Origin of the sequence: Pseudomonas sp. WOUb67, assembly GCF_050058005.1 — a bacterium.
Taxonomy (GTDB): domain Bacteria; phylum Pseudomonadota; class Gammaproteobacteria; order Pseudomonadales; family Pseudomonadaceae; genus Aquipseudomonas; species Aquipseudomonas putida_R.
This window is the reverse complement of record NZ_CP170112.1, coordinates 2,563,061-2,678,403: the sequence shown is the minus strand read 5'-3', so window position 1 is coordinate 2,678,403 and position 115,343 is coordinate 2,563,061. Positions and strand designations below refer to the sequence as shown.

General features: G+C 64.5%; 63 protein-coding genes (1 of these 63 cut by a window edge). 34 read left to right on the top strand and 29 right to left on the bottom strand.

Going from position 1 to position 115,343, the window contains the following annotated elements; translation table 11 throughout:
- From ABOC32_RS11990 to ABOC32_RS11970, 5 genes are all read right to left on the bottom strand, one after another.
- On the bottom strand, window positions 1-513 hold the 5' portion of the coding sequence (locus tag ABOC32_RS11990; RefSeq protein WP_426811156.1) for an OmpA family protein. Its footprint begins 300 nt before the window's first position; 513 of the gene's 813 nt are visible here — the first part of the coding sequence; its start codon is at window positions 511-513; its stop codon lies beyond the left edge, outside the window.
- A complete protein-coding gene (locus ABOC32_RS11985; protein WP_049275988.1) occupies window positions 510-863 on the bottom strand; it encodes a DUF4398 domain-containing protein in 354 nt (117 codons plus the stop codon). Before ABOC32_RS11985 ends, ABOC32_RS11990 begins: the two co-directional genes overlap by 4 nt.
- A 9-nt stretch (window positions 864-872) precedes the next feature.
- Window positions 873-1,694, bottom strand: a complete 822-nt coding sequence (locus ABOC32_RS11980) for a substrate-binding periplasmic protein (protein ID WP_426811155.1) — start codon at window positions 1,692-1,694, stop codon at window positions 873-875.
- 234 nt (window positions 1,695-1,928) lie between these two features.
- Complete coding sequence (locus ABOC32_RS11975) at window positions 1,929-2,858, bottom strand: electron transfer flavoprotein subunit alpha/FixB family protein (protein ID WP_426811154.1); 930 nt, start codon at window positions 2,856-2,858, stop codon at window positions 1,929-1,931.
- Window positions 2,859-3,608, bottom strand: a complete 750-nt coding sequence (locus ABOC32_RS11970; RefSeq protein ID WP_016498683.1) for an electron transfer flavoprotein subunit beta/FixA family protein — start codon at window positions 3,606-3,608, stop codon at window positions 2,859-2,861.
- A gap of 532 nt (window positions 3,609-4,140) precedes the next feature.
- Here ABOC32_RS11970 and ABOC32_RS11965 point away from each other — a divergent pair.
- Entirely contained in the window at window positions 4,141-5,823 is a 1,683-nt protein-coding gene (locus ABOC32_RS11965) for an electron transfer flavoprotein-ubiquinone oxidoreductase (protein WP_426811153.1), read from the top strand.
- Window positions 5,824-6,238: 415 nt separating this feature from the next.
- Here the strand turns inward: ABOC32_RS11965 and ABOC32_RS11960 are convergent, their stop codons facing one another.
- The 3 genes from ABOC32_RS11960 to ABOC32_RS11950 form a co-directional block, all read right to left on the bottom strand.
- Window positions 6,239-6,448, bottom strand: coding sequence for a type II toxin-antitoxin system MqsA family antitoxin (locus ABOC32_RS11960; protein WP_426811152.1), 210 nt, complete (start codon window positions 6,446-6,448; stop codon window positions 6,239-6,241).
- Between the two features lie 65 nt (window positions 6,449-6,513).
- Window positions 6,514-7,839, bottom strand: a complete 1,326-nt coding sequence (locus ABOC32_RS11955; protein ID WP_426811151.1) for an MFS transporter — start codon at window positions 7,837-7,839, stop codon at window positions 6,514-6,516.
- A gap of 72 nt (window positions 7,840-7,911) precedes the next feature.
- Window positions 7,912-8,391 carry a histidine kinase gene (locus ABOC32_RS11950; protein ID WP_426811150.1) on the bottom strand — a complete coding sequence of 160 codons (480 nt, stop codon included), beginning with the start codon at window positions 8,389-8,391 and terminating at the stop codon, window positions 7,912-7,914.
- Between the two features lie 261 nt (window positions 8,392-8,652).
- On the opposite strand from ABOC32_RS11950, the gene azu reads away from it, so the two are divergent.
- Window positions 8,653-9,114, top strand: coding sequence for an azurin (gene azu / locus ABOC32_RS11945; protein ID WP_426811149.1), 462 nt, complete (start codon window positions 8,653-8,655; stop codon window positions 9,112-9,114).
- Between the two features lie 33 nt (window positions 9,115-9,147).
- On the opposite strand, the gene ABOC32_RS11940 is transcribed toward azu, so the two are convergent.
- On the bottom strand, window positions 9,148-9,648 hold the full coding sequence (locus ABOC32_RS11940; RefSeq protein WP_426811148.1) for a sigma-70 family RNA polymerase sigma factor: 501 nt from the start codon (window positions 9,646-9,648) through the stop codon (window positions 9,148-9,150).
- A gap of 230 nt (window positions 9,649-9,878) precedes the next feature.
- Here ABOC32_RS11940 and ABOC32_RS11935 point away from each other — a divergent pair, with 230 nt between their 5' ends.
- From ABOC32_RS11935 to ABOC32_RS11925, 3 genes are read left to right on the top strand one after another with little or no spacing between them, the layout of a single operon-like run.
- Window positions 9,879-11,060, top strand: a complete 1,182-nt coding sequence (locus tag ABOC32_RS11935; RefSeq protein ID WP_426811147.1) for an efflux RND transporter periplasmic adaptor subunit — start codon at window positions 9,879-9,881, stop codon at window positions 11,058-11,060.
- Window position 11,061: 1 nt separating this feature from the next.
- Complete coding sequence (locus ABOC32_RS11930; RefSeq protein ID WP_426811146.1) at window positions 11,062-13,029, top strand: MacB family efflux pump subunit; 1,968 nt, start codon at window positions 11,062-11,064, stop codon at window positions 13,027-13,029.
- Complete coding sequence (locus ABOC32_RS11925) at window positions 13,026-14,444, top strand: efflux transporter outer membrane subunit (RefSeq protein WP_426811145.1); 1,419 nt, start codon at window positions 13,026-13,028, stop codon at window positions 14,442-14,444. Before ABOC32_RS11930 ends, ABOC32_RS11925 begins: the two co-directional genes overlap by 4 nt.
- Before the next feature lie 283 nt (window positions 14,445-14,727).
- On the opposite strand, the gene ABOC32_RS11920 is transcribed toward ABOC32_RS11925, so the two are convergent.
- Window positions 14,728-16,338: a PvdJ/PvdD/PvdP-like protein gene (locus tag ABOC32_RS11920; protein WP_426811144.1), complete on the bottom strand. Its 1,611-nt coding sequence runs from the start codon at window positions 16,336-16,338 to the stop codon at window positions 14,728-14,730.
- Between the two features lie 146 nt (window positions 16,339-16,484).
- Between ABOC32_RS11920 and ABOC32_RS11915 the strand changes: the two genes are divergently transcribed.
- From ABOC32_RS11915 to ABOC32_RS11890, 6 genes are all read left to right on the top strand, one after another.
- Window positions 16,485-17,861: a dipeptidase gene (locus ABOC32_RS11915; protein WP_426811143.1), complete on the top strand. Its 1,377-nt coding sequence runs from the start codon at window positions 16,485-16,487 to the stop codon at window positions 17,859-17,861.
- Window positions 17,858-18,733 (top strand): formylglycine-generating enzyme family protein, encoded by an 876-nt coding sequence (locus tag ABOC32_RS11910; RefSeq protein ID WP_426811142.1) that lies wholly within the window; start codon window positions 17,858-17,860, stop codon window positions 18,731-18,733. Before ABOC32_RS11915 ends, ABOC32_RS11910 begins: the two co-directional genes overlap by 4 nt.
- Before the next feature lie 21 nt (window positions 18,734-18,754).
- Window positions 18,755-19,849 (top strand): aminotransferase class I/II-fold pyridoxal phosphate-dependent enzyme, encoded by a 1,095-nt coding sequence (locus ABOC32_RS11905; protein ID WP_426811141.1) that lies wholly within the window; start codon window positions 18,755-18,757, stop codon window positions 19,847-19,849.
- 364 nt (window positions 19,850-20,213) lie between these two features.
- Window positions 20,214-21,542, top strand: coding sequence for a lysine N(6)-hydroxylase/L-ornithine N(5)-oxygenase family protein (locus ABOC32_RS11900; protein ID WP_426811140.1), 1,329 nt, complete (start codon window positions 20,214-20,216; stop codon window positions 21,540-21,542).
- Between the two features lie 18 nt (window positions 21,543-21,560).
- Window positions 21,561-23,210: a cyclic peptide export ABC transporter gene (locus ABOC32_RS11895; RefSeq protein WP_426811139.1), complete on the top strand. Its 1,650-nt coding sequence runs from the start codon at window positions 21,561-21,563 to the stop codon at window positions 23,208-23,210.
- A gap of 120 nt (window positions 23,211-23,330) precedes the next feature.
- Entirely contained in the window at window positions 23,331-25,757 is a 2,427-nt protein-coding gene (locus ABOC32_RS11890; RefSeq protein ID WP_426811138.1) for a TonB-dependent siderophore receptor, read from the top strand.
- 173 nt (window positions 25,758-25,930) lie between these two features.
- Here ABOC32_RS11890 and ABOC32_RS11885 read toward each other — a convergent pair whose 3' ends face one another.
- From ABOC32_RS11885 to ABOC32_RS11865, 5 genes are all read right to left on the bottom strand, one after another.
- Window positions 25,931-26,857 (bottom strand): alpha/beta hydrolase, encoded by a 927-nt coding sequence (locus ABOC32_RS11885; RefSeq protein WP_426811594.1) that lies wholly within the window; start codon window positions 26,855-26,857, stop codon window positions 25,931-25,933.
- Between the two features lie 68 nt (window positions 26,858-26,925).
- Entirely contained in the window at window positions 26,926-39,255 is a 12,330-nt protein-coding gene (locus ABOC32_RS11880; protein ID WP_426811137.1) for a non-ribosomal peptide synthase/polyketide synthase, read from the bottom strand.
- The gene (locus ABOC32_RS11875; RefSeq protein WP_426811136.1) at window positions 39,252-47,153 is read right to left on the bottom strand and encodes an amino acid adenylation domain-containing protein; all 7,902 of its coding nucleotides are present in this window, start codon (window positions 47,151-47,153) and stop codon (window positions 39,252-39,254) included. The genes ABOC32_RS11880 and ABOC32_RS11875 overlap by 4 nt, the downstream gene beginning before the upstream one ends.
- An 11-nt stretch (window positions 47,154-47,164) precedes the next feature.
- Entirely contained in the window at window positions 47,165-50,545 is a 3,381-nt protein-coding gene (locus tag ABOC32_RS11870; protein ID WP_426811135.1) for an amino acid adenylation domain-containing protein, read from the bottom strand.
- Window position 50,546: 1 nt separating this feature from the next.
- Window positions 50,547-64,802: a non-ribosomal peptide synthase/polyketide synthase gene (locus tag ABOC32_RS11865; protein WP_426811134.1), complete on the bottom strand. Its 14,256-nt coding sequence runs from the start codon at window positions 64,800-64,802 to the stop codon at window positions 50,547-50,549.
- 184 nt (window positions 64,803-64,986) lie between these two features.
- Here ABOC32_RS11865 and ABOC32_RS11860 point away from each other — a divergent pair, with 184 nt between their 5' ends.
- Window positions 64,987-65,940, top strand: a complete 954-nt coding sequence (locus tag ABOC32_RS11860) for a siderophore-interacting protein (protein ID WP_426811133.1) — start codon at window positions 64,987-64,989, stop codon at window positions 65,938-65,940.
- A 39-nt stretch (window positions 65,941-65,979) separates the two neighbouring features.
- Here the strand turns inward: ABOC32_RS11860 and ABOC32_RS11855 are convergent, their stop codons facing one another.
- From ABOC32_RS11855 to ABOC32_RS11820, 8 genes are all read right to left on the bottom strand, one after another.
- Entirely contained in the window at window positions 65,980-67,371 is a 1,392-nt protein-coding gene (locus ABOC32_RS11855; RefSeq protein WP_426811132.1) for an aspartate aminotransferase family protein, read from the bottom strand.
- A 234-nt stretch (window positions 67,372-67,605) separates the two neighbouring features.
- Complete coding sequence (locus tag ABOC32_RS11850) at window positions 67,606-68,928, bottom strand: ATP-binding protein (protein WP_426811131.1); 1,323 nt, start codon at window positions 68,926-68,928, stop codon at window positions 67,606-67,608.
- Window positions 68,925-69,608, bottom strand: a complete 684-nt coding sequence (locus ABOC32_RS11845) for a response regulator (RefSeq protein ID WP_426811130.1) — start codon at window positions 69,606-69,608, stop codon at window positions 68,925-68,927. The genes ABOC32_RS11850 and ABOC32_RS11845 overlap by 4 nt, the downstream gene beginning before the upstream one ends.
- A 374-nt stretch (window positions 69,609-69,982) precedes the next feature.
- Window positions 69,983-70,546: a nucleotidyltransferase family protein gene (locus ABOC32_RS11840; RefSeq protein WP_426811129.1), complete on the bottom strand. Its 564-nt coding sequence runs from the start codon at window positions 70,544-70,546 to the stop codon at window positions 69,983-69,985.
- The gene (locus tag ABOC32_RS11835) at window positions 70,543-71,514 is read right to left on the bottom strand and encodes an XdhC family protein (RefSeq protein WP_426811128.1); all 972 of its coding nucleotides are present in this window, start codon (window positions 71,512-71,514) and stop codon (window positions 70,543-70,545) included. The genes ABOC32_RS11840 and ABOC32_RS11835 overlap by 4 nt, the downstream gene beginning before the upstream one ends.
- A gap of 2 nt (window positions 71,515-71,516) precedes the next feature.
- Window positions 71,517-72,728 carry a cytochrome c gene (locus ABOC32_RS11830; RefSeq protein WP_426811127.1) on the bottom strand — a complete coding sequence of 404 codons (1,212 nt, stop codon included), beginning with the start codon at window positions 72,726-72,728 and terminating at the stop codon, window positions 71,517-71,519.
- A 2-nt stretch (window positions 72,729-72,730) separates the two neighbouring features.
- On the bottom strand, window positions 72,731-73,267 hold the full coding sequence (locus tag ABOC32_RS11825) for a (2Fe-2S)-binding protein (protein ID WP_016488319.1): 537 nt from the start codon (window positions 73,265-73,267) through the stop codon (window positions 72,731-72,733).
- Window positions 73,260-76,091, bottom strand: coding sequence for a xanthine dehydrogenase family protein molybdopterin-binding subunit (locus tag ABOC32_RS11820; RefSeq protein WP_426811126.1), 2,832 nt, complete (start codon window positions 76,089-76,091; stop codon window positions 73,260-73,262). The genes ABOC32_RS11825 and ABOC32_RS11820 overlap by 8 nt, the downstream gene beginning before the upstream one ends.
- Before the next feature lie 584 nt (window positions 76,092-76,675).
- Here ABOC32_RS11820 and dsbD point away from each other — a divergent pair.
- Genes dsbD through dsbG form a run of 3 tightly spaced genes read left to right on the top strand, consistent with a single transcriptional unit; the run spans window position 76,676 to window position 79,987 of the window.
- Complete coding sequence (gene dsbD / locus ABOC32_RS11815) at window positions 76,676-78,391, top strand: protein-disulfide reductase DsbD (protein WP_426811125.1); 1,716 nt, start codon at window positions 76,676-76,678, stop codon at window positions 78,389-78,391.
- Entirely contained in the window at window positions 78,391-79,227 is an 837-nt protein-coding gene (locus ABOC32_RS11810) for a prolipoprotein diacylglyceryl transferase family protein (RefSeq protein WP_426811124.1), read from the top strand. The genes dsbD and ABOC32_RS11810 overlap by 1 nt, the downstream gene beginning before the upstream one ends.
- 1 nt (window position 79,228) lies before the next feature.
- The gene (dsbG, locus tag ABOC32_RS11805) at window positions 79,229-79,987 is read left to right on the top strand and encodes a thiol:disulfide interchange protein DsbG (RefSeq protein ID WP_426811123.1); all 759 of its coding nucleotides are present in this window, start codon (window positions 79,229-79,231) and stop codon (window positions 79,985-79,987) included.
- A gap of 289 nt (window positions 79,988-80,276) precedes the next feature.
- Here the strand turns inward: dsbG and ABOC32_RS11800 are convergent, their stop codons facing one another.
- Complete coding sequence (locus ABOC32_RS11800; RefSeq protein WP_426811122.1) at window positions 80,277-93,230, bottom strand: non-ribosomal peptide synthetase; 12,954 nt, start codon at window positions 93,228-93,230, stop codon at window positions 80,277-80,279.
- A gap of 305 nt (window positions 93,231-93,535) precedes the next feature.
- Here ABOC32_RS11800 and ABOC32_RS11795 point away from each other — a divergent pair, with 305 nt between their 5' ends.
- On the top strand, window positions 93,536-94,066 hold the full coding sequence (locus tag ABOC32_RS11795; RefSeq protein ID WP_426811121.1) for an RNA polymerase factor sigma-70: 531 nt from the start codon (window positions 93,536-93,538) through the stop codon (window positions 94,064-94,066).
- A 165-nt stretch (window positions 94,067-94,231) separates the two neighbouring features.
- On the opposite strand, the gene ABOC32_RS11790 is transcribed toward ABOC32_RS11795, so the two are convergent.
- Window positions 94,232-95,245 carry a GNAT family N-acetyltransferase gene (locus tag ABOC32_RS11790; protein ID WP_426811120.1) on the bottom strand — a complete coding sequence of 338 codons (1,014 nt, stop codon included), beginning with the start codon at window positions 95,243-95,245 and terminating at the stop codon, window positions 94,232-94,234.
- Window positions 95,246-95,466: 221 nt separating this feature from the next.
- Complete coding sequence (locus ABOC32_RS11785; RefSeq protein WP_426811119.1) at window positions 95,467-96,267, bottom strand: substrate-binding periplasmic protein; 801 nt, start codon at window positions 96,265-96,267, stop codon at window positions 95,467-95,469.
- 183 nt (window positions 96,268-96,450) lie between these two features.
- Here ABOC32_RS11785 and ABOC32_RS11780 point away from each other — a divergent pair, with 183 nt between their 5' ends.
- Window positions 96,451-97,002, top strand: coding sequence for an exonuclease domain-containing protein (locus tag ABOC32_RS11780; protein ID WP_043203869.1), 552 nt, complete (start codon window positions 96,451-96,453; stop codon window positions 97,000-97,002).
- A 73-nt stretch (window positions 97,003-97,075) separates the two neighbouring features.
- Window positions 97,076-97,360 (top strand): pyrimidine/purine nucleoside phosphorylase, encoded by a 285-nt coding sequence (locus ABOC32_RS11775; RefSeq protein WP_043203870.1) that lies wholly within the window; start codon window positions 97,076-97,078, stop codon window positions 97,358-97,360.
- 114 nt (window positions 97,361-97,474) lie between these two features.
- Here the strand turns inward: ABOC32_RS11775 and ABOC32_RS11770 are convergent, their stop codons facing one another.
- A complete protein-coding gene (locus ABOC32_RS11770; protein ID WP_426811118.1) occupies window positions 97,475-98,167 on the bottom strand; it encodes an alpha/beta family hydrolase in 693 nt (230 codons plus the stop codon).
- A 50-nt stretch (window positions 98,168-98,217) separates the two neighbouring features.
- Between ABOC32_RS11770 and ccoN (ABOC32_RS11765) the strand changes: the two genes are divergently transcribed.
- The 16 genes from ccoN (ABOC32_RS11765) to ABOC32_RS11690 all read left to right on the top strand — a co-directional run bounded on the left by ccoN (ABOC32_RS11765) (window position 98,218) and on the right by ABOC32_RS11690 (window position 113,929).
- On the top strand, window positions 98,218-99,642 hold the full coding sequence (gene ccoN, locus ABOC32_RS11765) for a cytochrome-c oxidase, cbb3-type subunit I (protein WP_016498649.1): 1,425 nt from the start codon (window positions 98,218-98,220) through the stop codon (window positions 99,640-99,642).
- Between the two features lie 13 nt (window positions 99,643-99,655).
- Complete coding sequence (gene ccoO / locus ABOC32_RS11760; RefSeq protein ID WP_016498648.1) at window positions 99,656-100,264, top strand: cytochrome-c oxidase, cbb3-type subunit II; 609 nt, start codon at window positions 99,656-99,658, stop codon at window positions 100,262-100,264.
- Window positions 100,265-100,269: 5 nt separating this feature from the next.
- Window positions 100,270-100,473, top strand: a complete 204-nt coding sequence (locus tag ABOC32_RS11755; protein WP_028613387.1) for a cbb3-type cytochrome oxidase subunit 3 — start codon at window positions 100,270-100,272, stop codon at window positions 100,471-100,473.
- On the top strand, window positions 100,470-101,411 hold the full coding sequence (ccoP, locus tag ABOC32_RS11750; RefSeq protein ID WP_426811117.1) for a cytochrome-c oxidase, cbb3-type subunit III: 942 nt from the start codon (window positions 100,470-100,472) through the stop codon (window positions 101,409-101,411). Before ABOC32_RS11755 ends, ccoP (ABOC32_RS11750) begins: the two co-directional genes overlap by 4 nt.
- 448 nt (window positions 101,412-101,859) lie before the next feature.
- Window positions 101,860-103,302 (top strand): cytochrome-c oxidase, cbb3-type subunit I, encoded by a 1,443-nt coding sequence (gene ccoN, locus ABOC32_RS11745; protein ID WP_016488339.1) that lies wholly within the window; start codon window positions 101,860-101,862, stop codon window positions 103,300-103,302.
- The gene (ccoO, locus tag ABOC32_RS11740; RefSeq protein ID WP_016488340.1) at window positions 103,302-103,910 is read left to right on the top strand and encodes a cytochrome-c oxidase, cbb3-type subunit II; all 609 of its coding nucleotides are present in this window, start codon (window positions 103,302-103,304) and stop codon (window positions 103,908-103,910) included. Before ccoN (ABOC32_RS11745) ends, ccoO (ABOC32_RS11740) begins: the two co-directional genes overlap by 1 nt.
- A 5-nt stretch (window positions 103,911-103,915) precedes the next feature.
- Window positions 103,916-104,107 carry a CcoQ/FixQ family Cbb3-type cytochrome c oxidase assembly chaperone gene (locus tag ABOC32_RS11735; RefSeq protein ID WP_024718181.1) on the top strand — a complete coding sequence of 64 codons (192 nt, stop codon included), beginning with the start codon at window positions 103,916-103,918 and terminating at the stop codon, window positions 104,105-104,107.
- Window positions 104,104-105,084, top strand: coding sequence for a cytochrome-c oxidase, cbb3-type subunit III (gene ccoP, locus ABOC32_RS11730; RefSeq protein ID WP_234226785.1), 981 nt, complete (start codon window positions 104,104-104,106; stop codon window positions 105,082-105,084). Before ABOC32_RS11735 ends, ccoP (ABOC32_RS11730) begins: the two co-directional genes overlap by 4 nt.
- A gap of 308 nt (window positions 105,085-105,392) precedes the next feature.
- A complete protein-coding gene (ccoG, locus tag ABOC32_RS11725; protein WP_086975088.1) occupies window positions 105,393-106,808 on the top strand; it encodes a cytochrome c oxidase accessory protein CcoG in 1,416 nt (471 codons plus the stop codon).
- A 15-nt stretch (window positions 106,809-106,823) separates the two neighbouring features.
- The gene (locus ABOC32_RS11720; RefSeq protein ID WP_043204365.1) at window positions 106,824-107,354 is read left to right on the top strand and encodes a FixH family protein; all 531 of its coding nucleotides are present in this window, start codon (window positions 106,824-106,826) and stop codon (window positions 107,352-107,354) included.
- 136 nt (window positions 107,355-107,490) lie between these two features.
- Window positions 107,491-109,965, top strand: coding sequence for a heavy metal translocating P-type ATPase (locus tag ABOC32_RS11715; protein WP_426811116.1), 2,475 nt, complete (start codon window positions 107,491-107,493; stop codon window positions 109,963-109,965).
- Window positions 109,944-110,159: a cbb3-type cytochrome oxidase assembly protein CcoS gene (ccoS, locus tag ABOC32_RS11710; RefSeq protein WP_016498640.1), complete on the top strand. Its 216-nt coding sequence runs from the start codon at window positions 109,944-109,946 to the stop codon at window positions 110,157-110,159. The genes ABOC32_RS11715 and ccoS overlap by 22 nt, the downstream gene beginning before the upstream one ends.
- On the top strand, window positions 110,152-110,835 hold the full coding sequence (locus ABOC32_RS11705) for a sulfite exporter TauE/SafE family protein (RefSeq protein ID WP_426811115.1): 684 nt from the start codon (window positions 110,152-110,154) through the stop codon (window positions 110,833-110,835). The genes ccoS and ABOC32_RS11705 overlap by 8 nt, the downstream gene beginning before the upstream one ends.
- Window positions 110,836-111,021: 186 nt before the next feature.
- Complete coding sequence (gene hemN / locus ABOC32_RS11700) at window positions 111,022-112,404, top strand: oxygen-independent coproporphyrinogen III oxidase (RefSeq protein WP_234226782.1); 1,383 nt, start codon at window positions 111,022-111,024, stop codon at window positions 112,402-112,404.
- A 186-nt stretch (window positions 112,405-112,590) separates the two neighbouring features.
- Complete coding sequence (gene fnrA / locus ABOC32_RS11695; protein ID WP_012273416.1) at window positions 112,591-113,325, top strand: Crp/Fnr family transcriptional regulator FnrA; 735 nt, start codon at window positions 112,591-112,593, stop codon at window positions 113,323-113,325.
- A 55-nt stretch (window positions 113,326-113,380) separates the two neighbouring features.
- Entirely contained in the window at window positions 113,381-113,929 is a 549-nt protein-coding gene (locus tag ABOC32_RS11690) for an adenine phosphoribosyltransferase (RefSeq protein ID WP_016498637.1), read from the top strand.
- Between the two features lie 138 nt (window positions 113,930-114,067).
- Here ABOC32_RS11690 and recR read toward each other — a convergent pair whose 3' ends face one another.
- Together recR and ABOC32_RS11680 are read right to left on the bottom strand one after the other, a co-directional pair.
- Window positions 114,068-114,670, bottom strand: a complete 603-nt coding sequence (gene recR / locus ABOC32_RS11685; protein ID WP_426811114.1) for a recombination mediator RecR — start codon at window positions 114,668-114,670, stop codon at window positions 114,068-114,070.
- A 306-nt stretch (window positions 114,671-114,976) separates the two neighbouring features.
- Window positions 114,977-115,312 (bottom strand): YbaB/EbfC family nucleoid-associated protein, encoded by a 336-nt coding sequence (locus ABOC32_RS11680; protein WP_041167979.1) that lies wholly within the window; start codon window positions 115,310-115,312, stop codon window positions 114,977-114,979.
- Between the last annotated feature and the right edge of the window lie 31 nt (window positions 115,313-115,343).

Here is a 115,343-nt window from a genome sequence, read left to right as displayed (position 1 = left end):
GCTGGCCGAATTCTTCAGCTCGGCACGGCCCGTATCGAACAGCACGTCACCCAGGGTCATCACCAGGCCACGATCGGTCTGCTCCGAAGCCAGCGCAGCGATCTGCGACTCGACCCACTTGCCCTGCTGCTGCACGCTGGCCAGCTTGGCCTCACGCAATGCCAACTGCAGGCGTTGACGCTCCAGGTCAAGCTTGGCCTGGCGCTCCTGGTTCAGCGCCAGCTTGGCATGCTCACTGGCAATTTCACTGTAGCGCTGGCTAAGGTAAGCGTAATGACGCACATCGGAACCGGTGCCGATGTAGCTGGACAGGCGCTCGGCACGGGCCAGCGACTCGCCTGCGCGGATCACGTCACGTGGCGCGCTGCGCAGCACATCGGAATCATCCTTGACCTTGGCGAAGGTGGCACTGGCTTCATCCAGCGCTGTAGAGCTGCGGTGGCTGGCACAACCTTGCAAGCCAGCTGCAAGTGCCAGCAACGCCAGCGCTGCCAATGGTGTACGGCGGCTCATGGCTGCACCTCCAGTTGCTTGCGCAAGCGCTTGACCCGCGACTGCAGCAGTTGCAGCTGTTCTTCGCTTTTCTGGTTCAGCACCTGGGCCTCGGCCAGGCGGGCATCGAGCTCGGCCTGCTCGGCACGCATGCGCGCATCGCGGTAGTCCTGGGTCAGCATGTTGGCCTTGGCCCGGGCCAGCTTGTCTTCAGCCATCTGCAGCGTTTCGACCTGCTCGGTGGCACCGACGGCCCTGGCCTGCTCCAATGCCTGTTCGGAAATGCGCATCTGCTCGTCAGGGGCCGGATCATTGGCGCAGCCAGCCAGGCCGAGCACGGCCAAGGCAAGGATTAGTGGTTGGGTTCTCACGCAATCTTCCTAGTGTTTGGGGGCGTCCGCCGGCACCTGCAACTGCGCTTTCCAGCGCTCGACATTACGTTGCAGGACCGCCTCGGACGCACCGGAGATCGGCAATTCTGTCAGTTTTTTTGCCAATTGCCCACGCAACCAGCTGTCATTGCATGCCGAGTTGTGCGACAGGGCCAGGTAAAGGCCTGGCCGGTCCACCGGCAGGCCGCGGGCGATCAGGTCATTGCTCATGCCCAGGCTCTGGGCCATGGCCATGCCCGAATAGCGGCCAGCGAGCACATAGTCCACCTGGCCAAGCACCAGTTTCTGGAACGCCTGGGTCAGGTTCTGCGCCGGCACCAGCTTCAGTTGGGTCTTGGCAAACGCAGTAAAAGCCGGGGTAAGGCGCGCGCGTTCGGACAAGCTGCCCTGGTATTGGGCCAGGTCCGCCGGGCCCTCGAAGGTCAGCTCGGCGTCGTGGCGTGTCCACACCAGGTATTCGTTGAGCTGAAGGGGTGGGTGGATGTAGTCCAGCGCCGTCAGTTGTTCGACCTGCATGGGCGTATCGAGCAGCAGGTCCATACGCCCGCTGCGCACTTCCTCCAGCGCCTGGTCGCGCCGGCCTGCATTCAACACCTCCACCTTCACACCCAGCTCGCCAGCCACCTGGCGCAACAGGTCCACGTTGGCGCCGATCAGGTGTTTCGGGTCTTTCGGGTCCTGCCACGAATAGGGCGGCGCATCAGGGCTGCCGGTTGCCACCAGGCGCTCGCACTTGCCTGCTGCCATGGCCAGCGGCGAAGCCAACGCCACCATGCATGCCAGCACCCTGCCTGCTTTACGCAGCACCATTGCTCACTCCTTGTATTGCTTGGCCCGGCCCACCAGGTACACGCCGCACCTGTAGGAGCAGCCTTGTGCTGCGAAAGGGCCGGCATGACCAACAAATTTCTGTGGCTGTGACTGCCTCTTCGCAGCACAAGGCTGCTCCTACAGGACCCGCGACAAGCACCGCATCGGAAAAGGCCATAAAAAAACCCGGCCCCCTGTACAAGGGCCGGGTTCTTTATATGTGAAGCAGGCGGATCAGACCAGCTTTTCCAGCTCCGGAACCGCTTCGAACAGGTCAGCAACCAGGCCGTAGTCAGCTACCTGGAAGATCGGCGCTTCTTCGTCCTTGTTGATCGCAACGATCACTTTGGAGTCTTTCATGCCGGCCAGGTGCTGGATCGCGCCGGAGATACCGACGGCGATGTACAGCTGTGGCGCAACGATCTTGCCGGTCTGGCCGACCTGCATGTCGTTCGGCACGAAGCCTGCGTCGACCGCAGCGCGCGAGGCACCGACGGCAGCGCCGAGCTTGTCGGCCAGGCTGTACAGGTGCTTGAAGTTGTCACCGTTGCCCATGCCACGGCCGCCGGAAACGACGATCTTGGCAGCGGTCAGCTCTGGGCGGTCGGACTTGGCCAGCTCTTCGCCAACAAAGGCCGAGATACCGGCGTTGTGCGCGGCACTCACCGCTTCAACGGCAGCCGAGCCACCTTCGGCAGCGACTGGGTCGAAGCCGGTGGTACGCACGGTGATGACCTTGACCGAAGCGCTCGATTGCACGGTGGCAATGGCGTTACCGGCATAGATCGGGCGCTTGAAGGTGTCGGCGGACTCGACCGAGATGATCTCGGAGATCTGGTCCACGTCCAGCAGCGCTGCAACGCGCGGCAGGATGTTCTTGCCGTTGGTGGTGGCCGGGGCCAGCACATGGCTGTAACCCTTGGCCAGCTCGACGATCAGCGGGGCCACGTTCTCTGGCAGAGCGTGGGCGTAGGCGGCGTTATCGGCAACCAGCACCTTGGCCACGCCAGCGATCTTGGCAGCAGACTCGGCAACGCCGCCGACGTTCTGGCCAGCGACCAGCACGTGCACATCACCACCGATCTTGGCGGCTGCAGCGACAGTGTTCAGGGTGGCCGGGGCTACGGCGCCGGCTTCGTATTCAGCGACAACCAGGATAGTCATTTAGATTACCTTCGCTTCGTTCTTCAGCTTCTCGACCAGTTCGGCCACCGACTTGACCTTGATACCCGCGCTGCGGGCAGCCGGCGCTTCAACTTTCAGGGTCTTGTTGGTGGAGGCGAGCGATACGCCCAGCGCGTCTGGAGTAACGGTCTCCAGCGGCTTCTTCTTGGCCTTCATGATGTTCGGCAGCGACGCATAGCGCGGCTCGTTCAGGCGCAGGTCGGTGGTGACGATGGCTGGCAGGTTCAGCGATACGGTCTGCAGGCCGCCATCGATTTCACGGGTGACGTTCAGCTTGTCGCCAGCCACTTCAACCTTGGAGGCGAAGGTGCCCTGGGCGTAGCCGGTCAGCGCGGCCAGCATCTGGCCGGTCTGGTTGTTGTCGCTGTCGATGGCCTGCTTGCCGAGGATGACCAGCTGAGGCTGCTCTTTGTCGACAACGGCTTTCAGCGCCTTGGCCACCGCCAGGGAATTCAGCTCGTCAGCGGCTTCTACCAGGATGGCACGGTCAGCACCCAGGGCCAGGGCGGTACGCAGTTGCTCCTGGGCAGTGGTCGGGCCGACGGAGACGACGACGATCTCGGTCGCAACGCCTTTTTCCTTCAGGCGTACGGCCTCTTCCACGGCGATTTCGCAGAAGGGGTTCATGGACATCTTGACGTTAGCAAGGTCGACGCCGGAGTTGTCCGCTTTGACGCGAACCTTGACGTTGTAGTCGACCACTCGTTTGACAGCTACAAGAACCTTCATGGATTCCTCGTTACTCTCCGGTGAATAGATAGTCGCCTGGGGCTGGGCCCGGCGATGCGCGTGGGTACAAGGGCACCTCTAAAAACGTACCGGGAGCCAGTATCTTCACTGTGACCGAACAGTCTTGTCCGGACTCTTGCGACAAATACTCACGGGTCATTTTCTGTCGTGGCGTGTAAACTCCACTACAAACCGGCCCAAGGCCGCAAAACCCTGCTCCACACCTGGTCTTTAGAGGTGTACCTGCGCCCGGCTGCAAGCCTACGGCGAACGTAAAACCGCTCGTATCTTGACCGTAACACCCCATCCGGTCAATACGGCAAATCGGTCACCCTCCAGCCGTGTTCCTGTGATTTTACTGGCCTGCGGCAAATTCAAACAAACGTTTGTATTGGACCCGCCAAGTGGTGTAGATATAATGCGCGGCCAAGACAAAACGGTGTAGTCCGTCACTTGCGCAGCTACAGTTTCGCTCCCGTGATGAGCCACTGCGCGCAAGCACCCATAAGACAAAGCAACAGCACGAGCCTTGATGAGTAGGAGAGAACCAGTGGAACGCGAATACATGGAATTCGACGTGGTCATCGTCGGCGCCGGCCCGGCAGGCCTGTCCGCCGCCTGCCGCCTGAAGCAGAAGGCCGCCGAAGCCGGTAGCGAAATCAGCGTCTGCGTGGTGGAAAAAGGCTCTGAAGTCGGCGCCCACATCCTCTCCGGCGCAGTGTTCGAACCCCGCGCCCTGAACGAGTTGTTCCCCGACTGGAAAGCACTCGGCGCACCGCTGAACACCGAGGTGAAGCGCGACGACATCTATGTGCTCAAGGATGCCGGCAGCGCCACCAAGGTGCCTGACCTGTTCGTGCCCAAGACCATGCACAACCATGGCAACTACATCATCTCGCTGGGTAACCTGTGCCGCTGGCTGGCCCAGCAGGCCGAGAACCTCGGCGTGGAAGTCTACCCGGGCTTCGCCGCCCAGGAAGCGCTGTTCGACGATAACGGCGTGGTACGCGGTATCGTCACCGGCGACATGGGTGTGGACCGTGAAGGCAACCCGAAAGACGGCATGTACACCCCAGGCATGGAGTTGCGTGGCAAGTACACCCTGTTTGCCGAAGGCTGCCGTGGCCATATCGGCAAGCAACTGATCAAGCGCTTCAACCTCGACAGCGAGTCCGATGTCCAGCATTACGGCATCGGCCTTAAAGAAATCTGGGAAATCGACCCGGCCAAGCACGAGCAGGGCCTGGTGGTGCACACTGCCGGCTGGCCGCTGGACGTGGTAGCCAAGGACAACACCGGTGGCTCGTTCCTCTATCACCTGGAAAACAACCAAGTGGTGGTCGGCCTGATCGTCGACCTGTCCTACGCCAACCCGTACCTGTCGCCGTTCGACGAATTCCAGCGCCTGAAGCACCACCCGGTGATCAGCCAGTACCTCGAGGGCGGCAAGCGCATCAGCTACGGCGCCCGCGCGCTGGCCAAAGGCGGCATCAACTCGCTGCCGAAGATGGTCTTCAATGGTGGCGCGCTGATCGGTTGTGACCTGGGTACCATGAACGTGGCCAAGATCAAAGGCAGCCACACCGCGATGAAGTCCGGCATGCTTGCCGCCGACGCCGTGGCTGATGCCTTGATCGCCGGCAGCGAAGGCGGTGACCAGCTGAACAGCTACGTCAGCGCATTCAAGGCCAGCTGGCTGTACGAAGAACTGTTCGCCAGCCGCAACTTCGGCCCGGCCATGCACAAGTTCGGCCCACTGCTGGGTGCGGCATTCAACTACGTCGACCAGAACTGGTTCGGCGGCAAGCTGCCGTTCACCCTGCACGACACCAAGCCGGACTACGCCTGCCTTAAGCTGGCTGCCGACTCGAAAAAGATCGACTACCCGAAACCGGACGGCAAGCTGAGCTTCGACAAGCTCAGCTCGGTATTCCTCTCCAGCACCAACCATGAAGAGGAACAACCCTGCCACCTGAAGCTGACCGACCCGAACGTACCGATCGCCAGCAACCTGCCGCTGTACGACGAGCCGGCCCAGCGCTACTGCCCGGCAGGCGTGTACGAAGTGGTCACCCAGGAAGACGGCAACAAGCGCTTCCAGATCAACGCGCAGAACTGCGTGCACTGCAAGACCTGCGACATCAAGGACCCGGCCCAGAACATCACCTGGGTCACCCCTGAAGGCGCTGGCGGGCCGAACTACCCGAACATGTAAGGGCCCTGCCCTGCCGTAACAAAAAGCCCCCGATTCTCACGAGCCGGGGGCTTTTTGCTTCAACTGAATGGGCAGCACCGCACACGATAAAAGGTTCTTCACTGAATTTGGGGGCTGCGGGTACCTAGGTTGAGAATTGTAGGAGGGCATACATCGAGCGCCGCCCGCGCGGCGCATCGCGAGCTACGTTTATTTCGGGCCAATTATTCCCGGAGAATTTGCGCGCGAATGCCTTGGTGCATGGCTCGAATTTGCGTCGTATGAACAAGGCGGTCGCGCGCGCCTGCCACAGGCATCACTGGCCCGAGACAAACGTAGGAGCGAGCGCAGCTCGCGATGCGCCGCGCGGGCGGCGCTTGATCTCACAGGCCCGGAAAATCTAGAGACATAAAAAAGCAGGCTTGAGCAAACTACATCACACACCTACATCATCGACTTGCCGTTCGAATGCCGACATCAGAGCGCTGATGCGCACAGCTTCGTCATGAGTCAAAATTGCCTCACCACAAGCAGAACAGTAATCGCCAATCACATCGGGAATGACAGTCGACTCACCTTTATATTGATAAGGCATGCCTTGAGACTGCGCTTCTAGCTCCGCACCTCCACATAGGGGACATTTCATTTCAAGCTCCTTGAAAGACTCAATGCCCTCGAAGTCTGCCTCAATACCTCAAAACCGTTACCGCCTCATTTGTCACCACACATGATCGGCACCGGCTCCGCCGCAAACGCCAATGGCTCACGGCGCCCGAAATACAGGGCCGTCAGCAAGCCACCCGTCCCCATGATCAGACAAAACCCGACACACACCCACGGGCTCCACGGCATCAGCGCAATCAGCGCCAGCGGCGTGGTGCTGGCCCACAGTGCGTAGGCCACGTTGTAGGTAAAGGAAATGCCCGACACCCGGATTTCGGCCGGGAACAACCCGACCATCACCGACGGCACCACCCCGACCACGCCGCAGCTCAACCCCGCCAGCGCGTAGGCCAGCCAGGTCATGCCCCACTGCCCGTTCAGGCTGGCGTACAACGCACCGATGCCCAGCGGCAGCAGCACGCTGTAGAGCATCAGCGCCCGCCAGGCGCCCACGCGGTCAACCAGCAAGCCAGCGAGTACGCAGCCGATATTGAGGAAGACTATGCCCACACTGCTGAGGGCAAAGGTGTGCCCGGCGCTCATGCCGAAGCGCTGCTGCATCACCGTCGGGGTGATCACCACCAGCACCACCACGGCAGAGGTCAACACGCAGGTCAGCAGCGCCGCCGGGATCAGCGCCCGGCGGTGTTCGCCCAATACCCGTCGCAGCGGGAACTTCACCGGCTGTTCCTGACGTGCGCGCAAGGCGAGAAACACCGGAGTTTCGCTCAGCCAGCGCCGCAGCCACACGCCAATCACGCCAAACACCCCACCCAACAGGAACGGGTAACGCCAGGCGTAATCGAGAATCTCCTGCGGTGTGAATACCTGCGCCAGCAAGGTCGCGGTCAGCGCGCCCAGCAGGTAGCCGAAGGTCAGGCCGGCCTGCAGGAAGCCCAGGGCATAACCGCGTCGGCCGGCCGGCGCGTGCTCGGCAACGAACGTCCAGGCACTCGGCACCTCGCCCCCCACTGCCGCACCCTGGAAGATACGCAGCGCCAGCAGAATCAGCGGGGCGGCGTAACCGATGTCGGCATAGGTCGGCATCACGCCGATCAGCAGGCACGGCAGGGCCATCATCAGGATGCTCAGGCTGAATACCCGTTTACGCCCCAGGTGGTCCGCAAAGTGCGCCATCAGGATGCCGCCCAGCGGCCGCGCCAGGTAACCGGTGACGAAGATGCCGAAGCTTTGCAGCAGGCGCAGCCATTCGGGCATTTCGGGCGGGAAGAACAGCTGGCTGAGGGTCAGCGCAAAGAACACGAAAATGATGAAGTCGTAGATTTCCAGCGCGCCGCCCAGTGCCGCCAGGCCCAGGGTCCGGTGATCGCCGCGGCTGAACCGGGGCGGGCGAGCGGTATCGATGGCAGTCATGGCAGGGTCCGCAAATCGGCAAAGGGCAAGAGGATAACAAATAGCTGCCCCGTTGCCCTGCCCGCTGCGCCGCTAGCGGTTGAACACCGTGTGCGCGAAGTTGGCCCGCGGCCGTGGCCGCACCGCAGCAGCCGCCATGTTGCCCGGCAGCGGCAGCTTGCCGACCAGCAGTGGCGCGTCGATGATCGCCATGAACGACTCCAGCGCCTCGTTATCAGGCACCTGCGGCAGGCTCAGGCTGACCGCCTGGCGTTCGGTCTGCGGCACTGAAGGCACTTTCAACTGGCTGGAGTGGTAAAGCAGGGCGTGCTGGATCTGCGTGCTGACGCGACAGAAGCGCGCCAGGTCCACCCCGGCATGATTGGCCAGCTCGATATTGCCCAGCAGCAGATGAAAGGGCTGCAAGGCGCAATGCACCAGGCGCTGCAGCTCCTCGAAGCTCTCCACGGGGGCGATCCGGTAATAGCCCAGGCCATTGAGCAACCGCTCCAGCTGCAGGCGCTGGCACGGGTGTGCGTCGGCGATGAGGATGCGCAGGGTCTTGTTTGCCATGGTGGGACCTGGGCAGTTGGGTAATGGGTACGCTCCATGACCATACTGCGCCAGTAACGGCTACTGCCAAGGCCATGCCTGGCAGGGGTCTTCTTTGATAGAAGTCGGGAAACCCGCATAAATCAAGTGATTGACTGACGGAATTTGCATTTGCCTTCAAGCCGGGCGGCGAACCGCACGCCCTAAACCCAGACACTCGGGCTTCGTATAAAAAAGGCGCATGCCCCAAGGCATCGCCTCATACCTATTCGGAGTACCCAGATGTTTCGCCCTGCCCTAGCCTTTTTCGCCCTGACCCTGTCCAGCGTCGCGTGGTCCGCCGAGTCCTGCTCGGTGGATATTCAAAGTACCGACCAGATGACCTACAACCTGAAGACGATCAGCGTCCCGCAGGCCTGCCAACGCTTCACGGTGAACCTGCAACACACGGGCACGATGCCCAGGAACATCATGGGGCACAACTGGGTGCTGGCCAAAAAGGAAGACATCAAAGCCGTGACCACCGATGGCGCCGCGGCCGGTGAAGCCAACAACTACATCCAGCCGGGAGACAAGCGCGTGCTCGCCCATACCCGGCTGATCGGCGGCGGCGAAAAGGATTCGGTCACCTTTGACACCCGCGTGCTGCAGGCAGGCCAGGCGTACGAGTTCTTCTGCTCCTACCCTTTCCACGCGACCATGATGAAGGGTGCCCTGACATTCGGTACATCGTCAGGCAACTGAAGCTATCGAAACGTGGGCCACGCAGCCGGGTGCTCAGTTTTCGGCCCACTCACGCATGCGCAGACGGCAATGTTTCATGGCGTTGACGATGTGCTTTTCCACCATGGCCTTGGACAGGCCCAGCCGCGTGGCAATCTCACCATGGGACAGGCCTTCGAGCTTGCGCAGCAAAAAGCATTCCCGACAGGTTTCGCTCAATTGCCCCACCGCACGTTGCAGCAACTCCAGGCGCTCTTCCTGGCGACAGACGCCGTGCACGGGCGTGACGAAGAATCGCTCGTCGGTTTCCAGTATTTCCAGAGGCTCGGCGCGACGCACCTTGCTACGCCGATGGCCATCGGTAATCAGGTTCAGGGCCGTGCGATAAAGGAAAGCGCGCGGATGGGAGATCTGCGTGTCGTCACACCGCTCGAGTATCCGCAGGTAGGCTTCCTGAGCGATATCTTCGGCAGCATGGCGGCTGCCGAGACGCGACCGAAGGTACCCGACCAGTTCACGGTAGTAATGCTCGAGCAGCACACCCGAAGACGGCATCGAAGCGCTTTCCCTGTTTTCCGATGATGATAGAAACCTGATGCAGGCCAAGTAGTGGCATTGCAGGCGCTTAAACTATAATAATTCTCATCCAGTTTAAAGACGTTGTTACATTTCCCCCGCCCGCAACCAGCGTTTCCCGCTAAATCCGTCCTTGTCGCTTTCGTTTAATCGGCAGCCTCCCTAGCTGCTCCCTGGTGACAGCGGCCCTCTCATGGTCGGAATACTGCATGATTCCTCAACGCCTTACCCGTCGCGCCGTAACCCTCGCGCTGTGCCTGATCCCGGTGGCCGCATTCGCTACCTGGCAATTGTTGCCCGGTGAGACCGATCCGCGGCCTTTCGTCAGCGTCAGCCGTGGCAATATCGAAGCCAGCGTCACCGCGCTGGGCACCCTGCAGCCCCGCCAGTATGTCGATGTCGGCGCGCAGGCCTCCGGGCAGATCCGTACCTTGCACGTCGAGGTAGGCGATACCGTCAAGCAAGGGCAGTTGCTGGTGGAAATCGACCCCGCCACGCAACAGGCCCGGCTGGATGCCGAGCGCTATGCCATCCAGACCCTGAAAGCGCAGGTCAAGGAGCAGCGCGCCGAACATGTCCTGGCCGAGCAGCAGTTGCGCCGCCAGCAGCGGATGGCCACCGACGGCGCCACCCGCGAAGAGGATGTGCAGACGGCCCAGGCCAAGGTGCTGACGACCCAGGCGCGCATCGACATGTATGAGGCGCAGATCCTCCAGGCGCAGGCCACGTTGCGCAGCGCAGAGGCCGAGCTTGGCTACACGCGCATCTATGCCCCGATCGGCGGCACGGTGGTGGCTGTCGATGCACGTGAAGGGCAGACCTTGAACGCGCAACAGCGCACCCCGCTGATCCTGCGGATCGCCAAGCTGTCGCCGATGACGGTCTGGGCCGAGGTCTCGGAAGCTGATATCGGCCAGGTCAAGACCGGCATGCAGGCCTACTTCACCACCCTGGGCAGTGGCGGCAGGCGCTGGACCGGCACCGTCAGGCAAATATTGCCGATTCCGCCCAAGCCGCTGGACCAGCTCAGCCAGGGCGGCGGCAGCCCGGTTGCCGCCGGCGGCGCAAGCGGCAGCGGGACCGGCCGCGTGGTGCTGTACACCGTGCTGCTCGACGTCGACAACGATGACAATGCGTTGATGGCCGACATGACCGCACAGGTGTTCTTCGTCGCCGGCGCCGCCAAGGATGTGTTGACCGTGCCCATCGCCGCGCTTCAGGGGCGCGGCAAGGGTGAGGCGCTGCAGACTGCCCACGTGCTGACCGGCAAGGGCGACGTGCAGACGCGCCAGGTACGCACCGGGCTCAGCGACCGCCTGCGCGTGCAGATCCTCGACGGGCTTGATGAAGGTGACAAGCTGCTGATCGGCCCTGTCGGCGGCGAGGGCTGACATGAGCACTGCGCTGATAGAACTGGTCGGCATCCGTAAATCCTACGGTGGCGGCGACAGCCCCCAGGTCGATGTGTTGCGTGGCATCGACCTTAAGATCCATGCCGGGGAGTTCATCGCCATCGTCGGCACCTCGGGCTCCGGCAAGTCGACCCTGATGAACATCCTCGGTTGCCTCGACCGCCCCAGCGCCGGGCAGTATCGCTTCGCCGGCCAGGATGTTGCCGGCCTGAACAATGACGAACTGGCCTGGTTGCGCCGCGAAGCGTTCGGGTTCGTGTTTCAGGGCTATCACCTGATCCCCTCCGCCTCGGCGCAGGAGAACGTGGAGATGCCGGCGATCTACGCCGGGACCACCGCGGCACCGCGCGCAGAAAGGGCCCAGGCCCTGTTGCAACGCCTTGGCCTGGGAGAACGCACCGGCAATCGCCCGCGCCAGCTTTCCGGCGGCCAGCAACAACGGGTATCCATCGCCCGGGCGTTGATGAACGGCGGTCACATCATCCTTGCGGATGAGCCCACCGGCGCGCTGGACAGCCACAGTGGCACCGAGGTCATGCGCCTGCTGGATGAGCTGGCCGAGCAAGGCCATGTGGTGATCCTGATTACCCACGACCGCGATGTCGCCGCTCGCGCGCATCGCATCATCGAGATCCGCGACGGTGAAGTGACCAGCGACAGCGGCGCCGACCAGGCGCCGCCACAGGCTCGCCCGGGGGCGCTGCAAGCCGAAGATCTGGCCCGGCGCCTGGTCCGCGCCGACAACCACAGCAGCCCCTGGCTGGGCGAAACCCGCGACGCCCTTCAGGCCGCCTGGCGGGTCATGTGGAGCAACCGCACACGCACCGCGCTGACCCTGCTGGGGATCATCATCGGCGTCGCGTCGGTGGTGGTGATGCTGGCGGTGGGCGAAGGCAGCAAGCGTCAGGTCATGGCCCAGATGGGCGCGTTCGGCTCGAACATCATCTTCATGAACGGTGCCCCTCCAGCACCGCGCGCCCCGCCCGGCGATATTCGCCTCAGCGATGTGCAGGCGCTGGCCGAGCTGCCCCAGGTGAAGTCCATCATGCCCGCCATGACGGTTGAGGTGCAGGTGCGCTTCGGCAATCGCGACTTGGAGTCGACCATCGGCGGCTATACGCCGGTGTTCCCGACCCTGATGAGCTGGCCCGTCAGCGAAGGCAGCTTCTTTACCGACAACGACCTGGCAACGGCTGCGGCCGTGGCCGTGATCGGCTCGGAAGTACGCAAGAAGCTGTTCGTCGACGGCCAGGACCCGATCGGCCAGTACATCCTCATCGAGAACGTGCCTTTCCAGGTGATCGGAGTGCTGGCCAGCAAAGGCTCCAGCGGCGCCAACCAGCGCAACGACCTGCGTATCGCCGTCCCGTACTCAGCGGCATCCATCCGCCTGTCCGGCACGCAACACCCCGAATACGTGATCATCGGCGCCGCCGACAGTACCCAGGTGCATGAAGCCGAACGGGCGATACGCCAACTGATGCTGAGCCTGCACGATGGCATCGAAGACTTCGAGATCGACAACAGCGCGGCGATGATCCAGGCCGAAGCTGCGACGCGCAACGGGCTGTCCCTGATGCTTGGCGCCATTGCCGCCATTTCGCTGCTGGTCGGCGGGATCGGCGTGATGAACGTGATGCTGATGACCGTCCGCGAACGCACCCGCGAGATCGGCATCCGCATTGCCACCGGTGCCCGACAACGCGACATCCTGCGCCAGTTTCTGACCGAGGCCGTGGTGCTTTCGTTGACCGGTGGCCTTATCGGCGTGTGCCTGGCACTGCTGATCGGCGTGGTACTCAGCCTGGCCCAGGTGGCCGTGGCGTTTTCCGCCCTGGCGATAGTGGGTGCCTTCGCCTGCTCGGTAGCCACCGGCGTCATCTTCGGCTTCATGCCCGCGCGCAAGGCTGCCGCCCTCGACCCTGTCGCCGCCCTGACCAGTGAATGACCATGACCAGAACCCCGCTTTACATGCTGCCGCTGCTGACCCTGCTTGGCGCTTGCAGCCACACGTCTGCCCCTCTGGACAGCGGCATCGTTGCGCCCGTTAGCTGGCAAGGCCCCACTGGCGGCACGGCTGCCTCGGCGCAATGGTGGACAACCTTCAACAGCGCTCAACTGAGCCAGCTGATCGAGCAGGCGCGCCAAGGCAGCCATGACCTGCGCGCCGCCATGGCCAGGGTCAGGCAGGCACGGGCCGACCTGCGCATTGCCGGCGGCCCCTTGTTGCCGCGCCTGGACGCCAGCGCCGACGCCTATCAGCAGCGCTTGCTGCGAGGCCAGGGCTACAGCGAACAGGACACCTCAAGCAGCACACGGACCTACCGCTACTTCAACACTGCCCTGACGGCCAGCTACGAGCTGGACTTCTGGGGCAAGAACGCCGCCGCGCGTGACAGTGCCCGTCTTGGCCTGCAAGCCACTGCACTTGATCGTGACACGCTCGAACTGAGCCTGACGAGCAGTGTTGCCGATACCTATCTGAGCGCCCTCGCCGCTCGCGAGCAGGCACGCATCGCCACGCTCAACCTGGAAAACGCCGAAAAAGTCCTCAACCTGGTGCGCTCGCGCTTCCAGGCGGGGTCGTCGACAGCCCTGGAACTGGCCCAGCAAGAAAGCCTTGTGGCCAATCAGCAACGCCAGTTACCGCTCTACCAGCAAGCAGCCCGGGATGCGCAGATCACCCTGGCAACCCTGCTGGGAGTGCCGGTACAGGCACTCGCGCTTGCCGATCAGCCTTTCGATCAACTGAGCGGCCCGAGCATTGCCGCCGGCATCCCCAGCCAACTGCTAACCCGCCGCCCGGACATCGCCGGCGCAGAGGCGCGCCTGGCGGCGGCCCAGGCGGATGTCAGCGTTGCTCGGGCGGCACTGTTCCCCACGGTGAGCCTGACGGCCAGCCTGGCCACGGGCGACAGAAAGGCCATCGACCTGCTGCACAATCCGGCGTTCAACCTCGGTGCCGGTCTGACAGCCCCGATCTTCAACAATGGCGCCTTGCGCGCCGAGCGTGATCGCGCCATCGCTCGCCAGGACGAGCTGCTCGAAGCCTATCGCAGCGTGCTGGTCACCAGCTTCGGCGAAGTCGAGAAGGCATTGAACAGCGTCGATGGCCTGGACCGCCAGACACGCTGGCAGAATGAAGAGCTTGCCCAGGCCCAGCGGGCCTTCGATCTGGCCGAGAACCGCTATCGGGCCGGCGCCGAAGACCTGCTCAGCGTGCTGGAGGCGCAACGCAGCCTGTTCACCGCACAGTCCGAACGGGTACGCCTGCGCGAGGCGCGCCTGCAGGCCAGTGTTGCCCTTTACAAGGCACTGGGCGGCGGCTGGTCAGCGTCGGACACGCTGATGACGGCGAGGTAGCTCAACACAACGTCTTCAGCGCCTTTGAGACCGAGCGCCGCCCGCGCGGCGCATCGCGAGCTACGCTCGCTCCTACATCTGTTCCGGGCCAGTATTAGCTGTGCCAGAGCACGCGACCGCCTTGTTTGTGCGGCTCGACTCATAGGTGGACCAAGGAGGCGCGCGCTTTCTCTTCAGGAATAACTGGCCCTAAACAAACGTAGGAGCGAGCGCAGCTCGCGATGCGCCGCGCGGGCGGCGCTCGATCGCACAGGCGCTGAAAATCTTCAATCGGGCACTCGCGCTACAAACCGTCACGTCGCGGGCCTGGTGCCAGATGGCGGGCGTACCAGGGCCGCTGCGGCACCCTGTCGGACAGGCGATCGGCATCTTCTTCCGGGCTGAAGATGGCCTGCAAGGCAAGCTTCATGGTCTCGACGTCCAGTTTCCCGGTGCCGCCACCATTGCCCAGCCCCCAGGCACCACAACCGTCACGGGTAGGCCCCAGCCAGGGCTCGGCCACACGCACCCAACGCCCCGGGGCAAACCACGGAACGCCATCGATCATCCGCGGTTTCACTTCCCCCGGGTGCGCCTGCTGGTGGGCCAGGTACCAGTCGTTCAGACGGTCGTCGATCCAGCCATGGAAGGCCCAGAATACCGGGTTGGCGTGGGAGGAAAACGGATCGCCAAGGAAGTCGTTCTCGGCACGGAACCAGCGTTCGGAAAAATCGTAATTGCGACGCCCGTAAGGCATCGGGTAATCCGAGTTCGGGTCTCGCCCCAGGGATGCCCAGCGCATGTGCAGCCAATCGTGTATGCCCAACTCGATGCGCGAACCCAACTCTCCCAGGCACAGGGTGCTGAGGTATTGCGGATCATGCAGCTGGGCTTCCCACAGCTGGAAGTTGGCGTGCAGGCCCTGACTGCTCTTGACGTAGTACAGCCACTGGCTGAAGGCATCATCGCCGGCTGCCTGCCAATTGGGCGGGACGCTGTAGCCGTCGCGGTTGTCGAGGTAATCGAAGAACGCCTGGGTACCCTGCCCGATCGAGGGACGTGCCGCGGGCAGGCTTGTCCAGGAGCGCAGGTCCTGGACCTCGCGCACGCCATGCAGCATGTGCCGATGCATGAACAGAAAGTCCTCGCCGGAGCCGTTGCGATGGCGGTCATGACCGCGGGCGTTGCGCTCCTTGCCCAATGGGCCGACCTGCCAGCCCAGCGCACGCACCATCTGCCGTCGAGACTCATCGATGCGGTGCCAGCGATCACGGCTGGCATGCCAGAGCTGATGATAGTAGCGACGCTGCGGCGAAATCAGGTCCTCGTGCAGGGCCGCCACGAACGGCAGCCGCTCCCGCGCCAGCACGAACGGTCGGCGCACGGCGACAAAGCCCGCCCGTGCACCGGAATGCCCTGCCTGGGTCCCCGCCAGGCGTACTTGCCCACTCAGGGTCGCGCTGCCACCGCCCTCGCTCCAGTCGCCCCAAATCTCATCCAGCACGGCATCGCAATCATAGGCTTCGCCAGAGCCGGCGATTATCTTCAGCCGCACGGTCGGCAACCGGTCGGCAGCCAACGGCCCGTAGACCTGCAAACCCGGGTTGCCATACGGCGCAGTGCCCAGGTAACCGCGCACGGCACGGGCACCCTGCCCTACGTCGAGCAACAGCTGTTGCGGCCCGGCCAGCCCGGCCAGCGCCGGGTGATCGCCCACCAGGCGCCAATCCCAGATCCCGACCAGGCGTTCACCCAACAGCGCGTTGGGCAGGTCGTCGACCGGCACCGCAGGTTCGTCACTGCTCAGCTCCGCTTCCTGGGCCCGCTCCCACTCCTGCCGTGCGTAATAGCCGGCAGGCAGTGCTACACCGGCGGCCACCAGGCCTGCCAGGATCTTTCGACGTGACACTTTCATCCACTGTACTCATGACGAGACTCCTGCTGCGAAAACGAATGGTTGAGGAAGCGATTTAGAGGGTTGCTAAATTCTCTTGGCGTCGGCTCGTTTCACCCAACAAGTTCGAACGGCATGGGGCCGTCGTGCAGGCGGTCGAGTACGCAATGAAGAAACAGGCTTTGTTTTCGCGCAGGTGGCCATGGGCATTGGCACTTCTGCTCCTGCTCCTGATGGCGGCAGGCGCCTGGGGGTATTGGTTCTACCTTGCCAAATCCCCCTACAGCCGGGAAATCGAACAGCGAGCCAACGCCCTGCAGGCGCGCATACCTGCCCTGGATGCGCACCTCGACGTGCCGCTGAGCTATGGCACCGATGGTGAGGAAGCGGACCGTGACGGCCCGACCCAGTTCGACCTGGTGAAAGCCGCCAAGGGCCGCCTGAGCGGCGCTTCGATCGCGATCTGGTCATGGCCGGAGTTCTGGAGCGGGCCCAATTGGCCACACCGCCCCACACCAGGGTTCGAGGCCGCGATGGCCAACGAACTGGAAGTGCGCTACCGGATCATCACCAGCATCGCCAAGGATTTCCCTGCACAGGCCGGCATCGCCTACACCCCCGCCGACTTCCGCCGACTGGCCAGTGAAGGCAAGTTCGCCATCATCATCAGCCTGCTGAACGCCGCGCCCCTTGGCGACGACATCGAGAAGCTGGACCACTGGGCCGCGCGCGGCATGCGGGTATTCGGGCCGGGCTACGTCGGCAACAACAGCTGGGTCGACTCGGCGCGCCCGCTGCCCTTCCTGGGCGATTCGGTAGACCCGCTGGGCGGGCTTTCCGACATCGGTCGTCGCGCCATTACCCGGCTCAACGACCTGGGCGTGGTCATCGACGTGTCGCAGATGTCCAGCCAGGCCCTGACCCAGGTCACCCAGCTTAGCCGAGCACCGGTCATGGCCTCGCACACCGGCGTGCAAGGCCTGATGGACATTCGTCGCAACCTCAGCGACGCGGACCTGGCACACATCAAGGCCACCGACGGGCTGGTCAACATCGTCGCCTACTCCCACTACCTCAAGCCGTTCTCGCGCTCGACCATCGAGAAGATGAACGCCTTGCGTGCCAAGCATGGCTTGCCTGACGTACAGAACCAGACCCAGATGGGCACCACCACCGACCCGGTGTTCGCGATCTGGTCGGAGAAGAAGTTCGGGGAATACCTCACACCTTTCTACGACATCCTCGGCGCCGAGCCCGAGGCCACCTTGGCCGACTATGTCGACTCGATCGATTACGCGGTGAAGAAGATCGGTATCGACCATGTCGGCATCAGTTCCGACTTCAACGACGGCGGCGGTGTGGTCGGCTGGGAAAATGTCAGCCAGAGCCGCAACGTCACCGCCGAACTGATGCAGCGTGGCTATTCCGATGAAGACATCGCCAAGCTCTGGGGTGCCAACTTCCTGCGTGTGTGGGAAGCCGCCCAGAAAGCCGCCAAGCCGGCCCCTCCTCCCGTTGCCCACTACCCGCAAGGAACCCCATGAAACGGCTGACCTCACTGATTACCCTCGGTTGTCTCTCGCTGTCGCTCGACGCCCTCGCTGCCGACGCGGCTGCACCGGGCAAGGTCTTCAAGGACTGCAAGGATTGCCCGGAAATGGTCGTGCTGCCCGCCGGCAGCTACGTGATGGGCACCCCCGATGACGAACTGGGCAAACAGGACGATGAAGGCCCATTGCACACCGTGACATTCGCCAAGGCCTTCGCCATGAGTCGCTTCCATGTGACTGCCGGGCAATGGCAGGCCTATGCCAGGGAAACCCACACGGTACTGCCCGACGGCGACGACCGCCCGGGTCGCCTGTGCAAGAACGGCAAACCGAGTTATCCGCAAGACCCTAGCCAGCCTGCAGTCTGCATGACCTGGGAGGAAGCGCGCGGCTACATCGGCTGGCTCGCGAAGAAGACCGGCAAGCCTTACCGCATGGTCAGCGAGGCCGAACGCGAATACGCCGGTCGCGCCGGCTCCACCGGCCCCTTCCCGTTCCCCTTCGACGAGGAAGGCGAGTACCAGATCAGCAAGCATGCCAACACCTACGGGCCGCGGGATGGCTTCACCTATACGGCGCCGGTCGGCAGCTTCCCGGCCAATGCGTTCGGCATGTATGACACGCATGGCAATGTCTACGAGTGGGTCGAGGACTGCTGGCATACCGATTATGTCGGCGCGCCCACCGACGGCAGCGCCTGGACCACCGGCGGCACCTGCACGCACCGACAGATCCGCGGCAACGACTACCTGGAACCGCCCATCTTCTCCCGCTCCGGCAACCGCAACGAGCGCGAACCCGACGTGCGCGGTGACTGGCTGGGCTTTCGGGTAGCCCGCGCGCTCGAGGACGGGGAACACAACTGACAACCTACAGGGAGAGTGACCATGTCCGCTTTGAGCAGACGCCGTTTCGTAGCTGCAGCCACCTTGACCAGCCTCGCGCCCGCCATGCCCGCCTGGGCGGCGGGCGCAGCGAGCGAGCCGACGGTGGACGACGACATCATCCGCCTGGACTACAACGAAAGCCCATACGGCCCCTGCCCCTCGGCACTCGAAGCGATGAGCCTGGGTACACGCCAGAGCGGGCGTTACTTTCCGGAGCATGAATACCGCCTGGCTGCGCTGTTCGCTCGGCAGCACAATGTGCCCGAAGACCATGTGGCGGTCTTCTGCGGCTCCCGCTCGCCGTTGCAATACGCCCTGGCTCGTCACGCCGACAAGCGCGGCGTAGTCACTGCCGCGCCGACCTATGACTCGGTGGCCAACGGCGCCAGGGCGGTCGGCGCGACCCTGCATGAGGTGCCGCTCGATGCCCGCCACGCCCATGACGTGCGCGGCATGCTTGCCGCCGACCCGCAGCCCGGGGTGCTGTACCTGTGCAACCCGAACAACCCCACCGGCACGCTGACGCCTCGCGCCGACATCGAGCACCTGGTCAGCCACAAGCCGGCAGGCAGCCTGGCAATCATCGATGAGGCGTACATCCACTTTTCCGACGCCCCTTCCTGCCTGGATCTGGCGGTCAGCCATGACAACGTCATGGTGTTGAGGACGTTCTCCAAGCTCTATGGCATGGCCGGTGCCCGGCTGGGGTTGGCGATCGGCAAACCGGCGTTGCTCGGCGACCTGCAACGCCTGAACGGCTACAACTTCGTGCCGCTTGCCGCCGCCATGGGCGGTATCGCCAGCCTGCAGCAAGAAGATCTGGTCAGCGAACGCAAACGCATCAACCGTCGCATTCTCCAGAACACTACCGAGGCCTTGCAAAAGGCCGGTTACCGCTGCACCGACGCCCAGGCCAACTGTTTCATGGTGGCCCTCGGTCGGCCTGCCAAACCCGTGATCCAGGCACTCGCGCAACGCCGAATTCGAGTCGGGCGGGTATTCGAGGCATGGCCAGACTGGATGCGTGTCAGTGTCGGCACGCCGGAGCAGATGCAGGCCTTCCTGAAAGCGTTCTTCGACGTGATGCAACGCTGAGATCAGCCGCGCCTGGCGGCATCAGCGTCACCGATACACGAACCCCGGCGGGCGCCTGACGCGGCATGCCTGCGGGGCTTTCGTTCGTCCGCGCACAACGTGTTTCGCCCCTTCAATCACACCATGGCCGTCTGGGCGAGCACCTGCGTGCAGCGCATGCACGACTCGTCGTGACCGGCTAAATCCAGCCTCTGCGGCTTCGTTTAACACCTACTCACCGCTCACCAGGAACAGCGGAGATGCACGAGCCGAGCCCGCCTGGCCCAGCCCTCGCCACTGCCCTGGTGATGCGGCCCAGAGCGCGATTGTTCGATGAGCGTCTTTACCAACCTCTGGGCAACCACCCACACAAGGAGTCAACGACATGAGCGCCTCAACTCTCCACGACCTGATCGGCGTAGGCTTCGGCCCGTCCAACCTGGCCCTTGCCATCGCCCTGCAGGAGCTTGCCCAGAGCAATGGCAAGGCCATTGACGCCTTGTTCATGGACAAACAGGAGCACTATCGCTGGCATGGCGATACCTTGTCCTCGCAGAGCGAACTGCAGATCTCGTTCCTCAAGGACCTGGTTTCGCTGCGCAACCCCACCAGCCCCTACAGCTTCGTCAACTACCTCAAGCAGCAGGGCCGCCTGGTCGACTTCGTCAACCTGGGCACCTTCTACCCATGCCGACTGGAGTACAACGACTACCTGGGCTGGGTTGCCGAGCAGTTCGCCGAGCAGGCACTGTATGGCGAAGAAGTGCTGCGCATAGAGCCCGAACTGGACAATGGGGTCATTCATCACCTCAAGCTGATCTCGCGCAATGCACAAGGCATGCAGCGCACCCGCCGCACGCGTTCGGTGGTGATCAGCACCGGTGGCTCACCGAAGATTCCAGCCATTTTCGCGCCGTTGCGCAACGACGCCCGCGTCTTCCATCACTCTCGCTACCTTAGCGGCATGCAGAGCCTGGCCTGCAGCCAAGGCAAGCCGATGCGGGTCGCGATCATCGGTTCCGGGCAGAGTGCCGCCGAGGCGTTCATCGACCTCAACGACAGCTTCCCGTCGGTACAGGCTGAAATGATCCTGCGCGGCTCGGCCTTGAAGCCCGCCGACGACTCACCTTTCGTCAATGAGATCTTCGGCCCTGACTACACCGACCTGGTCTTCCAGCAAGCACCGCAAGACCGCGAAAAGTTGATTGGCGAATACCACAACACCAACTATTCGGTCGTCGACCTGGAGCTGATCGAACGCATCTACGCCGTGCTGTACCGGCAGAAGATCACCGGTCAGCCCCGTCATGCCGTGCTGTGCCGCCAACACGTGGAAGCGGCGGTCGACGTGGAGGGTGGCATCGAACTGACCCTGCGCGACCTCGCCACCGGGCAACAGCAGACCCATCGCTACGATGCCGTGATCCTGGCCACAGGCTACGAACGCAAAAGCCATCAGCACCTGCTCGAGCCGCTTCTGCCCTACCTGCATGGCCTGGAAGTGGACCGTAACTACCGCGCGTTGGCGACCCCACAGCTCAAGGCGCCGGTGTTCCTGCAGGGCTTCTGCGAGGCCAGCCACGGCTTGAGCGACACCTTGCTTTCGGTGCTGCCGATGCGCAGCGAAGAGATCGGGAAAGCGCTCCATGCCGCCCTGAATCTTCCCGGCAGCGCACACAAGGCGCTGACCAAACCCCTCGCCAACGTCGGCTGAACAACTCAGGAGCCCAACATGTCCCAGCCCTCCCGCGGCGCCGTGCAGGATCTATTCGCCCTGCTCAAGCCGTTCAAATATACCGTCGCGCTGTCCGTCATCCTGGGCATGGTCGGCGGCCTCAGCATCACCTTCCTGCTGGCCACCATCAACCGGGCCCTGCACGACGACACCGGCCTGACCCAAGGCGTGGTATGGGGTTTCGCCGGGCTTTGCCTGGTGGCCCTGGCCAGTTCGGTGTTTTCCGACATCGGTAGCAACCGGGTGGGCCAGAACATCATCGCCGCCTTGCGCAAGGAACTGGGCGAGAAGGTGCTGTCGGCCCCCATCGAACAGATCGAGCGCTATCGCAGCCATCGACTGATCCCGGTGCTGACACACGACGTGGACACCATCAGCGATTTCGCTTTTGCCTTCGCGCCACTGGCGATCGCCCTGACCGTCACCCTTGGCTGCCTGGGTTACCTGGCCCTGCTGTCCTGGCCCATGTTCCTGCTGATGCTGGCAGCCATTGCACTCGGTACCGTCGTGCAGTACATCGCCCGGGCCAAGGGTATTCGAGGGTTCGTCGCGGCACGGGATGCTGAAGATGAACTGCAACGGCACTACAACGCGATTGCCGGCGGCGCCAAGGAGCTGCGCATCCACCGCGCTCGCCGTCAGCGCATGTTCAGCCGCAACATCCAGGGCACGGCCGACCAGATACGCGACATCCAGATCCGCTCCATCAATACCTTCGTCATCGCCAAGACCTTCGGCTCGATGCTGTTCTTCGTGGTCATCGGCCTGGCGCTTGCCCTGCAATCCTTGTGGCCGAGTGGCGACAAGGCAGTGATGAGCGGATTCGTGCTGGTGCTGCTGTACATGAAGGGCCCGCTCGAGTACCTGGTGGGGACTTTGCCCATCGTCAGCCGCGCTCAGATCGCCTTCCGCCGAATTGCCGAGCTGTCCGAGCAGTTCTCCTCCCCCGAGCCGCACCTGCTGCTCGAAGACAAGGCCAGCCAGCTGCCCGCCTTGCGCACCCTCGAGCTGCACGACGTGCGCTTTGCCTTCCCTCCGGTCGACGGCAATGCGCCGTTTACCCTGGGGCCGGTGAACCTGCAGATCAACCAGGGCGATATCGTTTTCATCGTCGGCGAGAACGGCTGTGGCAAAACCACCCTGATCAAGCTGCTGCTAGGCCTGTACCCGCCGCAAAAAGGCGAGATACGCATCAACGACCAACCCATCACCGCGCTCAATCGCGATGATTATCGCCAGCTCTTCACCACCATCTTTTCCGACTACTACCTGTTCGACGACCCCTTCCTAGGGGCCCAGCAGGTGCCGGAAAGCGCCGAGGTCTATCTCAAGAGACTGGAAATCGCACACAAGGTGAGCATCCGCGACGGCAGTTTTACCACCACCGACCTCTCGACCGGGCAACGCAAGCGACTGGCACTGATCAACGCCTGGCTCGAAGAGCGCCCGGTGCTGGTATTCGATGAATGGGCTGCGGACCAGGACCCGACATTCCGACGCATCTTCTACACCGAGCTGCTGCCCGAACTGAAGCGCCTGGGCAAGACAATCATCGTCATCAGCCACGATGACCGCTATTTCGATGTCGCCGACCAACTGGTGCGCATGGAGGCCGGCAAGGTGGTAGTCGAGGCGTGTGTCGCCTGATGCAATAAAAGCGAAATATTTGCATTCCGGTTTGTCACCCGCCGTGCGTCATACCCGTAGTCAACATAAAAACAGATCTGCCCAGCCTATCCACTCAACATTTACACAACGAGCACCGAAATGCCCACCCACCTTCGATTGAATCACCTGACCCGGGCGCTTGGCCTTCGACGCGCTTTCAACGTACAGCTGCCGGCACTGGCACTGACCCTGGCCCTGCCCTTGGCCGCCCAGGCGCAAGATCAGCAACTGACCTTGAATATCCCGGCACAGCCAATGAGCTCGGCGCTGCAGGCATTTGCGGAACAGACCGGCGTGCAGGTGTTGTATGAACCTGGTGCGGTGCAGAACCTGCGCTCGGGTGCGTTGAACGGTCGCTACAAACTGGATGAGTCGGTACGTATCCTGTTCAGGGAGAGTGGTCTGCGCTATCAGTTGCGCGACAACACCTTGACCTTGCAGGCGTCACATGAGAGCGACAGCGCAATGCTCCTCGATGCCACGAGCATCCAGTCTGCTGCCCTGGGTGCTACTACCGAAAACACGGGCTCGTACACCACAGGTGTGACCAGCACAGCCACCAGGCTGGGGCTGTCGCCACGCGAGACGCCCCAGTCGGTCAGTGTCGTCACCCGCCAACAGATGAACGACCAGAACATGCAGTCCCTGGAAGACGTGGCCATGGCCGCGACAGGGATCAATACCGTCAAGGGTTTCGGTACCGAGCGTCCACTGTATTACTCGCGAGGATTCCAGGTGGACGACCTGCAGGTCGACGGCCTGCCGACCAGCGTGACCGAAAGCTTCTCGATGGACGTCATGTCCGTGAACAACATGGCCATGTACGATCGGGTCGAGATCGTGCGCGGCGCCAATGGCCTGCTGCAGGGTGCGGGCAACCCGTCGGCGGCCATCAACATGGTGCGCAAGCGGCCTACCCGGGACTATCAGCTCAAGGCCGAGATAGGCGCAGGTTCATGGGATAACTACCGGACCCAGCTGGATGTCGGCGGCCCGTTGAATGCCGAAGGGACCCTGCGCGGTCGAACGGTACTGATGTACAACAACCGCAATAGCTACCAGGACTACGCTGGCAAGGAAAACCAGCTGTTCTATGTAATCGGCGAAGCGGATCTGAGTGACTCGACCACCTTGACCGTCGGTGGATCGCTGCAGCAGGACAACAACAATGGCTATGACTGGGGTGGGCTGCCGACCCACAAGGACGGCAGCTTCTTCGACTTTTCCCGCTCGACGTCCCTGGCCGGCAAATGGGCCTATCTGGACAAGCTGAACCGCAACGTCTTCGCCGATATCAAGCACTCCTTCAACGAAGACTGGAACCTGACCGTCGCCACCAATCTCATCTGGTCCAATGCGGATTTTCTGGCACAGGTCGGCTATCACACCGCCGACAGCGACTCGATGATGCAGTACTACCCCAACAGCGCCAGATACGATGACGAGCAGATCAACCTGGACGCAGCGCTGAACGGCGCATTCAACCTGGGGGGCCAGAAGCATGAAGTGGTCGTGGGGACGAGCATGCGCCGCGATCGCCTGCAGTACGTGACCGGCTCGCCTGCCATCTACCCTAAGGTAGACGTACTCGACTTCGATTCTTCGCAGTTTCCCAAACCGGAAATTGTCGGCGATCTCACACCAAGCCGCCATGTGCGCAAGGACAAAGGGATCTACGCGGCTACCCGTCTCAATCCTACCGACGACCTCCACGTAATCCTCGGTAGCCGCTTGAGCTGGGTCGATTACGATACCCAGGGGCCATGGGAAACCGATCGTTTCAAGGAAGACCGCAAGGTCATTCCGTACGGCGGCATCGTTTATGACCTCACTGATCAGGCCTCGGTCTACGCCAGTTACACCGAAATCTACAAACTGCAAAGCAACTACAGCGTCGACAACAAGCTGCTCGCCCCCACCACGGGTAGCAACTACGAGATCGGCCTGAAGAACGAGCTGTTCGACGGCAGGCTCAACACCTCCCTGGCGCTGTTCCAGGTCGATCTGACGGGTCTGCCCCAGGTTGTTCCCGAGGCAGGCCGTGTTTGCGGACCGAACCGCGATGCACGCTGCTATACCGAAGGTGCCAAGGTGCGCAACCGCGGTTTCGATGCTGAAGTGTCGGGCGAGCTGATGCCAGGGTGGAATGCCTCGATGGGTTACACCTACAGCCATCCCAAGTACGTTGCCGGGGCCAGCAAGGGCGACACCTACGGCACCGAAAACTCGCCTCAGCGACTGTTCAAGGCGGCTACCACCTATCAGCTGCCGGGTGAGCTTGACCAATGGCGGGTGGGTACCAGCATCTATCACCAGAGCAAGCTGTACCTGAACAACATCACCCAGAGCGCTTACAACCTGGTCGATCTCAACGCCAACTTTCGCGTCAACCAGAATGTCAGCGTCCAGCTGAACCTCAACAACGTGTTTGACGAGAAGTACTACACAGCCATCTTCAGCCCTGACACCGGCAACTACTACGGCGCCCCGCGCAATTTCGCGCTTACCCTGCGCTACGAAAACTGATCTGCCCTGCGCCAGCCACCTCCGAGCCTGGGCTCACAGGTGACTGGCGCCTTGCCCTCCTCCTTTGAACACCACCTGACCCGTCGATTCAGCACGCCCCTGTGCAAGCGGGCATACCCTATGCCCCTGACTGACCGCAATGCTCACTGCCAGTCCAGTCCGGGGCTGCATATTTATCGGGCTTTGGCGATCAGCGTAAGCAGGCGGTCGACCAACTGCTCGTAGACGGTTGAAACCTCTGCAGTCACTGACATCATGCGCAGCAGGTCGTGGGTCATGTCCTGCGCCAGAATGAGGTCCACCTCCACCCCGGATGCTTGCAATCGCTCGGCGTATGCTTGCCCTTCATCCAGCAGCGGATCCAGGCCGGCCAGCAAGACGATGGCTGGCGCGACACCCCTCAGGCTCTCGGCCCGCAAGGGAGAGAAGCGCCAGTCGTGACGGTCCAGGGGTTCGCGTGCATAGAGGTCGTAGAACCACTCGAGCGTTTCGTCCTCCAGCAGGTAGCCCTCCCCGAACAGGGTGCGGGAGGCGTATTCACCTCCCGCATCCGTGACCGGGTAACACAACAGTTGCCCGATTGGCCGGACCGCGGCAGCCTGGCCTTGCCTGGCGGCATGCAGGGCCAGGGCGGTGGCCAGGGTCGCGCCGACGCTGTCGCCGGCAAGGACGACGCGTTGCAGGTCCAGGCCCTGTGCCCGGGCCAGCGACGGCAGCGCCTCAAGCACATCCCAGCCGTCCTCGAAAGCCGTTGGGAAGCGGTGCTCGGGAGCCAGGCGATAACCTACCGAAACCACCGCGCAGCCTGACCGTGCACACAGCTCACGGCATACGCCATCATGTGAATCCAGGCTGCCGACGACAAAACCGCCCCCATGAAAATACACCAGCATCGGTAGCGGCCGGCCATCGGCTTGCGCAGGTTTGTACACACGCAACGGCAAGGCCACACCATCGCGTGCGGTACAGGTCAGCGAACCGAGTACCAGGTCCTGCGGCGCGTGCCAGCGCAGACGCTGCGTGGCCAGCTCGAAACTCGTGCGTGCCTGCACCGGACCAAGCCGATGCAAGGCCTGATCCTGTGGGTTCATTGCAACCATATCGAGAAACGCTTCCAGATCGTTGTTCAACTTGAGATTCCTTGAAAAAAACCGCCTGGCGCTTGCCCTCAGGCAGCGCCAGTCACGCAGAGACAGTGGTCGATCAGCAGTTCAAGTTCTTCGCGGTAGCTTTCCATCAAGGCGTCGATGGTCTGCGCCCGATAACGGCGCTTGCTGTAGACGCATCGCAATGAAAGTGAGCCATCGTAGACCTGGCCGACGATTTCCAACCAGTTGGCCAGGCGCGCCCTCGGGCTATAGCAGTCGCCTGAACCTTCCGGCGCAGGCTCGAGCACGGCCTGCTTATCGAAGCTTTGGTCGAACTGACCGAAATAGTTGAACGTCACACGCGGTTGAGCTGCAGCCGCCAGGCGCTCGCGCATCCGTGGTTCGCCCAGGTAACGCAAAACGCCATAGCCGACACCCTTGTCCGGTACCGCCGCCAGTTGTCGTTGCGTCGCCTGGATCGACTCACCAACCGCCGCCACATCACCCGGCGCCAGGCGTACCGGGAACATGCTGGTGAACCAGCCCACTGTCCGGGACAGATCCACGCCTTCGTAAAGGTCCTCGCGACCATGCCCTTCGAGCTGAATCAATGCGGCATCGTCGCCACTCCAACGGCACAGCACACGTGCCAGAGCAGCCAGCAGAATGTCGTTCACCTGGGTGCGATAGGCGGCAGGCGCCTGCTTGAGCAACTGTGCAGTCTTTTCCCGTGTCAGATACAGGTGGGCGGCCGCCTGCTCGCTGACCTCGTTGCGCCCACGCGGGTTGTCGCATGGAAGCTCGTTCGACAACGGTTCGAGTTGAGCAAGCCACCAGTCACCCTGCCGCGCGGCAATCGAGGCGGCCTCTGTGCGCAGACGCTCTGCCCAAGCCCTGTAGCTCGTGGTGCGAGCAGGCAATGCCGGCGTGTCGCCCTGGGTACAGGCCTGGTAAGCCCGCTGCAGGTCTTCGAGCAGTACCCGCCATGACACACCGTCCATGACCAGGTGATGAATGACCAGCAACAGTCGCGCCTGCCCATCGGCAAGCTGTACGTGCAAAGCTCGCCAGACAGGCCCATCGACAAGCCCCAGGCTGCGTTGGGCCTGATTCGCCAGCGTCATCAGCGCCTGCTCGTCACAAGCCTGCTCGCGCTGCAGCAGCGGTTGCCTGGCCTCATCGGCTGTCAGGTAGCGTTGCAGCCAACGACCGTTCTCCTGGACGAAGCGCAGCCGCAAGGCATCATGGTGCTCTTCGATGCATGCCAGCGCTTGCTCGAGTGCATCCAGGTCCAGAGCGATGCGCGGCTTGAGCATCAGGGCCTGGTTGAAGTGCGCCGGGTCCGGAAGTGCTTCGGCGAACATCCACTCCTGGATGGGCAGCAGATTGAACACGCCGTCCACCGCTCCGGTGGCGGCGGCCTGCACGGGCGCACGATCGGCCTGGTCCTGCTTGCCGACGATCGCCTCGATAGTCTGGTAACGCAGCACATCACGCAGTTTGAGTTCCATGTCCAGGGTCGGGTGATTCCTCACCCGAGACACGACTTGCAGGCTGAGAATGGAGTCGCCACCGAGCTCGAAGAAGTTGTCCGTTATGCCGACGGAATCGACCTGCAACACCTCTTCCCAGATCTGCGCCAGCAACCGCTCCTGCTCGTTGCGCGGAGCGACATGCCCTGAGGACTCGAATATCGGCTCCGGCAGGCGCTTGCGGTCGAGCTTGCCGTTCGGTGTAACCGGGAATGCGGACAACACGATGATCTGCGACGGCACCATGTACTCCGGCAATTCGGCGGCCAATACGGCTTTCAAAGCCTTCGCCATGCTCGCGTCTTCACCTACCACATACCCGATCAGTTGCTTGCCCACCGACGATTCGTGCACCACCACCACAGCGTCCCGCACCCCGTCCTGGGTGCGCAGCACGGCTTCGACTTCACCAAGTTCGATCCGGAAACCCCTGATCTTGACCTGGTTGTCGATACGGCCCACGTAGTCGACCGTGCCGTCCTCCCGCCGACGCACCAGGTCACCACTGCGGTAGATACGTGCTCCGTCCTTACCAAGCGGGTCAGGCACGAAGCGCTCCGCCGTCAGGCCAGGGCGGCCGTAATAGCCGCGAGCCACCCCGTCGCCGCCGATCATCAATTCACCCGCAAAGCCCGCAGGCAGCGGATTGAGTTCGTCATCGAGTACGCGAAGGGAGCGCCGACCTACGGCATGGCCGATAGGTGCATAGGCAGCCAAACAATGACCGTCGCCAGGCACCTTCCACAGAAGCGGCGTCACCACCGTTTCGGTCGGGCCGTAGCCATTGGTCATCCAGGAAGGCTTGAGCGCCGCCTTGACCTGCTCGAACGTCTGTTCGGGCACCGCATCGCCACCGAAGCAGTAGATCTGTACCGGTGGCGGCTGATCGCCGCTGGCCTGTACCGACTCTGCCAGTTGCTTCAGGTAGGCCGGCGGGAAACAGGCGATGGTGATGCGCTGGCGCCACAAGGCCTCCAGGGTCTGCTCCACGGTCCACAAGTCACCGTCGCGAATAACCAGCGTGCCACCACTGAGCAGGGTACTCAGCCAGCGTTCCTGAGCCCCGTCGAAGGCGAACGACATGAAATGCAGTTCGCGCGTCGAGGGCCCCATTTCATATCGTTCAACGATAGCCTGGCAATGCCGACTCAATGGCCCCTGAGCGACGGCCACGCCCTTGGGCTTGCCGGTCGAACCTGAGGTATAGATCAGGTAGGCCAGGTTGCCATCTTCGATGGCCGCGGGAGGCAGCACGATCTGCGGGGCAAGCTGATCGCCATCAGGCTCGACGACTTGTACGCGTTCCAGTGCCGGCAGGCGCTGAAGCAGCGAGTGGCGCGTCACCAGCAGTTGCATGCCCGAATCCTCGATCATCCAGGCCAGGCGATCAGCCGGATACTCGAGATCCAGAGGTACATAGGCGGCCCCCGTCTTCATGATCGCCAGCAAGGTCACGACCAGTTCCAGCGACCGCTCCAGGGCCACGCCGACGATCACTTCGGGCGCGGCCCCGTTGAGCCGCAGCACTGTGCACAGTTGCTCGGCCTGCCGCTCCAGCTCCGCGTAGGTGACGCTTCGCTCGGCACACACCAGCGCGACGGCATCAGGTTGGCGCTGGGCGTGTGCTGCGATCGACTGCGCCAATGTCTGCGCACCATAGACCGTCGCAGGCTCGGCACCCCATCGCGCTGCCTGCTCCAGTTGTGCAGGCAGCAAGCACTGGAGGTTGCCAAGTCGCTCCCCGGGCTGGCTCAGCATCGCGTCCAGCGTGGCTTCCATGGTCTGCCGGATGCCTTGTACCGACGCCTCACTGAAGCTGTTGCGCAGGTACAGGTATTCGATCGACAAGGTGTCGTTGAGATGCACGGCCAAGTCCATGGGGACGTTGGTGACACCCACGCCACTGGACTCGCCAAAACCCACTTCAGTATCGGACGACTCGCGCATGCTCTCGTCGATCGGGTAGTTCTCGAACACGATGATGCTGTCGAACAGCGTCTGCCCTGGGGTACCGGACCACCTCTGGACATCGTTCAGTGGGGTATGCGACCAGTTGCGCAGCTCCAGGTTGTAAGCCTGCAGGTCACGGAGCCAGTCTTCAAGGCAGGCGGTCGGGTCGAGTTCCTGCGATACCGGCAACGTATTGATGAACAGCCCCAGGGTGCCGTCGGCGCCCGGCAGCGACTCCGGCCGACCGGCGACGGTCGCCCCGAAGGTGACTGCAGACTTGGCCGTGTAGCGTTGCAGCAACAGCAGCCAGGCGCCCTGGATCAGGGTATTGGGCGTGATCCTCAGGCTCCGGCAGTAATCCTGCAGGCGCGTCGTCCACGCTTTGTCCCACCGCGAGTAGAGCGCGTTGTGCCCGGTTTCGATGGAGCTGTGTCGCGGGTGAATCGTCTGGGCCAGCAAGGTAGGTTCGACACCTGCCAGGCTTTCACGCCAGAACGCCTCCTGCCGCCCCTTGTCCTGGGACTGCAGCCACGCGATGAAATCACCATAGCGACCGACATTGCCGGACACCGGTTTCCCGGCGTAGTGCTGCATGACCTCGGCAAACAGACGGGATGTGCTCCAGCCGTCCATCAGGATGTGGTGGCTGGTCCAGATCATGTGATAGGTGTTGGAGTCCAGCTTCACCAGCAACAACCGATGCAGAGGCGCCTGGGTCAGGTCGAAACCGTTCAGCCACTCTTCATGGGCAAGCGCCTGCAAGGTGGCTTCAGGCGCCTCGCTGCCCTGCAGATCGATTTCCCGTACGGGCATTTGCGCGTTTGCATGGACAACCTGCAGCGGTTCGGCCAGGCCGGCCCAGTGGAAACTGGTGCGCAGCACTTCGTGACGCGCGGTCACCGCTGCCCATGCCTGAATGAAAGGTGCCGTCTTAAGGCCGGTCACTGGCAGGCTGACCTGATGGATATACAGCCCTTCACCCTTCTCCTCGATGGAGTGGAACAGCATGCCTTGCTGCATCGGCGAGAGCGGGTAGACATCTTCGATGACGTCGGCGGACAGGGGCAACAATGCGCGCTGTTCTTCACTGACGACGATACGTGCAATGACCGGTTCTTCGGATACAAGCGCCTGGCGCTCCAACGTCGCGGCCAGCTGAGCGATGGTCTGATGCTCGAATACCCGTTTCGGAGAGACGTCGTAGCCCGCGAGCCGCGCCTTGCTGGCAATCCGGATCGACACGATCGAGTCGCCACCAAGTTCGAAGAAGTTGTCGTGGATACCTACCTGTTCCCGCTGCAGGACTTCTTGCCAGATCAGCGCCATGACGCTTTCGACTTCGTTGCTCGGGGCGGTGTATTGCCGCACGCTGGCCTTGAGGTCGGGCATCGGCAGGCGCTTGCGGTCCAGCTTGCCGTTGGGTGACAAAGGCATGCTGTCGAGGAGGACATAATGGTAAGGCACCATGTAATCCGGCAGCCGTCGGGCCAGCACCTCCCTCACATCGTTCAGGTGGTCTTCCCGGTCGATGACGACAAATGCCACCAGCTGCTTGCCGGTCGCAAGATCGATTGCCAGGACTGCGGCTTCCTTCACGGCCGGGTGCTCCAGCAGGCTCGCTTCGATCTCGCCAAGCTCGATACGCAGGCCGCGGATCTTCACCTGGTGGTCGATCCGCCCAGCGTATTCGATCACGCCGTCTTCACGCTGGCGCGCCAGGTCACCTGTGCGGTACAGACGCTCCCCGTCACCGAAGGGGCTGACACAGAAACGCTCGGCCGTCAGCATCGCGCGCTCATGGTAGCCGCGGGCCAGGCCGATACCGCCCAGATACAGCTCGCCTGTGACGGGCGGCGGCACTGGATTGAGCTCATCGTCGAGAATGTAGGTGCGCAGGTTGGCGATCGGTCGGCCGATCGGGACGCTGTGACTCTGTTCGTCCACACAGTGCCAATGGGTTACGTCGATGGCCGCTTCGGTAGGCCCGTACAGGTTGTAGAACTGGGTACCAGGCAGCAATGCCATCGCGCTGCGTTGCAGCTCCAGCGGCAGCGCCTCGCCGGAACACATCACCTGCCGTAGCGAGGTACAGGCCGCCTGTGGGCTGTCGCCGCTGATGAAAGCCTGCAGCATCGACGGCACGAAGTGCAACGTGGTGATGGCTTCAGCCTGGATCAGACGCATGAGCAGCGCCGGGTCGCGATGTTCGCCCGGTTGCGCGAGCACCAATCGGGCTCCCGTCATCAAAGGCCAGAAGAACTCCCAGACCGATACATCGAAGCTGAAAGGGGTTTTCTGCAGGACCTTGTCATCGGTGCCCAACGCGTAGGCGTCCTGCATCCAGAACAGCCTGTTCAGCAGCGCTTCATGGGTATTGGCCGCACCTTTTGGCTTGCCCGTCGAGCCCGAGGTGTAGATCACATAGGCAAGGTTGCCGGGGTGCCCTGCAAACGCCAGGTTGTCAGCCTCGCGCGGCAGGCAGGCGTCCGGCTCATCGAGCATCAGGGTCTGGATGTGTGGACAGGCAGGCAGCTGCACGTCTCGATGGGTCAACAGCAGCTGGATGCGGCTGTCTTCGATCATGTAGGCCAGGCGGTCCTGCGGATACTCAGGGTCGAGGGGGACATAGGCCCCTCCTGCTTTCAGGATTGCCAGCAATCCCACAACCATGTCCACCGAGCGTTCCAGGGCAATACCGACCAATACGTCCGGACCCACGCCGCGCTCGCGCAAGCTGTGCGCCAGGCCATTGGCGCGGGCATTGAGCTGTCGGTAGGTGAGCTGCTCCCCCGCGAATACCAGGGCAATAGCGTCGGGCCGTTGCAGTGCCTGTGCCTCGAACAGCTGGTGCACGCAATGCGAGCCAGGATAATCGACCGTGGTGTGGTTCCACTCCTCCACGATGCGACGGCATTCATCCACGCCCAACATCGGCAGCTCGGCGATCAGGCGCTGCGGCTTCTGGATGACGGCATGCAGCAGATTGGCGAAGTGAACGGCAATTTGCTCGATGTCCCGGTCGCTGAAGCTCGAACGGTCATAGCTGTAGTGAACGGACAACTGCGCGCCCAGGCCGATGGCCAAGGTCAAAGGGTAGTTGGTCTGCTCGTGAATGTGCGTGTCGTTGAACGTCAAGCCTGCAGGAGCACCTTCGCGCAGCGCCTCGGAAACAGGATAGTTCTCGAACACCAGCAAGGTATCGAACAGCCCATCCGCAGACACGCCCGCCAGGCGCTGGACATCATACAGCGCGGTGTGTTCATGCTCGCGCAATGCCAGGTTCCGACCCTGCAGCTCGGTGACCCATTGTTCCACGGTCATCGTCGGCTGCAGCCGGTTGATCACCGGCAACGTATTGATGAACAGCCCCAGCTGATGCTCCGAGCCGGGCACTTCTGCCGGTCGGCCGGCGACCGTGGCGCCCACGGCGACGCATTCCTGGCCAGTATGGCGTTGCAGCAGCAACAGCCAGGCCGCTTGCACCAGCGTATTGACGGTGACCCGTCGCTCACGGGCAAATTCACTCAGCGACGTTTGCCAGTCCAGCACCTGATAATGGTCGGCATAACCGCTGTCCTTGCCCGACTTGCCTTGTCGGAACACTTGCGCCAGATGCGTCGGTTCCTGCAGATCCTGCAACTGCTCCCGCCAGAAGGCCTCGCTGCGGTCCTTGCTCTGGGCCAACAGCCACTGGATGTAGTCACGGTAGCGTCCAGGCTTGCGCTCGGCCGGTTGCCCCGCATAGTGCTGCAGCACCTCGCCTAGCAACTGCGAGTTGCTCCAGCCATCCATGAGAATATGGTGGCTGGTGTAGATCAGGTGATGGCTGTCGGGGCCTGTACGGATCGCGGTGATCCTGAGCAACGGATCACTCTGCAGGTCGAAGCCCTTGCGCCGATCGTTCTCGGCCCAGACGGAGAGCTCCCGCTGCAGGTCCTTGTGCGCCGACCAGTCCAGTTCGATGCAAGGTACCTGCACCTGCTGACGGATGAGCTGCAAAGGCTGCTCGAACAGGGTGATGAAACTGGCCCGCAGGACGTCATGCTGTACGGCCATCGCTTGCCAGGCCTGATCGAAGCGCGCCACGTCCAGGCCCTGCACGTCGACGCGCATCTGGTTGATGTAGTCTCCGGTTTGCTCATAGGCGCTGTGGAAAAACATCCCCTGCTGCATCGGCGACAAGGGGTAGATGTCCTCGATCCCGGCAACGGCGACAGGCAGCGCGTCAAGTTGCGCCTGGCTCAAGTTGCACAGCGGGAAATCCGAAGGCGTCCTGCCGAATGCACCTTCGGACACGCAATGATCAATCAGGTCCTGCAGTTCCCGAGCGTATTCGGCTGCCAGTCGTTCGACCGTCGTGACGTCGAACATGGCTTGGCTGAAGGTCCAGTTCAGGCTCAGCTCGCCTTTGAATATCTGCCCATCGATCGATAACCAGTTGCCCAGCGGCGCCGTCTCGCCCCGGCTTGCGCCACTGTGCTCGGCGGCAGGTACCAGGAAGGCTGCCTCGTGGAGCTCGCCAGCAGGCTCGTCGAAGCTGGCATCGAACTGCCCGAGGTAATTGAAGGTGATCCTGGGTGGTGCCAGTTCCGCCAGGGCCTGGCGGGCCTCCTGATCGCCCAGATAGCGCAGCGCGCCGAACCCAAGACCTTTGTTGGGAACCGCCCGCAACTGCTCCTTGATGGTCTTGATCGAGGTTTCCATCGCTTCGGCAGTGCTGAGCCTGACCGGGAACATGCTCGTGAACCAACCCACGGTGCGGCTGAGGTCGACGGTATCGCACAGTTCTTCACGACCATGCCCTTCCAGTTGCACGAGCACATCATCCTGCTTCGTCCAGCGGGCGATTACACGGGCCAGGGCAGTCAACAACAAGTCGTTGACCTGGGTGCGATAAGCCCCAGGGGCGTGCTGCAGAAGCTGACGGGTATAGCGCTGATCCAGCCGTGTCCGGGCAACAGCTGCATGCCTGGCCTGCAGTGAACCTTCAGCATTGTCGCAAGGAAGCGTGGCATCGACATCCGCGGACAGTGCCTGCCAATAAGGCAGTTCACTGCGCAATACCTCGCTGTTGGCGTACCCCTGCAGCGCCTCGGCCCATGCCTTGACGGAACTGGTCTTGGCCGGCAGGGCAATGGTTTGACCGAGCTCCGCCTGACGGTAGGCAGTTTGCAGGTCTTCGAGCAGAATCCGCCACGAAACGCCATCCACGGCCAGGTGGTGGATCACCAGCAACAGCCGCTGGGTACCGTCGGGCAGGTCTGCCAAAACGGCTCGCAGCAGTGGCCCTTGCTGCAGATCGAGGCTGCATTGCGCCTTGTCGCACAGCGCCTGCAGCTCGGACGGGTGTTGAAGTTTCGCTTGCCACAGGCAGGTCGCCTGGGCAGGCTCGCCAATCTCGCGATAGCAGGCGGACCAAGAACTGCCGCCCTCCTGGCCGAAGCTCACGCGCAACGCATCGTGATGCACCAGCAGTGCTTGCAGAGCGCGGTCGAGCACGTTGCTGTCCAGGGCTTGGCCGGGCTTGAGCAGAAGGGCCTGGTTCCAGTGGTGACGATCGGCAATGGCATCGTCGAAGAATGCCTGGTGAATCGGCAGGAGCTGCATGTGCCCCTGCACGGCGCCCTGATCGATCTGCATGGCCTGGGTCTGCCCCTTGGCGACCACGGCCGCCAGCCCTTCGACTGTCTGGAGCTGGAATAGCTGCTTGGGAGTGAACGTCATGCCCTCGCGTCGGGCCCTGCTGACCACCTGGATCGAGATAATCGAGTCGCCGCCCAGTTCGAAGAAGTTGTCGGTAGCCCCTACCCGTTCAAGCTTGAGGACATCAGCCCAGATCGCTGCGATTCGCTGCTCGAGAGGGTTGCGCGGCGCCACATGGTTTTTCTGCCGCTGACGTGCATCCGGGCGAGGCAGTGCCTTGCGATCCAGCTTGCCGTTCGGGGTCAGCGGCAGGGCATCGACGAACAGCAGATGGCTGGGGACCATGTAGTCCGGCAGCGTGGCCTTGAGGTGTCGACGCAGATGATCTTCCAGCTCGCGGGAAGGCACATCGACCACCAGATAGGCGGCCAACTGCTTGGCACCTGGCCCGTCGATATCGATGACCACGGCCTCGCGCACATTCTCGTGCTCCAGGAACTTGGACTCGATTTCGCCAAGCTCGATGCGCAAGCCACGTATCTTCACCTGATGGTCGAGGCGGCCAGCGTATTCGATCACGCCTCCCGAGCGGTACCGCGCCAGGTCCCCGGTGCGGTACAAGCGTGCACCGCCCTGCTCGCTCCGATCATGCGGGTCGGGCACGAATCGCTCGGCCGTGAGCCCCGGACGACGATGATATCCACGCGCCAGACCCACGCCGCCCAGATAAAGCTCCCCTGCCACACCTTGCGGCACCGGCAGCAAGGCGCTGCTGAGGATATGGGTCTTGAGGTTATCGATAGGTGTGCCGATCGGCACGCTGCCATTGGCTTGCGCCTGGCACGTCCAGTGGGTGACGTCGATTGCCGCTTCCGTAGGGCCGTAAAGGTTGAAGAGCCCAGCGTGGGGGAGCCTGGCCAGGACTTGCTCCGAAAGGTCTGCAGGCAATGCCTCGCCACTGCACACCACCCGCTCGAGGGTTTCGCACAGTTCCACGTGCTCGCTGGTCATGAAGGCCTGAAGCATGGACGGTACGAAATGCAGAGTCGTGACCTTGTACTGCCTGATCGCCTCGACCAGGCGTTCCGGATCCCGGTGGTCGCCAGGTTGAGCCACCGCCAGCCGCGCACCGGTGAACAGTGGCCAGAAAAATTCCCACACCGATACGTCGAAGCTGAACGGGGTCTTCTGCAGCACGGTATCGGCGGAATCCAGACCGTAGGCTTTCTGCATCCACCAGAGCCGGTTGACCAGCGCCTGGTGGGTGTTGCCCGCGCCCTTGGGCCTGCCGGTCGAGCCCGAGGTGTAGATCACATAAGCCAGATCGGCCGGCAGGTTGAGGTTGACAGGGTCCGCGTCGCTGTAGCCAGCCAGCCAGTCATCTGCGTCATCGAGCACGATGCAGGCCACGCCGGGGTCGATCGGCAACTGGTCACGCAGAGCAGTCTGGGTCAGCAGCAGGCGGATGCCGCTGTCCTCCATCATGTAGGCCAGGCGGTCGGCCGGGTACTCCGGATCGAACGGCACATAGGCGCCCCCGGCCTTGAGCACGGCGAGCAGACCGACCACCATCTCCAGCGAGCGCTCCACCGCGATACCTACCAGCACGTCCGGGCCTACGCCTTTGTCGCGCAACGCGTGGGCGAGCCGGTTGGCGCGCTGGTTCAGTTGGCGGTAGGTCAATACATCCTCGCCGAACAATACCGCAGGGGCCTGCGGCGTCGCGCGGGCTTGCGCTTCGATCAGCTGATGCATGCCCTGGTCGGCAGGGTAGGACGCTTGAGTGCTGTTCCACTGCTCCACTATCTGGTGGTGCTCCTGCGCGCCCAGCATCGGCAACTCGGCGACAAGCTGCCAAGGTCGCTCGGCGATCGCCTCCAACAGGCGGGTCCAATGCGAAGCCATCCGGGCGATGGACGGCGCTTCGAACAGCGCGGTTGCGTAGTTGAGCTCTACCGCAATCCCATGCCCATGCTCGACAGTATTCAGCGTCAGGTCGAACTGCGCGGTCTGTCGCTCCCAGGCGATGCCCTCGACATGCAGACCCTGCAAGCGCCGGGCATCTCCCCTGGGCTGCGTCTGGTGGTTGTACATGACCTGGAACAACGGGCTGTGGCTCAGGCTCCGTTCCGGGTGCAGGGCTTCGACCAATTGCTCGAAGGGCAGGTCCTGATGAGCCTGGGCCGCCAGCGTGGTCTTGTGCATCTGGCCAAGCAGGCCAGTGAATGTCAGCGACCCATCGAACTCGGCCTTGAGGACCTGGGTGTTGACGAAGAAGCCGATCAGACGCTCGGTTTCGACCCGGTTGCGATTGGCGATGGGAATACCGACGCGCACTTCATTCTGGCCCGAATAGCGATGCAGCAAGGTCTGGAAACTGGCCAGCAGCAGCGTGAAAAGCGTCACGCCCTGCTGTTGCGCCTGCTGCTTGAGCGCGCCGGCAAGCGCTGCTTCGAGCTCGAATTTCAGGCTTGCGCCTTCGAAACACTGCGTCGCCGGGCGCGGCCGGTCGCTGGGCAGTTCCAGCACCGGATGTTCATCCCCCAGGTGCGCCTGCCAGTAGCCCAACTGACGCTCCTGCTCCCCCGCCTCCATCCAGTGCCGCTGCCAGATGGCATAGTCGGCATACTGGATGGGCAGCGGTGCCAGCGCCAGGGTGTCGCCGGTACATGCGTGGGCGTAATGCTCGATGAGCTCGTCGACCAGCACCTGCATTGACCAGCCATCGGTAGCGATATGGTGCAGGGTGACGATCAGAACATGATCATCCTCTTGCAGACGCAGCAACCTGACTCGCGTCGGCCACTGGCGCTCCAGATCGAAGGGCGTCCGGGCCTCGGATTCGACCCAAGCCTTGAGCTGTGAGTCGATTGCAGAAGCCACCCCGATGTCGACTGTTTGCGCTTCGAGCTCGAACGACTGCGAAGGGTGAATGACCTGCACAAGCTGCTCGTCGTCGAGCGCGAACGTGGTACGCAAGGTCTGGTGCCGCACGATCAAGGCCTGGAAGGCGCCACGCAGGGCGTCTATATCCAGATTTCCCTGCAGCCTCAGCGCGATAGGCAGGTTGTAGGCCGTGCTCTGCGGATCCATCTGCCACAGGAACCATTGACGCTGCTGAGCGAACGATACCGGGACACGGTCGAACAGCGACTGGGTGCAAGGCACTGGCAAGTTGGCCGGGGAGATGTTCTCGGCGTGCATCTTCTGCAGATACAGCTTGCGCTTGGCCAGTGGCAGCGTGACAAAACGCTTGGCGATATTCAGCGCGGCATCGTTACTCATTCATTCACCTCGAACTCTTCAAAAAGCATATCCAGACGCTGCAGTTTTTCGTCGAAAGCCGACGCGTCGCCGATGGATTCGATGTATCTGGCGAAATCGCCAAGGACCGGGTGCTGGAAGAGAACGGCCGGTTCCACGGTCAATCCCAGCGAAAGTTGCAAGCGTGAGAGCACTGACAGCGCCAGCAGCGAGTGCCCGCCCAGCTCGAAGAAATTGTCATTGAGACCGACCTTCTCGACATTCAGCAACTGCGCCCAGACGCCAGCGATCTGCTGCTCCACCTCGCTCTGCGGCGCGACATGGCCTTGCTGCGATACGCCGATATCAGGCTGGGGCAAGGCTTTGCGGTCGAGCTTGCCGTTGGGTGTCAGCGGCAGGGCATCGAGCCAGGTGAGGTACGCGGGGACCATGTAATCCGGCAAGGTCGCGCGCAGCTGTTCGCGCAGATGGCGACGCAAGGCGCTGCGCTGTTCCTCCGTCGCGACCGCTTCGCCGCTCGAGACCAGGTAGCCGGCCAGTTGCTTGCCGCCAGGGCCATCGATGTCGATGACCACTGCCTCGCGCACCGCAGGATCATCGATCAGCCTTGCCTCGATCTCGCCCAGTTCGATGCGATAGCCACGCACCTTCACCTGGTGGTCGATGCGGCCCACGTACTCGAGCAACCCATCGCTGCGATAGCTGGCCAGGTCACCGGTACGGTAGAGCCTGCCACCACCCTGTCCGCTGCGATCGTAGGGGTCCGGGACGAAGCGCTCGGCCGTCAATGCGGCACGGCGCTGATAACCCCGGGCCAGGCCATCGCCACCGATCATCAGCTCCCCGGCAATGCCGGTGGCGGCCGTCGAGAGGTCGTGCGCCATCACCTGCAAAGTGGTGTTGGCGATTGGCTTGCCCAGCAACGGCATGGGGTGTTCGTTGTCCAGGCAGTACGCCGCCGACCAGATCGTCGTCTCGGTTGGGCCGTACAGGTTCCAGATGCGCCCGCACAGCGCCAGCAACTGCTCGGCGAGGTCGACAGGCAGTGCCTCACCGCCACTGATGACCTTGCAACCGCGCAAGGTCTGCGCAGGCAGCGCCTGCAGCAGCATGCGCCAGGTCGAAGGTGTGGCCTGAATGGTGGTGATGGCGTGGCGCTCGATCACAGCCTGCAGCGCCGACGGGTCCTTGTTCTGGCGCTCGCCGATCAACACCACCGAAGCCCCGGCCAACAACGGCAGGTACAGCTCCAGGCCGGCAATGTCGAACGACAGCGAGGTCAGCGCCAGGACCCGATCGCGTGCGTCGATGCCAGGCTCGACCGCCATGCTGGCGAGGAAGTTGACCAGTGCCTGGTGCCGCACCTCGACCCCCTTGGGCCGCCCGGTGGAGCCGGAGGTGTAGATGCAATAGGCGAGATGCTCGGGATGCTGCACGATGCCAAGGTTCTCGCCATCGAAGGCCGCGACCTGATGCCAGTCGCTGTCCAGGCACCAGGTCTGCGCGCTGTGCGTGGGCAGCTGCGGCAGCAGATGGCTGAGGGTCAGCAGCAGATGCGCCCCGCTCTGCTCCATCATGTACCCCAGACGCTCGCGGGGATATTCCGGGTCCAATGGCACATAGGCGCCACCGGCCTTGAGGATCGCCAGCAGGCCAACGACCATTTCCACCGATCGCTCGACGGCAATCGCGACCAGCACATCCGGCCCGACGCCCAATGTGCGCAGCTTGCCTGCCAGGCGGTTGGCGCGCTGATTGAGCTCGCGATAGCTCAAGGCCTGCTCGGCAAACAGCAGTGCCGGGGCCTCAGGGGTGCGCGCTACCTGCATTTCGAACAGCTCGGGCAGGCTGCGCTCCTGCGGGTACTGCATCTGGGTACGGTTCCAGTCGTGGACGATGCGCTGTCGCTCTTCGTCATCGAGCATCTGCAGTTCACCGACAGGGGTATCGGCGTGCTGCACCATGGCGTTCAGCAGATTGGCAAAGTGCCGGGCGATCTGTTCGACGCCGGTGTCGCCAAGGTGGCTGCGGTCGTAGTGGTAATGGATCGTCAGGGCACTGCCCGACTCGATCATCAGCGTCAGCGGATAGTTGGTCCGCTCGCGATTCTGCGTGCCTGAAAACGCCAGGTCTGCGCTGGAGCCCTGTTGCAGGACTTCACCGACCGGGTAGTTCTCGAACACCAGCAGCGTGTCGAACAACTGCTCACCGGCTGAACCCGCCCAACGCTGGATGTCATAGAGCGGCGTGTGTTCATGTTCGCGCATGCTCAGGTTCTGTGCCTGCAGCCGTTCGAGCCACTCCCCCACCCGCAGGTCAGGCTGCAGTCTGGCGGCCACCGGCAAGGTGTTGATGAACAGGCCCAGCTGATGCTCGACGCCGCGCAGGTCTGCCGGCCGCCCGGCAACCGTGGCACCGAATGCCACGCCCTCCTGGCCGGTATAGCGGTGCAACAGCAGCAGCCAGGCGGCCTGCAGCAAGGTATTGACCGTCACCCGCCGTTGCCTGGCAAACGCGCTCAACGCCTGGGCGCAGGCTGCGTCGAGCGTCTGATGATGTTCGCCATGGCCGGTGTCTGCGCGGCTTCCATCCAGGCGCAGCGCCTGGGCCAGTCGCGTGGGCTCGCAGAGATGCTGCAATTGCTGGCGCCAGAACGTCTCGCTCTGCTCGGCATCCTGGCGCTGCAGCCACTCGATATAGTCGCGGTAGCGGCCTGCCGGTCGCTCCAGGGCAACGCCAGCGTAGTACTGCAACACCTCGCCCAGCAGCTGCGCATTGCTCCAGCCATCCATCAGGATATGGTGGCTGGTGAAGATCAGGTGGTGCTGCTCGCTGCCTGTTCGGATCACCGTCAGCCGCAGCAACGGTGCCGCCTGCAGGTCGAAACCACGCCGACGATCAGCCTCGGCCCAGATATCCAGACGCCCCTCCAGGTCATCCTGCGCAGCCCAGTCAAACACCTCGAACGGCAGCTCGACGTGTTTGCGAATCACCTGCACCGGGCGTTCCAGGTTGGCGACGAACGCGGCGCGCAACACATCGTGTCGATCCAGCATTGCCTGCCAGGCAAGCTTGAAACGCTCGATGTCCAGGCCCGAAGCGTTGACGCGCATCTGATTGACATACTCACCCTGGCCCTGCTCGAAGACCGTGTGAAACAGCATGCCCTGCTGCATGGGCGAAAGCGGGTAGATGTCTTCGATTGCACCTGCCGGGATCGGCAAGGCATCCAGCTGGGCCTGATCCAACGCGGCCAGCGGGACATCGGACGGGGTAAGGGCGACGACGCCCTGGCTGACGCAATGGTCGATCAACGCCTGGAGTTCGCTGACATAGTCGTCGGCCAGCGCCTGGACCGTGGCGCGGTCGAACATGTCCTGGCTGAACGTCCAGGCCAGGCTCAGTTCGCCGGCGTAGACCTGCCCGTTGATGGACAGCAGGTTTTCCAGCAAGGCCTCGGCAGACTGGCTGGCACCGCTGCTTTCGCTGGCTGGCTGCAGGAATCGCTCGGTGCCCGGGGCCGAGCTGTCGGCGAAGGTGCTGTCAAGCTGCCCCAGGTAATTGAACGTGATGGGGGGCACTGGCAGGCGGGCCAGCACATCGCGTGCATGCGAATCCCCCAGATAACGCAGCGCGCCATAGCCGACGCCCTTGTCGGGGATCGCGCGAAGTTGTTCCTTGATCTGCTTGATCGAGGCATCGAGGCCTGACGCCGCTGTCAGCTTCACCGGGAACAGGCTGGTCAGCCAGCCGACAGTGCGGGTCAGGTCGACCGCCTCGAACAGGTCTTCACGGCCATGCCCTTCCAGTTGCACCAGCACTTCATCGCGCTGGGTCCAACGGGCGATCACACGGGCCAGGGCAGTCAGCAGCAAGTCGTTGACCTGGGTGCGGTAGGCCGCCGGCGCCTGTTGCAACAGCCGTGACGTCTGCTGCCGGTCAAGGCGCGCGTGCACCGTCGCGGTGTGGCGGCCATGCAGCGATCCATCAGCCCTGTCCTGAGGCAGTTGCGCGTCGACCCCTTCTAACTGCGACTGCCAGTAGCCGAGCTCTGCCTGCACTGCATCGCTCTGCGCGTAGGCCTGCAGTCGTTCAGCCCAGGCTTTGGTCGAAGTGGTTCTGGCGGGCAGTACGACAGGTTGGCCTGCCACGTGACGGTCATAGGCGTTCTGCAGGTCCTCCAGGAGAATGCGCCAGGACACGCCATCCACCGCCAGGTGATGGATCACCAGGAGCAGGCGCTGGCTGCCATCGGGCAGGGTTGCCAATACACCGCGAACAAGCGGCCCCTGTTGCAGGTTCAGGCTGCGCTGCGCTCGGTCGCACAGGGCTTGCAGCGCGTCCGCGTCGGTCAGGGTCTCTGCCCACAGCAGCCCGGCCTCGACGTCGTCCGGGGCGCAATGGGCGGCGAGCCATGCGCCTGCGTCCTGTGGTAGCGTGAAGCGCAGGCGCAACGCATCATGATGTTCGAGCAGCGTGTGCAGGGCCTTTTCCAGCGCGGCGCCATCGATGAGCCTGGTCGAAGCAAGCAGGACCGCCTGGTTCCAGTGATGAGGCTCAGCAATCGACTGTTCGAGAAACGCCTGCTGGATAGGCAGCAAGCGTGTCTCGCCGACCACCGGGGCCTGGTCGATCTGCGGGCCGCTGCCTTCCATGCGCGTGGCCACCGAGGCCAGGTCCTGTACGGTTTGATGCTGGAACAGCGCCTTGGGCGTGAAGCGGATCCCGGCCTGCCTTGCCCGGCTGACGACCTGGATCGAGATGATCGAGTCCCCTCCCAGTTCGAAGAAGTTGTCCGTCACGCCGACCTGATCGAGCTTCAGGACCTCGGCCCAGATCGCCGCGATCTGTTGTTCCAGCTCGCTGCGCGGCGCCACGTAGCTGTCCTGCAGCGCGCTTGCATCGGGTTTGGGCAGGGCCTTGCGGTCCAGCTTGCCGTTGGCGGTCACCGGCAGGCGCTCAAGGAACAGCAGGTGGGTCGGGACCATGTAGTCGGCCAGACCGAGCCTGAGGTGCTCGCGCAGTTCGCTGCGCAGCGCGTTTTGCTGCTGCGGGTCGGCGGTTGCTTCGCCGGCCACCACCAGGTACCCGGCCAGTTGCTTGCCACCCGGCCCGTCGATGTCCAGCACCACCGCCTCGCGCACACTCGGGTGCTCGAGCAGGCGTGTCTCGATCTCGCCCAGTTCGATGCGCAGGCCGCGGATTTTTACCTGATGGTCAAGCCGGCCTTTGTACTCGATTACCCCGTCGGCCCGATAACGCGCCAGGTCACCGGTACGGTACAGGCGACCGCCGCCCTGGGCCGTGCTGTCGAAGGGGTCCGGGACGAAGCGTTCCGCGGTCAGCGACGGGCGCCGGTGATAGCCACGGGCCAGGCCGACACCGCCCAGGTACAGCTCGCCGGCCGCTCGCGGGGCGACACTCTGCAAACCGGCGCCGAGGATGTGCGTCTTCAGGTTGTCGATCGGCCGGCCGATCGGCACGCCGCTGTCGCTGCCCGGGCGGCAGGTCCAGTGGGTGACATCGATGGCCGCCTCGGTCGGGCCGTAGAGGTTGTACAACTGGGCGCCGGGCAGCCGCGCCAGGGTCTGTTGCGCCAGCTCTGCGGGCAAGGCTTCGCCGCTGCACACCACGCGCTTGAGGCCGCTGCAACGCTCGACCTCGGCGCTGCCCATGAACGCCTGCAGCATCGAAGGCACGAAGTGCAGCGTGGTCACCGCGTGCTGCCTGATCACCTCCACCAGCCGCTCCGGGTCACGGTGCTCGCCCGGTTGCGCAACCGCCAGGCGTGCGCCGACCAGCAGCGGCCAGAAGAACTCCCAGACCGAGACGTCGAAACTGAACGGGGTCTTCTGCAACACCGTATCGCCGGCGTCCAGGCCGTAGGCCTTCTGCATCCAGCACAGGCGGTTGACCAGCGCGCGATGGCTGTTGCCCGCGCCCTTGGGGCGGCCGGTGGAGCCGGAGGTGTAGATCACGTAGGCCAGGTTGCCTGGGCTGGTGCTGTGCACCAGGTTGGCGTCGCTGTAGCCCGGCAGCGGCTCGAGCAGCAGCGGCTGTACCCCCTCGGGCAGCGGTAACTGCGCCAGCAGGTGGGCTTGGGTCAGCAATAGGCGGATACCGCTGTCCTGCATCATGTAGGCCAGGCGCTCTGCGGGGTATTCCGGGTCCAGCGGCACATAGGCGCCGCCGGCCTTGAGGATGCCCAGCAGGCCGATGACCATGTCCACGCTGCGCTCGGCAGCGATGCCCACCAGCACGTCCGGCCCCACGCCCTGCTCGCGCAGCTTGTGCGCCAGCTGGTTGGCACGCCCATTGAGCTCACGATAGCTCAGCGTCTGCTCGGCAAAGACCAGCGCCGGGGCGTCCGGGGTGGCGGCGACCTGAGCCTCGATCAGCTCCTGCAGGCACTGCTCGAGCGGGTAATCGACCTGGGTGCGGTTCCAGTCGTGGACCACCTGTTGCTGCTGCGCGGCATTCAACAGCGCCAGCTCGGCGATGCGCTGCTGCGGCTGGGCGACAATGGCCGCCAACAGGTCCTGCCAGTGCCCGGCAAGCTGGGCGATGGTGGCTTCGTCGAACAAGGCGGTTGCGTAGGTCAGGAACGCACCGATGCCGTGCTCGTGCTCAAGGGTGTTCAATGCCAGGTCGAACTGGGTGGTATGGATTTCCCAGTCGAGCGCCTGCAGGGTCAGGCCTGGCAGGCGCCTTGTCTGGCCCTGGCCCTCGCTGCCGTGGTTGTGCATCACCTGGAACAACGGGCTATGGCTGAGGCTGCGCTCCGGCTGCAGCGCTTCGACCAGTTGCTCGAACGGCAGGTCCTGATGCGCCTGCGCGCCGAGCCCGGCCTGGTGGACCTGCTCGACCAGTTCATCGAAGGTGGTGCTCAGGTCGAATTCGGCCTTGAGCACCTGGGTGTTGACGAAGAAGCCGATCAGCCCTTCGACTTCGCTGCGATTGCGGTTGGCGATCGGGACGCCGACGCGGATGTCGTTCTGCCCGCTGTAGCGGTGCAGCAAGGCCTGGAAGCTTGCCAGCAGCAGCGTGAAGAGGGTCACGCCCTGACGCTTGGCCAACCGCTTCAGCGAGGCGGCCAGCGCATCGTCGATGGCGATGTCGAAGCGCGCGCCTGCATGGCTCTGCACCGAACCGCGCGGGCGGTCCAGCGGCAATTCGAGCACCGGTTGCTCGTCACCCAGGCGCGCTGCCCAGTAACCCAGCTGCTTCTCGCGTTCGCCCGCTTCCATCCATTGCCGTTGCCACAACGCGTAGTCGGCATACTGCACAGGGAGCGCCGGCAGTTGCAGCGCCTGCCCGGCCCTACCCGCTTCGTAGAAACGCACCAGCTCGTCGACCATGATCGGTGTCGACCAGCCATCGGAGACGATGTGGTGCAAGGTCAGGACCAGTACATGGTCATCCGCCGCCAGGCGCAGCAGCTTGACCCGCAGCAGGGGGCCCTGCTCCAGGTCGAAGGGCTGTTGAACTTCCTGCTCCACCCATGCCTTCACTGCCGCAGTGGGGTCGGCATCGATTTGTTCGAGCGTTTCGATCACCAGCGCGAAGGGCACCTCGGGGTGAATCACCTGCACCGGTTGGTCACCGTCGAGGTGAATGGTGGTGCGCAGGGTTTCGTGCCGAGCGATCAGGGCGTCAAAGCTGGCCTGCAGCGCCTGAAGGTCGAGATCGCCCTTCAGACGCAGGGCGACCGGAATGTTGTAGGCGCTGCCCTGAGGGTCCATTTGCCAGAGAAACCACTGCCGCTGCTGGGCGTAGGACAACGCCAGGGCCTCTCCCGGCGCTCTCGCAGGGATCGGCGTGACTCCGTACAAGTTGATTCCCTGACGCTTCAGGAGCATGGCCAGAGCGTGACGCTCTTTGGTGGACAACGATTTGACGGAGTCGAGCAACGCTTGCACTGATGTATCCCCTATGAAATCAGTTCATCAATTTCCTCCGTGGTTAGACGTTTGAGCGCCTCCAGCGATTTAGCCAGTTCTGCCTGAATAGGGTCGATTTGCTGATTTTTCTGTTCGAGGCAACCTGAGAAATCCTCCAGCCGGGGCTGTTCGAACAGTTCCTTCAAGGTGGCGTCGATGCCTGTCGCCTCGCGAACGCGCACGATCACCTGGGTGGCCGACAACGAATGGCCACCCAGGGCAAAGAAGTTGTCCGTCACGCCAACCTGGTCAAGCTTCAGGACCTCGGCCCAGATCGCCGCGATCTGTTGTTCCAGCTCGCTGCGCGGGGCCACGTAGCTGTCCTGCAGCGCGCTTGCATCGGGTTTGGGCAGGGCCTTGCGGTCCAGCTTGCCGTTGGCGGTCACCGGCAGGCGCTCAAGGAACAGCAGGTGGGTCGGGACCATGTAGTCGGCCAGCCCGAGCCTGAGGTGCTCGCGCAGTTCACTGCGCAGCGCGTTTTGCTGCTGCGGGTCGGCGGTTGCTTCGCCGGCCACCACCAGGTACCCGGCCAGTTGCTTGCCACCCGGCCCGTCGATGTCCAGTACCACCGCCTCGCGCACACTCGGGTGCTCGAGCAGGCGTGTCTCGATCTCGCCCAGTTCGATGCGCAGGCCGCGGATTTTTACCTGATGGTCAAGCCGGCCTTTGTACTCGATCACCCCGTCGGCCCGATAACGCGCCAGGTCACCGGTGCGGTACAGGCGACCGCCGCCCTGGGCCGTGCTGTCGAAGGGGTCCGGGACGAAGCGTTCCGCGGTCAGCGACGGGCGCTGGTGATAGCCACGGGCCAGGCCGACACCGCCCAGGTACAGCTCACCGGCCGCTCGCGGGGCGACACTCTGCAGCCCCGCGCCGAGGATGTGCGTCTTCAGGTTGTCGATCGGCCGGCCGATCGGCACGCCGCTGTCGCTGCCCGGGCGGCAGGTCCAGTGGGTGACATCGATGGCCGCCTCGGTCGGGCCGTAGAGGTTGTACAACTGGGCGCCGGGCAGCCGCGCCAGGGTCTGTTGCGCCAGCTCTGCGGGCAAGGCTTCGCCGCTGCACACCACGCGCTTGAGGCCGCTGCAACGCTCGACCTCGGCGCTGCCCATGAACGCCTGCAGCATCGAAGGCACGAAGTGCAGCGTGGTCACCGCGTGCTGCCTGATCACCTCCACCAGCCGCTCCGGGTCACGGTGCTCGCCCGGTTGCGCAACCGCCAGGCGTGCGCCGACCAGCAGCGGCCAGAAGAACTCCCAGACCGAGACGTCGAAACTGAACGGGGTCTTCTGCAACACCGTATCGCCGGCGTCCAGGCCGTAGGCCTTCTGCATCCAGCACAGGCGGTTGACCAGCGCGCGATGGCTGTTGCCCGCGCCCTTGGGGCGGCCGGTGGAGCCGGAGGTGTAGATCACGTAGGCCAGGTTGCCCGGGCTGGTGCTATGCACCAGGTTGGCGTCGCTGTAGCCCGGTAGCGGCTCGAGCAGCAGCGGCTGCACACCCTCGGGCACCGGCAACTGCGCCAGCAGGTGGGCTTGCGTCAGCAGCAGGCGGATGCCGCTGTCCTGCATCATGTAGGCCAGGCGCTCTGCGGGGTATTCCGGGTCCAGCGGCACATAGGCGCCGCCGGCCTTGAGGATGCCCAGCAGGCCGATGACCATGTCCACGCTGCGCTCGGCAGCGATGCCCACCAGCACGTCCGGCCCCACGCCCTGCTCGCGCAGCTTGTGCGCCAGCTGGTTGGCACGCCCATTGAGCTCACGATAGCTCAGCGTCTGCTCGGCAAAGACCAGCGCCGGGGCGTCCGGGGTGGCGGCGACCTGAGCCTCGATCAGCTCCTGCAGGCACTGCTCGAGCGGGTAATCGACCTGGGTGCGGTTCCAGTCGTGGACCACCTGTTGCTGCTGCGCGGCATTCAACAGCGCCAGCTCGGCGATACGCTGCTGCGGCTGGGCGACGATGGCGGCCAACAGGTCCTGCCAGTGCCCGGCGAGCTGGGCGATGGTGGCTTTGTCGAACAGCGCAGTGGCGTAGGTCAGCGATACCGCGATGCCAGCCTCGTGCTCCACGGTCTCCAGGGTCAGATCGAACTGCGCAGTCCTGCGCTCCCAGCCCAGGGTCTCGACGGTCAGCCCGGGCAACTGCCGCCCCTGCCCGCGCGCTTCGGTCTGGTGGTTGTACATGACCTGGAACAGCGGGCTATGGCTGAGGCTGCGCTCGGGTTGCAATGCTTCGACCAGTTGCTCGAACGGCAGGTCCTGATGGGCCTGGGCGCCAGAGACGCGTCGCCGGGTCTGCTCGAGCAGCTCAGTGAAGGTGGTGCCCAGGTCGAATTCGGCCTTGAGTACCTGAGTGTTGACGAAGAAGCCGATCAGGCCTTCGGTCTCCATTCGATTGCGATTGGCCGTGGGTATGCCGACACGGATGTCGTTCTGCCCGCTGTAGCGGTGCAGCAAAGTCTGGTAGCTGGCCAGCAGGAGCATGAACACTGTCACGCCCTGATCACGCGCCAGCTGTTTGAGGCCGGCGCACAGAGCATCGTCCAGGGTTATATCCAGGCTTGCACCTGCCCGGCTCTGCAAGGCCGGGCGCGGATGGTCGATGGGCAGGTCCAGCACCGGCTGTTCACCACCGAGCTCCGCCTCCCAGTACGCCAGCTGACGCTCCAGCTCGCCCGCTTCCAGGCACTGACGCTGCCAGATGGCATAGTCGGCGTACTGGATCGGCAGGTCCGGCAACGACGCCGGCTGGCCGAGGCGATGCCCCTCGTAGCAGCGGATCCACTCGTCCAGCAGTATCGGCATCGACCAGCCATCGGAGACGATATGGTGCATGACCAGGATCAGCACGTGATCGGCCTCGTTCACCTGCAGCAGCTTCACCCGCCACAGCGGCGCCTGCCCCAGGTCGAAGGGTTGGCCGGCCTCTTCTTCGATGCGCCGTGTCAGGCACTCGGCGAAATCGGCACCTGCTGCCTGGGCAAAGGGCTCCCGAACTATTTCCACCCGCACGCCTGGGGCAACGACCTGGACAGGCTGGTCGCCGTCCTGGGCAAACGCGGTACGCAGGCTTTCATGGCGTTGCACCAGGTCTTCAAGGCTGCGCTGCAGCAAGTCGCAATCCAGTGCACCCTTGAAACGCAGGGCCATGCTGATGTTGTAGGCAGCGCTCTGCGGTTCGAACTGCCAGAGAAACCACTGTCGCCGCTGGGCGTACGACAGGCCGATGGGGCCCCATTCGTCGCGTATCTGCGGGATCGGCAGGCGAGCGAAGCTCATGCCCTTGGACTGCATCTTTTCAAAGAATTGCTTGCGCTGCTCCAATGGCAGATGCAGGAACCGTTTTACCAGCTCGATGTTCTGGGCCGTCATTTCAAACACTCTCCAGTTCTGCCAGGAAATCACTCAACTCATCGACATCCGCTGCGCTGGCAGGCGCCAGCTCAGCCATCTTCGCCACATAGTCCGCAAGCCGTCCGGCACCGAACAGGGCCGAAAGCGGCACCTCCAGCCCCAGCAGCAACTGCACGCGCTGGGTAGCCTGGACTGCCAGCAGCGAATGCCCGCCCAGCTCGAAGAAGTTGTCGTTGAGGCCGACCCTTTCAAGCTTCAGTACATCGGCCCAGATCGCCGCGACGTCCTGTTCCAGTGGGCTCTGCGGTGCGACGAACAGTTGCTGCAGTTGCGTGGCATCAGGGCTGGGCAACGCTCGTCGATCAAGCTTGCCGTTTGCCGTAAGGGGCAGCGTTTCCAGAAATACCTGGTGGGCAGGCACCATATGCTCGGGCAATGTCGCCTTGAGGTGCTCGCGCAGGCTCTCGCGCAACGCTGCCGAGGGCGCTTGGGCAGGGATCAGATAGGCAACCAGTTGCGTACCGCTTGGGCCCTCCATGGCGAGTACCACCGCTTCGCGGACTTGCGAGTGCTCCTGCAGCCTGGCCTCGATCTCGCCCAGCTCGATACGGAAACCGCGGATCTTCACCTGATGATCGACACGACCGACATACTCGATCGCACCCTGGATGCGATAGCGTGCCAGATCGCTGGTGCGGTAGAGGCGACCGCCACCCTGCTCGCTGTCATCGAACGGGTCGGGTACGAACCGCTCCGCCGTGAGCGCCGCACGTCGGTGATAGCCACGGGCAAGGCCGGCCTGACCAACGTGCAGTTCGCCATGACAACCGGGGGCGGCGATGTTGAAGTCAGCATCGAGCAGGTACAGCGACTGATCCGGAATCACCTCGCCGATGGGGCTGACGCCATCGCGCTGCAGATCCTCGCGACACACTGGCCGGTAGGTGACATGCACCGTGGTTTCAGTGATGCCGTACATGTTGATCAAGGTCGGCTGGCTGTCACCGAAGTGGTTGAACCACGGTGCCAGGCTCCCGACATCCAGTGCTTCGCCGCCGAACACGATATAGCGCAGCGCAAGCTCGGTCTGCCCCTGCGGCCTTGCGCAGGCGTGCGAGATCAGTTGCTTGAACGCCGAAGGTGTCTGGTTGAGCACCGTGACCTGCTCACGGATCAGCAGTGCGTGGAAGTCCGCAGGCGATCGGGCCACGTCCTTGGCCACGATCACTGCCTTGGCCCCATGCACCAGCGCCCCAAACAGCTCCCAGACCGAGAAATCGAACGCGTAGGAATGGAAGACGCTCCAGACGTCCTGGCTGTCGAACCGGAACCAGTCCTGGGTTGCCTGGAACAGGCGCACGACGTTGTGATGGGGCAGCAAGGTCCCTTTGGGTTTACCGGTGGACCCCGAGGTATAGATCACGTAAGCCAGGTTTTCCGGTCGCGTGAAATTGACCGGGTTGGCGTCGCTGTAGCCCGGGAAAGGCTCCAGGAGCAGCGGAGCGACATCCTCAGGTAGCGGCAAGTCGGCGAGCAGATGTGATTGGGTCAGCAACAGGCGAATACCGCTATCGCTCATCATGTAGGCCAGGCGATCTTCCGGATACTCAGGATCCAGCGGCACATAGGCGCCTCCCGCCTTGAGGATGCCCAGAAGGCCGATGACCATTTCCAGGCTGCGATCCACAGCGATCCCCACCAGTACATCCGGGCCCACGCCCTGCTCGCGCAGCCTGTGGGCCAGCTGATTGGCGCGCCGATTGAGCTGGCTGTAGCTGAGTGTCCGCTCGCCCGACACTACGGCAATGGCCTCCGGCGTAAGCGCGGCCTGGGCTTCGATCAGCTGGTGCAGGCATTGATCGGGATGGTGATTTGCAGGGGCTCGATTCCAGTCCTGGATGATTGCCTGCTGCTCCTGTGCGTCAAGCAAGTTCAGTCGAGCGACCACTTGCTGCGGGTCCTCGACCAGCGCCGCCAGCAACGTGCCGAAGTGGCGGGCGATCTGCGCGATGCTTTCTGGCGTGAAGCACTGCCGGTCATAGCTGTAGTGCACCGACAGGTGCGTACCTGCGCCAATCGCCAGGGTCAGCGGCACGCTCGACTGCTCATGGCCGTGCACGTTGCCGAACTCGAGCCCGGCGGGTGCGCTTTGCTGCAACGCATCGCCGACCGGGTAGTTCTCGAACACCAGCAGGGTATCGAACAGCCCTTCCCCACCCGATCCGGCCCAGCGCTGAATGTCGTACAAGGGGCTGTGCTCGTATTCGCGCAGCGCCAGGTTCTGCGCCTGCAATTGCTGCACCCACTCCGCCACCCGCTGCTGCGGACGCGGGCTGGCGACGACCGGCAGTGTGTTGATGAACAGCCCCAGCTGTTGCTCGACGCCACGCAGCTCTGCCGGGCGACCAGACACCGTCGCGCCGAAGCTCACACATGATTGCCCGGTGTAGCGCTGCAGAAGCAGAAGCCATGCCGCTTGCACCAAGGTATTGACGGTCACTCGCTGCTGCCGGGCAAAGGCACCCAGCGCCTGCGTCTGATGCTCGCTCAGGCGCTGCTGATGTTCACCGTAGCCCGTACCCAGGCGAGCTTTGTCCTGACGCATGGCCAGCGCCAGGCGCGTGGGCTCGTTCAGGTCGTGCAACTGCTGCTGCCAGAAGGCCTGGCCCTGCCGGGAATCCTGGCGCTGCAGCCATTCGATGTAGTCGCGATAGCGGCCTGTCAGCCCGCCGTTCGGCAGCCCGGCATAGGCCTGGAGCACCTCACCGAGCAACTGCGCATTGCTCCAGCCATCCATCAGGATGTGATGGCTGGTGAAGACCAGATGGCAGGACTCCTCGCTGGTCTTGATCACCGCCAGACGCAGCAGGGGGTCATGCTGCAGGTCGAAGCCCTTGCGCAGGTCCGCATCGGCCCAGCTGTCCAGGGCCGCGCCCTGCTCGGCGACGCCCACCCAGTCCAGGTGCGTGAACGGCAGTTCGAGCTGCCTGCGGATCACCTGCAGAGGGCGCTCGAAGCAGGTCACGAAGTTGGCCCGCAGCACTTCATGGCGATCGACAGCGGCCTGCCAGGCGAGCTGGAAGCGTGGCACGTCGAGCCCTTTGACATCGACGCGCATCTGGTTGATGTAATGCCCGCCGCCCTGCTCGAGCAGGCTGTGGAACAGCATGCCCTGCTGCATGGGCGCAAGGGGATAGAGGTCTTCGACTTGCGCCGCCGGGATCGGCAGGCTGTCCAGCTGGGCCTGGGTAAGCCCGGCCAGCGGGACGTCCGAAGGAGTCAGCGCTGCCTGGGCATCTTCCAGGCAATGCGCGACGATTGCCTCAAGCTCGGCGGCGAACTGGTCGGCCAGTCGCTGCACTGTATCGACGTCGAACATGTCGCGGCTGAAAGTCCACTCAAGACTCAGCTCACCGGCATAGACCTGGCCATTGATCGACAACCAGTTGTCCAGCGGCGCCTCGGTGCTCTGGCTGGCGCCGGCGCTTTCGTCGGCGGGTACCAGGAATGCCGGCACATCGGCGCCCGAGGCCGGCGCGAAGCTGCCGTCGAACTGCCCCAGGTAGTTGAAGGTGATGCGTGGGGTGGGCAACTGCGCGAGAGCCGCTCGCGCCTGGTCGTCGCCCAGGTAACGCAGGGCGCCGTAGCCGATGCCTTTGTCCGGGATCGCCCGCAGTTGTTCCTTGATCCTCTTGATCGACGCACCAAGCGTCTGCTCCGGGCTCAGCCGTACCGGGAACACGCTGGTGAACCAGCCCACGGTCCGCGTCAGGTCGAGGGTATCGAACAGCTCTTCGCGACCATGCCCCTCCAACTGCACGAGCACGTCACTGCGCTGGGTCCAGCGTGCGATGACACAGGCCAATGCGGTCAGCAGCAGGTCGTTGACCTGCGTACGGTAGGCAGCAGGTGCCTGTTGCAGCAGTTGCCGGGTACTGGCCGAGCCAAGACGGGTGCGGGCGGTGCCGACATGCATGCCATGCAACGAGCCACCGGGGTTGTCGCAAGGCAGGTCGGCATCCGCGTGGCCGAGCTGCGCCTGCCAGTAAGCCAGCTGCGCCTGCAGCGATTCGCTGCGTGCGTAAGCCTGCAGGTGCCCGGCCCACGACTGGGTCGAGCTGGTCTTGGCAGGCAGGCCAAGTGGCTGGCCGGCGTGCAACTGGCTGTAGGCGGTTTGCAGGTCTTCGAGCAGTACACGCCAGGAGACCCCGTCCACTACCAGGTGATGGATCGCCAGCAGCAAGCGCTGACTGCCATCGGCGAGGGTCACCAGCAATGCCCGCAGCAAAGGGCCCTGCTGCAGATCGAGGCTCGCTTGAACTTCATCGCACAACGCTTCGAGGGCCTCTGTATCGGCCACCGTCGCCTGCCAGAGCAGACCTTGCTGTGGGTCGGGCGAGCCGTAATGGGCCGTCCACCCGCCCTCTGCACGATCGAAGCGCAGGCGCAGAGCGTCATGGTGGATCACCAGGGCCTGAAGCGCCTGCTCCAGCGCCTGGCTGTCGAGCGCCTGCCCTGCCTTGAGCAACAGCGCCTGGTTCCAGTGATGGCGCTGGGCAATGTCCTGCTCGAAGAACGCTTGCTGGATCGGCAGCAGCAGGGTCTGGCCAGTGGCAGCCTTCTGCTCGATCAACAAGCCGCCTTCGTCCCCTTGCCTGGCGACCGAGGCCAGCCCTTGGACGGTCTGGTGCTGGAACAGCTCTTTGGGGGTGAAGCGAATACCCGCCTGGCGCGCACGGCTGACCACCTGGATCGAAATGATGGAATCGCCACCCAGTTCGAAGAAGTTGTCGGACAGCCCCACCTTGTCGACTTTCAGGACATCGGCCCAGATCCCGGCGATGGTCTGCTCCAGCGCGTTTCGAGGTGCGATGTACACCTGCTGCAGCTGGCTGACGTCGGGTTTGGGCAGGCCCTTGCGGTCCAGCTTGCCATTGGGCGTGAGCGGCAACTTGTCGAGGAATACCAGGTGGGTGGGCACCATGTAGTCCGGCAAGGTCGCCTTGAGGTGATCGCGCAGCTCGCTGCGCAGCAGGCTTTGCCCCTGCAGGTCGTCGGGTTGCACATCCGCGCTGACCAGATACGCGGCCAGCTGCTTGCCGCCGGGGCCCTGGATGTCGATGACCACGCTTTCGCGCACTGCCGGGTGATCCTGCAACCGCGCCTCAATCTCGCCAAGCTCGATACGGAAACCACGGATCTTCACCTGATGGTCGATACGGCCCAGATAATCGACCAGGCCGTCGGCCCGGGTGCGGGTCAGGTCACCGCTGCGGTACACGCGCTCGCCGTTCACAGCGAACGGGTCGGGGACAAATCGCTCGGCGGTCAGGCCTGGGCGGTCGAGATAGCCACGCGCCAGGCAGAGCCCGCCGAGGAACAGCTCGCCACTGTGGCCCAACGGCACCAGGTTGAGGCTGGCGTCGAGGACATAACTGCGGCGGCGCCCGACCAGCCGGCCAATGGGGGCGTAGGCCGCGCCGCAGGCGTCGCCGGGCGACGCGTTCCAGAGCAACGGCGTGACCACGGTTTCGGTCGGCCCGTAGCCGTTGAAGATGTATTGCGGGCGCAGGGCCTGCCAGGCCAGCTCATAACCGGCTTGCGGCACGGCATCACCGCCAAAGCAGTAGATGCGCACCGGTGGCGGGTTGCCCACGCGCAGGGCATGTTCGGCCAGCTGTTGCAGATACACCGGCGGGAACACCGCAATGGTCACGCCATGGCGGTGCATTTCGGCGTAGGCCTGCTCGGGCAGCCACAGGCTGTCGTCACGCACCAGCACACTGGCGCCGTTGATCAGCAGGTGCATCCAGGCCTCATGGGCGCCATCGAAGGCGAAGGACATGAAGTGCAGCTCGCAATCCTGCGGGCCGGTTTCATAGCGCTCACCGTTGGCCAGGATGTGCGAGGCCAGCGGCCCATGGGCCACTGCGACGCCCTTGGGCATGCCGGTCGAGCCCGAGGTGTAGATCACATAGGCAAGGTTGTGCCTGGACAACGCCACCTCGGGCGCCGTGTCGGGGCCCTGCTGCCAGGCGGCCGGCAGGTCCACCGCCAGCGTCGGCAACCCCTTAGGGATCGGCAGCGTGCCCAGTACATCGCTCTGGGTCAGCACCAACGCCGCGGCGCAGTCCTGCATCATGTAGCGCAGGCGGTCCTGCGGATAGGCGATGTCCAGCGGCACATACACGCCACCTGCCTTGAGCACCGCCATGAACGCCACCATGATCTCGGTGGAGCGGCGCATGGCGATGACGACCCTGACCTCGGGGCCGACGCCTTGCTCGATCAGGCGGTGCGCCAGGCGGTTGGCCTGCGCATCGAGCTGGCGGTAGCTCAGGCGTTGATCGTCGAAACGGATCGCGATGGCGTCGGGCGTGCGGGCGACCTGGTCGGCGAACAGTTGATGGACGAAACGGTCGTCCGGGTGATCGTCGCCGGTCTGGTCCCACGCTGCCAACAGCTGCTCACGCTCCTGGCTGCCCAGCATCGCCAGCTCGGCGACGCGCTGGTGGGGTTGACGCACGATGTCGGCCAGCAGATTGCACCAGTGCTGCGCCAGCGCCTCGATGCGTGGACGGTCGAACAGCGACGTGGCATAGACCAGCGAAGCGCCCAGGCCTTCGGCATGTTCGAAGGTGTCCAGGGTCAGGTCGAACTGTGCGGTATAGCGTTCCCAGGCCAGGCCTTGAACTTCCAGCCCGGGCAGGCTGCGCGCCTGCCCCCGGAGCTCGGTCTGGTGATTGTAGAGCGCCTGGAACAGCGGGCTGTGGCTCAGGCTGCGCTCAGGGTGCAGCGCCTCGACCAACTGCTCGAACGGCAGATCCTGATGAGCCTGGGCCGCCAGGGCGGTCAGGCGCGTCTGTTCGAGCAACTGGCTGAAGGTGGTGTGCAGGTCGAAGTCGGCCTTGAGCACCTGGGTATTGACGAAGAAGCCGATCAGGCGCTCGGTTTCCAGGCGATTGCGGTTGGCGATCGGCACCCCGACGCGAATGTCGTCCTGCCCCGAATAGCGGTGCAGCAGGGTCTGGAAACTGGCCAGCAGCAGCATGAACAGGCTGACGCCCTGCTGCTGGGCCAATGCCTTGAGCGCGTGCACGAGGTCGCGGTCCAGGTCGATGGCGAAACTGGCGCCAGCGAAGTCCTGGGTAGCCGGGCGTGGGCGATCGCCGGGCAGTTCGAGAACCGGTTGCCGGTCTCCCAGCTGGGCCTTCCAGTAGGCCAGCTGGCGCTCCCGCTCACCGGCCTCCATCCACTGCCGCTGCCACACGGCGTAGTCGGCGTACTGGACAGGCAGTTCAGGCAGCTCGACTGCTTGCCCGGTGCGCAGCCCTTGGTACAACTGCACCAGCTCATCGACCATCACCGGCATCGACCAGCCATCGGAGACGATATGGTGCAAGGTCAGTACGAGGACATGGTCATCCTCGGCCACGCGCAACAGTTTCACGCGCAGCAGCGGCCCGTGCTCCAGGTCGAAGGGGCATTGCGTCTCTGCCTCGACCAGGCGCTTGAGCAGCGCTGCCTGTTCGTCCCCCTCGTGCAGTTCGACCACCTGGCTCGGCAAGTTGAACGGCTGCGCCGGGTGAATCACTTGCAGGGCATGGTCACCCGCCTGGCGGAAGGTAGTGCGCAGGGTCTCGTGCCGGGCAATCAGCGCTTCGAAGCTCAGGCGCAGTGCGTCGACATCCAGATCGCCGCGCAGGCGCAGGACCGTGGCCATGTTGTAGGCGGTGCTTTCAGGTGCCATCTGCCAGAAGAACCACTGCCGCTGCTGGGCGTAGGACAAGGCCAACGGCTGCGTGCGGTCGACCGGCTGCAACGCCGGAGCGGGCGCGTCCGTGCCCTGCCCGGTCAACGCGACAAAGTCAGCCAGCACCGGGGCTTCGAACAGCGTGCGCAGGGGTATTTCCAGGCCCAGGGCCTGGCGGATGCGGGAAGTGACCTGGGTGGCCAGCAACGAATGCCCGCCCAGCTCGAAGAAGTGATCGGTCAGACCGATGCGTTCAACCTTGAGGACCTGGGCCCAGATGGCTGCGATCTGTCTTTCGCGTTCGCTGCGAGGGGGCACGTAGGCAGGCTGGTCGAGGCTCAAGTCTGGCCTTGGCAGCGCCTTGCGGTCGAGTTTGCCGTTTGGCGTCAGCGGCAACGCGCTGAGGAACATCAGGTGCGCCGGCACCATGTAGTCCGGCAATGCGGCCTTGAGGTGGCTTGTGAGGTTTTCGCGCAACGCATCCTGCTGTTCGACAGCGCCCTCGATCACCAGGTACGCGACCAACTGCTTGCCGGTGGGTCCGTCGATGTCGATCACCTGTGCTTCGCGCACCTCAGCGTGCTCTTGCAGCCGTGCTTCGATCTCGCCCAGTTCGATGCGCAGGCCGCGAATCTTGACTTGATGGTCGATGCGCCCGACATAGTCGATAACACCATCGACACGGTAGCTCGCCAGATCGCCGGTACGGTACAGACGCCCGCCGCCGACCGGGTCGAACGGGTCAGGAATGAAACGCTCGGCGGTCAATGCCGGGCGGTTGAAGTAACCACGGGCGAGGCAGCCACGGCCACCGATCAGCAATTCGTTCACCCAACCGACAGGAGCCAAGGCAAGGCCATCGTCACAGACATACGTCACCCTGCCGCCCACCGCCCGACCGATCGGCACGATGGCCTTGCCGCCAGCACCGGGCTGCAAGCCTGCGCAGTCCTGCACGGTGGTCACCACGGTTGCTTCGGTCGGCCCATAGGTATTGAGCAGGCGCGCCTGCTGCAGGCCGCTGGCGTACCAGTCGCCGAGGCTTTCCATCGGCATGGCTTCACCCCCCACGTGCACCTGACGCAGCGACGCGCAGGCACCGGCGGGCAGTTTTTCCGCCGCCAACATGCGCCAGTAGGCGGTGGTCAGGTCTGCCACGGTGATGCCGTGGGTGACGATGGCCTGCTTGAGGGTTTCGATGTCCCACAGCTGCGGCCCGCGCAGGACGACCCGGGCACCGCAGCACAAGGCCGGGTAAAGCTGCTCGACGAAGCCATCGAAGTTGACCGTGGCAAACTGCAGCACCCGATCACTGGCGTCGAGCCGCGAATAGTCAGCGGCCACGCTGCAGAACACCGACAGCTCCCGATGAGCGACGGCCACACCTTTGGGCTTGCCGGTAGACCCGGAGGTGTAGATCACGTAGGCAAGGTTGTCGGCGACCGTCAGGCTTACCGGGTTGGCTGCGCTGTAGTTGCCCAGCCATTGCTCATCCGCCTGCATTTCCAGGCAGGTCACTGCTGGGGGAATCGGCAGCGTCGGTGCCAGGTGAGGTTGAGTCAGGAGCAGGTGAATGCCGCTGTCCTGCATCATGAAACGCAGCCGTTCCTGCGGGTATTGCGGGTCGAGCGGCACATAGGCAGCACCGGCCTTGAGGATGCCCAGCAGGCCTACCACCATGTCCAGGCTGCGTTCCACGGCGATGCCGACACGCACATCAGGCCCCACGCCCAGTTCGCGCAGCTTGTGGGCCAGCTGGTTGGCACGGCGGTTGAGTGCCTGGTAAGTCAGCGTCTGATCATCGAGGACCAGCGCCGTCGCCTGCGGTGCGCGCTGTGCCTGGGCCTCGAACAGCTGATGCACGCCAAGGTCTTCGGCGAAACGCAAGGGGGCCGGGGCGACGGCTTCGAGTGCCAGCGTGTGCTGGGCAGCGGTGAGCAGTGGCAATTCGGCGACCGGCAATGTTGCCTCACTGGCCAGTGCGCCCAGCAGGTTGACCCACACCGCCGCCAGCCGCTCGATGCGCTCGACGTCGAACAGGTCCGATGCATAGCCGAAGGAGGCGATCACGCCATCGCTGCGTTCGAGAGTGTCCAGCGACAGGTCGAACTGCGTGGTGTGCTCGATCAGGTCGACCTCCTCGACGCTCAGCCCTTGCACACTGTCGCCGGAAACCCGCTCGCCAAGATTGCTCAGGTGGTTGTACATGACCTGGAACAGCGGGTTGTGGCCCAAGCCACGCTCGGGCTTGAGTTCTTCCACCAGCACATCGAAGGGGATGTCCTTGTTCGCCTGCGCCTGCAGGGTGGTCTCCTTGACCGCCAGCAGCAAGTGCCTGAAGGACTGCAACGGGTCGACCGCCACGCGAGCGACCAGCGTGTTGACGAAGAAACCGATCAGCCCTTCCAGCTCAAGGCGATTGCGGTTGGTCACCGGGATGCCGATGTTGAGCGTTTCGCGCCCGCTGTAGCGCGACAGCAGCAGTGCGAACGAGGCCAGGAACACATGGAACAGCGTGGCATTGGCAGCAACCGCCAGGCGCTGCAGATCGGCCGTGAGCGCGGCAGGCAGCAGCACATCCACGCGCCCGCCGCGATAGCTCTGGACCTGAGGGCGGATACGGTCGGCAGGCAGCTCAAGCACTGCGAAATCGTCTTGCAGCGTGGCTTTCCAGAATGCCAGCTGGGCCTGCAGCTCGCCCGAGGCCAGGCGTTCGCGCTGCCAGGCGGCGTAATCGGCGTATTGCACCGCCAGCGCCTGGCGTTCGAGCGGCTGCCCTGTGGTGTGGGCGTTGTAGACGGCAGCCAGCTCGCGGACCATGACGCTCATGGACCAGCCGTCCGAGACGATGTGGTGCAACAGCACGGTCAGCACCTGCTCCTGCGGGCCACCCTGGAACAGCCTGACCCGGATCAGCGGCCCCTGTTCGAGGTCGAAGGGCGTGAGCGCTTCGTCCTGAATGTGCTGCTGCAGCCCCCGGCCGTCCGCCGCGCTGAGGTCATGGTATTCGATGATAGGCGACGCTGCGGGCAGTATGCGCTGCAGGGGGATGCCGTCATGCTCTTCAAAGACCGTGCGCAGGGATTCATGGCGCATCACCAGCGCATCGAACGCGGCCTGCAGGGCGGCCCGGTCCACCTGGCCTTGCAAACGTATGGCCAGGGGGGTGTTGTAGGCAGTGCTTTGCGGGTGCAGCTTCCAGAACATCCACTGGCGGTACTGGGCATGCGAAACCTGCAGCGCCGCCGCCCGGTCCAGGACCTGGATCTCTCCCCCGGCGACCTGCTCCAGCCCCTGCAGCGCCTCGGCGAAAGCGGACAGGTCGGCAGTGTCGAAGAGCACCCGCAAGGCCACGTCCAGGCGCAGTTTCTGCCTGATCCGCGAGACCACCTGGGTAGCCAGCAACGAATGCCCACCCAAGGCGAAGAAATTGTCGTCGAGGCCGACCTGGGTCTGTTGCAGCACGTCGGCCCAGATGGCCGCGACCTGCTGCTGCAGCGCTGTCTCGGGCGCTCGGTAAACGGCTGTGACGGCGACCGGTTCAGGCAGCGCCTTGACGTCGACCTTGCCGTTGAGGGTCACAGGCAGATGCTCCAGCAGCATCAGGTAATGCGGCAGCAGATGCTCGGGCAAGGCCAGCTTCAGCGCGGCCCGAATGCCGTCGACGATGGCCTGACGGGCCTCGTCCTGTGCTGCCCAATGCTGCGGGACCAGCCAGGCGGCCAGCTGCCGATCGGCGTCTTCGCCAACGACTCGCACAACGGCGTTTTCGATCCCCGGCAACTGCCGCAGACAGGTATCGATCTCGGCCAGCTCTACGCGGTAGCCGCGAATCTTCACCTGGCCATCGATACGACCCGCGAAAATGCGTTCGCCGTCCGCGTTCAGGCGTATCCAGTCGCCGGTACGGTACATCCTCGCACCCTCGGTGCCGCTGGGGTCGGGCACGAAGCGTTCGGCGGTAAGGGCCGCCTGGCCCAGGTAGCCACGCGCAAGCCCTGCACCGGCGATGTAGAGCTCTCCCCTGGCCTTGCCGGGCACGGGTTGCAGGCAGCTGTCCAGCGCATGGGCGCGCAGGTTTTCCAGTGGCTGGCCGAGCAGCGGCCGATCCTGCAAGGCATGGGTAAGGACGCCGACCGTGGTTTCGGTTGGGCCGTAGTGGTTGATCACGTCGAGGCCGGGCGCCAAGGCCTTGATCCGGCCCAGAAGTGCCGCGCTGCAGGCTTCACCCCCCACCACCAGGCAGCGCCGTGGCAAGGCCTCGGCGCCGGCGGCGAGCATGGCCTGCAAGTGCGAGGGGACGATCTTCAGTGCATCGATGGCATGGGCCTGCAGGTAGGCGGCGAAACCCTCGGCATCGAGCACCGTCTCCTTGGTCAGCATGTGCAGGGTCTTGCCGTAGCACAGCGCACCGAACAGCATGGTGTGGCCTAGGTCGGCCGCCGGCGTGGTAACCATCGCCAGGCTGCCGATCTCGTCCATGGGCAGGCGTTGGCTCACGCCGCGCACGTAGTTGACCAGGGCGCCATGGCTGACCGCAACGCCCTTGGGCTTGCCGGTGGTGCCGGAGGTGTAGATGACATAGGCAAGGTTGCCGGCATGAACCGCCACCTTGGGCGCCGAAGCTGACGGGTAATCGCCCGCCACGTCGATCGCTGCGACGCCGTGAGGCAGGCTGACCTGCCCGGCTCGGCCCACGACCCACTTGGCTTGGCTGTCGGCAAGCATGAAGTCGATACGCGACGGGGGCTGGTCCGGGTCCAGCGGCAGGTAGGCAGCCCCGGCCTTGAGCACGGCCAGGATGCCGATGAGCATCTCGCAGGACCGGTCGGCCACCACGCCGACCCGCTGATCCACCTGTACGCCACGATCCAGCAGCGCCTGGGCCAGGGCATCCGAGCGTGCCTGCAAGGTGGCATAGCTGATCTGACCGGCGTCGCCGCTCGCAGCCAGGCCTTGCAGGTTGCGGCTGGCGGCCGTTTCGATCAGGTGATGGATACACAGGTCGGGCTCTGGCGTCCCGACAGCGTGCTGCTCCACCGCGTGCGCCGCCTGAGTCGCCAAGGGCAGCTCGCCAACCACAGTGGCGGACGATTGGGTAAGCCCGTCGAGCAGGCGCAGCCAGTCCTCGCCGAAACCGATGATGGTGGCTTCTTCGAAGACATCCAGCGCATAGGTGAACACGGCGTGCAGACGCCCCGCGCTTTCATAGGTGTCGAGGGAAAGGTCGAAGCGAGCGCTGTGCTTGTCCAGGGCGACTTTTTCCAGCGTCAGCCCGCTACCAAGGCGGACCTGGCCGGCGTCGGCGATAGCCGCCTGGTGGTTGAACAGCACCTGGAACAACGGGCTTTGCGCGCTGCTGCGATCCAGTTCGAGCGCCTCGACCAGGCGCTCGAACGGCAGATCCTGATGCGCCTGGGCCCCGAGGGCGGTGTCCTTGACCCGGCCGAGCAGCTGGCTCACGTCCATGAGCGGGTCGATATCGGTATGCAGCACCTGGGTGTTGATGAAGCAGCCGATCAAGCCTTCGACTTCGGTACGGTGACGGTTGGCAACCGGCACACCGACGCGGATCGCGCGCTGACCACTGTAGCGTTGCAGCAGCAGCTTGAACGATGCCAGCAGCACCATGAACAGGGTGACCCCCTGGGCACTGGCCAATGCCCTCAGGCGCTCGGCAAGCGCCGGATCGACCTGCAACTCGCGCCGCGCGCCGCGTTGGCTCGGTGCGCCGACACGTGGGTGGTCGAACGGCAGCTCCAGGACGGCATGATCATCGCCCAGCTTGTCGCGCCAGTAGCTCAGCTGACGCTCCTGCTCACCGGCTTCCAGCCAGCTGCGTTGCCACAGCGCATAGTCGCGGTACTGGATGGGCAGAGCCGGCAGGGTCGCTTCGCTGCGCTGACAGGCAGCATCGTACAAGCGCACGAACTCGTCGATCAGCACGTTCAGCGACCAGCCGTCGGCAACGATGTGGTGCAGGGTGAGCAGCAGCACGTGCTCGTCGGTGGCCAGTTGCAGCAGGTGCACGCGCAGCAGCGGCCCCTGCAGCAGGTTGAAAGGTGCCTGCGCTTCGGCTTCGGCCAGAGACGCGACACGGGCCTCGCGTTGCGCCACCGCCAGGGCGGTGAGGTCATGCTCGACGATGGCGACTGCCTGTGCGGCGACAACTTCCTGGTACAGATGCTCGCCCTGGGTGCGCAGGCGCGTACGCAGGCTCTCGTGGCGAGCGACCAGGCGATCGAACGCCTGCTGCAGGGCTGCACGGTCGAGCTCGCCCTTCAGGCGCACAGCCATGGGCAGGTTGTAGGCGGCGCCCTGCGGGTCCAGCTGCCAGAGAAACGACATGCGTCGCTGGGCGTAGGACAACCCATCGCGGTCATCACAGGCGACATCGGCAGGGATCGGAAACAAGGAAAAGTCGACGCCCTCTGCCTGTAGCCCAGCCAGGAACAAACGGCGTTTTTCCGGCGGCAGTTCGATAAAGCGGCGAGCGAGTTTCAACGAGTTTTCGGCATTCATGCGATGCGTCCTTAGCGATAGGAAGCGGGACCACAGGGCCCAGTCATCCCTCAAAGACGAAACAACCACGAGCTGATTTAGCCAAAGCCCCGGCCACCGACGACAGCCCAGGCTGCGCGATTAAATCGGCGGGAGGGCGACTCGTCCTTACGTCATACCCATCCTCCAGAAGGCGGCCCTCGCGATGCTCTCCACCCTGGCCAACACCCTGCGCAAGCGGGTCACTCAAGCGCTCCCCGGCAAACGCCCCAGCTACCGGATGTTCGATGTGCAACTGAAGCGGCGGATCGCACTCAGCCCTTCGCTGACCCGCCTGGTGTTCAGCGGCCCGGACGTTGCCGAAATGACCACCCTGGCGCCGGACCAACGCGTGAAGCTGCTGTTTCCCGCGCGCGACGGCTCACTGCCAAACCTGAACAACGACCTGCACTGGAAGGCTGCACACAGCGCCTTGCCGCCAGACCGGCGCCCGCCCATGCGCACCTACACCATCCGCGCCTTGCGCCGCGAAGAGCTGGAGGTGGATATCGACTTCGTGCTGCATGGCGTCAACGGGCCTGCTTCGGCCTGGGCCACCCACGCGCAGGTGGGTGACAGCCTGCAGATGGTGGCGCCCAACCTGGCCTATGAGGGCGACAACGGCGGTTATGAATGGAAACCGCCGCAGGGCGTGCGCAACATTCTGCTGGTAGGTGACGAAACAGCGCTGCCGGCCATTGCCGGCATTCTTGAGCAACTGGCCGACGACCAGCCCGCATTGGCGGTGCAGGCGTTCATCGAGGTACCACTGGAGGCTGACTGCCTGCCATTGCGCCATGGCAACGCCAGCCACATTCACTGGCTGCCGCGCGAGCTGCTCAATTGCGAGCATGGCCAGGCCATGCAACAGGCGGTGCGCGAACTGGCCAGCCTTCCGCAGGGGCAAGCCGCGCCGCAGGTAAAGCTGGAAGCGGTGGATATCGACACGCGGATATTGTGGGAGCAGGCCAGTAGCGCCAACAGTGCGTTCCATGCCTGGGTGGCGGGGGAATCGGCGACAGTCATGGATATTCGCCGCTACCTGATCAAGGAACGCGGGCTGCAGCGCGAGTGCCTGACCCTGATGGGCTATTGGCGGGCCGGGCGGACGTTTGATTGACTTGAGGTAGCCGGGGGCGCCTTGCGCCCCCGCCAGGGTTCAGACCGCCGCGATCAACGCCTCGGCAAAACGCTGCGCCACTTCATCGACCTGCTCGCCGCTGATGATCAACGGCGGCAGGAAGCGCACCACCGCACCATGGCGCCCACCCAGCTCCAGGATCAGGCCGCGCTTCAGGCACTCGCGCTGTACCTTCGGCGCCAGCTCGCGGTTGGCCGGTGGGTGGCCCAGTGCGTCGGGCTGGCCTTGCGGGTCGACCAGTTCCACGCCCAGCATCAAGCCCCGGCCACGGATATCACCCAACTGCGGATAATCCCGCTGCAGGCGCTGCAAATGCCCACGCAAGCGCTGCCCCATGGCTTCGGCATGCTCGGCCAAACGATGGTCGACCAGGTAGTTGATTACCGCCGAGCCCGCCGCCATGGCCATCTGGTTGCCCCGGAAGGTGCCAGCATGGGCACCCGGTTTCCAGGTGTCCAGCCAGTCGCGGTACACCACCACCGCCAGCGGCAAGCTGCCACCAATGGCCTTGGACAAGGTGACCACATCCGGCACGATGCCAGCGTGTTCGAAGGCGAACGTCCGCCCGGTGCGGGCAAAGCCGCTCTGGATCTCGTCGACGATCAGCGCCACGCCGGCCTGCTCGGTGATGCGGCGCACACCCTTGAGCCATTCGATATCGGCCGGGATTACCCCGCCCTCGCCCTGCACCACTTCCAGGATCACTGCCGCCGGCAGCGGCACACCGCTTTCCGGGTCGAGCAGCAGGTTTTCCAGGTAATGCAGGTTGGCCCTGACCCCGGCTTCGCCGCCCAGGCCGAACGGGCAGCGGTAGTCGTAGGGGTACGGCATGAACTGCACGCCGTTGCCGAGCAAGGCGCCCAACGGCTGTTTCGGCCCGTTGCTGCCCATCAGGCTCAGCGCGCCCTGGCTCATGCCGTGGTAGGCGCCATGGAAGGCCAGCACCGTACTACGACCGGTAGCCGTGCGAACCAGCTTGAGCGCCGCCTCCACGGCATCGGTGCCGGTCGGGCCGCAGAACTGCACCTTGGCCTCGCGGCGCAGCGCCTCGGGCAGGATGCCGAACAGGTCCTGGACGAAGCGGTCCTTGACCGGCGTGGTCAGGTCCAGGGTGTGCAAAGGCAGCTCATCGGCCAGCACACGCTGGATTGCCTCGACCACCACCGGGTGGTTGTGGCCCAACGCAAGCGTCCCGGCGCCGGCCAGGCAATCGATGAACTGGCGGCCTTCGACATCCTCCACGTAGATGCCACGGGCGCGCTTGAGCGCCAGCGGAAGGCGCCGCGGGTAGCTGCGGGCGTTGGACTCTTGCTGTTGCTGGCGTTGCAGCAGGGGTGACTCGGTGAATTCGTACAAGGGTTGCGACGCGTTGGCCGGTGCAACCTGGGCAAGGCTGGAAGCGGTGGACATGGGTAAATCCTCGCAAACAAGCGAATGGGCAGTGATCGCTTGGAAAACGCTTGAGTGCCGGGAGGATTTAGCGGTTGTTACTGAATTTTACTTAGATCGGGCAGAGCCCAGTTTTTTGTAGGAGCAGCCTTGTGCTGCGAAGGGGCCCTTTCAGCACAAGCAGGTCTACTGGCCATACCGGCCTCTTCGCAGCACAAGGCTGCTCCTACAGAGAGCCCATTCCAGCGGGCATGCTCATCCGGCATGGCGCGCCGGTACTTGCAGGAGCACCCGCAACCCATCGCTACGGCTGTCAAAGCGCAGGCTACCGGCACACCGTTGCACGATTGCCTGGACAATCGCCAACCCCAAGCCGCAGCCCCCACTCTGCCCATTGCGCCAGAAGCGCTCGGTCAGGTGCTCAAGGTCCGCTTCGGCAATCCCCGGCCCATGGTCGCGCACCATGAAGCCCACCTGGCCGTCGGCCATCTGCACCTCCAGCTCCACTGCCTCGTCGCCGCCATGGCGCAGGGCGTTGTCCAGCAGGTTGCGCAGCGCGGCCACCGCCAACGGTGCGGGCATGCCCAGGTAGATCTGCGTGGCTGCTTCAGGCAAACGCAGCACGATACGGCGGTTGTCACCCCCACCGGCGTCCTGCACTGCCTGGCGAGCCACCTGCTCGGCACTGCACTGCACGCCGTCCTCGAACGATAGGCTGCCTTCAACCCGCGCCAACATCAGCAACTGCTCCAGCGTGCGGTGCATGCGGTCGGTGCCCTGCTCGGCATGCTCCAGCGCCTGCTCGCGCACCGCGCCATCGGTCATGCGTGCTACCTGCAGGTGGGTCTTGATCGCGGTCAGCGGGCTGCGCAGTTCATGGGCGGCATCGTCGGTCAGGCGCCGCTCGCGCTCGATAGTCTGGGCGATACGCAGGAACAGCTGGTTCTGGGTTTCCAGCAAAGGCTGCAACTCGCTGGGCATGCCCGCCACCTGCAACGGCTCGACACTGTCCGCTCGCCGTCGGCGCAAGGCGTCGCGCATGCGGTTGAGGGGTTCCAGGCCCTTGCCCAGGCCGATCCACAACAACCCGAGGCTGCCGAGCAAGGCCATCAATACTGGCGCCGAAGCCGCCAACAGGATCGACTGGTTAAGCGCCTCACGTTCCATGTGCCGGTCGGCAGTGGTGATGCGGACATCCCCGTGGTTGTAGGTGAAGGTGCGCCACAGTGCATCGTCGATGGTCTGGTCACGGAAGCCGCTGCGCTCGTCGTCCATGGCGCCATCGTGCTTGTGGTTGCTGGCGAGGATCTCGCCACGCAGCGAACTGACCTGGCAGGCCATGCCGTCCGGCACACTGAACTGGTCGGCGGAAAAGTGCGCCTCCCCGCCCTTGGCAGTGAGCGGTTGCGGCAACTGGTCGATCAGCCCGGCGACCATGCGCGCCGATGCCACCAGGCGCTGGTCGAGTGAAAACATCATCTGCTGGCGCAGGTCACGCAGCATCCACGCCGCGGCCAGCGCCCAGATGATCACGAAGGCGCTGCCCAGGATCAGGCTCAGGCGTACCCGCAGGCTCATGATGCAGCCTCTTCCGGTGCCTGCGCCGGGCCCAGCCGGTAACCCAGGCCACGCACGGTCTCGACGATGCCGTTGCCAAGCTTGCGTCGCAGGTGGTGGATGTGCACGTTCAGGGCGTTGCTTTCGACTTCGTCGCTGAAGCCGTACACGCAGTCTTTCAGTTGTTCGCTGGACAGCACCCGCCCGGGGTTCTGCAGCAATGCCTGGAGCAAGGCCTGCTCACGGCGGGACAGGTCGACCGTCTGCCCGGCCAGGGTCGCCTCGCAGCTGCTGGGGTCATAGCGCAACGGCCCGTGCTCGATCACATTCACCGCCCGCCCGGCCACCCGCCGCAGCAGGGTGTGCAGGCGAGCGGCCAGTTCGCGCAGGTCGAACGGTTTCAGCAGGTAATCGTCGGCGCCGGCCTGCAGGCCATCGACGCGGTCGGTGACGGCATCGCGGGCAGTGAGCACCAGCACGGGCAGGTCCACACCCTGCTGGCGCAGGCGGCGCAGCAGCTTGAGGCCGTCTTCGTCGGGCAAACCGAGGTCGAGGATCATCACGTCAAACTGCGCGGCCTGCAGCATCGCCCGTGCATCGGCGGCGTTGCCCACCCGGTCCACGGTCAGGCCCTGGGCGGTAAGGCCGGCGCAGATGCCGGCGGCGATCAGGTCGTCGTCCTCGCAGAGCAGAACGTGCATGGTGGGGCTCCCGGAGTGGTGTGGTTGGCATTGCACCTTGGGTGGATTAAGGGGGCATTATGGACCTTTTGTGGGGCGCTTGGTATTTGCCTTGATGCCTGCAGCGCCTGCGAGATCGAGCGCCGCCCGCGCGGCGCATCGCGAGCTGCGCTCGCTCCTACGTTTGTTTCGGGCCAATTATTCCTTTGGGATTTGCGCGCGAACGCTTTGGCGCATGGCTCGATATCGCGTCGTACATACAAGGCGGTCGCGCGCGCCTGCCACAGGCGGTACTGGCCCGAAACAAACGTAGGAGCGAGCGCAGCTCGCGATGCGCCGCGCGGGCGGCGCTCGATCTGACAGGCGCTGAAAATGTTGTGGCGAACCCGTAGGCCCTACATCAACCCCTGTGGCGTATCGACATCCTGCAACACCCCGGCATCCTCTAGTTCGATTACCACGCACCTACCCCGGTTGGCCTGCACCACCGCCCGCGCCCCCTCATCCCCGCCCAGCTGCCCCAGCGCCGGCCAGAATTCGCGCCCGAAAATCACCGGGTGCCCCTGCTGCCCCGCATGGCGCGGCAACACGATGGTGGCAGCCGAGGCCGCCGTGGCCAGCTGGCGCAAGGTTGCCGACTCGATCCACGGCATGTCACCCAGCAGAATCGCCACCGCCAGGGCCGGGCTGTCACGCAATGACCGAGCGCCGGCCGCCAGGCTGTGCCCCATGCCCGACGCGGCATCGGGGCTGACGACGATGCGGCAATCGGCAGGCAAGCCAAAATCCTCCCCCCACTCCCCCGCGCGCAGCACCACACGCACGTCCTCGAACACCGCCCGGGCCCGCTCAACGCTGTGCGCCAGCAGGCTACGGCCATCGGCCAGCGTCGCCCGACGCTTGTCGGAGCCGAAGCGCGTGCCGCTGCCTGCCGCCAGTACCAGCGCCACCACGCTCACAGCGCTACCCGCTCGATGCCGTTACGCACCCGCAGCACATCGGCCAGCACCGCCAGAGCGATCTCTGCCGGGGTCTTGCTGCCCAGGTTGAGGCCGATCGGGGCATGGATGCGGCCCAGTTCGACCTCACCCAGCCCACCAATCCGGCGCAGGCGTTCACGGCGCTTGTCGGAGGTCGCCCGGGAGCCCATCACCCCGATATAGAACGCTTCGGTGCGCACCGCCTCGAGCATGGCCAGGTCATCGATCTTCGGGTCGTGGGTCAACGCGACCACTGCCGTATCGGCATGGCAACCGCCATTGAAGATGAACTCCGACGGCAGTTCGCGGCGCACTTCGATGCCGTCCAGCCGTACCCCCTCCAGCACCTCTTCACGGGGCTCGCAGAGGATGACTTCGAAGCCCATGCCCCTGCCGAATTCGGCACAGAAATGTGCCACGCTGGAATACCCCGCCAGCAGCAGGCGCTGGGCAGCACCGACACGCAGGCGCACACGGGCGTTTTCACGCTCCACACGCGGGCCTTGGCTCGTGTCATCGACAAGCAGGCGCGTCCCCTCGGGTAGGCGCACTTCACGCAGCAACCGGCGCTGGCCCAGCAGTGCGCTTTGCAGCTCGCGCAGGTGCGCCTGCACCTCGCACTCGGCGGGCAGGTTCTCTACCAGCACTTCGAGCACACCCCCACAGGGCAAGCGGATGCTCGAACGCGGGTCGCTGTCGTCACCGTAGCGCACGATGCCAACCGGCTCGGGGAACTCCCCCAGGGCCACGCGTTCGAGGAAGTCGTCTTCGACGCAGCCCCCCGACAGCGACCCCAGCCACTGGCCGCTGGCGTTGACCGCCAGCAGCGCGCCCGGCGCGCGGGGCGCCGAGCCGTAGGTGGCGAGCACCGTGCACAACCACACCCGCTGACCGTTGCACGACCACTGCAAGGCCTGACGGACCACCTGTAGATCGAGATGCTGCACGTTTACTCCGCCTTCAGCTCGGCGAGCTGCTGTACGTTCAGGTCACCGGGCAATCCACCCCAGGCCTGGCGCAGGTAGTTGACCATATCCGTCACTTGCTGGTCATCGAGCTTGTCGGCAAAGCCCGGCATCGGCTGCATGCGCTCGAAGCCGGTGAACTGCTGCTCACGGATGCCTTCGAGGATGACCTTGACCAGGTTGCGCGAGTCACCCTGGCGCAGCACGGTGTTGCCCTGCATGGCCACCGCAATGTGCGGCTTGCCCTCGCCGTCGACACCATGGCAACCGGCGCAAACGTTGAGGTACTGCTGGTGGCCACGCTTGGCGCTGTCGCTCATCTGTTCCAGGGCAACGGCCTGGATGGCCTTGGCCGGCGGTGGCTGGTCGCCCAGCAGGTAGGTGGCCATGGCCGCCAGGTCGGCGTCTTCGAGGTGTTGGGTGCTGTGGTGCACCACCGGGAACATCTCGTTGAACATGCTGCCCTGGGCGCTGATGCCGTGTTTCAGGAAGGTGGTCAGGTCTGGCTGGGTCCAGCCGCGCTCGGCCAGGTCCTGGGCCAGCAGGCTCGGCGCCAGGTAGCCGCCAAGCAGGCCGCCGGTCATGCGTTTGTCCTGCTGTAACGCGCCGATGGGGTTGCGCGGGGTATGGCATTCGCCGCAATGGCCCATGACCTCGACCATGTACTGGCCACGCTGCCAGGCCGGGCTTTTGCCTTCGGTTGGCTGCAGCTGCACGCTCTTGCCATACAGCATGTTCCAGCCACTCAGGCCCATCCGCACGTTGAACGGGAAGCGCAACGCGGTCTGCGGCGCCGGGCGGTTGATCGGCGGGATAGTCATCAGGTAGGCGAGGATCGCGTCCGAATCTTCACGCTTGATCAGGTGGTACGAGGTGTAAGGCATCGCCGGATACAGGTTGGCGCCGTCCTTGCGCTTGCCCTCGGTGACGGCGGCAAAGAACTCGTCGGCGCTGTAGTTGCCGATGCCGTACTGCTTGTCCGGGGTGATGTTGCTGCCATAAATGGTACCGAACGGCGAATGGATCGGCAGGCCGCCGGCATACGGCGCGCCGCCTTCGGCGGTATGGCAGGCCATGCAGTCGGCCGCGCGTGCCAGGTACTCACCGCGCTTGACCTGGGCCTCGTCGGCCGCCAGGGCAAACGAGCTGACTGCAAGGCCCAGGGCCAATGCCAGTGCGTTACGAACAAAGCCCATGCTCAACCCTCCTTGACCAGGCCGAGGTCGTTGAGCACCTTGCGGGTGGCGTCGTAATAACGCACGTAGCCGGTGCAGCGGCAGATGTGGTGACCGAGGCTGGCCTCGATGCGGTCTTCCACTTCGCTCTTCTTCAATGGCTGGCGCTGGGCCGTTTCCACCAGCACGGTAGCGGCGTTGACGAAGCCCGGCGCGCAGTAGCTGCACTGGAAGGCGAACAGGTCGACGAACTTCTGCTGGATCGGGTTCAGCGTGAGGTTGCCGGCCTCGTCCGGTTTGGCGTGGCCCTCGATGGTGCGCACCTTCTTGCCCTCGAAGTAATGGGCGCCGGTGATGCAGGTGCGCACTTCTTCGCTGGTGCCGTCGGGGTTGTCGACGATCACCACGCAGGCGTGGCAAATACCCTGGCCACAGCCCAGGCGCGAGCCGGTGAGGTTCTGGTGTTCGTGCAGGTAGTCGATCATCGCCAGGTCAGCGGGGACCTCGACCGGGCCGACCGGTTGACCGTTGAGGGTCAGTTGCAGTGGACGGTTAGCCATTGAGGGCCTCCTTGATACGGGCTGGGGTGATGGGAAGATCGCGCACGCGCTTGCCGATGGCATGGGCGACGGCATTGCCGATGGCACCCACGACCGGGATCATCACCACTTCGGCGATGCCCTTGGACGGGTCGGTCGGTGACAGCGGCGGGAGGATTTCGCTGGTCTGCTTCCACACCGCCACGTCGCGCGCATGCGGCAGGCGGTAGCGGTTGAAGTTCCAGTCGCCCTCCCCGGGCCCGCCTTCGTACATCGGCATGTCTTCGGTCAGCGCGTGGCCGATGCCCATGGCGATACCGCCTTCGAGCTGGCCCTTGACCAGCTCCGGCACCAACACCCGGCCGCACTCCAGCCAGCTGTGGTGGTTGAGCACCTGCACTTCATGGGTACCCTTGTTGACCTTGACTTCAACGATGGTCGCCACCGGGCTGTAGTAGGTGACCATGGCGTTGTTCAGCTGGGTGTCAGGGTAAGCGGCGTTCTGCCGGTCGAGCAGGTGGTAGCCGTGGCTGCTCATCTGCGCCTTTTTGGCGTTCACCGCGCCATCGCCGTATTTCACCGCCACGGCGTCCAGCGGGAAGCGCTCGCGCACACCGTCGATGACGAAGTCGGCCTCGGCCCAGCTCCAACGGTTGAAGCCGTGCACGCTGGCACCGGTGATCAGGCCCATGTCGTGGGCCTTCTGCGCCAGCTGGGCGAACGGTATCGGCTGCAGGCCGTTGCCGGTCAGCTCACCGTTGACCCACACCGCGTTCTCGCGGCGCACCACCAGCGGGTTGGCCTGGCCGCCATGCGGGCCCTGGCTCCAGATGGCCATGGCCGCCGGCCACAGGCCGTGGTTGAACAGTACGCGCGCCGCTTCGCGGGTGGCATGGCTGAAGTAGAAGGCCGAGTTGGTCGCCGACGATGGCGACGCCAGCTTGCCGACCCAGCGCGGGTTGCGCAGCGCGGTGTCCTGCTCGGCCTGGCTGATCAGGTACGGGTTGCCGCTGGTGCTCAGTTGCAGCTCCGGCCATTCGGTCACCGCAGTCCTCACCTCGTCAGCCGAGCGACCCAGGAAGTCGCTGACCACAAGGGCCTGGGAGGTAGACATGCCGGTGCCCAGCTCGGTGCCGATGTGGCGCAGGCTGATGCGCCCGTCGCGGCTGAACTCGATGCTGGCCATCGGTGCTTCGGAGCCGGTGCCGAAGTCCTTCTGGCAAATTGCAAAGCCCACGCCGTACCAGTGGTCCTGGTCCTGCGCGTCCATCTGCCGCTTGCGCGCGTCGCGGTTTCGCCACCAGTCGTGCACGGCCGCCTTGTCGAGAATCTCGTACAGACGCAGCGCACCCGCCGGGACCGCACCCTGGGTGTTCTTCATGCCCGACTTCAGCGCGTTGGCGCGGCGCAGGTCGATGGCATCGACGCCCAGGCGGCCGGCGATCTCGTCCACCATCATCTCGGTGGCCGCCATGCTCTGCAGGGTGCCGTAGCCGCGCATGGAGCCGGCCTCGACACCTCGGGAGTGGTAGGCGGTAACCGACAGGTCGTTCTGCGGCATGTAATAGATCGACTGCGCAGCAGTGGCGCCGACCGCTGCCACCGACGGGCTGTAGTTGATGCGCCCGCCGCCGTCGCAGCTCATGTCGGCGCGGAAGATCTTGAAGCTGTTGTCCTTCTTGTCCACGGCCAGCTGGTAGCGGATGTCGAAGGCATGGCGCTTGATGCCGCTCTGGAACTGCTCGTAGCGGTCGTTGGCCAGGCGGATCGGCACGCCGGCGCCATACAGCGCGGCTACGGCGGCGTAGAAGACGAAGATGTTGTTGTCTTTCGAGCCGTAGCCCACGGTGTAGCCCGGGTGCATGTTCAGCGTGTTCAGGGCGAAACGCGACGGCTTGATCATGTGCACGCATTCCTGCGCCACTTCGAACGGGCACTGGGTGGCGACCACGAAGTGCAGCGTGCCGGTGGCCGGGTCGTACCAGCCGTTGCCGTTGTCCGGTTCCAGCGCGGCAGGTTCGATGGACGGCGTCTTGTAACGCTCGTCGAACACCAGCCAGTCCTCGGGCGGGTTGTCCAGCTGCTCGGCCATGCGCTTGGCGTAGAACAGCCCCTGCTCGGTCAGGTCGCCATGCTGGTTGGGCGCTTTGGACCACACCGGCTTGCGGTTGAGGATGGTGGGGAACAGCATGGAATTCTTGAGGCTGGAGAACTCATCGTCGTCGAACGGCGTGGCACCGCCCACCCGCACGAAGCGGAAGCTGCCGTAAGGGTCGCGCTGGTAAAGCGGCGCTTGGGCACCGTAACGGATCGCCTGCTCATTGAACTGCAGCTTGCGCTTGGCCTGGCGGAAACGCTCGAAGTCGTGCCAGATCAGGATTGCCACCGGGTGGCCGATGAACATCGGCACCTTGCCGGGCGGCAGCAGCGGGTCGGGCGAGTGCGCCTCGGGCCAGGCAATGCCGTCTTTCTCAAGGTCGGCGGCGGTCACGATGCGGTCCGGCTGCAAGTCGCTACCGAGCAGGCTCAGGTCATGGCCGGCATAGATACGGTCAGCCTTGGTGGCCTTGAGCAGCAGCGCATGGCCCTGCTGCGTGGGCCAGCCGGGCATGTCCTTGGCGCGAATATCGCGGGCGAACACCTTGTCGCCGCACACCTTGGACAAGGCATCGTTACGGAAACGCGCCTTGCCATCATGGTTCATCCACTTCTGCGGCGAGGTGGTGACGCGTTCCTCCATCAGGGCGGCGAATGCCTGGCTGCCAAGTGGCGCCATGGTCACACCGACACCAGCGATCAGGCCGCCTTGCAAGAAGGCGCGCCGGGAAATATCACGGTTGGACATGCTTGATCCTCTGGGCAGTTGGGGGCCTGCCCTATTTTTTGATTCTAGTGCTAGCGGGTAAAAGCTGACTTGTGCGTCAACTTTACAGCAAGTGTGTGGGCATAGGCAAAGTCAAGCCGACAATATGTCGCGGTGTGTCTGGGGTGATGGGCGGGACTTGGGGTGGGGGTGGCTGGGGGTGAGGATGGGGCTGGCAGGTGTTCGCCTGGGGATTTTCAGCGCCTGGGAGATCGAGCGCCGCCCGCGCGGCGCATCGCGAGCTACGCTCGCTCCTACGTTTGTTTCGGGCCAATTATTCCTGTGAGCATTGCGCGCGAACGCTTTAGCGCATGGCTGGATTTCGCGTCGTACAAACAAGGCGGTCGCGCGCGCCTGCCACAGGCGTTACTGGCCCGAAACAAACGTAGGAGCGAGCGTAGCTCGCGATGCGCCGCGCGGGCGGCGCTCGATCTCACAGGCGCGGACAATTCCACGGCAAGCGCCTGTAAGCCCTGATGCGCTCTCAGACCAAACACCTGAGTTAACCTTCATTTAATCGACCCCAGCCAGCATGGCCCCATTCCTAGATCTGCCAAGGCGAAGACATGCGCGTCCTCCTGCTCTTCCTGACACTGCTTCTGGCTGGCCCGTTGCAGGCTAACCCGTTCGATGTGAAGCCGGACTTCCTGCCGGTCGACCAGGCTTTCGTGCTCACCCACGACCGCCAGGCCGACGGCCAGATGCGCCTGTACTTCCAGATCAAGCAGGGCTACTACCTGTACCAGAAGCGCCTGAAGTTCGACGGCCTGCCTGCCGAGCAGCACCCGCAGTTGCCGCCGGCACTCAACCACCATGACGAGTTCTTCGGTGACAGCGCGGTGTACCGCGACCAGCTCGAACTGCTGCTGCCGGCCAATGCCCAGGGCCAGTTGCGCCTGGGCTGGCAGGGCTGTGCCGACGCCGGCCTGTGCTACCCGCCGCAGACCACGCAGATCGACCTGGGCGGCAGTGTGGCACCCGCCGCCGAGCAAGCCAGCGACCAGGCCCTGGCCAGTGGCCTGCAACAGGGCCACCTGGCCTGGAGCCTGCTGGCGTTCTTCGGCCTTGGGCTGCTGCTGGCCTTTACCCCCTGCTCGCTGCCGATGCTGCCAATCCTCGCCGGGCTGGTACTGGGCAATGGCGCCAGCGCCCGACGCGGCTGGCTGCTGGCCGGGGTGTATGTGTTGAGCATGGCACTGGTGTACGCCGCCCTGGGCGTGGTCGCCGCGCTGCTGGGCGCCAGCCTGCAGGCCTGGCTGCAACAACCCTGGCTGCTGGGCAGCCTGGCGGGGCTGTTCGTGTTGCTGGCCCTGCCGATGTTCGGCGCCTTCGAACTGCAATTGCCTGCGGCACTGCGTGACCGCCTTGACCGCGCCGGGCAAGGCACCCGTGGTGGCAACTTGTATGGCGCGGCGCTGCTCGGGGCGCTGTCCGGCCTGCTCCTGGGCCCGTGCATGACCGCGCCACTGGCCGGGGCGTTGCTGTACATCGCCCAGAGCGGCGACGTGCTGCAAGGGGCTCTGGTGCTGTTCAGCCTTGGCTTGGGCATGGGCGTGCCACTGCTGTTGCTGGTGACCCTGGGCAACCGCTACCTGCCGCGCCCGGGCGCCTGGATGGACCGGGTCAAAGGCGTGTTCGGCTTCGTGTTCCTGGCCATGGCGCTGTACACCGTGCGCAGCCTGCTGCCCGCCACGCTGCTGCTGGCACTGAGTGGCGCCTGGCTGATCGCCCTGGCCTGGGCCACCTGGCCGGCCCTGCAGCGCCTGCCGGCATTGCGTGCAGTACCGCTGCTGGGTGCCTTGTGGGGCAGCCTGTTACTGGTGGGCGCCGCCGCCGGTGGCGATGACCTGTGGCAGCCGCTGCGCCCGTTCACCGGTGGCGGTGCCGCGCCAGTGGCTGCCCAGCATGCCGAAGACAGCTTCGTCACCGTCAGCCGCCCCGAAGACCTGCAACGTGAACTGGATGCGGCCAAAGCCCGCGGCCAGTGGGTGATGCTCGACTACTATGCCGACTGGTGCGTGTCGTGCAAGGTCATGGAAAAACAGGTGTTCACCCGCAGCGATGTGCAGGCCGGCCTGGCCGGCGTGCACCTGCTGCGCCTGGACGTGACCGCCGACAGCCCGGCCAGCAAAGCCCTGCTGCAACGCTACCAGGTACCCGGCCCGCCCAGCATCATCTGGATCGGCCCGGAGGGCGACGAACGCCGTGCACGGCGCATTACCGGTGAAGTGGATGCCGCCGCGTTCCAGCAACACTGGGCCCAGACCAGGAGCCAAGGCTGATGCTGACCGTAACCCTCGGGCCTCTGACGATGGCCCTAAACCACCTGCTGATGCTCACCGCCCTGGTGATCGCCAGCGTGGTCGGCTGGTGGGTCGCCCGGCGTGGCGGCGAAAGCCCGGAATCGGCACTGTTCAACCTGTTCCTGATCGGCCTGCTGTGCGCCCGCGCCGGCTTCGTGCTGGCCTACTGGCCGATGTACCGCGATGAGCCGTTGCAGATGATCGACATCCGCGACGGCGGCTTCCTGCTGTGGTCGGGCCTTGCCGGCATCGTCCTCGGTGCCCTGTGGCAGGGCTGGCGCCACCCGGGCCTGCGCCGCCCGCTGGGCTGGGCGCTGTTCAGCGGTGCGCTGTTCTGGGGCCTGGCCAGTTTTGCCGGGCACCTGTACAGCAAGGGCACCGAGCTGCCCGACCTGAGCCTGCGCAACGCTGGCGGCCAACCAGTGGCGCTGCACAGCTACCGCGGCAAGCCATTGGTGATCAACATCTGGGCCACCTGGTGCCCGCCCTGCCGGCGCGAGATGCCGGTGCTGCAACAGGCGCAAAGCGATTACCCGCACGTGACCTTCCTGTTCGTCAACCAGGGCGAGACCCCGGAAAACGTCAGCACCTTCCTCGCCACTACCGGCCTGAGCCTGACCCACGTGCTGTTTGACGGTACCGGCCTGCTGGCCCAGCGCGTCGGCTCCATGGCCCTGCCTACCACCCTGTTCTACGACGCCGACGGGCGGCTGGTCGGCAGCCACCTGGGCGAGCTGTCCCGGGCCAGCCTACGCCACGCCCTGGAGCCTTTCGACCGGGCCACCGCGCCCGCCCCTGCCGCACAAGGAAACTGACATGCGACTGACTGCACTGCTGCCCCTATCCCTGGCCCTGCTGGCCGCCCCGTCCCTGCAAGCCGAAGAGCTGCCCAAGGCGGTTCAGCAACTGCAAGCCAAGGGCGCCGTGATCAAAGGCAGCTTCGACGCGCCCAACGGCCTGCGCGGTTATGCCGCCGAGTACCAGAACAACGCCCTGGCCCTGTACCTGACACCCGACGGCAAACACGTGCTGGTCGGCAGCCTGTTCGACGAACAAGGCAAGGACCTGAGCGCCGAGCCACTGGAAAAGCTGGTGTATGGGCCGATGAGCAAGGCCATCTGGGCGAAGCTGGAGAAAACCGCCTGGATCGCCGACGGCAAGGCCGATGCGCCACGCAAGGTGTATTTGTTCAGCGACCCGAACTGCCCGTACTGCAACATGTTCTGGGAACAGGCGCGGCCGTGGGTGGAGTCTGGCAAGGTGCAGTTGCGCCATATCATGGTCGGCATCATCCGCGAGGACAGCCCGGGTAAATCGGCGGCGCTGCTGGCCGCGAAAGACCCGGCCAAGGCATTGCAGCAGCATGAAAAGGCCGGGAAGGCCAGCACGCTGAAGGCACTGGAGCAGGTGCCGGAAGCCGTGCAGCAGAAGCTGGCGGCCAACATGGCGTTGATGGAAGAGATGGGGTTGCAGGCGACCCCGGCGATTTTCTACCAGGACGAACAGGGCAACCTGCAGAGCCAACAAGGGGCGCCGCGGCCGGAGCTGCTGGGCAAGATACTCGGCAAACGCTAGCGCATGTCTTGAGTTTTGTAGTGGGTCGCAGATCGAGCGCCGCCCGCGCGGCGCATCGCGAGCTGCGCTCGCTCCTACGTTTGTTTTTGGCCAGTCACGCCTGTTACAGGCGCGCGCGACCGCCTTGTTTGTCCAACGCGATATCGTGCCATGCGCCAGGGCGTTCGCGCGCAGATGCCACAGGAATAACTGGCCCGAAACAAACGTAGGAGCGAGCGCAGCTCGCGATGCGCCGCGCGGGCGGCGCTCGATTTCCGCCGCCCCGCAAAACCTAAGGCGAACCCTAACCCTACAACCCCTCCAACTCGGCCATCAGGTCACTGAGCCGGTCGACCTTGTCGTCATCCAGCGCACTGCCCTGCAACCCCTGCACATACTCGGCCAGCTCCTCCACCGTGCTGCACTCGAACATCGCCCGCAGCGGCACGTTCAGTTGCAGCTGCTTCTGCACCCGCGAGGCGATCTGCGTGGCCAGCAGCGAATGCCCGCCGAGCTCGAAGAAGTTGTCGTGCACCCCCACCCGCTCGGCCTTCAGCACATCGGCCCAGATGCCCGCCAACACGTCCTCCAGCTCGTTGCGCGGCGCCTGATAGGCCTGGCTGTGCTGGCCGCCGATGTCGATGGCCGGCAGCGCCTTGCGGTCGAGCTTGCCGTTGGCGTTGTGCGGCAGGCTGTCGAACCAGCCCCAGTGCAGCGGCACCATGTACTCCGGCAACTCGGCACGCAGGCGTTGCTTGATCTGCTCCAGCAATGCGGCATCGGCGGCGATACCCTGGTGTGCCACCAGGTAACCGACCAGGTGCTTGCCATTGACGCCTTCCTGCACGCCCACCGCTGCATCACGGATTTGCGCCTGTTCGTGCAGCCGGGCTTCGATCTCGCCCAGTTCGATGCGGTAGCCGCGAATCTTCACCTGGTGGTCGATGCGCCCGACGTACTCCAGCACACCGTCCGGGCGCTGGCGCGCCAGGTCACCGGTGCGGTACAGGCGCTCGCCTGCAGCACCATGGGGGTGAGGGATGAATGCCAATGCAGTGCGCACCGGGTCGCCGACATAACCACGGCCCACACCGGTACCCGCCACGCACAGCTCGCCCACCGCGCCCAGCGGCACCAGTGCCTGCTCTTCGTCGAACAGGTACAGGCGGTTGTTGTCGGTCGGCGTGCCAATCGGCAGGTAGCTGCCTTGGGTCGACGCGGCATCGACGCGGAAGAACGCGACGTCATCGGAGCATTCTGCCGGGCCGTAGGCGTTGACCAGGCCGATCTGCGGGTAACGTTGCAGCCATTGCGCGGCCAGCTCCGGTGGCATGGCTTCACCTGTCGGCAGCATCCAGCGCAGGCCGTCGAGGGCCTGGTGGTCGTTGGCCAGCATGCCCTGGATCAGCGACGGCACGCTTTCCAGCACGGTGATGCCGGTGGCTTGCACATGCGCCAGCAGGCCCTGCGGATCATGGGCGATGGCATTCGGCACGATCTCCACCTTGGCCCCGAACAACGGCGCGGCAAGGAACTGCCACACCGAAATATCGAAGCTCTGCGAAGCAGTCTGGGCGATCACGTCCTGATTGCTCAACGCCAGGTACGGCACCTTGCTCAACTGGTTGTTGAGCATGCCACGCTGCTCCACCATCACACCTTTAGGCAGACCGGTCGAGCCTGAGGTGTAGATCACATAGGCAAGGTTGTCCGGGCCACTGTGGATGCCAGGGTTGTGGCTGGCAACCTGGCTGGCCTGGATGTCCTCCCATACCAGCAGCTGTGGCCGTACCGCAGCGTCAAGTTCAACCAGCAACTGCCGGCCTTGCTCGGCACAGGCCGCGCTGCACACCAGCACCGGGGTACGGCTGAGCTGGATGATGCTTTGCAGGCGCGCGGCCGGCAGCCCCGGGTCCAGCGGCAGGTAGCCGGCGCCGGCCTTGAAGCTGCCGACGATCATGCCCAGCAGCGGCAGCCCGCGCTCGGCCAGCAGCGCCACTGGCTGGTCTACCTTGACCCCTGCTGCGATCAGGGCGTGACCGAGGCGGTTGGCCGCCAGGTTCAGCCCGGCGTAGTCGTAGGAGGCCTCCAGGCAGCGGGCCACGGTACGTTCAGGGTGCGCAGCCACCTGCGCTTCGAACTGCGCGATGTAGCTCTGTTCCAGCGGATACGCCCGCTCGGTGCGGTTGCAGTCTTCCAGCAGGAAGCGCTGTTCTTCTGCCCCCAGCAACGGCAGCGCGCTCACCTCCCCGTCGAAGCCCTGCACCAGCGCCAGCAGCAGGCGCTTGAACTCGGCCAGCATGCGCTCGACGGTCGGGTAGTCGAAGTAGCGCTGGTCGAACGACAGGTGCAGGCCCAGGTCATCACCCGGGTAGCACACCGCCGTCAACGGGAAGTTGGTGTGGGTACGGCCCGAATCGGAGCTGGCGTTCAGGTGCTGGGCGTGGTCGAGCACGGCGGTTTCCACCGGCGCGTTCTCGAACACGAACAGGCTGTCGAACAGCGGCTGGCCCTTGGGCAGCTCGCTGCATTCCTGGATCGCCACCAGCGGCAGGTATTCGTACTCGCGCAGTTCCATGTTGCTTTGCAGCAGGCCCTGCAACCACTGGCGCACACTGCAACGCTCACCCGATACAGGCAGCTGCACACGCAAGGCAACGCTGTTGATGAACAGGCCGACGGTGCGCTGCATCTGCGGCATGCTCACCGGGCGCCCGGCCACGGTCACGCCAAAGGCCACGTCGCGGTCGCCGCTGTAGCGCGCCAGCACCAGCGCCCAGGCCGCCTGGGCGAAGGTGTTGACGGTAAGCTGATGGGCCTGGGCCAGTTCGCGCAGGCGCACGCCTTCACTCACCTCCAGGCGGGTGTAGCAATCGCCGACGATCATGCCGCTACCGGCATGATCATGACGCAGCGGGCGGTCGCTGGGGATGGCGGTGGCGCGTTCGAAGCCGGCCAGGTTCGCCTGCCACCAGGCGCGTGCATCATCCAGGCCCTGGCGCTGCAACCAGCCGATGTAGTCGCGGTAACGCGGCGGCACCGGCAGTTGGGCCTGGCGGCCTTCACCGAGGGCCTGGTAGACCTCGAAGAAGTCGTTCATCAGCAGCGAGCGGCACCAGGCATCGATGAGGATGTGGTGGTTGCTCATCATGAACCAGTAGCGCTCGTCGGCCACGCGCACCAGGCGCAGGTGGAACGGTGCTTCGCTGAGCAGGGCAAACCCGGCCTCGCGCTCCTGCTTGTGCAGGGCTTGCAGGCGCTGCTCCTGGGCGTCGTCAGCCAGGCCGCGCCAGTCCTGGTAGTCCACCGCCAGGTTGCCCGGCTTGTGGATGATCTGCAGCATCGCCTCGCCGCTGTTCCAGCTGAACGAGGCGCGCAATGCTTCGTGGCGTGCTACCACGGCCTGCCAGGCGTGGGCGAAACGCTCAGGGTCCAGGGCGCTGTTGATGCGGTAGCGGTCCTGCATGTAGTAAAGGCCGGTGCCCGGCTCCAGCAGGGTGTGCAGCAGCATGCCTTCCTGCATCGGCGTCAGCGGGTAGACGTCCTCGATCTGCGCAGCCGGTACCGGCAGTGCGTCGATCTGCTCCTGGGTCAGGTGCGCCAGCGGGAAGTCCGACGGGGTGAAGCTGCCATTGCCATCGGCCAGGCAATGCGCGACCAGCGCCAGCAGCTCCTGGCGATAGGCCTCGGCCAGGCGGGCGACGGTCTGCGGGTCATAGCGCTCGGCGCTGAAGGTCCAGCGCAGTTGCAAGGCGCCGCCATACACCTGGCCATCGACGCTCAGCCAGTTTGGCAGCGGTGCATCGAGGTCATGAGCCAACCCAGCCGGGGCTTCCAGCGGTTGGAACAACGCTGCGCTGTCGAACTGCTGGTCGAACTGGCCCAGGTAGTTGAAGGTGATGCGCGCCTGCGGCAAGGCCGCCATCTGTTCGCGCACGGCCGGGTCGGCCAGGTAGCGCAGTACGCCGTAGCCCTGGCCCTTGTGCGGTACCTGGCGCAGTTGTTCCTTGATGCGCTTGATCGAACCGGCCCGCGCCGCATCGTCCTCGCCTGGCAGCGGGTGCAGGCTCAGCGGATAGGCGTTGGTGAACCACCCGACGCTGCGGGTCAGGTCCATGTCTTCGAACAGCCCGTCGCGGCCGTGGCCTTCAAGCTGCACCAACACTTCCTCATCGCCGCTCCACCGGCTCAAGGCCCGCGCCAGTGCGGTCAGCAGCAGGTCGTTGACCTGGGTGTGGTAGGCGGCAGGGGCCTGTTGCAGCAGTTGCCGGGTCTGCTCCACGTCCAGGCCGATGGCCAGTGTCTGGGCGTGGCGGTGCAGGTTGCCACCTTGCGGGTGATCGCACGGCAGTTCGCGGCGCACGCCGCCCAGCTGGCCTTGCCACCAGCCCAGTTCGTCGCGCAGCGAATCGCTGCCGGCGTAACTGGCCAGGCGCGCGGCCCAGTCGCCCATGGTGTGGGTCTTGGCCGGCAGCGGCTGGCCACGATAAAGCGCCTGCAGGTCTTCCAGCAGCACCCGCCAGGACACGCCATCGACTACCAGGTGATGGATCGCCAGCAACAAGCGCTGGCTGCCCTGCCCGTCACGCACCAGCAAGGCGCGCAACAGCGGGCCCTGTTGCAGGTCGAGGCTGCGCTGCAGGTCGGTGTACAGGGCCTGGCAATCGGCGAAATCGGCAACGGTGGCAGTCCACAGCAGTTGCTCGGCGGCAGGCTGGGCGTACTCGGCCTGCCAGCGGCCACGGGCCTCGCTGAAGCGCAGGCGCAGGCTGTCGTGGTGCTGCACCAGCGCAGCCAACGCCTGTTCGAGCGCGGCCTCCTCCAACGGTTGGCGAGCCTCCAGCAGCACCGCCTGGTTCCAGTGCTGCGGCTGTGGTACTTCGCTGTCGAAGAACCAGTGCTGGATCGGCGTCAGACCGGTCTGACCCTGGCGCAAGCCCTGCTCGATGCTGCTGGCGGCTTCGCTGTGCTGAACCACGGCCGCCAGGGTCTGGATGGTCTGGTGCTGGAACAGGTCGCGCGGGGTGAACTGCAAGCCGGCCTGACGGGCCCGGCTGACCACCTGGATCGACAGGATCGAGTCGCCGCCCAGTTCGAAGAAGTTATCCTGCACACCCACCCGGGCCACGTTGAGCACGTCACGCCAGATCTGCGCCAGCTGCGCTTCCACCTCGTTACCAGGCGCCTGGTACTGTTGCTGCGCCTGTTCCAGGTCCGGCAGTGGCAGCGCACGGCGGTCGAGCTTGCCGTTACCCATCAACGGCAGGCTGTCGAGCAGCACCAGGTGCGCGGGCACCATGTAATCCGGCAGGTGCTGGCGGGCATCGGCCTTCACTGCTTCACGCAGCTGGCTTTGCGCCTCGCTGCCAGCCGTGGCCTGCTTGCACACCAGGTAACCCACCAGTTGCTTGCCGCCCGGTAGATCCAACGCCAGCACCACGGCCTCGTCGACATCGGCATGCGCCTGCAAGCGGCTCTCGATTTCGCCCAGTTCGATGCGGAAACCGCGAATCTTCACCTGCTGGTCGGCACGGCCGACGTACTCGACCAGGCCGTCAGTGCCCAGGCGCACCAGGTCGCCCGTGCGATACAAGCGGCCGCCTTCAGTGCAGAACGGGTCGGCAACGAAGCGCTCGGCGCTGAGGCCCGGGCGGTCGTGATAACCCTGAGCCAGGCCGGCACCGCCCACGTACAGTTCGCCAATGCCACCTTGCGGCAACAGGGCCAGGTCTTCGTCGAGGATGTAGGCCGTGCGGCTACCGATGACACGGCCAATCGGCACGCTGCCAAGGTCCGCTGGCAACACCTCTGGCGCCAGGCAGGCCAGCGGCATGACCACGGTTTCGGTCGGGCCATAGGCGTTGAAGAACTGCTGCGGCGCAAAGGCCTGGCGAATACGCTGCAGGTGCTCGCCAGTCAGCGCTTCGCCACCGGTGATCACCAGGCGCACCGGCAGTTGTTCGCCCTGCCCGCCCAGGTATTGGGCCAGCTGGCTGCCGTAGCTGGGGGTGAAGCCCAGAACGCTTACCTGCTGCTCGCGCACCAGTTGGCAGATGTCCTCGGCGCCCCACTGCCCTTGGGCGCGCAGCACCACGCGGGCACCGCACAGCAACGGCACCCACAGGCGCTCGCTGGCAGCATCGAAGTTGATCGAATAGAAATGCAGCTCGCAGTCATCGCTGCGCATGCCGAACGCGGCGATGACCGCCTGGCAGTGCATGGCGAACTCGCCATGGCTGACTACCACGCCCTTGGGCTTGCCGGTGGAGCCGGAGGTGTAGATCAGGTACGCCTGATGCTGCGGCAGGTTGACGTTGTCCAGCGGCGCATCGCTGTAGGCCGACAGGCTGGCAGCGTCGTCTTCCAGGCTCCAGCGGGCCACGCCCTCAGGCAGCTCGCCGAGGGTTTGCAGTAGCTCACGCTGGCTGAGCAGCAGGCCGATGCGGCTGTCTTCGATCATGTAGCGCAGGCGGTCAAGCGGGTACTCGGGGTCGAGCGGCACGTAGGCGCCACCGGCCTTGAGGATGGCCAGCAGGCCGACGACCATTTCCAGCGAGCGCTCCAGCGCCAGGCCCACGCGCACCTGCGGGCCGACGCCACGCTCGCGCAGGGCGCGGGCCAGGCGGTTGGCCTGCTGGTCGAGTTCGGCATAGCTCATGTGCTGGCCGGCGAAGGTCAGCGCGCCAGCCTGTGGCGTGCGCGCCGCTTGGGCGGCGAACAGGCCGTGCAGGGTCTGGTCGAGGTCGAAACTGTGCTCGCCCTGCAACTGGCCCACCAGCACCTGCTGCTCGGCGCCGCTGAGCATCGGCAGCTCGCACAGGCGCTGTTGCGGGTTGTCCAGCAAGCCCACCAGCAGGTGCTGCCAGTGCTCGGCCATGCGCGCAATACGTGGCTCGTCGAACAGGTCACGGCTGTAAGTCAGGCAGCAGCCAAGGCGGCCGTCGAGGTCGGTGACCTCCAGGTACAGGTCGAACTTGGTGGCACTGGCATCGTTGACCAGGTAATCCACCTGCATGCCGGCCAGTGTGCGGCTTTGCTGGAAGGCCCAGCGCTGCACGTTGCACATCACCTGGAACAGCGGGTTGTAGGCGCTGCTGCGCGGCGGCTGCAACGCTTCCACCAACTGGTCGAACGGCAGGTCCTGGTGCGACTGGCCTTCGATGGCGGCCTGGCGCATCTGCTCCAGCAGCGCGTTGGCGGTCATCTGCCCGTCCAGCTCGCAGCGCAGCACCTGGGTATTGAGGAAGGCGCCAATCAGGCCTTCGCTTTCCGTGCGGATGCGGTTGGCTACCGGCGCGCCGATGCGCAGGTCACGCTGGCCGCTGTAGCGGTGCAGCAAGGCGGCCAGCGTGGCGGTCATGGTCATGAACAAGGTCAGGCCGCGCTGGCTGTTGAAGGCATGCACGCGGGCGACCACTGCCGGGTCGAGTTCAAAGCGGTACAGCTCGCCGCGGTGGCTCTGCACTGCCGGGCGCGGGCGGTCGGCAGGCAAGGCCAGCACCGGGTGCTCGTCGCCCAGGCGCTCTTTCCAGTAGGCCAATTGACGCGCGCCCTCGCCGCTTTCCAGCCATTGCCGTTGCCACACGCTGTAGTCCAGGTATTGCACCGGCAGCGGCGCCAGCGGCGACTCGCGGTCATCGACAAAGGCTTCGTACAGTTCGCCCAGCTCGCGGGCGAAAATGTCCATGGCCCAGCCTTCGGTGACGATGTGGTGCAGGGTCAGCACGAAGAAGTGCTCGCGCTCGTCAGCCTTGACCAGGCAGGCGCGCAGCAGCGGGCCGCGCTCCAGGTCGAACGGCTGGTGCGCCTGGTCATCAGCCAGTTGTTGCAGGCGTTGCTGGCGGGCATCGACAGGCAAGGCACTGAAGTCCTGCCAGTCGAGGTGCAGGCCACTGTCTTCGGCCACGCACTGATACGGCACGCCGTCGATGCTGGGGAAGGTGGTGCGCAAGGTTTCATGGCGCACGATCAGCGCCTGCAGCGCACGCTCGAAAGCGTCTACGTGCAAGGTGCCGCGCAGGCGTGCCATGCCGCCGACGTTGTACGCCGGGCTGTCCGGCTCCATTTGCCAGAGGAACCACATGCGCTGCTGCGAATACGACAGCGGCACCGCCTGACGGCGATCGACGCGGGCGATTGCGCCTTGCAGATTGCGCTCGCCGGCGGCGCGAATGCGGGCGATCTCGGCACAGAAGGCGCCCAGTTCGCTGGCTTCGAACAGGGCCTTGAGCGGCAGCTCGACATCGCAGGCCTGGCGGCTGCGCGAGACGATCTGGGTGGCCAGCAGCGAGTGCCCGCCCAGGGCGAAGAAGTCGTCCTGCAGGCCGACGCGCGGCAGGTTCAGCACCTCGCGCCAGATGGCGGCGACCTGTTGCTGCAACTCGGTGTGTGGCTCGACATGTTCGCGTTGCTGCCACACCGGGGCCGGCAGCGCCTTGCGGTCGACCTTGCCGCTGGGGCCCAGTGGCAGCTGTGCCAACGGGATGAGCTGCGCCGGCACCATGTACGCGGGCAGTTGCTGAGCCAGCACGGCCAGTACTTCGGCTGGCTGCGCACTGCCACTGTAATAACCCACCAGCTGTGCACCAACGGCGTCCTTGTGGATCAGCACCAGCGCCTGTTCCACACCCGCTTGTGCCAGCAGGCAGGCCTGCACTTCTTCAGGCTCGACGCGGAACCCACGCACCTTCACCTGCTGGTCGAGGCGACCGAGGTATTCCAGGGCCTCCAGCTGCACCTGCCAGCGGGCGCGGTCGCCGCTGCGGTACAAGCGCTCGCCCTGGCCGTCGGCCTGGGGCACGAAGCGCTCGGCAGTGAGGCCGGGGCGGCCCAGGTAGCCACGGGCCAGGCCCGCGCCACCGAGGTACAACTCGCCCGGCACACCGGGGGCGGTCAGCTCCAGCTCATCGTCCAGCACGCGGCACAGCACATTGCCCAGCGGACGGCCGATGGGCGAACGCTCGCCGTCCGCCACCTGGCAATGCCAGTGGGTGACGTTGATGGCGGTTTCGGTCGGGCCATAGCGGTTATGCAACTGCACCTGTGGCAGCACTTGCAGCACGCGGTCACGCAGCGCGGCGGGCAATGCTTCGCCACCGGAGAACACCCGGCGCAGGCTGCTGCAGGCGCCCGCCTGCGGCTCCTGGACGAACACCTGCAACAGCGGCGGCACGAAGTGCAGCGTGGTCACGCCATGGGCCTGCACCAGCGCGGCAATGCGCTGCGGGTCACGGTGCTCACCGGGGCCGGCGAGTACCAGTTTGCAACCGGTTACCAGCGGCCAGAAGCATTCCCACACCGACACATCGAAGCTGATCGGCGCCTTCTGCATCAGCACGTCGCTGTCATTCAGCGCGTAGGTGGCCTGCATCCACTGCAGGCGCTCGGCCAGCGCCGCATGGGTATTGCCCACCCCCTTGGGCTGGCCGGTAGAGCCGGAGGTGTAGATCACATAGGCCAGGTTGTCGCCGTGCAGGTGCAGGCCTGGCGCGTGGCTGGGCCAGCTGTCCAGGTGCAACTGGTCGAGGGCGATGGCGCTGACCCCGTCGACCTGCGGCAGCTTGCCCAGCAGGCTGCTGTGGCTGAGCAACAGGCCGGCGTTACAGTCGCCGAGCATGTAGGCCAGGCGCTCGGCCGGGTAGTCGACGTCCAGCGGCACGTAGGCGCCGCCGGCCTTGAGGATGGCCAGCAGGCCGACCAGCAACTGCGGCGAACGCTCGATGGCAATGGCGACGCAGGTGTCGGGGCCGACGCCTTTGTCGCGCAGGTAGTGCGCCAAGCGGTTGGCCTGCTGATGCAGCTCGGCGTAGTCGAGGCTGCCGCCGTCCCAGGCCAGGGCGGTGCGCTGCGGGGTCAGGCGTGCCTGCTCATTGAGTTGCTCTACCAGCAGGTGCTGCGGTGCGGTAGCCGGCGCCTGGCCCCACCCCAGCAGTTGCGCGCGGCCAGGCGCGTCCAGCAGTTGCACCTCGCCCAGCGCCCGCTGCGGCGCGGCGCATACCTGCTCCAGCAGCGCCAGCAGGTGATGGGCCAGGCGTTTTACGGTGCTGGTTTCGAACAGCTCCGAGGCATAGTCGAAAGCCAGGCTCAGGCGGCCCTGATGGTCTTCTTCACTGTGCAACTGAAGGTCGAACTTGGCTTCGCGGCTGTGCCACGGCAGCTCCTCGGCCAGCAGACCCGGCAGCCGGCGCAGGGCCGACAGGTCACGTTGCTGGTGGTTGAACATGACCTGGAACAGGCCTTGCTCGCGGGCTTCGGGGAGCGCTTCAACCAGCTGTTCGAACGGCAGGTCCTGGTTAGCCTGCGCCTCAAGGGTAGCTTGGCGCACCTGGGCCAGCAGCTGCGTGAATGGCAGGCGGCCATCGAGCTGTGCACGCAGTACCTGGGTGTTGATGAAAAAGCCTACCAGGCCTTGGGTTTCCAAGCGCGGGCGGTTGGCGTTGGGCACACCGACCCGGATGTCAGCCTGGCCGCTGTAGCGGTGCAGCAGCGCCTGCCAGCCGGCCAGCAGGACCATGAACAGGCTGGCCTGCTGTTCGCGGGCCAGGCCCTTGAGGGCTTCGGCGAGTTTGGCCGGCACCTTGAGGTTGAACCGCGCAGCACTGTGTTCGCGCTGGCTGGCGCGGGGGTGGTCGGTGCACAGGTCGAGCACCGGCAGCTCATCGCCCAACTGCGCCTTCCAGTGCTGCAGTTGGCGTTCGGCTTCACCGGCCGCCAGCCATTGGCGCTGCCAGGTGCCGTAGTCGGCGTAACCCAGGGTCAGCGGCGCCAGGTTGGCCTCCAGGCCTTGGCAGCGGGCGGCGTAAAGCTTGGCGAATTCATCCAGCAGGATATTCAGCGACCAGCCGTCAGCGACAATGTGGTGCAGGGTCACCCACAGCTGGTGGTGTTCGTCGTCCAGGCGTGCCAAGGTCACGCGCAGCAACGGGCCTTGGGTCAGGTCGAACCGCTGACGGGCCTCGGTTTCACGCTGGGCGCTGACCTGCTCGGGGGTTTGGCCTTCAAGACCCAGGCGGCGCAGGCTGAACGGCTGTTGCGGCAGGATGCGTTGCAGGGCCTGGCCGTTTTCTTCGCTGAATACGGTGCGCAGGGATTCGTGGCGCGCCACCAGCGCCTGGAAGGCGGCTTCCAGGGCACTTTCGTCCAGTTCACCGCGCAGTTGCAGGCCGGCCGGGATGTTGTAGGCCGCCGATTGTGGCTGCAACTGCCACAGCAGCCACAAGCGGTTTTGCGCCAGCGACTGGGGCAAGGCCTGGCCGCGCTCCAGCGTTGCGATGGTGGCGGTGCCGGCAGCGCCTTCGGCGATGATCGACGCCACAGCGTTACTGTAATCGGCCAGCACCGGCGCTTCGAACAGGGTGCGCAGGCTCAGGTGGATACCCAGCTCATCGGCCAGGCGCGCAGTGGCCTGGGTGGCAGCGATTGAGTTGCCGCCCAGCAGCAGGAAGTGGTCGTCCGCCGCAACTGCCTCTGTCTTGAGGACATCGCGCCACACAGCGGCGATGCGTGCTTGCAGCTCATCGCCCGCAGCCGCGCTTGCAGCGGCTTCGCTCACATCAGGGAAGCGGGCGTAGCAGTCCAGGCTGCCATCGTCCATGCGCAGGCGGCAGGCCGAACGCTGCAGCTTGCCACTGGAGGTCTTGGGCAGCGCGCCCGGGTTCAGCAGCAGGACCACGGCCGGGGCCTGGCGGCAGGCGTCGGCGATCACCTGGCGCAGGGTCTTGATCAGGTCCTGGGGCTTGATTGCCTTCTGCACGTTGCGGCTGATCTCCACCGCCACGCCGATGCCCTCCTCGCCCTGCTGCTCGACGGCAAACACGGCCACCCGGCCTTTGCGCAGCACCTCGACTTCGCGTTCGAGGGTTTTTTCCAGGTCCTGCGGGTACAGGTTCTGGCCACGCACGATCAGCATGTCTTTCAGCCGCCCGGTGACGAACACCTCCCCCTCGCGCATGAAGCCCAGGTCGCCGGTGCGCAGCCAGGTCTGGCCGTCCATTTCAACGAAGGTGCGCGCGCTGGCTTCGGGGTTGCGCCAGTAACCCAGGGCGATGCTCGGGCCACCGGCCCAGATTTCGCCGACCTGGTTGTCGCCCAGCCTCTGCAAGCGCTGCGGCTCGACGACACACACCGGGTGACCGGGCTGCGGGTAGCCGCAGCTCATCAGCACGCTGCCTTTGCCCGGTTCGGCGCGGTTGGCGGCGAAGGCTTCGGCGTCCAGTTCCAGCGCCCCGATGCCCTGGCCACGGCGGCTGCCGCTGACGAACAGGGTGGCTTCCGCCAGGCCGTAGCTGGCGAAGTAGCTCTGCGGGTCGAAGCCGCAGGCCTGGAACTTGTCGGCGAACGTCGCCAGGCTGTCCTGGCGGATCGGCTCGGAGCCGGAATAGGCCACGCGCCAGCGGCTCAGGTCGAGACCGGCCAACGAGGCCTCGCTGACCCGCTCGCTGCACAGGCGGTAGGCGAAGTCGGGGCCACCGCTGATGGTGCCGCCATACTCGCTGATGGCCTGCAACCAGCGCTGCGGCCGGGCCAGGAAGTAACCCGGCGACATCAGCACGCACGGCACGCCGCTGAAGATCGGCTGCAACAAGCCGCCAATCAGGCCCATGTCGTGGTACAGCGGCAACCAGCTGACGATCACGTCGTCGGGGTTGAGGTCGATACCGAAGCCCTGGCGGATCAACTGCTCGTTGGCCACCAGGTTGCCATGGCTGACCTGCACGCCCTTGGGCAGCGCCGTGGAGCCAGAGGTGTACTGCAGGAAGGCGATGTCATCACCTTGCAGCACGGGCTCGCGCCAGTCCGCGGCCAGCGCCGGGTCCAGGCTGTCCACCGCCAGCAGTTCTGGGCCGTTGTCCGCCGCCAGCGCCTCCAGGCCTTGCAGGCTGCCGTGCAACGCCGCGACCGTCAGCAGCAGGCGCGGCTCGGCATCGTCGATGATCGACAGCAAGCGCTCCTGATGGTGCTGGCGCGCAGACTCCGGCGGGTAAGCCGGTACCGCGATCACCCCCGCATACAGGCAACCGAAGAAAGCCGCCACGTAGTCCGGACCGCTGGGGAACAACAGCACCGCACGGTCGCCAAAGCCGGCACGGGCCTGCAAGGCGGCGGCGATGGTGCGTGCGCGCTGGTCGAGGTCCCGGTAGCTGAGCACGGCCTGCTCGCCGGGGGCGTCGGCCAGAAAGCGCAAGGCGATCTTGTCCGGGGTCTGCGCGGCGCGTTGCGCCAGTGCCTGGACCAGCGAGAGCGGGAGTTCGAAGGCGTCCGTCATGGGGTGTTCCTGCCAGTGTCTGGTTGGGTCGGGCCGGCTGCTCCGCAAACGTGGGCGGGCAGCGCACGGCGGCCGGATGTACACAGGGGAACGGATGGGCCGAGGAAGAAATTAACGAGGATTGCGCGGGTTTGGAGGGGGCGGGAGGTGAAGCGTTTCACACTCCGGGCTTAGAACTGAAAGATACAGATACTAATTACGTTTCGTATTTGACAATCATTATCATTCTGAATAGCTTGTCGCACGTCGTAGGAAGCTTCCCAGCCTTGGGGGCCTCCTTTCCCCTCTGTGACAAGGTGATTTCCATGGCGGAACAACTATCCACAAGTAAGTGCGATTCACCATTACTGCAGGCCTTCGTCGACAATCGCAGCATCCTGGTCAAGATTGCCGCCCGCATCACCGGCTGCCGCTCGCGCGCCGAAGATGTGGTGCAGGATGCCTTCTTCCGGCTCAGCGCCGCCCCGCAGATCACCTCGTCGTTCAAGGCGCAGCTCAGCTACCTGTTCCAGATCGTGCGCAACCTGGCGATCGACCACTACCGCAAGCAGGCGATGGAGCTGAAGTACTCCGGCACCGAGGAGGAAGGCCTGAACGTGGTCCTCCAGAATGCCTCGCCCGAAGCGACCCACATCAACCTTGCCGCGCTGGACGACATTGCCGAGGCGCTGAACGAACTGCCGCAGCGTACCCGCTATGCGTTCGAGATGTACCGCCTGCACGGTGTGCCGCAGAAAGACATTGCCAAGGAGCTGGGCGTGTCGCCGACACTGGTCAACTTCATGATCCGCGATGCACTGGTGCACTGCCGCAAGACCGCCAATCGGCAGGTCTAAACCCCTGGCGACTTCCTGCAGGCCTGCCCGGCCCTAGGTAGGAGCAGCCTTGTGCTGCGAAGAGGCCAGCCCCGGCACAACATATCGCCTGTCTTGCCGGCCCCTTCGCAGCACAAGGCTGCTCCTACAAAAGACCACCCTCCCCTGCAGGAATCGCCAGGTCCCTCAAGCCAGCTTGCAACGATCGAAGAACCGCTCCCGCCCCAGAATCATCAGCGCCGCCCGCTTGTGCGGGAAGTCGAACTCTTTGTCGCAATGGAAGCACTGGTCGTGCATGTAGCCGATCATCTTGCCGTTGTCGGCACGTGGCTCAGCCACCACCCGCTGGGTACGCGGGTCATCCAGGAACAGGTAGTGCACCAGCGCCGATAGCCAGCTGGCCACCTTGTGCGGCCCGCGATGACTCTCCTCCCCCACCAGCATGTGAATGCCGCGGTCGTAGTCATCGGCCGGGTAGAACGGTGCAATGCGATCTTCCTTGGCCCAGTACGCCTCGAAGTAGGCAAACGGCTCATCATCAAAGCAGCCGATCAGCGTCAGGGTATGCGGGTCGGCCTCCAGCTTGCCCAGGTACTCGCGGTGCTGCGCCAGCGTGCCGCCCTCCTGCCAGAACGCATCCACCCGCGGGTTGTTCTGCCAGCGGTTGAAACGCTCCAGGTCGTGTTCGATCTCCAGGGTACGCAGCGACACCCAGCTACCCAGGCGCGCATCGAAGCGCCGGTACACCTCTCCACGGGGTTTGGGCGCGCGGCGCGGGTGGCGCTTGCCGTTGCTGATCTGCATCTGCTGCGGGTACGCCGCAGCCAGCGCATCGCCCAGCCAAGGCTGTGGCAACTGCCAGAACAGCGCCCGCTCGCACAGGTACTGACCGGGCTGCTCGGCTACCAGCAGCAGGCCACTGGCCAATGCCTGGGGCTGTACCTCGGGCAAGTGCCAGACCAGGCGCTGGCAGGCCGTATCGCGGGACAGCAGCCAGTAGCAGGCAGCCCACAAGGCTTGATAGGGGCGCTCAGGGCAGAGGCGCTCAAGGTGAACGTGCAAGGTAGCGCCCGCCTCCAGGCGCACCTGGATCAGGGGGCGACCTTCGAGGGTGAGGCTCAGCCAGCTGCCACCCTCCTCGGCACTGAGGCTGCGCCAGCGTGGCGGTGACTGGGGCTGCGAAGCGGCATCGAACGGCATGGGCTGGACTCACGAAAATGAAGAAAAGGCTCACTGTTGAGAACGTTGCCGCCGTGCGTGAATTTAGGGTTTGTACGAAAAGTAGCCGAGCGGCGATCAGGCAAGGCGAAAACAGGCGAGGAACGGTCGGATTCGCGCTCGACTTTACGGGTTGTAAATGAGCATTCCGAGCCTGTTTTCAACGCAGCATGATCGTCGCGCAGGCACTTTTCGTACAAAGCCTAGTCCTGGGGGACCGAGACGGTGATGCGATAGGGCTCGAAGATGCGTGCCAGTTCACCGCTGTCACGCAGGTCACGCAGCAGGCCAGCGAACGACTGCTCGCCGATGGGGGCACCCGGGCGCAGCAGGGCGTAGTGGTGATAGACCTGATCGATGCGTTGCGAAGGCACCAGCTGCGCCCTGCTGGCCGGGTTGCGCGCCAGGAAATCACTGAGGTAGGACCGCGTGACCAGGGCGATGTCGGCGCGGCCGGCCTGCACCATCAGCAGGTTGCTGTCGTGGGAGTAGGTCAGGGTCGCGTTGTAGGCCTCGCGCAGGTAGTCCGGGTCGGAGTTGAAGCGGGCGAACGCGTAATGGTAGCCGTTGAACAATGCCAGGCGTTTGTCACTCAGGTCGTCGAAGTAATGCGGGTCGCTGCCATTGGCCTGGCGGGCAACGAACACTTCGGCATCCTCCAGGCCCATGTCCACGGTCTGGTGGGCAATCTGCTCCCAGCCCCATTGCGGGTTTTCGAAAATCGCCATGTCGGTGCGTCCCTGCTGGAAGTCACCAAAACGCCGCTGGATGGAAGTGGGCACCAGGACAAAGTGATACCCCTGCTGCAAGCGGTTGAGCGCGTCGACCAGTTGCGGCAGCAGACCGGTGTCGGCCCCCTGCTCCGGGCGTACCGTGTAGGGCGGGAAATGCGCCGCGCCAATCTTCACTTCGACGGCGTCGGCAGCCCATGCCGGCGACGCCAGCCAGTACACGGCCAGCAACATCAGGGTGGACAAGGCCTTGAGGCCGGGCGCTGGAGTCAAGACGGACGCTCATCACGGTTCATGCCTGGGTCCGCTTAAGCTAGGCGTTTTCGGGAAGCTGCACAACTGCTGGTGCCTGTTCTTTGTGCCACTCTTTGTTCCAGAGCGGGCGGCAAAATGCCAGGGGGTGCCGTATGCGCGGAGTTTGGCTACGCTCTAGCAGGATCTGCAAGGGAGCCTGCTATGGGCCATTGGTTGGTGATCGACCTGGAAGCCACCACCGACGATGGTGGGTGGCCGGTCACAGAGATGGAAGTCATTGAAATCGGCGCTAGCCTGGTCACCCGCGAAGGGCGCGAAGTCGACCACTTTCAGCGTTTCGTGCGGCCACGGCGGCGGCCACAGCTGACCCCGTTCTGCCGTGAGCTGACGCACATCAGCCAGGCCAACGTGGACGGCGCCGAGCCGTTTCGCGAGGTGTGGGCAAGCTTCGAGCGCTGGCTCGGGCACCACCGTGGGCAGCTTCAGGCCTGGGTCAGCTGGGGCGACTACGACCGCCAGCAACTGCACCAGGAATGGCAACTGCACGGGCTCGACAGCCTGCTGCGGACGTTGCCGCACATCAACCTCAAGCAGCGCTTTGCCAAGGCCCGCCACCTGCAGCGCCCTACCGGCCTGAACGGTGCCCTGCACCTGGCCGGCATGCACTTTTGCGGGCAGCAGCACCGGGCCCTTGAAGATGCGCGCAACACGGCGCGGCTATTACCGTTGACCCTGCCCGCCAGCAGCCCCTGAAAGCAGATGACGAGGCCTGTGGGCTTGGGCATACTGGCCAGCCCTTTTTCATCCCCCTTTTCAGGAGTCGCCCATGTTCCAGGTCAACGAGTACTTCAACGGCACCGTCAAGTCGATCGCATTCGCGGGCGAAGAAGGCCCGGCCACGGTCGGCGTCATGGCCCCGGGCGAATACGAGTTCGGCACTGCCAAGCGCGAGATCATGCACGTGGTATCGGGCGCGCTGACCGTGAAACTGCCGGGTAGCGACAACTGGGAAACCTTCAAGGCGGGCGACAAGTTCAATGTTGCCGCTGACAGCAAGTTCCAGCTGAAAGTAGCGGTTGATACCGCTTACCTGTGCGAGTACCGCGACTAACTGTCAGCCTGTGCCGGCCTCTTCGCGGGCATGCCCGCTCCCACAGGGTTTTGCGCCAATCTTGAATTCGGTGCAGTTCTTGTGGGAGCGGGCAAGCCCGCGAAGAATCCAGCACTAGTCCTTCAGGAAATCCGCAACACTTTCAGCCGCCGCCTGCATATGCTGCGCATGGCTGAACCCCGAGGCCTTCAACGGCTTCAGGTCATGGTCCCCCGCCACCAGCCAGCTCACCTCGATTGCCGGTGACAACGCATACCCCGCCACCGCCTCGCGGTTACCCAGCGCATCCCGTTCGCCCTGCACGATCAACGTCGGTGTTTTCAACGCCGCCAGGTGCTCCACCCGCGGCCTCTCAGGTTTTCCCACCGCGTAGAACGGATAGCCCAGGCACACCAGCGCATCCGCGCCCAATTCGTCGGCCAGCAGGCTCGCCATGCGCCCGCCCATGGATTTGCCACCCACGGCCAGCTTGCCCGCGACCAAAGGTCGCACCTGCCGGTACACCTCGCGCCAGCATTCCAGCAACACCTTCTGCGGGTTCGGCGGCCGTTTGCCACCGGTAACCCTGCGCTCGGCCATGTACGGGAACTCGAAGCGCACTACCGCTACCCCAAGCGCCGCAAGCCTTTGCGCCATTTCGTCCATGAACCCGCTGTCCATCGGCGCACCTGCGCCGTGGGCCAGGATCAGGCAGCCCTTGTAGCCGTCCTTGCCCTGAACCTGTGGAGGATCGCAGCGCAAGCCTGGGACATTTCCGACCTTCGCCCATTGATCCCCGTCAATACCGGCACTTTGCCCATTAATCATGCTTGCCTCGCTGTAAAGCCTGCCAAATAACCGTGGATGGGAACCCATACATGAACACAACCAGCAGTACCGCCTATAACTACAAGGTGGTCCGCCAATTCGCCATCATGACGGTGGTGTGGGGAATCGTCGGGATGGGGCTCGGCGTCTTCATCGCCGCCCAGCTCGCCTGGCCTTCCCTCAACTTCGACCTCCCCTGGACCAGCTTCGGCCGCCTGCGCCCCCTGCATACCAATGCGGTGATCTTCGCTTTCGGCGGCTGCGCGCTGTTTGCCACCTCCTATTATTCGGTGCAACGCACCTGCCAGACCACCCTGTTTGCACCGCGCCTGGCCGCGTTCACCTTCTGGGGCTGGCAACTGGTGATCCTGCTGGCGGCCATCAGCCTGCCGCTGGGCTACACCAGCTCCAAGGAATACGCCGAACTGGAATGGCCGATCGACATCCTGATCACCATCGTCTGGGTGGGCTACGCCATCGTGTTCTTCGGCACGCTGATGAAGCGCAACACCAAGCACATCTACGTGGGTAACTGGTTCTTCGGTGCCTTCATCCTCACCGTGGCGTTGTTGCACATCGTCAACAACCTGGAACTGCCGGTCAGCCTGACCAAGTCGTACTCGGTGTACGCCGGCGCCACCGATGCCATGGTGCAGTGGTGGTACGGCCACAACGCGGTGGGCTTCTTCCTGACTGCGGGCTTCCTGGGGATGATGTACTACTACGTGCCCAAGCAGGCCGAACGCCCGGTGTATTCCTATCGCCTGTCGATCGTGCACTTCTGGGCGCTGATCACCCTGTACATCTGGGCCGGCCCGCACCACCTGCACTACACCGCCCTGCCCGACTGGGCGCAGTCGCTGGGCATGGTGATGTCGCTGATCCTGCTGGCACCGAGCTGGGGCGGCATGATCAACGGCATGATGACCCTGTCGGGCGCCTGGCACAAACTGCGCAGCGACCCGATCCTGCGCTTCCTGGTCGTTTCGCTCGCGTTCTACGGCATGTCCACCTTCGAAGGGCCGATGATGGCCATCAAGACGGTCAACGCCCTGTCCCACTACACCGACTGGACCATCGGCCACGTGCATGCCGGTGCCCTCGGCTGGGTGGCAATGATCTCCATCGGTGCGCTGTACCACACCATCCCGAAAGTGTTCGGCAAGGAGCGCATGTACAGCCTTGGCCTGATCAACGCGCACTTCTGGCTGGCCACCATCGGCACCGTGCTGTACATCGCCTCGATGTGGGTCAACGGCATCGCCCAGGGCCTGATGTGGCGCGCAGTCAACAGCGACGGCACGCTCACCTACTCGTTCGTGGAAACCCTGGTGGCCAGCCACCCAGGCTTTGTCGTGCGCTTTGTCGGCGGCGCGATCTTCCTCAGCGGCATGTTCCTGATGGCCTGGAACACCTGGCGCACCGTGCGTTCGCCAGCGCTTGACGTCGCCCCTGCGAACGCCCAGTTGGCTTGAGGAGAAACGCCTGATGAAACATGAAGTCATCGAGAAAAACGTCGGCCTGATGGCCCTGCTGATGGTGTTCGCCGTCAGTATCGGCGGCCTGACCCAGATCGTCCCGCTGTTCTTCCAGGACGTCACCAACAAGCCGGTGGAAGGCATGAAACCCTACACCGCGCTGCAACTGGAAGGCCGCGATATCTACATCCGCGAAGGCTGCGTGGGCTGCCACTCGCAGATGATCCGCCCGTTCCGCGCCGAAACCGAGCGCTACGGCCACTACTCGGTGGCCGGTGAAAGCGTGTGGGACCACCCGTTCCTGTGGGGCTCCAAGCGCACCGGGCCGGACCTGGCCCGTGTGGGCGGCCGCTACTCGGACGACTGGCACCGCGCGCACCTGTACAACCCGCGCAACGTGGTGCCGGAGTCGAAGATGCCGTCGTACCCGTGGCTGGTCGCCCAGCAGGTCGACAACAGCCACACCGACGTCAAGATGCGCACCTTGCGCACCTTGGGCGTGCCGTATTCCGACGACGACATTGCCGGCGCCCGCGACGCGGTCAAGGGCAAGACCGAGATGGATGCACTGGTCGCCTACCTGCAGGTGCTCGGCACCGCGATCAAGAACAAGAGGTGAGTGCGATGGAAATGGACATCGGCATGATCCGCGGCCTGGGCACCCTGGTGGTGATGATCGCCTTTATCGGCCTCTCCCTGTGGGTATTCAACCGCCGCCGCGACCGTGATTTCGCCGAAGCGCGCCTGCTGCCCTTCGTCGACGACCGCCTGCCCCCTGCCGGGCAGGAACCTGCTGCCACGACTGCTGCAAGGAGTAACGGGCAATGACCACCTTCTGGAGTACGTACATCAGCGTACTGACCATCGGTAGCCTGATCGGCCTGACCTGGCTGCTGCTCGCCACCCGCAAGGGCGAGAGCAAGAACACCACCGACCAGACCATGGGCCACAGCTTCGACGGCATCGAGGAGTACGACAACCCGCTGCCCAAGTGGTGGTTCTGGCTGTTCGTCGGCACCTTGGTGTTCTCGGTTGGCTACCTGATCCTCTACCCGGGCCTGGGCAACTGGAAAGGCATCCTGCCGGGCTATGAAAATGGCTGGACCGGCGTCAACGAATGGCAAAAGGAAATGGACAAGGCTGACGCCAGGTTCGGCCCGATCTTCGCCAAGTACGCCGCCATGCCCGTGGAAGAAGTGGCCAAGGACCCGCAGGCGCTGAAAATGGGCGGCCGCCTGTTTGCCTCCAACTGCTCGGTGTGCCACGGCTCGGACGCCAAGGGCGCCTTCGGCTTCCCCAACCTCACCGACAAGGATTGGCGCTGGGGCGGTGAAGCAGAAACCATCAAGGCTTCGATCATGAATGGCCGTCACGGCGTGATGCCGGCCTGGGCCGAGGTGATCGGTGACCAGGGCGTGGCCGATGTGGCTGCTTTCGTGCTGACCAACCTTGACGGCCGCAGCCTGCCGGAAGGGAGCAAGGCCGACGTGGTCAAGGGCCAGGAGATCTTCGCCGCCAACTGCGTGGCTTGCCACGGGCCTGAAGGCAAGGGTACCCCGGCCATGGGCGCACCCGACCTGACCCACCCAACAGCGTTCATCTATGGGTCGAGCTTTGCCCAGTTGCAGCAGACCATTCGTTATGGTCGCCAGGGGCAGATGCCGGCGCAGGCTGAGATTCAGGGTAATGACAAGGTGCACTTGCTGGCGGCTTATGTGTATAGCCTGTCGCAGGATAGCGCTGCTGAAACGGTGACCTCCAAGTAATACCCCGGGGCCGCTTTGCGGCCCATTCGCAGCACAAGGCTGCTCCTACAGGGATCGCGTAACACCTGTAGGAGCAGCCTTGTGCTGCGAATGGGCTGCAAAGCAGCCCCTCTCCCCGCTCTACCCCCCTCCTTGCACCCCCTCCGAACACAACTAAGCTTGTTGCCTCAGTGGGCTTCGCTCCGAAAAAACCGAAGCAGACGCGGCGCATAGCCTGTCGCCGCCCCCGAAAAAAGCTTGACCGATCGATCAGAAAAAGGTGAAAAACGGTACACATTACAAATATTTATTTGTGTACAATCGTCCAGACCCGATCACTGCGGGACATCAGTGAACGGGCCCGGACACGGGTCGGCGTACCAAAGTTGCGTTGCGGTAGCCTTGCTGGTTATCAATACTGGCGCCGATTTTTCGACCAACAAGAACATTAAAACCGTGGAACCTTAGAATGAGCACAGCAATCAGTCCGACTGCTTATAACTATAAGGTCGTCCGCCAGTTCGCCATCATGACGGTGGTCTGGGGGATCCTTGGCATGGGCCTCGGCGTCTTCATCGCCTCGCAGCTGGTATGGCCGCAACTGAACCTGGACCTGCCCTGGACCAGCTTCGGCCGCCTGCGCCCGCTGCACACCAACCTGGTGATCTTCGCCTTCGGGGGCTGTGCGCTGTTCGGCACCAGCTACTACGTGGTGCAGCGCACCTGCCAGACCCGGCTGATCTCCGACAGCATGGCCGCCTTCACCTTCTGGGGTTGGCAGGCGGTCATCGTCGGCGCGCTGATCACCCTGCCGATGGGCTACACCACCACCAAGGAATACGCCGAGCTCGAATGGCCGCTGGCGATCCTGCTGGCCATCGTCTGGGTCACCTACGGGCTGGTGTTCTTCGGCACCATCGTCAAGCGCAAGACCAAGCACATCTATGTCGGCAACTGGTTCTACGGCGCCTTCATCGTGGTCACCGCGATGCTGCACATCGTCAACCACATCTCGCTGCCGGTCAGCCTGTTCAAGTCGTACTCGGCCTACGCCGGTGCCACCGACGCGATGATCCAGTGGTGGTACGGCCACAACGCCGTAGGCTTCTTCCTCACCACCGGCTTCCTGGGGATGATGTACTACTTCGTGCCCAAGCAGGCCGAGCGGCCGATCTACTCGTATCGCCTGTCGATCGTGCACTTCTGGGCGCTGATCACCCTGTACATCTGGGCAGGCCCGCACCACCTGCACTACACCGCCCTGCCCGACTGGGCGCAGTCGCTGGGCATGGTGATGTCGATCATCCTGCTGGCGCCAAGCTGGGGCGGCATGATCAACGGCATGATGACCCTGTCCGGTGCCTGGCACAAACTGCGCACCGACCCGATCCTGCGCTTCCTGGTCGTTTCGCTGGCGTTCTACGGCATGTCCACCTTCGAAGGCCCGATGATGGCCATCAAGACCGTGAACTCCCTGTCGCACTACACCGACTGGACCATCGGCCACGTCCACGCCGGCGCCCTCGGCTGGGTGGCAATGATCTCGATCGGTGCCGTGTACCACATGATCCCGAAACTCTACGGTCGCGAGCAGATGCACAGCATCGGCCTGATCAACGCGCACTTCTGGCTGGCCACCATCGGCACCGTGCTGTACATCGCCTCGATGTGGGTCAACGGCATCACCCAAGGCCTGATGTGGCGCGCCATCAACGATGACGGCACCCTCACCTACTCCTTCGTCGAAGCCCTGCAGGCCAGCCACCCTGGCTATATCGTCCGCGCCCTGGGCGGTGCGTTCTTCGCCAGTGGCATGCTGCTGATGGCCTACAACGTGTTCCGTACCGTACGTGCCGCCAACCCGGCACAGGCTGAGGAAGCCGCCAAGATCGTCGTTGTGGGAGCGCACTGATGAAGCATGAAGCCGTCGAGAAGAACATAGGCCTGCTGGCCTTCTTCATGGTCATCGCCGTCAGCGTCGGTGGCCTGACCCAGATTGTCCCGCTGTTTTTCCAGGACGTCACCAACAAGCCGGTCGAAGGCATGAAGCCGCGCACCGCGCTGGAGGTGGAAGGCCGCGATATCTACATCCGCGAAGGCTGCGTGGGCTGCCACTCGCAGATGATCCGCCCGTTCCGCGCCGAAACCGAGCGCTACGGCCACTACTCGGTGGCCGGCGAGAGCGTGTGGGACCACCCGTTCCTGTGGGGCTCCAAGCGTACCGGGCCGGACCTGGCCCGCGTTGGTGGCCGTTACTCCGATGACTGGCACCGTGCGCACTTGTACAACCCGCGCAACGTGGTACCGGAATCGAAGATGCCGTCCTACCCATGGCTGGTCGAGAACAAGCTCGATGGCAAGGACACCGCGAAGAAGCTGGAGGTGCTGCGCACACTCGGTACCCCGTACACCGATGCCGACATTGCCGGCGCGCGTGACGCGGTCAAGGGCAAGACTGAAATGGACGCCATCGTCGCGTACCTGCAGGGTCTTGGCACCATCATCAAGAGCAAACGGTGACGCTGATGGATATCGGGATGATTCGCGGCCTGGGCACCGTCGTGGTGATGGTGGCCTTCGTGGGCCTGGCGCTGTGGGTGTTCAACCCACGGCGTAAAAAGGACTTCGACGAAGCGACCCAACTGCCCTTCGCGGATGACCCCGAGGCCACCCGGCACGTCGAGCAAGCAAAAGCTTCTGGGAGCAAAAAACAATGACAACCTTCTGGAGTCTGTACGTTACCGTCCTGACCCTGGGCACCATCTTCTCGTTGACCTGGCTGTTGCTGTCGACCCGCAAGGGCCAGCGCGAAGAGGTCACCGACGAAACCGTAGGGCATGCCTTCGATGGCATCGAGGAATACGACAACCCGCTGCCGAAATGGTGGTTCTGGCTGTTCGTCGGCACCATCATCTTCGCCCTCGGCTACCTGGTGCTGTACCCGGGCCTGGGTAACTGGAAAGGCATCCTGCCGGGCTACTCGTACCTGGACAACGACAAGCAGACCGAGTTTTCCAACGGCCAGCCGGGCTGGACCGGCGTGCACGAATGGGAAAAGGAGATGGCCAAGGCCGACGCCCGCTTCGGGCCGATCTTCGCCAAGTTCGCCGCCATGCCCATCGAGGACGTGGCCAAGGACCCTCAGGCGCTGAAGATGGGCGCGCGGCTGTTCGCCTCCAACTGCTCGGTGTGCCACGGTTCCGACGCCAAGGGTGCCTTCGGCTTCCCCAACCTGACCGACAACGACTGGCGTTGGGGCGGCGAGCCGGACACCATCAAGACCACCATCATGGGCGGCCGCCACGGCGTGATGCCGGCCTGGGCCGAGGTGATCGGTGATCAGGGCGTGGCCGACGTGGCTGCATTCATCGTCAGCAAGCTCGATGGCCGTACCCTGCCAGAGGGCGCGAAGGCCGATGCCGAGAATGGCCAGAAGATCTTCGCTGCCAACTGCGTGGCCTGCCACGGGCCGGAAGGCAAAGGTACCCCGGCCATGGGCGCACCGAACCTGACCCACCCGCAGGCGTTCATCTACGGTTCGAGCTTTGCCCAGTTGCAGCAGACCATTCGTTATGGTCGCCAAGGGCAGATGCCAGCCCAGGAACAGTTGCAGGGTAATGACAAGGTGCACTTGCTGGCGGCTTATGTTTATAGCCTGTCGCATCAGGACCAGGCACAGGCCAAGGCTGAGTAAGCAGGTCTGGCCCTATCGCCGGCAAGCCAGCTCCCACAAGTACAGCACAGGTCCAGAACCCTGTTGCGGACCTGTGGGAGCTGGCTTGCCGGCGATGAGGCCAGTAAATGCAACACCTGATGACCTGGATCAATTGACACCCGCCATAACACGATTCCTACCACAAACCCAACGCGACAAATGGTCGCAGTGCGACCCCGGGCCGCCATCAGCGGCGTATCATGGGTCGCAGAGCGCTAGCAGATTGCGCGAGACTGCGGCCGGCACGCACTGGCCGCGGCGTTTCTCCACTGCCGTGGGACTTGATGATGAGCAAGCAAATTCCGGTACATGATGTCACCCCGCCTGCCAGCAAAGGGAAGGATTCCGTCGACCTCTACGCCTCCCGGGAAAAAATCTACACCCGCGCCTTCACCGGCCTGTTCCGTCGCCTGCGCATGGTCGGCGGTGCAGTGCTGTTTCTGCTGTACTTCGGCACCGTGTGGCTGAACTGGGGCGGCCACCAGGCCGTGTGGTGGAACCTGCCCGAGCGCAAGTTCTACATCTTCGGCGCCACCATCTGGCCGCAGGACTTCATCCTGCTGTCGGGCATCCTGATCGTCGCCGCCTTCGGCCTGTTTTTCGTCACCGTGTACGCAGGCCGCGTATGGTGCGGCTACACCTGCCCGCAAAGCGTGTGGACGTGGATTTTCATGTGGTGCGAAAAGGTCACCGAAGGCGACCGCAACCAGCGCATGAAGCTCGACAAAGCCCCCATGAGCGGCAACAAGTTCCTGCGCAAGTTCGCCAAGCACAGCCTGTGGCTGCTGATCGGGTTTGTCACCGGCATGACCTTTGTCGGCTACTTCTCGCCCATCCGCGAACTGGTCATCGAATTCTTCACAGGCCAGGCCGATGGCTGGGCCTACTTCTGGGTCGGTTTCTTCACCCTCGCCACCTACGGCAACGCCGGCTGGTTGCGCGAGCAGGTGTGCGTGTACATGTGCCCCTATGCACGCTTCCAGAGCGTGATGTTCGACAAGGACACGCTGATCGTGTCCTACGACCCGCGCCGTGGCGAAACCCGCGGGCCACGCAAGAAGGATGCCGACTACAAGGCCCAAGGCCTGGGTGACTGCATCGACTGCACCATGTGCGTACAAGTCTGCCCCACCGGCATCGACATCCGTGACGGCCTGCAGATCGAGTGTATCGGCTGCGCCGCCTGCATCGACGCCTGCGACAGCATCATGGACAAGATGAACTACCCCAGAGGGCTGATCAGCTACACCACCGAGCACAATCTGTCCGGGCAGAAAACCCACATGCTGCGCCCACGCCTGATCGGCTATGCCGCGGTGCTGCTGGTGATGATGATTGGCTTGGCGACTGCCTTCGCCACCCGCTCGCTGGTCGGTTTCGATGTGAGCAAAGACCGCGTGCTGTACCGCGAGAACGCCCAGGGCCGGATCGAAAACGTGTACAGCCTGAAAGTGATGAACAAGGACCAGCGCGACCATGTCTACGTGCTGGACGCCGCCGGCCTGCCGGACCTCAAGCTCGAAGGCCAGCGCGAGATCCGCGTGGCTGCCGGTGATATCGTCAGCCTGCCCGTGCAGCTGTCCGTCGCCCCCGAGAAGCTGCCATCGACTACCAACGAAATCACCTTCACCCTCAAGAGCGCCGACGACAGCGACGCCCAGGTTGAAGCCAAGAGCCGCTTCATCGGCCCACAGATCCGCTAAGAGAGATAACGCACAATGCCTGCCGCCACCGCCGCCAGCCCCTGGTACAAGCACCTCTGGCCCTGGATCATCATCGGCATCCTCACCACCTCGGTGTGCCTGAGCCTGACCATGGTCAGCATCGCCGTGCGCAACCCGGACAACCTGGTGAACGACAACTACTACGAGGCCGGCAAAGGCATCAACCGCTCGCTGGACCGCGAACTGCTGGCGCAGCAACTGAGCCTGAAGGCCACCGTGCACCTGGACGAGCTGACGGGCGAAGTGGACCTGCGCCTGACCGGCAGCAGTGGCCCGCAGAACCTGGAGCTGAACCTGATTTCGCCCACCCAGCCGGAGAAGGACCGCAAGGTGCTGCTGAGCCGGGTCGACGCGGGGCGCTATGTGGGCCAGCTGGAGGACAAGGTCGACGGGCGGCGCTTTGTCGAGCTGCTGGGCAGTGAAGGGGGCCGGGTGTGGCGCTTGTTCGAAGAGGAAAAAGTGGAGCATGGTGTGACTTTGCAGCTGGGTGACGAAGCCCTGCAAGGTGCCGAGCACCAGCAGTAGCAACACCGCATATCCCTGTGGGAGCGGGCATGCCCGCGAATGCGATAGCTCAGGCGAAGGTGTTTTCAGGCCTGACGCATTCGCGGGCATGCCCGCTCCCACAAGGCTTCCTATCTGCCTGAGCAGTGCTTGCCTTATGACCCAGCCCACTCCCTGCTACCACTGCGCCCTGCCCGTCCCCGCCGGCAGCCACTTTACCGCCGTGGTCCTCGGCGAGCCCCGGCAGTTCTGCTGCCCCGGCTGCCAGGCGGTGGCCGAGTCGATCGTCGCCGGTGGCCTGGAGCACTACTACCAGCACCGCAGTGACAACAGCGCCAACCCCGAAGCCCTGCCCAGGCAGTTGCAGGACGAACTGGCCCTGTACGACCGCAGCGACGTGCAGCAAACCTTCGTCCGCCACCAGGGCGAGCTGGCCGAAACCACCCTGCTGGTCGAAGGCATCAGCTGCGCCGCCTGCGGTTGGCTGATCGAGAAGCACCTGCGCAACCTGCCCGGCGTCGCCGAGGCGCGCCTTAACCTGTCCAACCACCGCCTGCTGCTGAGCTGGAGCGACACGCAACTGCCGCTGTCACGCCTGCTCGCCGAATTGCGCCAGATCGGTTACGCCGCCCACCCCTACCAGCCCGACAAGGCCGCCGAGCAACTGGCCCAGGAGAACCGTAGCGCCCTGCGCCGCCTGGGCGTGGCCGGGCTGCTGTGGTTCCAGGCAATGATGGCGACCATGGCCACCTGGCCGGAATTCAACATCGACCTGTCACCTGAACTGCACACCATCCTGCGCTGGGTGGCACTGTTCCTGACCATCCCCATCGTGTTCTACAGCTGCGCGCCATTCTTCAAAGGCGCCGCGCGCGACCTGCGCACCCGCCACCTGACCATGGACGTTTCGGTGTCGCTGGCCATCGTCCTGGCTTTCGGCGCCGGCATCTGGACCGCCATCACCGGCAGCGGTGAGCTGTATTTCGACACCGTGGGCATGTTCGCGCTGTTCCTGCTGACCGGTCGCTACCTGGAGCGTCGCGCGCGCGAGCGCACCGCCGCGGCCACCGCGCAGCTGGTCAACCTGCTGCCCGCCTCGTGCCTGCGCCTGGACGCCCTTGGCCACAGCGAGCGCATTCTGCTCAGCGAACTGCACTGCGGTGACACCGTGCAGGTGCTGCCTGGCGCAGTGATCCCCGCTGACGGGCGTATCGTCGAAGGCCGCTCCAGCGTCGACGAGTCGCTGCTGACCGGCGAATACCTGCCGCAACCGCGCCGGGTTGGCGAGCGAGTCACCGGCGGCACGCTGAACGTCGAAAGCACCTTGCACGTGGAAGTCGAAGCCCTCGGCCACGATTCGCGGCTCTCGGCCATCGTCCGCCTGCTGGAGCGTGCCCAGACCGAAAAGCCGCGCCTGGCCGAAATCGCCGACCGGGCCTCGCAGTGGTTCCTGCTGTTCTCGCTGCTGGCTGCCGTGGCCATCGGCCTGTGGTGGTGGTACCTGGACCCTGCACGGGCGTTCTGGATCGTGCTGGCCATGCTGGTGGCCACCTGCCCTTGCGCGCTGTCCCTGGCCACGCCTACGGCACTGACTGCCGCCACCGGCACCCTGCACAAGCTGGGCCTGCTGGTCACCCGCGGTCATGTACTGGAAGGCCTGAACCAGATCGACACGGTGATTTTCGACAAGACCGGCACACTCACCGAGGGCCGCCTGACCTTGCGCAGCATCCGCCCGCTCGGCAGCCTGCCCGCTGACCGCTGCCTGGCCTTGGCCGCCGCCCTGGAAAACCGCTCCGAACACCCCATCGCCCGCGCTTTCGGCCGTACCGCCATACCCGCCGACGATGTGCAGACCGTGCCAGGCCTGGGCCTGGAAGGACTGGTCGACGGCCAACGCCTGCGTATCGGCCAGGCCACCTTCGTCTGCGCCCTGAGCGGTGCGGAAATCCCCGGCGTGCCGGAGCCCCGCGGCCAGTGGCTGCTGCTGGGTGACCGCCAGGGGCCGCTGGCCTGGTTTGGCCTGGACGACCGCCTGCGCGACGACGCCCCGGCCCTGCTCGCCGCCTGCAAGGCCCGAGGCTGGCGCACGCTGCTGCTGTCGGGCGACAGCTCGCCGATGGTTGCCGAAGTGGCTGCGCAACTGGGCATCGACCAGGCCATTGGCGGCCTGCGCCCGGACGACAAGCTGGACCGGCTGAAGGCGCTGCAGGCAGCCGGGCGCAAGGTGCTGATGCTCGGCGACGGGGTCAACGACGTGCCGGTGCTGGCCGCCGCCGACATCAGCATTGCCATGGGCAGCGCCACCGACCTTGCCAAGACCAGCGCCGATGCCGTGCTGCTGTCCAATCGCCTGCAGGCACTGGTGCAGGCCTTCGACCTGGCCCGCCGCACCCGCCGCATTATCCTCGAGAACCTGCTGTGGGCCTCGCTGTATAATGGCCTGATGTTGCCGTTTGCCGCGCTCGGCTGGATCACCCCGGTGTGGGCAGCTATCGGCATGTCGGTCAGCTCGCTGATCGTCGTGCTCAATGCCCTGCGCCTGACCCGCATGCCGCTGGCATCGGGCCTGCCGAAAACCGAAGCACCCCTGCCCGGGAGGAAGTCGCCATGCCCGCCCTCTATGTCATGATCCCCGCAGCCCTGCTGCTGGTCGGCGTGGCCGTGTACATCTTCTTCTGGGCGGTGGACAGCGGCCAGTACGACGACCTCGAAGGCCCCGCCCACAGCATCCTGTTCGACGACCAGGACCCGCGCCACCAGGCTGCGGTGAAGCCTGACGACACCCCGGCCGACGCCGACAAGGAACCACCACCTCGTGCCTGACCTGCTTCCCCTGCTGGGCTCGGCACTGGTCCTTGGCCTGCTTGGCGGCGGCCACTGCCTGGGCATGTGCGGCGGCCTGATGGGCGCGCTGACCCTCGCCATACCGCCAGAACAGCGTGGCCGGCGCTTGCGCCTGCTGCTGGCGTACAACCTTGGGCGCATTCTCAGCTATGCCAGCGCCGGCCTGTTGCTGGGCATGGCCGGCTGGGCCGTGGCCAGCAGCCCGGCGGCATTGGCACTGAGGGTGGTGGCAGCGCTGCTGTTGATCGCCATGGGGCTGTACCTGGCGGGTTGGTGGAGCGGCCTGACCCGTATCGAAGCCCTGGGGCGCGGGCTGTGGCGGCATATCCAGCCGGTGGCGTCGCGCTTGCTGCCGGTGGCCAGCCTGCCCCGGGCATTGCTGCTGGGCGCCCTGTGGGGCTGGCTGCCGTGCGGGTTGGTGTACAGCACCCTGTTGTGGGCGGCCAGCCAGGGCAACGCCGGGTACAGCGCGGCGTTGATGCTCGCGTTCGGGCTGGGGACCTGGCCGGTGCTGCTGGCCACCGGGCTGGCGGCTGAACGGGTGAATGCCTTGTTGAGGCGGCGCAGCGTGCGAGTGGCTGGCGGGGTGATGGTGATGCTGTTTGGGGTGTGGACCCTGCCCGGGCCGCACCAGCACTGGTTGATGGGGCACTGACGGGGGCCGCTCTGCGGCCCTTCGCGGGCATGCCCGCTCCCACAGGATGGCGCGTGCTGATGTGGGAGCGGGCATGCCCGCGAAGGGCTGCAAAGCAGCCCCAGTGCCCTTGATGCAAATCAACACCGATTCCTACAGACAGCCATAGACTCCGGAACACTGCTGCTCTTTCCGGGGACCGCCCTCATGCTCGACGACCTTCGTTGGGATACCGACCTGATCCGCCGCTACGATCTGGCCGGGCCACGCTACACCTCTTACCCGACCGCCGTGCAACTGCACAGCGAGGTGGGCTCGTTCGACCTGCTCCACGCCCTGCGCGAGAGCCGTCGAGCCGTGCGCCCGCTGTCGCTGTACGTGCACGTGCCGTTCTGCGCCAACATCTGCTACTACTGCGCCTGCAACAAGGTCATCACCAAGGACCGCGCCCGCGCCGCGCCGTACCTGCAGCGCCTGGAGCAGGAAATCCAGCTGATCGCCTGCCACCTGGGCCCCAAGCAACGGGTTGAACAGCTGCATTTCGGCGGCGGCACGCCGACCTTCCTCAGCCATGTGGAACTGCGCCAGCTGATGGCCACCCTGCGCCAGCACTTCCACCTGCTGGACGACGACTCTGGCGACTACGGCATCGAGATCGACCCCCGCGAGGCTGACTGGTCGACCATGGGCCTGCTCCGCGAACTGGGTTTCAACCGCGTCAGCCTGGGTGTGCAGGACCTCGACCCGGCCGTGCAGCGCGCGGTCAACCGCCTGCAAAGCCTGGAACAAACCCGCACACTGATCGAGGCTGCGCGCACCCTGCAGTTCCGCTCGGTCAACCTGGACCTGATCTACGGCCTGCCCAAGCAAACCCCGGAAGGCTTTGCGCGCACCGTCGAAGAAGTGATCCGCCTGCAGCCCGACCGCCTGTCGGTGTTCAACTACGCCCACCTGCCCGAGCGCTTCATGCCCCAGCGGCGCATCGACAACAACGACCTGCCCAGCCCGGCCGCCAAGCTGGAGATGCTGCACGCCACCATCGACCAGTTGACCGCCGCCGGCTACCGCTACATCGGCATGGACCACTTCGCCCTGCCCGACGACGAACTGGCCGTCGCCCAGGAAGAAGGCACCCTGCAGCGCAACTTCCAGGGCTACACCACGCACGGGCACTGCGACCTGATTGGCCTGGGGGTGTCGGCCATCAGCCAGATCGGCGACCTGTACTGCCAGAACAGCAGTGACCTCAACACCTACCAGGAAAGCCTGTCCAACGCCCAACTGGCCACCCAACGCGGCCTGCTGTGCAACCACGACGACCGCGTGCGCCGGGCCGTGATCCAGCAGCTGATCTGCCATTTCGAGCTGGACTTCGAACCGATCGAACAGGCGTTCACCCTTGATTTTCGCGGCTACTTCAACGACCTCTGGCCAGAGCTGCTGACCTTGCAGCGCGACGGCCTGATCAGCCTGGACGACAAGGGCATCCGCATCCTGCCGGCTGGCCGCCTGCTGGCGCGTTCGGTGTGCATGGTGTTCGACGCCTACCTGGCGATGCACAACCGCCAGCGTTTCTCGCGGGTTATCTGAAAACCGAGTCGTTCAACCGCATGGACAAGCCTCCTTGCCAGGCACAATATGGGCACACAAGGACTCCCGGCAGGCCACCTGCCGGGGTTTCGCCAGGGCGCACCAAAAACGCGCACGCTGGCCTACACCCTATGTCGTGGGTTACCCTTACGACTTATGTGTGCTTTCCCACAAGGATCGATTCAAATGTCCGAGCCAGTCAAACTGCGCCCACACAACCAGGCCCATTGCAAGGATTGCAGCCTGGCCCCCCTGTGCCTGCCTCTTTCACTCAACCTGGAAGACATGGATGCACTGGATGAAATCGTCAAGCGCGGCCGGCCGTTGAAAAAAGGCGAGTTCCTGTTCCGCCAGGGTGACAATTTCGGCTCGGTCTATGCCGTACGTTCCGGTGCCCTGAAAACCTTCAGCCTCAGCGACAGCGGCGAAGAGCAGATTACCGGCTTCCACCTGCCCAGCGAGCTGGTCGGCCTGTCGGGCATGGACACCGAAGCTTACCCGGTGTCGGCCCAGGCCCAGGAAACCACCTCGGTGTGCGAAATCCCCTTCGAGCGGCTTGACGAGCTGTCGGTGCAACTGCCGCAGCTACGTCGCCAGCTGATGCGGGTGATGAGCCGGGAAATCCGCGACGACCAGCAAATGATGCTGCTGCTGTCGAAAAAAACCGCCGACGAGCGCATTGCCACCTTCCTGGTCAACCTGTCGGCGCGCTTCCGCGCCCGCGGTTATTCGGCCAACCAGTTCCGCCTGAGCATGTCGCGCAACGAAATCGGCAACTACCTGGGCCTGGCGGTGGAAACCGTGTCGCGGGTGTTCACCCGCTTCCAGCAGAACGGCCTGCTGCGCGCCGAAGGCAAGGAAGTGCACATCCTTGACCCGATCCAGCTGTGCGCGCTGGCCGGTGGCGCAATCGAAGCCTGAGGGCTGCGTTTAGCGGGTATACTTGGGCATTCGTTTTCCCAGGATACCCGCACCAATGCACAGCGACGCCTTCGACCTCAAAGCCCTGATCCGCCCGGTAGTGGACTTCCCCAAACCGGGTGTGATCTTTCGCGACATCACCCCGCTGTTCCAATCGCCGCGCGGGCTGCGCTATGTGGCCGACCAGTTCATCGAGCGCTATGTCGAGGCTGAGTTCAGCCACATTGGTGCCATGGACGCGCGGGGCTTTTTGATTGGTTCGATCATCGCCCACCAGCTGAACAAGCCGCTGATCCTGTTCCGCAAGCAGGGCAAGCTGCCGGCTGACGTGCTGAGCGAGGGTTACCAGACCGAATACGGCGAAGCCTTCCTGGAAGTGCATGCCGACAGCCTGTGCGAAGGCGATTCGGTGCTGATCTTCGATGACCTGATTGCCACGGGCGGTACGCTGCTGGCGGCGGCCAACCTGGTGCGCCGCACCGGGGCACAAGTGTTCGAGGCGGCGGCGATCATTGACCTGCCGGAACTGGACGGGTCGCGCCGGCTGCAGGCCGCGGGTGTGCCAACCTTCTGCCTGACCGAGTTTACCCTCAGCGAATACTGAGTATTCAGGGGGCGCTTTGCGCCCCAATCGCCGGCAAGCCAGCTCCCACAGGTACAGCGCTGCCTTCAGGCCTGACGTGATTCTGTGGGAGCTGGCTTGCCGGCGATTGGGCTGCAAAGCAGCCCCGGCAATTTCGAGTCAGAGCGAAATAGGCCGGCGCCCTGCAATGGCATGGGCCAAGGTCCCGCCATCCACCATCTCCAGCTCGCCGCCCAGCGGCACGCCATGGGCAATCCGCGACGCCATCAAGCCCTTCTCGCTCAGCAACTGCGCGATGTAATGCGCCGTCGCCTCCCCTTCCACCGTCGGGTTGGTCGCCAGTATCACCTCGGTGAAGGTGCCCTGCTCCTCGATGCGCGTCATCAGCTGCGGAATGCCGATTGCCTCCGGGCCCAGGCCGTCCAGCGGCGACAGGTGGCCCTTGAGCACGAAGTAACGGCCACGGTAGCCGGTCTGCTCCACCGCATACACATCGGTCGGCCCCTCGACCACGCACAGCTGGGTATCGTCACGGCGCGGGTCTGCGCATTGCGGGCACAGCTCCTGCTCGGTCAGGGTACGGCACTGGCGGCAATGGCCAACCCCTTCCATGGCCTGGGTCAGGGCCTGTGCCAGGCGCAGGCCGCCGCTGCGGTCACGCTCCAGCAGTTGCAGGGCCATGCGCTGGGCGGTTTTCTGGCCGACACCTGGCAGAATGCGCAGGCCGTCGATCAGTTGGCGGATGAGAGGGCTGAAGCTCATGGGGATGGCCTGACAAATCAATAAGAGGCGGTTTATACCCAGCGGGGGCAGTGGCGTCAAATCACATCACCCAAAGCGTGCACGGTCCCTGTGGGAGCGGGCATACCCGCGAAAAATCCTGCGCGGTGGATGGCACCGGCTTCGCCGGTGTTCGCGGGCGCGCCCGCTCCCACAGTGATCGCGCAAACGCTTAGATTTTGAACAAGACAGCTGCCCCCACATAAAGAGCAGACAGCAGCTGGGCTGAAATCTGGGCAAAAAAAACCGCCGCTGATGTCAGCGGCGGTTCTGGGTATCGCAATGCCCTTAGAATGGCATCTTGAAGCCCGGCGGCAGTTGCATGCCGGCGGTCATGCCGCCCATCTTGTCCTGGCTGCTCTGCTCGATCTTGCGCACGGCATCGTTCAGCGCGGCGGCGATCAGGTCTTCCAGCACTTCCTTGTCGTCCTCGTCGGTCGACATCAGGCTTTGGTCGATGCTGACGCGCTTGACGTCGTGACGACCGGTCATCACCACGCTCACCAGGCCGCCACCAGACTGGCCGGTGACTTCGGCGTTGGCCAGCTCTTCCTGCATTTTCTGCATTTTTTCCTGCATCTGCTGGGCCTGCTTCATCAGGCCGGCCATGCCACCTTTCATCATGGGGGTATACCTCGATTGGGTCATGTGATGC

Bases quoted from the DNA above. Each gene is read 5' to 3' on its own strand.
- ABOC32_RS11870 (WP_426811135.1), bottom strand. From the start codon at position 50,545: ATGACGGCCCAGAACATCGAGCTGGTAAAACGGTTCCTGCATCTGCCA.
- ABOC32_RS11755 (WP_028613387.1), top strand. From the start codon at position 100,270: ATGGAAATGGACATCGGCATGATCCGCGGCCTGGGCACCCTGGTGGTG.
- ABOC32_RS11940 (WP_426811148.1), bottom strand. From the start codon at position 9,648: ATGCCGTCTTCGGGTGTGCTGCTCGAGCATTACTACCGTGAACTGGTC.
- ABOC32_RS11965 (WP_426811153.1), top strand. From the start codon at position 4,141: ATGAGTAGGAGAGAACCAGTGGAACGCGAATACATGGAATTCGACGTG.
- ABOC32_RS11890 (WP_426811138.1), top strand. From the start codon at position 23,331: ATGCCCACCCACCTTCGATTGAATCACCTGACCCGGGCGCTTGGCCTT.
- ccoN (WP_016488339.1), top strand. From the start codon at position 101,860: ATGAGCACAGCAATCAGTCCGACTGCTTATAACTATAAGGTCGTCCGC.
- hemN (WP_234226782.1), top strand. From the start codon at position 111,022: ATGCTCGACGACCTTCGTTGGGATACCGACCTGATCCGCCGCTACGAT.
- ABOC32_RS11790 (WP_426811120.1), bottom strand. From the start codon at position 95,245: ATGCCGTTCGATGCCGCTTCGCAGCCCCAGTCACCGCCACGCTGGCGC.
- ABOC32_RS11830 (WP_426811127.1), bottom strand. From the start codon at position 72,728: ATGGGCTTTGTTCGTAACGCACTGGCATTGGCCCTGGGCCTTGCAGTC.
- dsbD (WP_426811125.1), top strand. From the start codon at position 76,676: ATGCGCGTCCTCCTGCTCTTCCTGACACTGCTTCTGGCTGGCCCGTTG.
- ccoG (WP_086975088.1), top strand. From the start codon at position 105,393: ATGAGCAAGCAAATTCCGGTACATGATGTCACCCCGCCTGCCAGCAAA.
- ABOC32_RS11920 (WP_426811144.1), bottom strand. From the start codon at position 16,338: ATGAAAGTGTCACGTCGAAAGATCCTGGCAGGCCTGGTGGCCGCCGGT.
- ABOC32_RS11795 (WP_426811121.1), top strand. From the start codon at position 93,536: ATGGCGGAACAACTATCCACAAGTAAGTGCGATTCACCATTACTGCAG.
- recR (WP_426811114.1), bottom strand. From the start codon at position 114,670: ATGAGCTTCAGCCCTCTCATCCGCCAACTGATCGACGGCCTGCGCATT.
- ccoO (WP_016498648.1), top strand. From the start codon at position 99,656: ATGAAACATGAAGTCATCGAGAAAAACGTCGGCCTGATGGCCCTGCTG.
- ABOC32_RS11910 (WP_426811142.1), top strand. From the start codon at position 17,858: ATGAAACGGCTGACCTCACTGATTACCCTCGGTTGTCTCTCGCTGTCG.
- ABOC32_RS11780 (WP_043203869.1), top strand. From the start codon at position 96,451: ATGGGCCATTGGTTGGTGATCGACCTGGAAGCCACCACCGACGATGGT.
- ABOC32_RS11980 (WP_426811155.1), bottom strand. From the start codon at position 1,694: ATGGTGCTGCGTAAAGCAGGCAGGGTGCTGGCATGCATGGTGGCGTTG.
- ccoP (WP_426811117.1), top strand. From the start codon at position 100,470: ATGACCACCTTCTGGAGTACGTACATCAGCGTACTGACCATCGGTAGC.
- ABOC32_RS11690 (WP_016498637.1), top strand. From the start codon at position 113,381: ATGCACAGCGACGCCTTCGACCTCAAAGCCCTGATCCGCCCGGTAGTG.
- ABOC32_RS11895 (WP_426811139.1), top strand. From the start codon at position 21,561: ATGTCCCAGCCCTCCCGCGGCGCCGTGCAGGATCTATTCGCCCTGCTC.
- ABOC32_RS11680 (WP_041167979.1), bottom strand. From the start codon at position 115,312: ATGATGAAAGGTGGCATGGCCGGCCTGATGAAGCAGGCCCAGCAGATG.
- ABOC32_RS11905 (WP_426811141.1), top strand. From the start codon at position 18,755: ATGTCCGCTTTGAGCAGACGCCGTTTCGTAGCTGCAGCCACCTTGACC.
- ABOC32_RS11880 (WP_426811137.1), bottom strand. From the start codon at position 39,255: ATGAGTAACGATGCCGCGCTGAATATCGCCAAGCGTTTTGTCACGCTG.
- ABOC32_RS11885 (WP_426811594.1), bottom strand. From the start codon at position 26,857: ATGGTTGCAATGAACCCACAGGATCAGGCCTTGCATCGGCTTGGTCCG.
- ABOC32_RS11715 (WP_426811116.1), top strand. From the start codon at position 107,491: ATGACCCAGCCCACTCCCTGCTACCACTGCGCCCTGCCCGTCCCCGCC.
- ABOC32_RS11935 (WP_426811147.1), top strand. From the start codon at position 9,879: ATGATTCCTCAACGCCTTACCCGTCGCGCCGTAACCCTCGCGCTGTGC.
- ABOC32_RS11955 (WP_426811151.1), bottom strand. From the start codon at position 7,839: ATGACTGCCATCGATACCGCTCGCCCGCCCCGGTTCAGCCGCGGCGAT.
- ABOC32_RS11850 (WP_426811131.1), bottom strand. From the start codon at position 68,928: ATGAGCCTGCGGGTACGCCTGAGCCTGATCCTGGGCAGCGCCTTCGTG.
- ABOC32_RS11735 (WP_024718181.1), top strand. From the start codon at position 103,916: ATGGATATCGGGATGATTCGCGGCCTGGGCACCGTCGTGGTGATGGTG.
- ABOC32_RS11930 (WP_426811146.1), top strand. From the start codon at position 11,062: ATGAGCACTGCGCTGATAGAACTGGTCGGCATCCGTAAATCCTACGGT.
- dsbG (WP_426811123.1), top strand. From the start codon at position 79,229: ATGCGACTGACTGCACTGCTGCCCCTATCCCTGGCCCTGCTGGCCGCC.
- ABOC32_RS11970 (WP_016498683.1), bottom strand. From the start codon at position 3,608: ATGAAGGTTCTTGTAGCTGTCAAACGAGTGGTCGACTACAACGTCAAG.
- ABOC32_RS11800 (WP_426811122.1), bottom strand. From the start codon at position 93,230: ATGACGGACGCCTTCGAACTCCCGCTCTCGCTGGTCCAGGCACTGGCG.
- ABOC32_RS11900 (WP_426811140.1), top strand. From the start codon at position 20,214: ATGAGCGCCTCAACTCTCCACGACCTGATCGGCGTAGGCTTCGGCCCG.
- ABOC32_RS11825 (WP_016488319.1), bottom strand. From the start codon at position 73,267: ATGGCTAACCGTCCACTGCAACTGACCCTCAACGGTCAACCGGTCGGC.
- ccoP (WP_234226785.1), top strand. From the start codon at position 104,104: ATGACAACCTTCTGGAGTCTGTACGTTACCGTCCTGACCCTGGGCACC.
- ABOC32_RS11820 (WP_426811126.1), bottom strand. From the start codon at position 76,091: ATGTCCAACCGTGATATTTCCCGGCGCGCCTTCTTGCAAGGCGGCCTG.
- ccoO (WP_016488340.1), top strand. From the start codon at position 103,302: ATGAAGCATGAAGCCGTCGAGAAGAACATAGGCCTGCTGGCCTTCTTC.
- ccoS (WP_016498640.1), top strand. From the start codon at position 109,944: ATGCCCGCCCTCTATGTCATGATCCCCGCAGCCCTGCTGCTGGTCGGC.
- ABOC32_RS11915 (WP_426811143.1), top strand. From the start codon at position 16,485: ATGAAGAAACAGGCTTTGTTTTCGCGCAGGTGGCCATGGGCATTGGCA.
- fnrA (WP_012273416.1), top strand. From the start codon at position 112,591: ATGTCCGAGCCAGTCAAACTGCGCCCACACAACCAGGCCCATTGCAAG.
- ABOC32_RS11775 (WP_043203870.1), top strand. From the start codon at position 97,076: ATGTTCCAGGTCAACGAGTACTTCAACGGCACCGTCAAGTCGATCGCA.
- ABOC32_RS11865 (WP_426811134.1), bottom strand. From the start codon at position 64,802: ATGAATGCCGAAAACTCGTTGAAACTCGCTCGCCGCTTTATCGAACTG.
- ABOC32_RS11860 (WP_426811133.1), top strand. From the start codon at position 64,987: ATGCTCTCCACCCTGGCCAACACCCTGCGCAAGCGGGTCACTCAAGCG.
- ABOC32_RS11975 (WP_426811154.1), bottom strand. From the start codon at position 2,858: ATGACTATCCTGGTTGTCGCTGAATACGAAGCCGGCGCCGTAGCCCCG.
- ABOC32_RS11925 (WP_426811145.1), top strand. From the start codon at position 13,026: ATGACCATGACCAGAACCCCGCTTTACATGCTGCCGCTGCTGACCCTG.
- ABOC32_RS11855 (WP_426811132.1), bottom strand. From the start codon at position 67,371: ATGTCCACCGCTTCCAGCCTTGCCCAGGTTGCACCGGCCAACGCGTCG.
- ABOC32_RS11960 (WP_426811152.1), bottom strand. From the start codon at position 6,448: ATGAAATGTCCCCTATGTGGAGGTGCGGAGCTAGAAGCGCAGTCTCAA.
- ccoN (WP_016498649.1), top strand. From the start codon at position 98,218: ATGAACACAACCAGCAGTACCGCCTATAACTACAAGGTGGTCCGCCAA.
- ABOC32_RS11770 (WP_426811118.1), bottom strand. From the start codon at position 98,167: ATGATTAATGGGCAAAGTGCCGGTATTGACGGGGATCAATGGGCGAAG.
- ABOC32_RS11950 (WP_426811150.1), bottom strand. From the start codon at position 8,391: ATGGCAAACAAGACCCTGCGCATCCTCATCGCCGACGCACACCCGTGC.
- ABOC32_RS11720 (WP_043204365.1), top strand. From the start codon at position 106,824: ATGCCTGCCGCCACCGCCGCCAGCCCCTGGTACAAGCACCTCTGGCCC.
- ABOC32_RS11845 (WP_426811130.1), bottom strand. From the start codon at position 69,608: ATGCACGTTCTGCTCTGCGAGGACGACGACCTGATCGCCGCCGGCATC.
- ABOC32_RS11810 (WP_426811124.1), top strand. From the start codon at position 78,391: ATGCTGACCGTAACCCTCGGGCCTCTGACGATGGCCCTAAACCACCTG.
- azu (WP_426811149.1), top strand. From the start codon at position 8,653: ATGTTTCGCCCTGCCCTAGCCTTTTTCGCCCTGACCCTGTCCAGCGTC.